The sequence below is a fragment of the Streptomyces sp. NBC_01275 genome (genome assembly GCF_026340655.1).
In the GTDB taxonomy this organism is placed as follows: domain Bacteria; phylum Actinomycetota; class Actinomycetes; order Streptomycetales; family Streptomycetaceae; genus Streptomyces.
Genome location: NZ_JAPEOZ010000001.1, coordinates 3152513 through 3267101, shown reverse-complemented (window position 1 = coordinate 3267101; position 114589 = coordinate 3152513). Strand labels below are relative to the sequence as shown.

The window sequence follows — 114589 nt, the reverse complement described above, 5'->3', positions numbered from 1 at the left end:
TGGTCAATGTCGGGGCCCGCGAGTACGACCGCTCGATCGGCCGTTTCATCTCGGTCGACCCGGTCATCGACTACAGCGACCCGCAGCAGATGAACGGGTACGTCTACGCCAACGGCAACCCGGTCACGAGCAGCGACGCGAGCGGCCTCTTCTGCGACGGCTGCAGCGCCAACAACCCGGACACGGTGTGGACAGCGGACAACGGGCCCGGCTGCACGACCGAGGGCTGCTACGACCACAGCGGCAAGCTCCTCTACCAGACCAATGGTCAGACGCCTGCCGAAGCGAAGGCCGCCGATGAGCGGGCCAAGGCGGCCAAGGCCAAGCAGCGCGCAGCCGATATCGCCAGGGAACTCGCGGACATCGCGATGGACGAGCTCGGTATCACCGACGCGCTGGACTGCTTCACCACAGGCAACCTGGGAGCCTGTGGGGCAACGGCCTTCAATGTCGCCAGCAGCTTCGCCGGAGGCCTGGCCGGCAAGCTGGCGAAGAAGTACGGGTTGCCGTGGAAGTGGAAGAAGGCGGCAGCACTCGCCAAGCGGATCTGGGGCTTGGTGAAGAAGCTCGGCAAATCAGTCAAGGACTGGTTCAAGTTCGAGAAGAGCGCGAAGAAGGCCGAGGAGGCTGCTGAAGCGGCTGCTGAAGCCGGAGCGACCTGCAACAGCTTCGTCCCCAAGACGAAGGTCCTGATGGCTGACGGAAGTCAGAAGTCCATCGAGGACATCGACATAGGCGACCGCGTGATCGCCACCGACCCGGAAACCGGCAAGACCGAAGTTCAGACAGTTACGGCGGAAATCAAGGGCACAGGTGCCAAGCACCTGGTCAAGGTCACCATCGACACGGACCGGGACAAAGGCTCGAAGACCGCATCCGTCACTGCAACCGACGGTCACCCGTTCTGGGTACCTGAACTGGGTGAGTGGATCGACGCGACAGACCTCAAGTCGGGTCAGTGGCTTCGCACCTCGGCTGGCACGCTCGTCCAGATAACTGCAGTGCAGCGCTGGACTCAGCAGTCAACGGTTCACAATCTGACTGTCAGCGACCTGCACACGTACTATGTGCTGGCGGGCGGGACTGCGGTACTCGTTCATAATTGCAATACACCTCGGGGCTTTCCGGACCGGGAGCTTCCGAGGGACTCCCGGACCGGTGAGCCAGCTCCTGATCCGGCGGCCGCCGGGTATCCACACACCCAACTTGGGGTGAAGGGCAGCAGGCGCAATCCCCCGTACGCTCAGGCCCGAGAGTTCGATGCAGACGGAAAACCCGTCAGGGATGTCGACTTTACTGATCACGGGAGGCCGCAGAATCATGATAATCCGCATCAGCATCCCTGGAATGAAAACGCGACCGGTGGCACCCGAAGTCGGGGTGGCGCGGAACCATTGGATTGGGGTGACCAATGAGCGAACTTGTGGAATTCCAGATGCATGACACTGAAGGCGAAATAGTCGGCCTCGCCAGCCTGCTTGCCCTGGTCCCGGACAACAACTGGGTATGGTCCGTGCTCGACTTTGACGGGATTGGGCAGGGGGCGGCCGGCATGGGATATGAGGAATTCCGACAGAAGGTAGGTTCCTCGCCGCAGGGGTATGTCATGTCGTGGGCTCAGGTTCGGGAATTCGCGACCGGTGTCCGCCAGTGCTTCGATCTACTGCTCGTAGCGGCAAGAGAGCGTCGCCTACTTGACCCAGAACGGTTCGCTGCGGGAGATTTCGCAGGATGCCCCCTGGTTCTAACTGCGAGCGACAGCACCTGGTGGACGGTGGAGATCGATGCCGACACCGAAGGGGCATCTGCTCTCGCGGCAGGGCTCCGAGCGCGCTATCGAGTCGAGATGGGATAGAAGGCAGCGAACATAAGTAGTCGCTGAGGCAAGCCGAAGCCCCGCCAGGTGTGTCCTGGCGGGGCCTCTGTGTGGGGTGACGGCAGCAGCGATATGGGCGTGGCCGAGAAGTTCCTCGGTCATGACAAGGTCGATGCCCTGCTCCCGGAGGCGGCCAGGTGGGTGGCGTCGCTGGTTTTCGGCTCAGCCGCTCGGAGTGTGGCTATCGCGGCGCAAGGCGGATATGAGGTCGCCGAGTTGTTTTGGCCCGGTGGTGATGATGGTTTGAGGTTCGTCGCTTTCGCGGAGGACGACCGCGCCGGTGCGGGTTGTGGCGAGGTAGACACACGAGGACGCTTCCTCGCTGTACGTGGACTTCTGCCAGTTGAGGTTGGTCACGGCTCGGCTTTCAGGTGTCTTGGGCGATCTGGTGGAGGAGGTCGCGGGAAGGGGCGGGTTCCAGAGTGGCCTCTTCCATGCGGTCCAGGATGAGTCGGTACTTGGCCAACTGTGCGACGGAGTCGATGAGTTCGCTGCCGTGGGCCGCGTCGAGCTGGGCCGTGTCGAGGGCGGGGACCGGCCCGTGCGCGTAGTCCAAGCCGTGGCCGACGGTGGGGAAAGCGGTGCCGTCGAACGGGATCACCCGGACCGTGATGTGCGGTTGCTCGCTCGCCTTGATCAGGTGGTCCAGTTGGGCGCGGGCCACTTCCCGGCCGCCGAACCGCATTCGCAGGGCTGCCTCGTGGATGATCGCCGTGTACTGCGGTGGTAGGTCCCGGTGAAGGATGGCCTGACGCTTGATGCGGTGGGAGATGCGGTACTCGATCTCGTGCGGATGCAGGGCCGGTACCACCTGGCGGAACAAGGTGCGGGCGTGTTCCGGGGTCTGGAGCAGTCCGGGGATGTTGATGACTTGGGCCACGCGCAGAGCGACCGCGTGGTGTTCCATCTCCGCGACGTCCAGGAAGCGAGGTGGGAGCGTGTCCCGGTACTCCTCCCACCAGCCGCGTTCGCGATACGCCGCCATGGCCACGAGGGCGTCGATGAGGGCCTCGTCGGTGCAGTCGTAATTGTGGGCGAGTGTGCGGATGCGCTGCTCGCTGAGGCCGAAGCGGCCCGTCTCGATGTTGCTGATGCGGGCCTGGTTGGCGCCGATCATCTCGCCGGCCGCGCGGGCGGTGAGTCCCGCATGCTCGCGTAGCTTGCGGAGCTCCGCCCCCAGGCGGATCTGGCGTGCCGTGGGTGTCTGCCGTGGCGGCATGTGCTTCCGCTCCTTTGCCTTGCGTCGGACGCAGTCACCCACACGAGTGGAACGTCGGATGCATCCGCAGATTCCGTAGAAACCATTCTACGGACGCCGCTACGGTGAGACCCGAGCCGCTCAACCGCCCCCGCCGACACCCCGGAAGCGCACCGCGCTGCACCTCGCATGCGCGGCACTGCCACCGCCCGGTCGGGCCGTCGAGTGAACCGGCGAACCAACTTCCCCCACCGCAGGAGGCGTTCATGGTCACCGTATCCCCGTCGGAGTGCGAAGGGGCCCCAACGTGGGCGTACACCCTCCAACTGCCCCACGACCCCCGGGCCGCTCGCATCGCCCGCGTCACCCTCCGTGCCGTCCTCGCCGGGCATGGCATGACCCAACTCCAGCACGCAGCCGAGCTGGTGGCCACGGAACTGGTCACCAACGCCTACCGGTACTCCACCGGCCCCGCGACCCTCCGCCTGCGCGGGCTCGACCGGAGCCGCCTACGGGTGAGCGTCTGGGACGCCGACCCCCACATCCCGCCTCCCTTCGACAACAAGCAGCGGTCCGTGCCTCCTCGTCCCGCCCCGCCGGAGGCCGACGGCGGGCGCGGGCTGTTCCTTGTCTGCCACTACGCGCAGGTGTGGGGCGGGTACCCGCTCGGGGGCGACCTCTTCGGGCCGGGCGGAAAGCTGCTGTGGTGCGAGGTGGGAGTGTCCGCCGCGGACCGGGCGGCGAGTGGGGCGTGAAGGTCGTCGAGAGTCGGGCGGCGGCTGTGACCCGGCACTATCGTGAATCAGCCGACACGCTCTGTAACCAGTGGAGGATCGTGGTGACCATCATGACCGAGCGCCCTCGGGCCATAGACGCGCCTCCGACGGGGTCATTCGAGGAGATGCTCCGCGTCATCGAGGAGTTGGACACGCCTGCCGGCTACAAGGCCGAGCTCATCCGGGGGAAGATCGTCGTGTCGCCGTGGTCGAAGCTGCGTTATCTGCGTCCGATGCGGAGGCTGCGGGCGCAGGTGGAAGCTCATGCTCCTGATGGGCATGTCACCGAGACCTCGCCCTTTCTCTTCGTCTTCCCGCCCTCCGAGCGTGGATGCGGCCCCGACCTGCACGTCGCCGACGAATCCGCCTTCGAAGCCGAAGGCCGTCACGCCGACGGTTCCGCTCTCTCCCTCGTCGCCGAGCTGACCTCCGACTCGGCGAAGGACGTGGACTGGCTCGACAAGATGGCGACGTACGGGCGGATCGTCCCCGTGTATCTGCTCCTGGACATGCGGGGCGGTGAGATCAATGTGCTCTGGGACCCGTCTCCCAAGGGGTACCGGTCCCGGACCAACGTTCCGTTCGGGCGGCCCGTGCGGATCCCCGCTCCGTTCGACTTCGAGCTGGACACGGCAGGGTTCGGCGTCGAGGAGGACGTGAATCCCGAGGACGAGCAGAGGTGAGCAGAGGTGAGCGGGGTCGGCCCGGTTTGACCCTCTCGGTGGGTGCCCCGTAACCTAGACCGTCGGCGTGTCGAATGACCTGCCACATCCCCGTAAACCTCTTCCTTCCGGTCGCTTCGGTTGCCGTGGTGGCTGGGAGAGGCTGTCCGTGTCTGTTGCCGGGTGGCTGGACTGCGGGGGTGCCGTCCCAGAGCGAGAGAGTGAGATCCGCTTGTACGCCATCGTGCGCAGCGGTGGTCGCCAGCACAAGGTTGCTGTCGGCGACATCGTTGAGGTTGACAAGATTTCCACTGCCAAGGTTGGCGACACGGTCGAGCTCTCGACCCTGCTCGTTGTCGACGGCGACGCTGTGACCAGCGACCCGTGGGTGCTGGCCGGCATCAAGGTCCAGGCCGAGGTCGTGGACCACCACAAGGGTGTGAAGATCGACATCCTTCGCTACAAGAACAAGACCGGCTACCGCCGTCGTCAGGGCCACCGCCAGCAGTACACGGCGATCAAGGTCACTGAGATCCCCGCGGCTGCGAAGTAAGGGACTGAGGAGACATGGCACACAAGAAGGGCGCATCGTCCACCCGGAACGGTCGCGACTCCAATGCCCAGCGGCTCGGCGTGAAGCGCTTCGGCGGTCAGGTCGTCAACGCGGGTGAGATCCTGGTCCGCCAGCGTGGCACCCACTTCCACCCCGGCGCGGGCGTCGGCCGTGGCGGCGACGACACGCTGTTCGCGCTGGAGGCCGGTTCGGTGCAGTTCGGCACCCACCGTGGCCGCAAGGTCGTGAACATCGTTCCGGTCGCCTGAGGCACCTGACCGGAAGCTTTCGCGAGGCGGACCTCACTTCCCGTACGGGAAGCGGGTCCGCCTTTCGCGTGTTAACCAAGAGATATCGCTGTATGTAACTGGCTGTACGTAACTGGAGGCACATCCCATGACCACCTTCGTGGACCGCGTCGAACTGCATGTCGCCGCGGGTAGCGGAGGCCACGGCTGTGCCTCCGTCCACCGTGAGAAGTTCAAGCCGCTCGGCGGCCCCGACGGGGGCAACGGCGGTCGCGGCGGGGACGTCATCCTCACCGTCGACCAGTCCGTGACCACGCTGATCGACTACCACCACTCCCCGCACCGCAAGGCCACCAACGGCAAGCCGGGCGAGGGCGGCAACCGCTCGGGCAAGGACGGACAGGACCTCGTCCTCGTCGTGCCGGACGGCACCGTCGTCCTCGACAAGGCGGGCAACGTCCTCGCCGACCTCGTCGGACACGGCACGTCCTTCGTCGCCGCCCAGGGCGGCCGTGGCGGCCTCGGCAACGCGGCGCTGGCCTCCGCCCGCCGCAAGGCGCCCGGGTTCGCGCTGCTCGGCGAGCCGGGCGACTTCCAGGACGTCGTCCTGGAGCTGAAGACCGTCGCCGACGTGGCGCTGGTCGGCTACCCGAGCGCCGGGAAGTCGTCCCTGATCTCCGTGCTGAGCGCCGCCAAGCCGAAGATCGCCGACTACCCCTTCACCACCCTCGTGCCGAACCTCGGCGTCGTCACCGCCGGCTCGACCGTGTACACGATCGCCGACGTGCCGGGGCTCATCCCGGGCGCCAGCCAGGGCCGGGGGCTCGGTCTGGAGTTCCTGCGGCACGTCGAGCGCTGCAGCGTCCTGGTGCACGTCCTGGACACCGCCACCCTCGAGTCCGACCGCGACCCGCTCTCCGACCTCGACATGATCGAGGAGGAGCTCCGGCAGTACGGCGGCCTCGACAACCGTCCCCGCGTGGTCGTCCTGAACAAGATCGACGTACCGGACGGCAAGGATCTGGCGGAGATGGTGCGGCCGGAGCTGGAGGCGCGCGGGTTCCGCGTCTTCGAGGCGTCGGCCGTGGCGCACATGGGCCTCAAGGAACTGTCGTTCGCGCTCGCCGAGTTCGTCGCCAAGGCGCGGGCCGCCAAGCCCAAGGAAGAGGCCACGCGGATCGTCATCCGGCCGAAGGCCGTGGACGAGGCCGGCTTCACCGTCACCCTGGAAGAGGACGGGCTGTACCGGGTCCGCGGCGAAAAGCCCGAACGCTGGGTGCGGCAGACCGACTTCAACAACGACGAGGCCGTCGGCTATCTCGCCGACCGGCTCAACCGCCTCGGTGTGGAGGCCGCGTTGATGAAGGCGGGCGCCCGGGGCGGCGACGGCGTCGCCATCGGTCCCGAGGACAACGCGGTCGTCTTCGACTGGGAGCCGTCGGTGACGGCCGGCGCCGAGATGCTCGGCCGCCGTGGCGAGGACCACCGCTTCGAGGCCCCGCGTCCCGCGACCACGCGCCGCCGCGACAAGCAGGCCGAACGGGACGAGGCGACCCAGGAGTTCGAGGGCTTCGAGCCCTTCTAGGCCCGACGAAGCACTACAAGGACCCGTTGCGGCACGGCCCGCAACGGGTCCTTCGGCGTCCCCCGTCGCTGTCCTCCTTCGGCGCCCCTCTTCGCTGCCCCTCCGCCTCGTCGCTGTCCTCCGGATGCGCCCCTTCGTTGGCCGCCTTCTTGTCATGTATGCGCGACTCTCTGTTCAGCGCCCTGACCGGCCGGCCATGCCACCTTTCTTGCGTCAAGACGCCAGCGACGCAAGGGAGTTCCCCCCATGGCCGCCGGAACCGACCGAGCCGCTTCCCCCGAACGCCGTCGTCTCCTCACTGCCTCCGCCGCCCTGGCCGGCGCCGCCGCCTCCGCCCAGCTCTGGCTCCCCGCGACCGCCCGGGCGGCCGGAAACGCGCTGCCCGACGGCCTGTTCAGCCTCGGTGTCGCCTCCGGTGACCCGCTGCCCGACGGGGTCGTGCTGTGGACGCGGCTGGCCCCCGACCCGCTGAACGGCGGGGGCATGCCCCAGCAGGCGGTCGAGGTGCAGTGGGAGATCTCGCCGGACGCACGGTTCGCCTCCTCCGTGCGCCGTGGCACCGCCCAGGCCCGGCCCGAGTACGGGCACAGCGTTCACGTGGATGTACGAGGGCTGCTGCCGGGACGGGTGTACTGGTACCGCTTCCGGGCCGCCGGTCAGCTCTCGCGCGTCGGCCGCACGCGTACCGCGCCCCAACCCCTCCGCTCCGGCGGCTCGTTACGCCTCGCGCTCGCCTCCTGCCAGAACTGGCAGCAGGGCTACTTCACGCCGTACGCGGACATGCTGGCGCAGGATCCGGACGTCGTCCTCTTCGTGGGGGACTACATCTACGAGTCGGGGCCCTCGGCGACGGCCGTGCGCAGGCACGAGGGGAGCGGTGAGCCGTACACGATCACGCAGTACCGCAACCGGTACGCGCAGTACCGCAGCGACCCGGACCTGCAGCGGATGCATGCCCGGGCGCCCTGGGTGGTCACCTTCGACGACCACGAGGTGGACAACGACTTCGCCGGGGAGGTCCCGCAGGACCCCGACAAGCAGAGCCACGACGCGTTCACGGCGCGGCTGACCGCGGCCTACCAGGCGTACTACGAGCACATGCCGGTGCGGGCCACCGCGATCCCGAACGGGCCGCACATCCGCATGTACCGCAGCTTCCGGTTCGGGCGGCTCGCCCGGCTCAACGTGCTGGACACCCGGCAGTACCGCAGCGACCAGGCCGTCAGCCAGGACGGCGCCCAGGACCCGGCGCTCACCATGCTCGGCGCCGAGCAGAAGCGGTGGCTGCTCGACTCGCTGCACGGCTCCGACGCCCGCTGGAACCTCGTCGCCTCGCAGATCATGATGGCGGAGACCGATCTGCTGAAGGGTCAGGGCAAGCTCTGGTACTACGACGCCTGGGACGGCTACCAGGTCGAACGCAACGCGCTGCTGGGCGAGTTGGGACGCGTGCGCAACCCCGTCGTGCTCAGCGGCGACCGGCACCTCACCATGATCAGCGATCTGAAGCGGGACTTCGCCGACCCCTCCTCCGCGGTCGTCGGCGCCGAGTTCGTCGGCACGTCCATCTCCAGCGCCGGCGACCAGGACCAGGCCGCCTTCCACGCCCAGTGGGACCCGCTGAAGGCCGACAACCCGCACTGGAAGCTGATCGACGCCCACCGCGGCTACCACCTCTTCGACATCCGCCCCGCCGCAGTCGACGTACAGGTCCGGGTCGTCAACACGGTCCTCAAGCCCAAGGCGACCGCCCGCACCCTCGCCAAGCTGCGGGTCACGGACGGCAGGCGCGGAGTCCGGCAGGTGTGAAACACGCCGGAGTCCGGACGGTGTGAAAGACATCTCGCGAAGGACATCTCGCGAAGGACATGTCGTGAATGACATGTAACGGGAGCCTGGGACTCATCTGTGTCCCAGGCCTCTCTCAGCGTCTCCTAAGGAATCCCTCTTACCGTCCCTTAACCATGGAGACGGACTGTACGAGAGACCACGCCCCGGCGAACGCGCCCGCAGCTCCCGCGCCCGCGGCGCCCGCCCCCCTTGCCGCGCTGCCCGCCGGAACCCGCCTGCTGCACATCGGCCCGCACAAGACCGGGACCACCTCGATCCAGGGCGCCCTCTTCGGAGCGAAGGACAGGATGCCGACGTACGGCGTCGAGTTCCCGGCGACCAGCAGGCACCCCATGCAGGCGGTGCTGGCGGCCTGTTCCCGGGGTGGGATGATGGGCGACACCACGCCCACCGAGCGGCACTGGACGCAGCTGCTGGAGCAGGTGCACGCCACCGGCCGCAGAACCTCGGTGATCAGCAGCGAGTTCTTCGCCGACGCCCCGGACGACGCGAGCATCCAGCGGATCGTCGAGCAGCTCGGCGGGGAGCGCGTGCACATCCTGGTCACTCTGCGCCCGCTGGCGAAGATCATGCCCTCGCAGTGGCAGCAGTACGTGCAGAACGGCCTGCGCATGGGCTACGAGGAATGGCTGGAGCACATGCTCCGCAAGGCCCCCTACGAGAAGCCCAACCCCAGTTTCTGGCGTCGGCACCGGCACGACCGGCTGGTCGAGCGGTGGGTGCGGGCGGTCGGCGCCGAGCGGGTCACCGTCGTCGTGGTCGACGACCGGGACCGGGACGGACTGATGCGCACCTTCGAGGCGCTGCTCGGACTTCCGGCCAATCTTCTGGAGCCCGTTCCGGACACCGCGAATCGCTCTCTCACCCTTGCCGAGACCGAAATGCTGCGGAATCTTAATAAGGAATTCCGCGGCAATGGCCTCCCCGATGAGCTCTATTCGAAACTCGTTCGCAACGGCGCGGTCATGCATATGAAGAACGCGTGCAGTCCGACGGCACGGGACGTGAAGATCTCCACCCCCGACTGGGCCGTCGAGGCGGCCGCCGGGATCGGCGCCGAGATGGTCGGCCGGATCGAGGCGATGGGAGTGCGCGTCATAGGCGACCCGGCCCTGCTGTCCGCCGTGCCGAAGCCGACCGGACGGCCGGGGACGGATGAGGCGGCGGGGGCGGCGGGGACGGCGGGGACGGCAGGGCCCGCGGAGGCGTTGATCGACCCCGAGGTGGCCGCTCAGGCCCTGTACGGGACGCTCGCCGCGGTGGCCGCGGCCCCCGCGCGACCGGCCGCGCGCGGGGTGCACCAGACCTCCTCCAAGGAGCTGGTGAAGGTCCTCGGGCACCGATGTCTCAAGCGGCTGCGCCGCCGCTGAACCGCCGAAGAGCCGCCGCTGAACCCGTCCGCCCCGCCCTTCTCGGACCCTTCTCCGCACCCTCGTCGCTCTCGGCAATGGCCTACTCCCTGTGGAGTTACTCACAGGATTTCCAGGGAGCATCCCGGGCAGTCCCACTCGCGTCTTACGAATCACCAGCGGTGCAAGGTGAATGGCGGGTAGCGCGCACATTTGCAGTGAAGGGCGCTCACCTTGCATCGCGGTAACCGCAAGTGGGACGATTTGATCGTTCCCTGTCGCCCCAAGGTAGGTCTTCTGTGTCCCAGCACATAGCCAAGCCCCGTACGACCGCTGTGATCCTGGCCGGTGGCACCGGCCAGCGCGTCGGTCTGTCGATCCCCAAGCAGCTGCTGAAGATCGCCGGCAAGGCAGTCATCGAGCACACCCTGACCACCTTCGAGAAGGCCGACTCCGTCGACGACGTCATCGTGCTGATGGCGCCGGGCTATGTGCCCGACATCGAGAAGATCGTCGCCAAGGCCGGCTTCAAGAAGGTCACCAGGATCATCGAGGGCGGGACCACCCGGAACGAGACGACCGAGCGCGCCATCAGCGCCCTGGGCGAGGGGCTGGCCGACGGCGAGGACCTCAACGTCCTCTTCCACGACGCCGTACGCCCCCTGCTGTCGCGGCGCGTCATCGACGACTGCGTCGCCGCGCTGGACCGCTACCAGGCCGTCGACGTCGCCATCCCGTCCGCGGACACCATCATCGTCACGCGCACGCACGGCGAGGACGGCGAGTTCATCACCGAGATCCCGGACCGCTCCCGGCTGCGCCGCGGCCAGACCCCGCAGGCGTTCAAGCTGTCCACCATCCGCCGCGCCTACGAGGTGGCGGCGGGCGATCCGAACTTCCAGGCCACGGACGACTGCTCCGTCGTGCTCAGGTACCTGCCGGACGTGCCGATCCACGTCGTGGCGGGCGACGAGTACAACATGAAGGTGACCCAGCCCGTCGACGTCTTCATCGCCGACAAGCTCTTCCAGCTGGCCTCCAGCGCCACGCCCGAGCCGTACAGCGAGGAGATCTACCGCGAGCTGCTGACCGGCAGGACGGTCGTCGTCTTCGGCGGCTCCTACGGCATCGGCAAGGACATCGCCGAGCTCGCCGAGTCCTACGGCGCCACCGTCTACGCCCTGGGCCGCTCCACCACCGGCACCCATGTGGAGAACCCCGAAGAGGTCGACGACGCGCTGTCGAAGGCGTACAGCGAGTCCGGGCGCATCGACTACGTCGTCAACACCGCGGGCGTGCTGCGCATCGGCAAGCTGGCCGAGACCGACAACGCGACCATCGAGGAAGCGCTCAAGGTCAACTACCTCGCGCCGGTGCAGATCGCCCGTTCGGCCTATAAGTACCTGGCGGAAACGAAGGGCCAGCTGCTGCTGTACACCTCCAGCAGCTACACCCGCGGCCGCGCCGAGTACAGCCTCTACTCCTCGACCAAGGCAGCCATGGTGAACCTCACCCAGGCCCTGTCCGACGAGTGGGCCGGCGACGCCATCCGGGTGAACTGCGTGAACCCCGAGCGCACGGCGACGCCCATGCGTACCAAGGCCTTCGGCCAGGAGCCCACGGGCAGCCTGCTCTCCTCCGAGGCCGTCGCCCGCACTTCGCTGGACGTGCTGCTGTCGGAGCTGACCGGACACGTCATCGACGTCCGCCAGCAGGACCCCACGGCGGACGCGAGCAAGGCAACCGGCTTCGAGGCTGCGCTGGCCTCGGTGCTCGACCGGCAGGACGGCGTGGCATAATCAAGCGCAAATAGCCATTGAATTTCAGGCCTCTGTGGCTCCCCGTTTACGGAGAATTCACAGGGGCCTGAATCCGTAAAACTCCCGAAACCTTCACAAAGGATTTTCCGGACTTTTAGGCACCTTATGACCGGCACCCCTCCCAGAGCAGGTTTCTCCGTGATATCCACCGCTATTCGCGTGGCCCGGGTGGGCAGCGTGGCCGAGCTGGCCGCGGCGGTCCTCATGATGCTGGGCTACCCCTGCCTCATGCTGGCCGCGCTCGTTCCGAGCACCCCCGCCTTCGCCGCCGCGGCCGCCGTGACGTACCTGGCGGACCTCTATCTCCACCGCAAGGGCACCTACCTCATCAACCTGCTGAACAAGGTGAGGGCCGGTCTGTCCACGCGGTTCCTGGTCCGCGAGCTGCTGCTGATCCTGCTGCTGGCCAGACTGGACCTCTCGGAGGAGCCGGTCTTCTACGCGGCCATCGCCTGCTTCACGGTCTTCTTCGGCCTGCAGGCCCCGCACGGCGCGCTGGTCACCCTGATCAGCCGGCGCCGCCAGATGCCCGTCGTGACCAGGAACGTCGACCTGGCCTCCCGGCTGAGCATCCCGGACGCCCCGCCGCGCCGGCTGCTGACCCGGGCCGCCGTGAAGATGCTCCACCTGGACCTCGCCGCCGTCGCGGGCCTGCTGGTCTACGCCCTCACCGACTCGGAGCCGGCCGGCTACGCGGGCGTCGGCCTCACCCTGGGCCTGGGCACGCTGTACGTCGTCGTGCTGGCGCCGTACCTGCGCGCGAAGCGGCTGCCGCCCAGGCCCGACCGGGTGCTGGACACCGTCAGCGCCTGGCTGCGCGAGTACCGGCCGGAGACGGTGCTGTACTTCTCGGGCTCCAAGGACTCCGCCTACCAGGTCAACATGTGGCTGGAGACCATGGAGCAGCTGGAGTCCCGGCCGCTGATCATCCTGCGGGAGCGCTCCGTCCTGGAGCGGATGGCGCCCACCACGGTCCCCGTCGTCTGCGTGCCCGGGGGGGTGCACCTGATGAACATGGACCTGTCCATGGTGCGGGTCACGTTGTACGCGGCGAACGTCGGCAAGAACATCCACATGCTGCGCGTGCCCACCATGAAGCACGTCTTCATCGGCCACGGCGACAGCGACAAGCTCGCCAGCGTCAACCCGTTCAGCAAGGCCTACGACGAGGTGTGGACCGCCGGCCGCGCGGGCCGCGACCGCTACGCCATCGCCGACGTCGGCATCCGCGACGAGGACATCGTGGAGGTCGGCCGCCCGCAGCTGGCGCCGATCGAGCGGTGGCAGGGCGGCGGAGCCGCCGAAGGACGGATCGCCACTGTCCTGTACGCGCCCACCTGGGAGGGCTGGGACGACAACCCGGGCAACACCTCGATCCTGCTGGCCGGCGAGAACATCGTGAAGAAGCTGGTCGCGGCCGATCCCCCGGTCCGCGTCCTGTACAAGCCGCACCCCTTCACCGGCACCCGCAGCGCCAAGGCGGGCGCCGCGCACCGGCGGATCACCGCCCTCATCAAGAAGGCCGCCGAGCAGCGCGCCGCCGACTCCCGCTTCCGGGCCGACCCGGCAGCCCAGGCCAAGGCCAAGGCCGACCTGACCCGTCTCAAGGCCCGCCTCGACGACCTCTCGCTCTCCTTCGACGCGAAGGCCGACGAGGCCGTGACCAGCCGCGACGGCCTCGTCGACATGCGCAAGCACGAGGAGGCCGCCCGGCTGCGCGCCGAGTGGAACGACGCCTACTGGCAGACCTTCCCCGCCTTCGAGCACCGGGTGATCACCGGCTCCGAACCGCGACTGTACGACTGCTTCAACGCCTCCGACGCGATGGTCTCGGACATCTCCAGCGTGGTCTCCGACTTCATCGCGAGCGGTAAGCCGTACGCGGTGACGGACTCCGCGGAGCTGGGCGCGGAGGAGTTCCGGCGGCAGAACACGGCCGTCCGCGCGGCCGTGATCCTCACCAACGGCGCCGACGAGCTGGACCAGCTGCTGGCGGCGGTGCGCGATCCGGCGGCCGACGCGCTGGCCGCGGACCGCAAGGAGCTCAAGGAGTACCTGCTCGGTCCCGACGAGCCGACCTCCCGCGAGCAGTTCGACACCGCGATCGCCGACCTCGCGCTCAAGGCCGAGGCCCGCAACGTCGGCCAGGAGTCCCGGGCCGCCGCGGCGGACGGGGCCGACGTCGAGACGATCGCTCCCGCCGACGGTGAAGCGGGCGGCGGCGCCGACGGTGACGCGGAATTGAAGAACGGTGTTACAGCAGGCTGACGCCCGTATTTCGAAAGGCCCGGCCCCCGGAGCGAATCTTCGGGGGCCGGGCCTTTCAGGCATCCTGTGATGTGGAACACGTGCAGAAAGCGAGGCAACCTGGCCTACCTGTCAATCGTCTATCGGGTATCCAGAACGTTTATGAGGGGGAACTGTTGCGTGATGAGAGGGAAAAGTGACTCTTACGCAGCCTGACGTCACCGTCGTCATCGGGGCGTATGAAGCGATGCCGTACCTGGTCGAGTGCCTGGCATCCGTCGAGGCGCAGACACTCGACCCGACCCGCATCGAGGTCATCGCCGTCGACGACGGCTCCCAGGACGGCTCGGGGGACTGTCTCGAGGAGTTCGCCGCCCGCGCGCCCATGGCGGTGACGGTGATCCGCCAGAAGAACTCCGGCGGCCCCAGCGGCCCACGCAACGTGGGCCTCGGCAAGGCCGCCGGGCGCTACGTCTTCTTCCTCGACGCCGACGACCGGCTGGGCGCGGAGGCCCTGGAGCGCATGGTCGCCATCGCCGACCGCAACGGCACGGACGTGGTCCTCGGCAAGGTCGAGGGCGTCAACCGCAGCGCGCCGAAGTCGATGTGGCGCAAGACCGTCGACCGTACGGACGTCTACTCCTCCAACATCAAGTTCACGCTGAGCGCGCAGAAACTGTTCCGCCGGGAGTTCCTGGAGCGCCACGGCATGCGTTTCGACGAGTCGCTGTGGACCGGCGAGGACGCGCTGTTCACCATGGAGGCCTATCTGCGGGCCGACGGCGTCTCCGTGGTCGCCGACTACACCTGCTACTACCTGGTGGGCCGCGACGACGGCAAGCATGTGACGAAGAGCGGCAGTTACACCCTGCGCTTCGACTCCGCGCGCGCCCTGATGGGCCTGCTGGAGCGCATGGTCCCGCCCGGCCCCAAGCGTGATGTGCTCATGGTCCGCCCGTTCCTCGTCACCCTGCTGCCGCAGTTCGGGCCCGTCTTCCTGCGCAACACGGAGGACGAGCGGCGCACCAAGTTCGAGCTGGCCAAGCCCCTCATGGACGCCCACTGGAACGAGGGAGTGGCGCAGCGCCTCAAGGTCCACGAGCGGCTGCGGCTGTATCTGGTGGCCGTGCAGCGCCCCGACCTCCTCAAGGACGTCGTCGAGTTCATCAAGGCGAAGAGCGAGCCCAAGCCGGTCCTGAAGAAGGGCGGCACCCAGCTCTACCTCGCCTACCCGCACTACCGCTCCCGCAAGGCCGGCGTCCCCGACCGCGTCTACCTCGCCGAACCCCGCGAGGCCAAGGCCTACCCGGGCTGGCGCCAGGACCCGGCCGAGACCTTCCTGCGCCAGGCGACCCGCAAGGTCCGACGCAGGCTCCGCCGCCTGAAGAAGCGCCTGACCCCGAGACCGGGCGGCACGGCGGCGGCCTGATCGGCGGTCTGAGAACGAGAAGGCCCGGTCCCACGAGGGACCGGGCCCTTTGTGTACGACGTCGGCGGCGGCGTTACTTCGACGGCTTCAGCGCCCGCCGCAGCGGGCCGCCCACCGCGCGCCTGGCCCGGCGGTAGATCGAGGGCGCCGGGATGACCGCGGAGGCCTTGGCGGCCGCCTTGGCGCCGGCCCGGGATTTCGCCAACTCCCGCTTCAACTGGGCGTTGTGCGTGTCCAGTTCGCTGATGCGCTGCTGGAGCCAGCCGAACCGGCTGGTCAGCGAGGCGAGGTCGGCGTCGTTCCAGGGGCGCACGCCCGCCGGGAACTTCAGCGCCCGCAGCTTCTTCTCGAAGGCCTCGCCGCCGTCGCCGTGCGTGAAGGTGTCGTCCAGCCCGTTCTTGCCGAGGAACGCGGTGAACCGCTCGAACCGCTCCCGGTGGTTGGCGGTGAGCGGGCCGAAGTCGGCCTCCTCGTACAGCTTCGCCGGGTCGACGTCCGCGGGCGTCTGATCCAGCTGCCGGTGCGGGATCTCGAAGTAGCGGCACAGCTCGAGCGTGCGCGAGTCGCCGCACAGCACGGTCACGGGCGTGCCCGCCAGCAGCGCCGCGATGTTGCCGTGGATGCGCGAGCCGAAGGAGAAGTCGTACTCCTTGAGGTCGTCGATCCAGGTGACCGGGTCGACGTACACCCGCGCCTTGCCCTCGCGGTACATCGGGTGGTCGGGGTGGGTCGGCATCTGGGTGATCCGGCCGGCCGTGGAGTCGACGTCCCGCCAGTGCAGCTGGCGCGCGTCGGTGAGGTTCTGGCCGATGAAGCTCAGGTTCGGGTAGCGCGCGTGGGTGTTCGTGATGATCGGGTGCAGGCCGCCGTAGCGCACCGCGCTGTGCGAGCCGTTGATCGCGATCCGGGACTCGGGCGTCAGTGCCGGCGTCCGCTTCTCGACCGTGAGCTTGTCGCCGTACATGAAGAGCGACGGGCAGCCGATGACCTCGACGTCCTTGAAGCCCATGTCGGTGAGGTACTTCTCGGTGAACTCGCCGCGGACGCCGATGGTGGCGCTGTGGTCCAGCACCGCCGAGACGAACCCCTTCACGGTCGGCTCCATGGCCTTCAGCCGCGCCGCGTCGTTGTCCAGGCCGGCCTGCGCGCCGACGCCGAGCACCACGACGGGGATCTTCAGCTTCGATATGAGCCGGGTCAGCCGCTCCAGGGAGCTCTCGAAGGACGGCCGGAAGGCGTTGGCGAGCGGCACGACGAAGGCGTCGTACTCCTCGTTGATGCGGGCCGCCGCGCCCACCTCGGTCCGCATGCCGTTCGAGACGACCTCGGCGTCCGGCGTGGTGAGGATCTTGTGGGCGGCATCGCTGAAGATCAGGTTGCCGGCGTTGGTGGCGATCACGTCGCGGTGGAGGGCTTCCTCGACGGGGACCACGTCGAAGGGGCTCTTCCCCGATCTGAGGAGTATGCGCTTCACACGGCGAACTGTAGGTGACGCAAACTTCAAAATAAATTTGGGTTCTCTTCAATTTTCCTGTGGAACCTATACATCCTTTTTGCCGTATGCAAAGTGTGAGCAAACGGCTACGGATATGCACTCTCTGTGCTGTCCGGGGAGCTGTCCGGGGAGCTGTCCGGGGACTGGAACTCGCGCGCGGCGTCCGCCCCCGTTCGCGTAGATTGCGGGGCAGTCGGGGAGCTGTCGGGGACCTAGTCAAGGGGACGAAGAACAAGGTGGCAGGGGCAAGGCAGGCTGTGGGCGAGGCCCGCAGGATCGTCGTCAAGGTGGGCTCCTCGTCGCTGACCACCGCCGCGGGCGGCCTGGACGCCGACCGGGTCGACGCGCTCGTCGACGTCCTCGCCAAGAGCCGCAGCGGGGGAGAGAAGGAGGTCGTCCTCGTCTCCTCCGGCGCCATCGCCGCCGGCCTCGCCCCGCTGGGCCTGCGCCGCCGCCCCAAGGACCTCGCCCGCCAGCAGGCCGCCGCGAGCGTCGGCCAGGGCCTGCTCGTGGCCCGCTACACCGCCTCCTTCGCCCGTTACGGCGTCCGCGTCGGCCAAGTGCTGCTGACCAGCGACGACATGAGCCGCCGCGCCCACCACCGCAACGCCTCCCGCACCCTCGACAAGCTGCTGGCGATGGGCGCGTTCCCGATCGTCAACGAGAACGACACCGTCGCCACCGACGAGATCCGCTTCGGCGACAACGACCGCCTCGCCGCCCTCGTCGCCCACCTCGTCCACGCCGACCTGCTGGTCCTGCTCTCCGACGTCGACGGCGTCTACGACGGCGACCCCAGCAAACCGGGCACCTCGCGGATCGCCGAGGTGCGCGGGCCGGGCGATCTGGCCCACGTCGAGATCGGCAGCGCCGGCAAGGCGGGCGTCGGCACCGGCGGCATGGTCACCAAGGTCGAGGCCGCCCGGATCGCCGCCGCCGCCGGCATCCCCGTGGTCCTCACCAGCGCCGTGCACGCCGCCGACGCCTTCACCGGCGGCGACACCGGCACCTACTTCCACCCCACCGGCAAACGCTCCGCCGACCGGCTGCTGTGGCTCCAGCACGCGTCCACCCCGCAGGGGGCGCTGACCCTGGACGACGGCGCGGTGCGCGCGGTCGTCGAGCGGCGTACCTCGCTGCTGCCGGCCGGGATCGCCGCCGTCGAGGGCGAGTTCAGCGCGGGCGACCCCGTCGAACTGCGCGACGCCCGGGGGCACGCGGTGGCCCGCGGTCTCGTCAACTTCGACGCCAAGGAGATCCCCCAGCTGATCGGGCGCTCCACCCGGGAACTGGCGCGGGAACTGGGCGCCGAGTACGAGCGGGAGGTCGTCCACCGCGACGACCTGGTGATCCTGCACCCGTAAACCCGCTCGAACGGCCCGTACCGGTGGGGGACGTTCCGTGAAACCGCCCCACGGAGCCGTGCGGCCTGCTCAACTTTGTCACAGGGACACGAATGTCCCGGGGACACGGACCGCTGTCCCGGGGGCACGAACGCGGGACACGTTCCGCACGAGCGCTGCGTAAAGGAGGCCGTCGTGAGACGAGTGCGCCCTGGGGTGGCAGCGGCTCGTGGAAGTACCGGCACGGCCCCCGCGACCTCCTCGCGTACGGCGGGCTCGGCGTCGTCGCGCACGGCCGGCCCGGCGCCCTCGCGCAGCCCCGGCGAGGAGCGCGCGCTGACCAGCGTGGCGGCCGGCGAGCGCTACCTGGCCGAGGAGGGCCTCGAGGCGGAGGGCGGGCTGCCCGTGGACCTGCCCCGGCTGTGGCACGTCACCCTGAGCGTCTCCGGCGAGGAGGCCCCGCTGAAGGAGGTCCGGCGCGCCCTCGAACAGCTCGCCCACGACCATCCCTTCCTCCTGACCAGCAGATACGCGGGCGACCACGCCGAGATCCGGTACTGGGAGGAGGCCCGCGACCTGCACGACGCGGCCGCCGTCGCCCTGCGCCTGTGGGGCGAGCACCGCCAGACGGCCGGGCTGCCGCCCTGGGAGATCGTCGGCCTGGAGGTCATCGACCGCCAGACCTACCACCAGCGCATCGCCGAGGGCTACGGCCCCGCCCCGGCGACCCCGGTCGGCGTGCATCCCTACTGACCCCGGCGTGTCCCGACGGCCGTCCTCGAGGACGGGCCCCGAGGACGGGCCCCGAGGACGGGCCCCGAGGACGGGCCCCGAGGACGGGCCCGGATGGCGGGTCTCGGGTGCGTCTCGGGCGTGTGTCTCGGGGGATGGGATGAAAGCTGGACGGGTTCGCGCGGCGCACTACCCTTCCGGTATGACCACGCTTTCGCCGTACGACTCCATGTCCCCGGTCACCCGGGTCGCCTACCGCGCCAAGGCGGCCGCCGCCGACCTCGCGCCGCTGCCGCGGTCGGTCAAGGACGACGCGCTGCTCGCGATCGCGGACGCGCTGGAGGTCCGCACGAGTGAGATCGTCGAGGCCAACGCCAAGGACATCGCCAAGGCCCGCGAGGCCGGCACCAGCGAGGCGATCGTCGACCGGCTGACCCTCACCCCGGAGCGGGTGCGGGCCATCGCCTCGGACGTCCGGGACGTCGTCGCGCTGCCCGACCCGGTCGGCGAGGTCGTCCGCGGCTCCACCCTCCCCAACGGCATCGACCTGCGACAGGTCCGCGTCCCGCTCGGCGTCGTCGGCATCATCTACGAGGCCCGTCCGAACGTCACCGTGGACGCCGCCGCCCTCTGCCTGAAGTCCGGCAACGCGGTCCTGCTGCGCGGCTCGTCCTCCGCCTACGAGTCGAACACCGCCCTCGTCCGGGTGATCCGCGACGCCGTCGGCGGCGCCGGGCTGCCCGCCGACGCCGTGCAGCTCGTCCCCGGCGAGGGCCGCGACAGCGTGCGCGAGCTGATGCGCGCCCGCGGTCTGGTCGACGTCCTCATCCCGCGCGGCGGCGCCTCCCTCATCCAGACCGTCGTCACCGAGTCCGCCGTCCCGGTCATCGAGACCGGCACCGGCAACTGCCACGTCTACGTCGACGCCCACGCCGACCTCGACATGGCGATCGACATCCTGATCAACTCCAAGGCGCACCGGGTCAGCGTCTGCAACGCCGCCGAGACCCTCCTGGTCCACCAGGACATCGCCCCCGAGTTCCTGCCCCGCGCCCTCGACGCCCTCGCCGACGCCGGGGTCACGGTGCACGCCGACGAAAGGGTCCTGGCGTACGCCAAGGACTCCAAGGCGACCGTCGTCGAGGCCACGCCCGAGGACTGGGAGACGGAGTACCTCTCCTACGACATCGCCGCCGCCGTGGTCGACTCGCTGGACCGGGCCGTCGAGCACATCCGGCTGTGGACCTCCGGTCACACCGAGGCCATCGTGACCACCTCCCAGCAGGCCGCCCGCCGCTTCACCCAGTTGGTCGACTCCACCACGGTGGCCGTGAACGCCTCCACCCGCTTCACGGACGGCGGCCAGTTCGGCTTCGGCGCGGAGATCGGCATCTCCACCCAGAAGCTGCACGCCCGGGGCCCGATGGGCCTGCCGGAGCTGACCAGCACCAAGTACATCGTCACCGGCGACGGGCACGTACGGCGCTGACGGGCACGTACGGCGTCACGGCGGCCGGTGCGGACGGCCGGTGCGGGCGGCCGGTGAGAGGCGTCTCATCCGGCGGACGAATTTCCCTACCGCCTGCCCAAATTGACCCTCCAGGTCTACTCTGGATTTGTGCCGGAGGACGTGGGGGGTTTGCCGTTCCCTGACGGCTGGGAGCCCGACGACGATCACGACCGCGGGGTGTCGGACGAAGAGTTCGCCTCCGTGGTCTTCGACGAGGCCTTCGTGCAGGCGGCCGTGGTGCACGAGCCGACCGCCGTCGAACGCCTCCTGGCCGCCGCGCAGGCGAGAGCCGAGGCCTCCGAGGCGGAGGCCCGCCGAGCCCGCGCCCGCGGCGACCGCTACGACGACGTGTACGGTCCCGACGGACCCGGCGATTTCGGCCATGATCCGGACCTCGACGACCTGGACGACGCCGACGACCTCGAGGCCTGGGAACGCCGCTACAACGCCTCCGGGACGTACGGCAAGCAGGTCCGCTGGCATCGTCCCGTCGCCTGGATGCTGGCCCTGGTCATGGGCGTCGGCATGGTCGCGCTGGCCTTCGCCGCGGTCTACCGGGGCGCGTCCTCGGGCAGCCGGGACCAGGTGCCGCCGCCCGCCACGACCGGTCTGGAGCAGGGGAGCGCACCGCCCCCGTCCGTGTCGGCCGATCACTCCAAGCCACCCGTCTCGGCGGTCCCGCGCACACCCTGAGCCCCCGGGCGCCATCCGGGGGTCCACCTTGGTGAGAACCTGTCAGAACTTGTCGTGCGGCCAGGCGTTTACCCGGGCTCCCCGCGACCTACTCTGAAGGTATGGGCGGGCCTGGAGACCCACCGGAGGGGACACCCGAGGGCGCTCCCGGTGGTGGAGAGGACGAGTACCGATCCGTCGTCTTCGACGAATCGTTCGTCCGCGCTGCCCGTATCCAGGAGTACTCCGCGCAGGAGCGCATGACCGACCACACGCCCGCCGTGCGCCGCCGCCCGCCCCTGCGCCGCGGCCTGTCCCGGCAGGCCCTGCTGCTGGTCCTGCTGATCGCCGTCGCCTTCGGCACCGCGATCTTCATGGGCGTACGCCACCCCTACCAGAGTTCGGCGATGCGCCGGCCCGTGGAACCCCTGCGGATGACCGTCATCCCGCTCTCCCCGCAGGGCGCGGTGCCCGGCGCGGTCGACGCGGAGTCCCTGTACGCGCACAGTCCCGCCGCACAGTTCCGGATCGGGGCCGAGGGCATCCCACTGCCGGCTTCCCGGCGCACCGCGCACTTCTCCGACAGCCAGGTCGTCACCGCCCTGACCACGGCCAAGGACTATCTGGTGCGCTCCTCCCTCTACCCGGAGGTGCTCACCGGGCAGCAGGTACGGCCCGTGCGCGGTCTGATCGACGGCGACCAGCTCGACCAGTTCGACGAGAGCTTCAGCCACCCGGCCGCCGACGGACGGCACGCCCCGACCGGCTGGCTGGTCCGCTTCGACCCCGCCCAGGCCGAGCTCGCCGACGTCAAGATCCGCGTCCAGGGGACGCTGACGGCCGCCGAGACCGACTCCTCGACCCTCGAGGTCACCACGGACCACACCTTCGTATACGCCCTGCGGCCGACCGGCGCCGACGCGAAGACGCCGGCCTCGCTGTTCACCGTCCGCCGCGAGCTGCACTTCCGCTTCGACCGCGAGGACCTGCGCACCCACCAGGCGCAGCTGATCGTCTCCTACGTCCAGGCCGGCCCGCTGTCCTGCGCCGAGGACTCCACCAACCATCTGCGCCCCCTGCTGGCCGGCGAGACCGCCAAGATGGGCGGCCCGGCCGGCACGGACCCCTACGCGACGGGCAGCGCGGCGGCCCTGTGCGGGGCGCTGGCGACGAGCGCGCAGCCGAAGGTCTGACGTCGAGGGGCTGAGGCCGACGGAAGCAGGGTCGGCCGGGTCCTGGTCCGCCGGGGCTGGTCGGCCGGGTCCTGGGTGACCGAGGCCTGAGTGCCTGGGTGCCTGGGTGCCTGGGCGCTTGGCCGGCCGGTGCTCAGGCGTCGTCGCGCGGAGTCGTGTCCGTCGGTCCGTCCGCCGCCCCGTCCGAGCCGTTCCTCGGCTGCTGGTCCTTGGGCGTGCTCTGACCCGCCGAGCCGCCGAAGCCGCGCCTGACCCGGCCGCCCAGGTCGCCCGCCCCGCCCGCTATGTCGCTGACCAGCTTCATCAGCGGGTCCTTGGAGCTCTTCACACTGGTCGCGTAGTGGGCGGCGGACTCGCGGAAGGAGTCCGTGACCGAGGTGTCCTTGTCCTCGGTGCGCCGCGGGTAGTGGCCGTCCATGATCCGCTGGTGGTCGCGGGACTCGGCCCACTTCTTGAGCTCGGCCGCGCGCACGGTGGTGAAGGGGTGCGTACGGGGCAGCACGTTCAGGATCTTCAGCACGGAGTCGCGCAGGTCGCCGCCCGCCTCGTACTCCTCGGCCTGCTGGAGGAACGCGTCCACGTTCATCTCGTGCAGGTGGTTGCCGCCGGCGATCTTCATCAGGCCGCGCATCGAGGCCCTCAGGTCCTGGCCGACCAGGAGGCCCGCGCGGTCGGCGGACAGCTCCGACTTGCGGAACCACTCGCGCAGCGCGGTCACGATCGCCATGATCGCGAGGTTGCCCAGCGGGATCCAGGCGACCCGGATGGCCAGGTTGGTCAGGAACAGCAGGATCGTGCGGTACACGGAGTGCCCGGACAGGGCGTGGCCCACCTCGTGGCCGATGACCGCCCGCATCTCCTCCTCGTCGAGCAGCTCGACGAGCCCGGTGGTGACCACGATGATCGGCTCGTCCAGGCCGATGCACATCGCGTTGGGCTGCGGGTCCTGGTTGACGTACATCGGCGGGACCTTCTCCAGGTCCAGGATGTAACAGGCGTCCCGCAGCATGTCGTTGAGGTGCGTGAACTGCTGGTCGGAGACCCGCACCGAGTCGGACAGGAACAGCAGCCGCAGGCTCCGCTCGGGCAGCAGCCCGCTGAGCGCCTTGAACACCGTGTCGAAACCGCTCAGCTTGCGCAGCGCCACCAGGGCGGAGCGGTCCGCCGGATGCTCGTAGGCGCGCGAGGAGATCCCCGGGAACCGCCTGCGCTGCCTGCTCGGCACGTTCTCGGAGCCGCTGTTCGCGGAGCCGTCGCTCTTGGAGCCGTTGGTCTCGCGGCCGTCGTCCGACATGTCTTCCCCCATGTGCGTCTGTGTGGCCCTCGTGTGGCACGGCCCGCCCTTTGCGGACCCTTGTGCGGCTCTTTGCGCCCCCGAAGCAGAGCCCAGCCTAGGCGGAGTTACCGTGGACGGGCACTACACCGAAGGAGTCCCGCCCCATGGAGCACAACCCCGCAGCCGCCTGGCTCACCGAGGCCGCCGGCGCCGCTCAGCAGCAAGGGGCGGGGAATCTGCTCCGCGTCGTACTCGTCGTGATGATCCTGGGCTGTGCGCTCACCGCCTGGTTTCTGTTGCGGGGCTACAAGCGGAAGGACGACTGACTCCGCGCGAAGGTTCCCACGCGGAGGTTCCCAATGGCGGAGTCGGCGTGATCGCCGCCGAGCCTCCCGCTTACGATGGGCCGACGTCTTTATCCCGCCCTCCCCCACTCTCGACCTCGCTCGAGCGGGGGACCTCCATCGGATAGGTCCTGCCGAAGATGAGCCTTCACAGCGCCGCTGCCCAGCTGGTCACCCTCGCCGCCGAGGGCGAGGAGCACGGTGGCAACCACGAGAGCCTCAGCCCCTATGTCACCGGCGGCAGCGCGTTCCTCATCCTGCTGTTCCTGCTGTGGGTCACCACCCGCTTCAACCGCGACCGCTGAGGCGCCGGTGTTCGCTTCGGGGCAGTCGGGCATAGCGGGGCGCTTCGGGCCTCCGCCGGCCGGGTCCCTCAGGACGGGCCGGTAGGGTCTGCACGCATGGGAGAGCAGGACATGCCTACCGGCCCGCGGAACCCGGGCAAGCGCCGCCTCGGCGTCATGGGCGGAACGTTCGATCCGATCCACCACGGACACCTCGTGGCGGCCAGTGAGGTCGTCGCGCAGTTCCACCTGGACGAGGTCGTGTTCGTCCCGACCGGCGAGCCCTGGCAGAAGAGCCACAACAGGGTCTCCCTGGCCGAGGACCGCTATCTGATGACGGTCATCGCGACCGCCGAGAATCCTCAGTTCTCGGTGAGCCGTATCGACATCGACCGCGGCGGTCCCACGTACACCGTGGACACCCTGCGCGACCTGCGGGCCCTCAACCCGGACACGGACCTCTTCTTCATCACCGGCGCCGACGCCCTCGGTCAGATCCTGACCTGGCGGGACAGCGAGGAGCTGTTCTCCCTCGCGCACTTCATCGGGGTCACCCGGCCGGGTCACCAGCTCACCGACCCCGGTCTCCCCGAGGGCGGCGTCTCGCTGGTCGAGGTTCCCGCGCTCGCCATCTCCTCCACAGACTGCCGTGCGAGAGTCGCCAAGGGCGACCCCGTCTGGTATCTGGTGCCGGACGGCGTCGTGCGCTATATCGACAAGCGCGAGCTGTACCGCGGCGAGTGAGGCGAGTGAGCCGAGAGGGGTCCCGGTGAACGACCGGTACGACGCGGGGTACGGCGGCGACCAGTACGAGCTCGTCGGCTACGACGAGTACGGCCAGCCGGTCTACCGGCAGGTCCCGCCCCAACAGGTGCCGCAGCAACAGGCCTACGACCCGTACGGGCAACAGGGGCAGCAGAACCCGTCCGGCCAGCAGGGCCAGGGCCAACAGGGTTACGCCTACGACCCGTACGCCACGGGCGGGCAGCAGCAGACGCCCGCCTACGACCCGTACGACACCGGTCGACAGGACCTCGGGTACGACACGGGCCGGCAGGCCGGCTACGACCCCTACGGCACCGGAGCTCACGCCACCCAGGGCGGCAGCCCCGCCTCCGCGGCCCCGTACGACCCCTACGGGCAGACCGCCGTCGGCGGGCAGCAGCCCCGCGCCGAGCAGCCCCGTGTCGCCGAGCAGACCGCCTACATCCCGCAGCAGGCCGGCCCGGTGGAGGCCGAGGAGGGGACGGACGGGCGCGACGCGGCGCACACCGCGGACGGGACCGGGGCCCAAGGGGACTACCACACCGAGCAGTTCGCGTTCGTGGAGGAGCCCGACGGTGACTCCGAGGACGTCATCGACTGGCTGAACTTCACCGAGAACCGCACCGAACGCCGCGAGGAGGCCAAGCGCCGTGCCCGCGGCCGCCTGGTCGCCCTCGTCGTGGTGCTGGCCCTGGTCGCGGTCGGCGGGGTGGGCTACCTCTGGTACGCCGGGAAGCTGCCCGGCCTGTCGTCCTCCGACTCCAAGGCCGACACCGCGACACCGACGGCCGCCCAGAAGCGGGACGTGGTCGTCGTCCATCTGCACAACACCGCCGAGGGCGGCACCTCCACGGCGCTGCTCGTGGACAACACCACGACCAAGCAGGCCACCACCGTCCTGCTGCCCAACTCCCTCGTCCTCACGGACGACGACGGCACCACGACGACCCTCGCCAAGTCCGTAGACGACGACGGCTCCGCCGGGACCCGCGACGCGCTGGACACCGTCCTCGGCACCGACATCGAGGGCACCTGGCGCCTGGACACCCCCTATCTGCAGAACCTCGTCGACCTCGTCGGCGGCATCGAGGTCGACACCGACGCCGACGTGCCCGACCCGTCCGCCAAGAAGAAGGGCCAGGCACCCCTCGTCAACAAGGGCGAGGACCAGACCCTCAGCGGCAAGATGGCCGTCGCCTACGCCACCTACCGCGCCTCCGGCGAGGCCCAGAACGTCCAGCTGGAGCGGTTCGGCCAGGTCATGCAGGGCGTGCTGCGCAAGGTCTCCTCCGACGCGCAGGGCGCCACGGTCACCGTCCAGACGCTGGCCCAGATCCTCGACCCCTCGCTGACGGACAAGGACCTCGGTACCTTCCTCGCCAAGCTCGCCGACCTCGCCAAGGGCGGCGACTACAAGACCGCCCTGCTGCCCGTCCAGACCGACGGCACGCTCAGCGCCGAGGCCGGCGCCGGCGTCGTCAAGGACGTCCTCGGCGGCACCGCGAAGAGCCCCGACAAGGACGCGGCCGTCAGCGTCTCCGTGCAGAACGCCAGCGGCGTCAAGAGCAACACCGAGGACGCGCGCGTGGTGCTGCTGAACGGCGGCTTCACCTTCCTGGAGGCCGGCACCCCGGCGAGCGCCCAGGCCACGTCCCAGGTGCTCTACGCGGACGCCGCCGACAAGGAGAACGCCACCGAGGTCGCCAAGACCCTGGGCCTGTCCACCGGCGCCGTGAAGAAGGGGACCGTCTCCACGAACGCGGACGTCTCGGTCGTCCTGGGCCAGGACTACAAGCCCTCCGCGTCCTAGCCGCAGGCCCTGGTCGCCCTTGGCCGCACGCCCTCCTCGTCCCGCACGAGGAGGGCGACCGCACGGTGATCCCTTGATCGCATGGGGGCCGTCGGCGGTCCGTGAGACCCTTGAGGGCAAACGACCGCCGACGGAAAGCCGTGTAGTGACCGCCACCGACCGCTCCATCGAGCTCATCAACACCGCCGCCCAGGCGGCAGCCGACAAGCTCGCGCACGACATCATCGCCTACGACGTCAGCGACGTGCTGTCGATCACGGACGCCTTCCTGCTGGCCTCCGCGCCCAACGACCGCCAGGTCAAGTCGATCGTCGACGAGATCGAGGAGCGCCTCAACAAGGAGCTCGGCGCCAAGCCGGTGCGCCGCGAGGGCGACCGCGAGGCCCGCTGGGTCCTGCTCGACTACGTCGACATCGTCGTCCACGTCCAGCACAGCGAGGAGCGCGTCTTCTATGCCCTGGAGCGGCTGTGGAAGGACTGCCCCGAGCTGGAGCTGCCCGCCGACGCCAAGGCGACCCGCGGCAAGGCCCAGGAGCACGCCAAGCTGAAGGCCCAGGAGGATGACACCGCCGGGTTCGGGGAGCTGCGGTGACTGCCCCGTCCTCCTCCGCGGCCGGGCCCAGGCCGGGCCGCGGTCGGCGCGTCATCCTCTGGCGGCACGGCCAGACCGCCTGGAACGTGGAGAGCCGCTTCCAGGGCACGACGGACGTCCCGCTGACCGAGACGGGCGTGGCCCAGGCGCGCCGCGCCGCCCGGCTGCTCGCCTCGCTCGAGCCCGACGCCATCGTCGCCTCGGACCTAGTGCGCGCCGCGAACACGGCCGCCGAGCTGGCCGCGCTCACCGGCCTGGACGTGACCCACGACGAGGGCCTGCGCGAGACGTACGCGGGCGTGTGGCAGGGGCTGACGCACCAGGAGATCGTCGCCCGCCACGGCGACGAGTACGCCGCCTGGAAGCGCGGTGAGCCGGTCCGCCGCGGCGGCGGCGAACTGGAGACGGAGGTCGCCGACCGCGCCGCCCCCGTCGTGCTGCGGCACGCCGAGAAGCTCCGCGACGACGGCACGCTGGTCGTCGTCAGTCACGGCGGCACGATCCGCACCACCATCGGCCGTCTCCTCGGCCTGGAGTCGCACAACTGGGAGAGCCTCGGCGGCCTCTCCAACTGCTGCTGGTCCGTCCTCGGCGAGGGCGCCCGAGGCTGGCGTCTCCTCGAGCACAACGCCGGCACCCTGCCGGAGCCGGTGCTCGGCGACGACGACTGAGCGTCGTACCGCAGGCCGGGGCCCGGATTTCACTTTCCGGCAGGTCGCAGGCTAAAGTTCTTCTTGTTCGCCCCGCCGAGCGGGAAGAACACTCGGGGCTATAGCTCAGTTGGTAGAGCGCCTGCATGGCATGCAGGAGGTCAGGAGTTCAATTCTCCTTAGCTCCACTGATCGACACTCTGTGGAGTTGTCAAAGATCGGTTGACGAAGATCTCGTCCCTCAGGGGGCGGGATTTTTTTCATTGCCCAAGGGTCGCCCCGCTCCGCAGCAGAGCCGCGCGCTCTGCCGTCTCCTCGTCGTTCGGCGTGTAGACCACGATCCGGCACTCCGGCATGCCGTTGACCGACAGCGACGTGGACGTCATCCGCAGCTCGCCCAACGTCGAGTGCCGGAAGACCTTCACGCGGCGGCCGGGCTCCGCCACGTCACCGGACTCCCACAGCCGCGCGAACAGCGGGCTCGCCGTCGACAGCCGGCCTATGAACTCCTCCCACGACGGCTCGCCGGCATGCACCCCGTACGCCGCCCGCAGGGTCGCCACCATCACCGGCAGCTCCCTGTCCCGGAACATCAGCGGGCAGTCCTCCTCCCGCACCGTGAACAGCCGCCACAGCGCGTTGGCCGGGACCCGGGAGGCGAGCTCCGCCGCCGGCGCGATGAACAGGTCGTGGTAGACGCTGTTGGCGGCGAGGATGTCGTAGCGCGAGTTGTAGACCACCGCCGGGCGGGGGACGAGCGCTTCGATGATGCCCTGGATCTCCGGGCCCACGCTCTGCACCAGCGCCTCCGGCTGGGGCGAGTACGGCACCTCGGCGAGGTGGTACAGATGCTCCCGCTCGGGCGGGTCGAGCCGTAGTGTGCGCGCCACGGCGTCCAGGACCTGTGCGGAGGCGTTGATCGGCCGACCCTGCTCGAGCCAGGTGTACCAGGTGACGCCCACGCCCGAGAGCTGGGCGACCTCCTCGCGCCGCAGCCCCGGAGTACGACGGCGCAGCCCTGGCGGCATCCCCACGTCCGCCGGTGTCACCCGGGCCCGCCTGCTGCGCAGAAAGGAGGCCAGCTCGGGCCGGCGCCGATGTGCCGTCGCCGTGGCCTCTCCGGTCGTAAGCCCCGCCCCTGGCGGATGCCCTGTCCCCGCCGTATGCCCCGTCCCGGTCGCCGTCCTCGTCTCCGCCCGTGTCCCCATCGTCACATCCCCCATGGTCGATCCCCCGTCCGTCCCCTGCCAGGTGCTGTCAGTACCAGCATCAGCGGGCTCTCGGCACCCGTACCGGATCCGCGTCACGCTCGACCGCATGACGACGACGCCCCGGACGGGCCCGGATCCCGCATCAGCTCCCTCGAATCCGTCGAATCCGTTGAATCCGCCGAATCCACTGAATGACTCGAACCGTGCGAACCCCTCGATCACCCCGATCCACCCGAATTCGGTGACTGCTGCCAGTAAAGCGCCTGCCACTGACAATCGGCCTCGGCGGCTGTTGGCGGTCGTGCTCGCCGCTCAGTTCATGGCACTGCTCGACGTCTTCATCGTGAACGTCGCGGCCCCCACGATCGGTTCCGACCTGCACGCCTCCGGCGCCGAACTCCAGCTGGTCGTCGCCGGCTACGCCATCACCTACTCCGTGCTGCTGATCACCGGCGCACGGCTCGGCGACCGGCTCGGCCACGGCCGGGTCCACCTCGCCGGCCTCGCGCTCTTCACGCTCGCCTCCCTCGCCTGCGGCCTGGCCCAGGGCGGCACCGAGCTGATCGTGTTCCGGCTGGTGCAGGGTGCAGGGTCGGCGGTGATGATCCCGCAGGTGCTCAGCCTGATCCAGCGCACGTTCACCGGCGAGGCCCGAGTGCGGGCGCTGGGGGCCTACTCGGCGGTCCTCGCCGTCGGCGCGGCGGCCGGGCAGGTGGTGGGCGGCGTCCTGGTCAGCGCCGATCTGCTGGGCACCGGCTGGCGGCCGGTGTTCCTGGTGAACGTGCCGGTGGGCCTCGTCCTGTTCGCCGTGGGCAGGCGCGTTCTGCCGCGTGGCGGCGCGGCAGAACGCGAACGGGCGCGCGGTCTGGACGGGCCCGGCCTGGTGCTGCTGGGCGCGGCCGTCTCGCTGGTCACGGTGCCGCTCGTGCTCGGCCAGGAGGAGGACTGGCCGCTGTGGTCCTGGCTGTCCCTGGCTGCCGGCGCCCTTGTGCTCGTCCTGTTCGGCGGATACGAGGCCCGGCTCGCCCGGCGCGGCGGGGCCCCGCTGATCGCGCCCCGCGTGCTGCGCCACCCTGGCATGAACCTCGCCGTTCTGCGCCTTCTGGCCGTCATGGCGGTCAACGGCGGTTTCCTGTTCCTGCTCACCCTGCACGTCCAGGGCGGCCTCGGCTACAGCGCGCTGCGCTCCGGTCTCACCTTCGCGCCGACCGCGGTCGTCTTCGGGGCCGTCGGTCTGACCTGGCGCAAGTGGCCGGCCGCCTGGCAACGGGCCCTGGCCCCGGCCGGGTTCACGCTCACCGCGCTGTCCGTGGCCGGAGTGGGGCTGGCGTTCGAGGGCGGCGGCCACGGGGGCGTCTGGGTGTACGTCGCGTACACCGGTGTGGGCGCCGGGCTCGCCCTCGCCTTCAGCCCGACGCTCACCCGGGCGCTGGCCGGGGTGCGCCCCGAGGACGCGGCGGACGCGAGCGGGCTCCTCGCCACGGTCACCCAGCTCGGGCAGCTGATCGGTGTGGCGGCCTTCGGCACGCTGTTCTTCAACCGGCTTGAGTCACTTGGGGCCCCGGAGGCGTATACCTCTTCGGAAGCGCTTCTCACATGCATGTTCGCGCTCGCTGCGACAGCCGCCGTCGGTGCCGTGTCCGGACTGGTACTGAGGCGTCGCTGACCGTATTGGCTCGGCCGTGGCAGAATCAAACGGCCGGAAGGGGGCGCGGCCCGACGGGAGGGAGTAGCGATGCCTGCGAGCATCCTCGGAGAGGGCGGTCACCTCTTCGAAGCAGTGGTGAGACGGGACAAGGCCACCCGGCTCAGCTGCCCCTCCTGCGGCTCTGCTCATGTGGCTCAGGTCCTCGGCGACAACGGTGGAATTTCCTACGTGTGCACGGCCTGCGGCCACAGCTGGAGCTGATCGATGGGTGCACACAGGCGAAAGTGCGACTGGTGCGGCAGCGGCACCCCGATCGTCCGTGACATGGAGCCGGTCAACCCGGACTACCAGTACTGGTGTGAGGAATGCGCGCGGGCGCTGATCATAAAAGGCGACCCGATCGAGACGTACCGCGAGCTGGAGGGCGAGCCGATCTACGGCCGCCTCCTCGAAGAGCACTGCACGCTCAAGCGGTTCTATTCGTTCGTGACCGCTTGACCTCGCATAACGGGTGAAATCGGACAGGCTGGAAACGATTTGGTGGTCCGCGCCAGGGACCGGTAATGTTGGCGTCGCCGCCGGGGAAGCCCGGCGGAACACCGCAAGGGGCTATAGCTCAGTTGGTAGAGCGCCTGCATGGCATGCAGGAGGTCAGGAGTTCAATTCTCCTTAGCTCCACAGCAGATCCCGCCGGATCGGATTCGATCCGGCGGGATCTTTTTTGTGTTCCCGAGGGGCCGGGGAGCCGGAGGGGCTGGGGCGGGCGATGCGGGGCCGCCTGTTTCCAGGCGGCCCCTTCGTCGTCGTACGGCTGCCGTACGGGTGTCGTGCGGCTCAGCGGCCGAGAGCGCGGCGGCCGCGGCCCTGGGAGAGGACCGGGAGGTTGCGGGCGGGGGCCTGCGCGCGCGTGTCCTCCTCGATGCGCAGGGCCAGCGCCGGACAGCGGCGCACCGCGCGCAGCGCCTTCGCCTCCGCGTACTGCGGCACCTTCGCCTGCGCCACCGTCGGGAAGCCGTCGGCGCCGAGCTGGAAGACCTCCGGGAGGATGTCCGCGCACAGGCCGTGGCCGCGGCACAGCGTCCAGTCGACGAAGATCTTCTGACGGCTGCCACCGCCCTCGTCCGCCGGTGCGCCGCTGGTGATGCCCGCCGGGGCCTCCCCGGGCTCGAAGAGCGGCAGAACGCCCTCCACGGGCCTTCCGCAGCCGTTTCCGAGGACATGGGCGGCCAGGTCGTCCGTGAACGCCTTGATGGTCGACTCCAGGAACATCGCGGAGCCGTCCGGGTGTGAGCACGCGCCGCGCCGCTTGACGTTCTTGGCGACCTGCTTGAGCGCTTCCAGGGCGGCCGGGCCGCCGCCGTTGATGATGTCCTCCATGCCGCGTGCGGCGGCGGGCAGACCGAGGTAGCAGGGACCGCACTGTCCCGCGCTCTCGTCCGCCAGCCACTGCGCCACCCGCAGCGACTCGCCCAGCGGGCAGGTCTCCATGCTGATCGGCAGGATCGCCCCGGCGCCCAGCGCCCCGCCCACCGCGTCCAGCGAATTGCGGGAGACGATCGCCTCGTTGACCGTCGCCGCGTCGATCCACTTGCCGTGGTAGCCGCCGGTCAGCACGCCCTGGGGGACCGGTGGGGCGCCGGCCAGCTGCAGGACGTAGCGCAGCGGCACGCCGGTGGGGACCTCGATCACCATGGGGCGGGCGACCGCGCCGGAGACCGTGAGCATGACGGTGCCCGGCTCGTCGTACAGGCCGGTGTTGCCGTAGCGCTCCGGGCCGATGCGGGCGGCGATGGCGAGTTGGGCGAAGGTCTCTGCGTTGGAGAGCAGGGTCGGGGCGCCGCCGACGCCGTTCTGGGAGGCGCTGACCTTGCGGCCGGGCGGGATGGCCGGGCCGCCGTCGATCGAGCGGATCAGCGACGCGGCGGCGCCGGTGACCATGCGGATCGGGTTGCGCTGCACGCTCGCGCGCAGCGCGGAGCGGCGCCCGTTGCTCAGGCCGCGTTCGGAGAGCGCGGCCTCCATGGAGCGCTGGGTCGATTCGCGGGTGACCCCCACCACGAGCGTGCGGGCTCCCAGCGCCTCGGCGACCAGCAGCGCGCCGTCCAGGATGAGGTGCGGGGCACGGTTGATGAGCACCGTGTCCTTGCGGCAGGCCGGTTCGTCCTCGCTGCCGTTGACGACGACGACCGGTCGTACGCCGCGCTTGATCGCGGCCTCGGCGACCGAGCGCAGCTTTTTGTGGAAGGGGAAGCCCGCGCCGCCGCGGCCCTTGAGGTTGATGTTCTCGGACAGCTTGGCGAGGGCTTCCCCGCCCATGGGTTCAAGCGGCCCGTGGACCTTGAGGTGCATGGGCAGATCGAGTCTCTCGACAAGGTCGAAGCCCGACGTGAGCACCGGAAGGCCGACCACGCGGACTTCTGGGACGTCGGGCAGGGCCTCGTTCACCTATAGCCTCCGGAAGGCGTGTTCCAAGGTTCGCCCGAACCCGTTGCGTCGAAGGACGCGCCGGGCGCTGGTTCATTGGCGGGACCGCTGTTGTACGTGTCACCTTGGTTGTACGTGCCGTACTGGGTGTTCGTCTCACCGGTGTCGCGCACGTCACCTCCGCCGTATCCGGGGGCGCCCGAATTGCCGTAGACCGGGATGTTGAATCCCGTGTCCTGGAGCGGGTCGTAGGCCGACGGGGGCGCCTCGCCGACTGGCGGCGGGGACGGGATCGGCCAGTTGCCCGAGGTGCTGCCGCCGCTGTCGACGCGTGGGATCGCCTCGGTGGCCTGCATGTCGAACGGCATGTTCATGCGGGCGGTCTGGTCGGCGGCGTAGGGCTGCTGCTGGCCGCGGGGCGGCGTGTTGACGGCGCGGTAGGCGGCGGCGAAGCCGTTCGCGGGCTCCGGCGTGGCGGGCGTGTCGTACAGCGGGGACGGCGGTGTCCTCCGGCTGGAGCCCATGGAGTCGGCCGGCGACGGGCGGGCCGAGCGGCCCTCGTAGCCGGGCAGTGCCGACGATCCGGTCTCTCCCACGCGCGCGCGTGACGCCTCCAGGCCGTCCATGGCGGAGCGGTCCGGCGTGCCCAAGAAGGCGGTGATCCGGTCGGCGACCTTGCGCTTGAACGGGCGCGGGGCGGCGCGCAGCGCGAGGGCGGCCATGACCCCGGCCAGGCACAGCTCGTACGAGACCATGAAGAACGGCTTTGCCGCGCGGCCTGCGAACAGGCCGTGGATCAGGGCCGCGCACAGTGCCGGGTAGGCCAGCATGTGCATGGCGCGCCAGCGGGCGGCGACCTCGGCCGGTGCGGCGAACTGGTTGCGCAGCGCGCCGGTGATGCCGACGAAGATCATGAGCAGGGCTGCCAGGGAGCCGAGGCCGATGAGTCCGGCGCTGCCCTTGATGCCCAGGCTGAAAGGAATCAGCGCGGCGATCAGGACGGTGTGGTCCAGTGCCAGCTTGACCGTGATGTGCACCACGAGGAACGCGATGGAGCCGACGGCGGTCACGCGGTGGATGCCCTGCGCGATGATCCGCTGACGTGTGTTGAGGATGAGCCGGTCCTGGGCGACGAGACCCCAGATGACCGAGCAGGTGAGGCAGACCAGTGACAGGACGCCCGCACCGAAGTTGAGGAATGCCTGGAACTGGTCGCCGCCGACCAGCACGACCACGGGTATGAGGACCAGGACGACAGCCGTCGCCACCCCATAGGCCGACCGGCCGGGCTTGGGGAGCGAGCTGTTACTAGGACGAGGGTTCATGGGGGCAACTCCGAGCAGTTCGGGAAAGCGGTCCCGCTGCCGAACTCTAAGCGGCTCCATACCGATGGGTACGAGGTTTGAGTTATTGCGTTGTTATCAAATGACAATGGGGACGGTTGTGGTGTCCCTTAGTGACTGTTACGCGAAGTAAGCATTGACCTTGGTTCAGTCCAGACGGTGCGGGCGGGCTGTCTACCAGGCATACGGAAGCGCCTCGCAGCTTGCTCAAAGCCTGCGGTACCCTAACGCCATGCGTGCTGTACGCCTTCTGCTTAGCGGGCCGCGCCGACCAGCCCCGACCGCCTGAGAACACGGTGGCCGGCATCGGCGCGGCGTCCCCTCCTGTGCGAGGGGATTTTTCGTTTCTCGAAACCCACACCCGCTGGCAGAGACGATCGATGGAGCTTTGAGGATCATGAGCGAGACGAACCCCGCGGCCGCCGCAGTCCCGGCGGAGGCCGCGCCGCACCGCTACACGGCGGCCATGGCCGCTGACATCGAAGCACGCTGGCAGGACTTCTGGGACGCCGAGGGCACGTACGCGGCGCCCAACCCCAAGGGCGACCTGGCCGGTGACCCCGAGCTGGTCGCCCGCCCCAAGAAGTTCATCATGGACATGTTCCCGTACCCCTCCGGTGCGGGCCTGCACGTCGGCCACCCCCTGGGCTACATCGCGACCGACGTCTTCGCGCGCTTCCAGCGCATGACCGGCCACAACGTCCTGCACACCCTGGGCTTCGACGCCTTCGGCCTGCCCGCCGAGCAGTACGCCGTGCAGACCGGCACGCACCCGCGTGTGTCCACCGAGGCCAACATCGAGAACATGAAGTCCCAGCTGCGTCGGCTGGGCCTGGGCCACGACAGGCGCCGGTCGTTCGCCACGATCGACCCGGACTACTACAAGTGGACCCAGTGGATCTTCCTGCAGATCTTCAACTCCTGGTACGACGACGAGGCGCAGAAGGCCCGCCCGATCTCCGGGCTGATCGCCCAGTTCGAGACCGGTGAGCGCGCCGTGCCGGGGCACACGCGCGCGTGGCACGAGCTGACCGCCGTCGAGCGCGCCGACGTCCTGAGCGAGTACCGCCTGGCCTACGCCTCCGACGCCCCGGTCAACTGGTGCCCCGGCCTGGGCACCGTGCTGGCCAACGAGGAAGTCACCGCCGACGGCCGTTCCGAGCGCGGCAACTTCCCCGTCTTCAAGGCGAAGCTGCGCCAGTGGAACATGCGCATCACCGCCTACGCCGACCGGCTGCTGGACGACCTGGAGGCGCTGGACTGGCCCGAGGCCATCAAGCTGCAGCAGCGGAACTGGATCGGCCGCTCCGAGGGCGCCCGCGTCGACTTCCCCGTGGACGGCGCGCACATCACCGTCTTCACCACCCGCCCGGACACCCTGTTCGGCGCGACCTACATGGTGCTGGCCCCCGAACACCCGCTGGTCGACGAGTTCACCCCGGCCGCCTGGCCCGAGGGCACCCACGACGTGTGGACCGGCGGCCACGCGACCCCGGCCGAGGCCGTCGCCGCCTACCGCGCGCAGGCCGCCTCGAAGTCCGACGTGGAGCGCCAGGCCGAGGCCAAGGACAAGACCGGCGTCTTCACCGGCGTGTACGCGACCAACCCGGTCGACGGCGAGCGGATCCCGGTCTTCATCGCCGACTACGTCCTGATGGGCTACGGCACCGGCGCGATCATGGCCGTTCCGGCAGGCGACCAGCGCGACTTCGAGTTCGCGCGCGCCTTCGAACTGCCCGTCCGCTGCATCGTCGAGCCGACCGACGACCGCGGCACCGACCCGTCGACGTGGGAGAACGCCTTCGGGTCGTACGACGCGAAGATCATCAACTCGTCGAACGACGAGATCAGCCTGGACGGCCTGGGCGTCGTCGACGCCAAGGCCCGCATCACCGAATGGCTGGCGCGCAAGGGCATCGGCGAGGGCACCGTCAACTTCCGCCTGCGCGACTGGCTGTTCAGCCGCCAGCGGTACTGGGGCGAGCCCTTCCCGATCGTCTACGACGAGGACGGCATCGCCCACCCGCTGCCCGAGTCGATGCTGCCGCTGGAGCTGCCCGAGGTCGAGGACTACTCGCCGCGCACCTTCGACCCGGACGACGCGCACACGTCCCCCGAGACGCCCCTGTCCCGCAACGAGGACTGGGTCCACGTCACCCTGGACCTGGGCGACGGCCGCGGTCCGCAGAAGTACCGGCGCGAGACCAACACCATGCCCAACTGGGCCGGTTCCTGCTGGTACGAACTGCGCTACCTGGACCCGCACAACAGCCACGAGCTGGTCGACCCCGAGATCGAGCAGTACTGGATGGGCCCGCGCGAGGGCCAGCCGCACGGCGGCGTCGACCTGTACGTCGGCGGCGCCGAGCACGCCGTACTGCACCTGCTGTACGCGCGCTTCTGGTCCAAGGTCCTGTTCGACCTGGGGCACGTCTCCTCCGTGGAGCCGTTCCACAAGCTGTTCAACCAGGGCATGATCCAGGCCTACGCCTACACCGACTCCCGCGGTGTGTACGTGCCGGCGGCCGACGTCGAGGAGCGGGACGGGCAGTTCTTCTACCAGGATCAGCCCGTCAAGCGCGAGTACGGCAAGATGGGCAAGTCTCTGAAGAACGCCGTCACTCCGGACGAGATCGCCGTCCAGTACGGCGCCGACACGCTGCGCCTGTACGAGATGGCGATGGGCCCGCTGGACGTCTCCCGCCCGTGGGACACCCGCGCGGTCGTCGGCCAGTACCGGCTGCTGCAGCGCCTGTGGCGCAACGTCGTGGACGAGGCGACCGGCGAGGTGAACGTCGTCGACGTCGAGGACGCCGACATCGACGTGGACACCCTGCGCGCCCTGCACAAGGCGATCGACGGCGTGCGCCAGGACCTGGAGGGCCTGCGCTTCAACACCGCCATCGCCAAGATCACCGAGCTGAACAACCACCTGACCAAGGCGGGCGTCGCGGTGCCGCGTCCCGTCGCCGAGGCCCTGGTGCTGCTGGTCGCGCCGCTGGCCCCGCACATCGCCGAGGAGCTGTGGCGCAAGCTGGGCCACACCGACTCGGTCGTCCACCAGGACCTGCCGATCGCCGACCCGGCGTACGTCGTCGACGAGAGCGTGACCTGCGTCGTGCAGATCAAGGGCAAGGTCAAGGCGCGCCTGGAGGTGTCGCCGGCCATCTCCGACGAGGAGCTGGAGAAGACCGCGCTGGCCGACGAGAACGTCGTCAAGGCGCTGGGCGGGGCGGATATCCGCAAGGTGATCGTGCGGGCGCCGAAGCTGGTGAACATCGTCACGGCGTAGTCACTCGACGTCGCTCGATGTCCGTCGATGTCCGTCGATGTCGTTCGACGTCGGTCGGCTGCTGTTTTTGGGGCGCGCCTCCGGGTAGTCCCCTACGGGCAGGTTCGGGGTTCTTCTGGAACTTCGCGCCTGCCCGTAGCGTTTACCGTTGAAGAGCGGCGCGGGGTGTGCCGCGGGTGGTCGGAGGAGGAGCTCGTGGAAGCAGTGATCGCAGTCGTCGCCCTGCTCTTCGTGCTCTTTGTCGTGCTGGGCACCTATGCCACGGTGAAGGCGGTCGGCGCCGCCAAACGAGGCGTGGACCGCACCATCACCCAGGCCCGCCGCACGGTCGAGGACCACACCCTGCGGGCCAAGTCCTTCGGCCGGCTCGGACCGGCCGGCGAGATCGCCCAACTCCGGCTGAAGCTGCGCACCTCGATGCGGGCCACCCAGGACGCGCTGCACGCGGGCGTGGCCGAGGACGCGTCCCTGAAGGAGTCCGTCGGCCTCTTCGAGCGGCTCAGCGCGCACGGACACGAACTGGACGAGGAGCTCAAGCGCCTGGAGTCCGAGCCGGACCGCGCGACGCTCGCCGAGCGGCTGCCCGCGCTGCGGGAGCGCACCGAGCGCATCACCAGCTCGGCGGACTCGCTGCGCTGGGCGGCCCGGGACCGCGCCCACCGCTTCGCCGACGACGACCTGGACACCCTCAGCACACAGATAGACGTCGAGGCCGGAGCCCTGCGGCACTGGACCGCCCCCGAGCCCGCGCAGACCCCGCCCCCGTGGCCGGAGGCGCCGGCCGCCGACAGCGCGTCGCAAGGACAGACCTGGCCGGAGACGCCCGGCTCACACACCGCGGCGGAACCGACCCGGCCCTCCATCACCCCTCCGGCGCCACGCCCCGTCTATCCCTGGCAGAAGAAGCCCCGCCCCGAGAGCACGACGTGACGCGGTAGAGACGTACCGTGCGAGAGAGACGGACCGTGCGAGCGGAGGCGGACCGTGTGCCAGACGCGGTGCATGGCGCGGTACTTGATTCGGTCAAGGGCTGTCCGCCCGTCAGGGGCCGGGCTGCCGTCCAGGCGCTACGGCAGGTAACCTCCAGCTCATGTCCCGCCATGTCGCGATCGTCACGGATTCAACGGCCTACCTGCCGCAGCGGACGATGGAGCGCCACGGCATCACCGCGGTGCCCCTGACCGTCGTCCTGGGCGACCAGGCTTTGGAAGAGGGCACCGAGATCTCGACCCGCTCTCTCGCCCAGGCCTTGCAGAAGCGACGCTCCGTCACCACCTCGCGCCCCAGCCCCCAGCTCTTCGCCGAGACCTACCGCAAGGTCGCCGAGGCCGGCGCCACCGGCATCGTCTCCCTCCATCTCTCCGCCGAGTTGTCCGGCACGTACGACGCGGCGGTCGTCGCGGCGCGGGAGGCGCCGGTGCCGGTGCGGGTGGTGGACACCGGCATGGTCGCGATGGCGCTCGGGTTCTGCGCGCTCGCGGCCGCCGAGGCGGCGGAGTCCGGCGGCACGGTGGACGAGGCGGTCACGGCTGCGGAGAAGCAGGCCGCCGGCACCTCCGCCTACTTCTACGTCGACACCCTCGACTATCTGCGCCGCGGCGGCCGGATCGGCGCCGCCCAGGCCCTGCTGGGCTCCGCGCTCGCGGTGAAGCCGCTGCTCCAGCTGGACGGCGGGCGCATCGAGCTGCTGGAGAAGGTGCGGACGGCGTCCAAGGCGATCGCCCGCCTTGAGGAGCTGGCGGCCGACCGGGCGGGCAGTGCGCCGGTCGACATCGCTGTCCATCACCTCGCCGCCCCCGACCGGGCGTCCGCCCTCGCGGACCGGCTGCGGACGCGGGTGCCCGGGCTGGGCGACCTGCATGTGAGCGAGGTGGGTGCGGTGATCGGGGCGCACACGGGGCCCGGGCTGTTGGGGGTTGTGGTGTCACCGCGGTAGCTGATGCCCACGCATCGGTCTGCTGCCTGCTGCCTGCTGCCTGCTGTCGGCTGTCGGCTTTGGTTGTTGGCTCCTCACCCGGGTGAGTGGTCGAGTTATCCACAACTGGGCCGTCATCCACGGAAATTGACCAAGATCATCGCGATGTGGCGAAGTGCCCGATCCTCGAGACATGGCACTTCGATCACGCTCACGCACTCCGAACGCGACCAGCGGCCCCGGGCGGGGCCCACACTCCGACGGCCGCGTCCGTCCTCGCCGCTCACCCGGCCGACGCCGGGTCGGCCAGCGTCATGCCTCGGCTGAGGACCTCCGGCGGCGGGCGGAGGTGTTGTTCACCGAACGGGCTGGGGGCGCGGATGCGGGTACAGCTGCGGCCGCGGACGTGGACTTGGCTTTGGCTGTGGACGTGGGCGAGGTGCCCGTCGGTGACGCTCCTGAGGTGAGGGCGCGTCCTCCAGGGACCTGGCAGGAGCGAGCCGGGATGGCTCTGCGGGAGCGGTTGCCGGTGTGGGTGCAGGCGCGCTGCGGAATGGAGCGCAGGAGCGTGCTCGCGCTCACCGCGGTGCTGGTCGCCGCCGCTGCCTTCGCCTTACAGCACTTCTGGGCAGGGCGCGCCCAGCCCGTGAGGCCTCCGGAGGTGGTGCGAGCCGCGGCTCCGTATGAGGTGGGAGAGCGGAGCCCGGCCGCCGGGGCCGCGCCTTCTGCCGCTGCCGGGACGTCCGCGACGTTGGCGGCTTCCTCCGCAACCATGGGCGCCGCAGGCACGGCCGGGGCCGAGATCGTGGTGGATGTCAGCGGCAAGGTGCGCAAGCCCGGGATCCACCGTCTGCCGGCCGGGTCACGCGTGGTCGACGCGCTGAACGCGGCCGGCGGGGTGCGGCCGGGCACGAACACCGACGGGCTCAACCGTGCGCGGTTCCTCGTCGACGGAGAGCAGGTTGTCGTCGGCGGTCCCGCACCGGCCACGGCTGCCGGGGCGGGAGGAGCGGGTACGGGGGCGGGTGCGGGAGCAGCGGGCTCCGCCGGGGCCGGCATGGGAGCCGGGCCCGCGGCTCCCGTCTCCCTCAACACGGCCACCGTGGACCAGCTCGACACCCTGCCGGGCGTCGGGCCCGTGTTGGCGCAGCACATCGTCGACTACCGCACCCGGCACGGCGGTTTCCGGTCGGTGAACGAGCTGCGCGAGGTGAACGGCATCGGCGAGCGTCGCTTCGCCGACCTGCGGAATCTCGTACGGCCATGAGGCGCGACGACATGGCCGCCGCACAGGCGCCTTCCGGCACGGGGAACGGGCGGACCGTGGAGGCCGGAGGGCCTCGGACCGGCCTCGGCTCCCGTGCTCGCCGAGCTGTGCACGAGGCTTCCGGGAATCGGCTGGGCGATGCTCACCCGCGGCAGGAAGGGCCGGTGGATCTGCGGCTCGTACCGCCCGCGCTCGCGGCCTGGGCGACGGCGGCGCTGACGTTGGACGCGTCGCCGGGGTGGGTGGGCGCCCTCGCGCTCGGCTGCCTGCTCGCGGCGGGCGTGCTGCTGAGGGCGGGCCGGCGCGGCACGGGAGTCGAGCGACACTCCAGGCTGCGGGGTGGTCGGCCTGCGGCCGGCCGAGGCGTCGGGGACCTGGGCGGTCGAGACGTCCGGGACCTGGGCGGGCAGGGCAGTCGGAGGTCGGGCGCGCAGGGTGGTGGTCGGAGCTGCGGTGCGCCGGAAGGCGGAGGTACCGGTGGGCCGGAGGACGGGAGCTCGGGTGGACCCAAAGGCAGGAGCTCGGGTGCGCCGGAGAGCAGGCGCTCAGGTGGCTCCAGCGGGCAGGCCCCCGGCGGACCCGGTGTCTGGCCGAAGCCGGCTGTGGCTGGCGTGCTGCTCTGTGTGGCCGCGGCTGCCGCCTCCGCCGGGCTGCACGGGGCCGATCTGCGGCGAGGGCCGGTGCCGGTGCTGGCGCGGGAGTACGCCACCGTGACCGCCGAGGTCGAGATCACCGCCGATCCCCGGCTCACCCGGCCCAGGGTCAGAGGGGACCACGTGACTCCGGACTCCGTCCTGATCGAAGGGGAGGTGCGCAGCGTCCAGGAAGCGGCCGGACAGACGGTGGCGACGCGGACACCGGTGCTGATGATCGTGGACGGGAACGGGAACGGGAACGGGAACGTCGGGGCGGGTGCGGAATCAGCCGACGGGCAGATGGGCGGCGTACAGGCAGCCAAGGGCGGGCCGGGCGGGTCGCCGTGGCTGGGGCTGCTGCCGTCCACCCGGGTGCGGGTGACCGGGAGGTTGGCGCCCGCGATGACGCAAGGGGACCGGATCGCGGCCGTGCTGCGGGTGCGGGACCGAGCGGCGCCGTCGGTCGTGGAGGAGCCCTCGGCGGCGCAGCGGACGGCGGGCCGGCTGCGGGCGGGGCTGCGGGAGGCCACCGACGGGCTGCCGGCGGACGCCCGGGCGCTGCTGCCGGGGCTGGTCGTGGGAGACACCGCACGGATTCCGCCCGAGCTGGACGAGGCCTTCAAGGAGACGGACCTCGCTCACACGCTCGCGGTGTCCGGGAGCAACCTCACGATCATCCTCGCCCTGCTCCTGGGGCCGCCCGGGCTGGCCCAGCACATCGAGCGCCGTGGTCTGGCCCCGCGACTCGGCATCTCCTTGCGGGCGACCGCGCTGCTCGGCGGAGCGCTCACGCTCGGGTTCGTGATCGTGTGCCGGCCCGACCCGAGTGTGCTGCGGGCCGCGGCCTGCGGAGCCGTCGTACTGCTCGCCCTCGCCACCGGCCGCCGCAGGTCGCTCATCCCCGCGCTGGCGACGGCGGTCCTGCTGCTGGTGCTGTACGACCCGTGGCTGGCCCGGAGCTATGGGTTCCTGCTGTCCGTTCTGGCCACCGGGGCCCTGCTGACGCTGGCGCCGCGCTGGAGCGCCGCGCTGCGACGGCACCGGGTTCCCCCGCGGCTCGCGGAGGCGCTGGCGGCCGCGGGGGCCGCGCAGGCCCTGTGCGCGCCGGTCGTGGCGGTGCTGTCGGCGCGGGTGAGTCTGGTTGCGGTGCCGTGCAACCTCCTCGTGGAGTTCGCGGTCGCACCGGCCACGGTGCTGGGCTTCGCGGCGCTGGCGACGGCGCCCGTGTTGATGCCGGTGGCCAAGGGGCTTGCGTGGTGCGCGAGTTGGCCGGCCGAGTGGATCGCGGGTGTGGCGCGGTCGGGGGCGGCGCTGCCCGGCGGGGGCGTGGACTGGCCGGGCGGCTGGGGCGGGGCGCTGTTGCTGGCCCTCGGCACGGCGGGGCTGGTGTTGCTCGGGAAGCGGCTGCTGAGGCATCCGTGGCTGTGCGGGCTGGGCGGGGTGCTGCTCCTGCTCGTGGTGGTGCAGCCGCCGCCGCTGACCCGGGTGATCACGGGCTGGCCGCCGCCGGGCTGGCGGCTGGCGATGTGCGATGTGGGGCAGGGCGACGCGACGGTGCTCGCGGCGGGGGACGGCGCGGGCGTGGTGGTGGACGCCGGACCTGATCCGGCGCTGGTCGACCGGTGCCTGCGCACGCTCGGCATCACCAGGGTGCCGCTCGTCGTGCTGACGCACTTCCACGCCGACCATGTCGCAGGGCTGCCGGGAGTGCTGCGGGGGCGGGCGGTGGGGGCGATCGAGACGACGGGGTTCGAGGAGCCCGTGGACCAGGTGGAGTTCGTGCGGAGGGAGGCGGAGGCTCGGAAGGTGCCCGTCGTACGGGCCGTGGCCGGGGAGCGGCGCCGGATCGGGGACGACCTGGACTGGGAGGTGCTGTGGCCGCCCCCGCGGCCGACGCTGGAACCGGACGGGCCGAACGACGCCAGCGTGACACTGCTCGTGCGGTCGGCCGGGCTGCGGATGCTGCTGCTCGGGGACCTCGAACCCCCGGCCCAGCGGGCGCTGTCGCGCTCACCGGCGGCCGCGCGGTTGAGCGGGGTGGATGTGCTCAAGGTGGCCCACCACGGCTCGGCCTACCAGGATCCGGACCTCATACGGGCGGTCGCGCCGCGGCTGGCGTTGATCTCGTGCGGCGCGGACAACCCGTACGGGCATCCCGCGCCCAGCACGGTCGCGGCGCTGCGTGCGGGCGGTGCGGTGGTGCTGCGGACGGACCGGGACGGGGCGCTGGCTGTCTCGGGTGCGGGCGGGGCGCTGCGAGTGGCGCGAGACTGAGGGCATGAATCCCGCACCGGTTGACGCCCGCAAGACCGACGCCGGCCAGGTCGACGCCGGCCAGGTCGACGCCCGCCAGGTCGACGCTCGTAAGGTTGATCCTCGCTTGGTCGATGCCTATCTGCGCCGCCTAGGGGTGCCGCATCCGGCGTGGCCCACCGTCGACGTGCTACGCGAGCTGCACCTGAGGCATCTGCAGACCGTGCCCTTCGAGAACCTGTCGGTCCATCTGGGCGAGGAGATCGTGCTGGAGGAGAACCGGCTGGTCGAGAAGGTCGTCGATGGGCGGAGGGGAGGGTTCTGTTACGAGCTGAACGGGGCGTTCGGGGCGCTGCTGAGGGTGCTCGGATTCGACGTGACGCTGTTCGCGGCGCGGGTGTACGGGGAGGAGGAGCGGCTCGGGATTCCCTACGACCATCTGGCGCTGCTGGTGCGGACGGTGGACGCGGGGGAGTGGCTGGCCGACGTCGGGTTCGGGGCGCACAGCCACTACCCGCTCCGGTGGGAGCACCGAGGCGAACAGGAGGATCCCGGCGGGACGTTCCGGATCGTCGAGGCCGGCCCGGACGCGGCCGGGGTGAAGGGCGGGGCGGACGGATCGGCGCGGTCGGCGGGGGCGGCCGACCTGGACGTCGTGCACGACGGCGGGCGGGTGTACCGGGTGGAGGTGCGACCGAGGGTGCTGGGCGACTTCGCGGCCGGGGCCTGGTGGCACAGCAGCTCGCCGGGGTCGCACTTCACCCAGTCGCTGATCTGTTCGCGGGTCACGGAGGACGGCGGAAGGATCACCCTCAGTGGACACAAGCTGAAGGCGACGGCCGCGGACGGCACGAGCGAGGAGCGCGAACTGGTGGGGGACGAGGAGGTGTTGGAGGAGTACCGGGAGCGGTTCGGGATCGAGCTGGAGCGGGTGCCGACGGTCCGTGGGCGTGACGGAAAATGACGGGGTGAGCGATGTGAGACATGTGCTGGTGCTGCCCGATCGTGATGCCGCGGAGGAGGTGGTGGAGGCGCTCCGGGAGCGGTTCGGAGTGCGGGAGGAGCCGCAGGTCGTCCGGGACGCGCTGGCCGGGGAGGACGACGCGGAGGACGCGCAGTGGCTGGTCGTGCTGCGGGACGAGGACGGGCGGCTCGACGAGGGGGAGCTGGACGCGTTCGCGGGCGAGTGGGAGGGGTGGCGGGAGGAGCCGTAGAGGGACAGGAGGACAAGGGGGCAGGGGAGGCGGGGGAGGGAAGGGGAGGGGGGCAGAGGCAGGGGTCAGGGAGGCGCTCGCGGGGTTCGGTGTCAGTGGCGCGTGACATGCTTGTCCCGATGGCCAGGAAGACTGCGAATGACGATCCTCTCGCCCCGGTGACCGTTGCCGTGGGCCAGGAGGACCTCCTGCTCGACCGTGCCGTGCAGGAGGTGGTGGCCGCCGCCCGGGCCTCCGACGCCGACACGGACGTACGCGACCTGACGTCGGACCAGTTGCAGCCCGGCACGCTCGCCGAGTTGACCAGCCCCTCGCTCTTCGCGGAGCGCAAGGTCGTGGTCGTACGCAATGCGCAGGACCTGTCCGCCGACACGGTCAAGGACGTGAAGGCGTATCTCGGGGCTCCCGCCGAGGAGATCACGCTCGTGCTGCTGCACGCGGGCGCGGCCAAGGGCAAGGCGCTTCTCGACGCCGCGCGCAAGGCGGGGGCGCGGGAGGTGGCCTGTCCGAAGATGACCAAGCCGGCGGACCGGCTGGCCTTCGTGCGGGCCGAGTTCCGGGCGACCGGGCGGTCCGCGACGCCGGAGGCCTGCCAGGCGCTCGTCGACGCTCTCGGCAGCGATCTGCGGGAGCTGGCGTCCGCCGTGTCCCAGCTGGTCGCCGACATCGAGGGGACCATCGACGAGGTCGTCGTCGCGCGGTACTACACCGGGCGGGCCGAGGCCTCGAGCTTCACCGTCGCCGACCGGGCGGTGGAGGGGCGGACCGCGGAGGCGCTGGAGGCGTTGCGGTGGTCGCTGGCCACCGGCGTCGCCCCCGTGCTGATCACGAGCGCGCTCGCGCAGGGCGTGCGGGCCATCGGCAAGCTGTCCTCCGCGCGCGGGGGCCGTCCGGCCGACCTCGCGCGGGAGCTGGGCATGCCGCCGTGGAAGATCGACCGGGTGCGGCAGCAGATGCGCGGCTGGACCCCGGACGGGGTGTCCGTCGCGCTGCGGGCCGTGGCCGAGGCGGACGCGGGAGTGAAGGGCGGCGGGGACGACCCCGAGTACGCCCTGGAGAAGGCTGTGGTGGCCATCGCGCGGGCGGCCCGCTCCAGAGGACGCTGACCTCACCCCGCGCCCAGGCCTCCCGGGCGTTCCGGGCCTTCCCCCAGGTGATCCAGTGGCCCTTCCCTCCCCGGGGAGGAGAATCGGACGTACCAGCCGTACATCGCCGAATCGGGAAAGGTGGCGATCACCATGGCTGAGCACCCGCACGCGATGCTCGTCCGCAAGGGCTACGAGGCCTTCAATCGCGGAGACATGGACACCCTGCGCGGCATGATGGCGGGGGACTGTACACACCACGTGCCCGGCTCCCACATGCTCTCGGGAGACTACAAGGGCCTGGACTCCATCATGGAGATGTACGGGCGGCTCCACTCGGAGACGGGTGGGTCGTTGCGCGTCGAGCTGCGCACCGTACTGGTCGACGGCCGCGGCCACGCCATGTCCATGCACCGCTTCGTCGCCGACCGGGGTGACAAGCACATCGACGAGACGGGAGGCATCGTCTTCCGGATCGTCGGAGACATGATGACCGACCTCGACGAGTGCGTCGAGGACATGGACATGAGCAACGCCTTCTGGTCGTGACCCCAGGCCGGCCCCGGCTCCGGCCCCGGCTCCGGCCTCCGGCTCCGGCTCCGGCCTCCGGCTCCGGCCTCCGGCTCCGGCCCCGCGCCTCTGCCTCCGGGCCTTCGCCCTGCCCGCAGGGCCGTCATGCCGAAGGCCCCGGTTCCCGCCCTGGGGAAGGGCGAGGCTCCGGGGCCTTCGGTTCACGCGTGATGCTTGTTGGATCGCGCCCGCGTGGCGAACGCAGGCCGTGCGCGATCCGTGGGTGCCGGTCGGGGGCGGATGAGAGAGGGCCCGCCCGGGTCCTTCCGGCGATCCGAATGAGATCGGACGACGAATCGGATCGAATCGGATCGAACGACGAATCAGATCGAACCGACTCGGAGTCGGATCAGACAATCAGAGTCAGATCAGAAAAGGGGTTCAGCCCTTGAGGGTCGCGACCTTGGTGGCCAGGGCCGACTTCTTGTTGGCGGCCTGGTTCTTGTGGATGACGCCCTTGGAGACGGCCTTGTCGAGCTGACGCGCGGCAGCGCGCTGGTACTCGGTGGCCTTCTCGACGTCACCCGCGGCAGCGGCCTCGCGGGCCTTGCGGATCGCGGTCTTCAGGGAGGACTTGACGGCCTTGTTGCGCAGCCGAGCCTTCTCGTTGGTCTTGATCCGCTTGATCTGGGACTTGATGTTCGCCACGAAAGAGCCTTTTCAGGTTCTGGCACGGGGCCGCACGGGTCCCGTACCGATGAATGACACAGCTGCCCAGGCTACCAGTGGCCCGGCGAGTGGCCCAAACCGGTCCCCGGTCGCCGCCCGTGGGACCATGGAGCCTACGTATCGATCCGACCCGAGCCGCTGACCCTGCGGATATCTCAAGAATCAGGACCCTGCGTGCCCGCGACCCCTAAGAATGTGCCCGAGCCGAGCCGTACCGACCCGGCTCTGATCCGCAATTTCTGCATCATCGCGCACATCGACCACGGCAAGTCCACCCTCGCCGACCGGATGCTCCAGCTGACCGGCGTGGTCGACCAGCGGCAGATGCGTGCTCAGTACCTCGACCGGATGGACATCGAGCGCGAGCGCGGCATCACGATCAAGTCCCAGGCCGTGCGTCTGCCCTGGGCCCCGACCCAGGATCCGGGCACCACGCACATCCTCAACATGATCGACACCCCCGGGCACGTCGACTTCACGTACGAGGTCTCGCGGTCGCTCGCGGCCTGTGAGGGGACCGTCCTCCTCGTCGACGCGGCTCAGGGCATCGAGGCGCAGACCCTCGCCAACCTCTACCTGGCGATGGAGAACGACCTCAAGATCATCCCCGTACTGAACAAGATCGACCTGCCGGCCGCGCAGCCGGAGAAGTTCTCCGAGGAGCTCGCCAACCTCATCGGCTGCGATCCCGCGGACGTCCTCAAGGTCTCCGCGAAGACGGGGCTGGGCGTCGAGGCGCTGCTGGACAAGGTCGTCGCCGAGGTCCCCGCTCCGGTCGGCGTCGTGGACGCTCCCGCGCGCGCCATGATCTTCGATTCCGTCTACGACTCCTACCGCGGTGTCGTGACGTACGTCCGTGTCATCGACGGTCAGCTCAACAAGCGCGAGCGGATCCGGATGATGTCCACCGGCGCGACGCACGAGCTGCTGGAGATCGGCGTCTCGTCCCCCGAGATGAAGGCGGCCGACGGCCTCGGCGTGGGCGAGGTCGGCTATCTGATCACCGGTGTGAAGGACGTCCGCCAGTCCAAGGTCGGTGACACCATCACCACCCTGCACAAGGGCGCGACCGAGGCGCTCGGCGGCTACAAGGACCCCAAGCCGATGGTCTTCTCGGGTCTGTATCCGCTGGACGGCTCCGACTATCCCGAGCTGCGCGACGCCCTGGACAAGCTCCAGCTCAACGACGCGGCGCTGGTCTACGAGCCGGAGACCTCCGCCGCCCTCGGCTTCGGTTTCCGCGTCGGCTTCCTCGGCCTGCTCCACCTCGACGTGATCCGCGAGCGGCTGGAGCGCGAGTTCGGGCTCGACCTCATCGCCACCGCGCCCAACGTGGTCTACCGCGTCGTCATGGAGGACCGCACCGAGCACACGGTCACCAACCCGAGCGAGTTCCCCGAGGGCAAGATCGACGACGTGTACGAGCCTGTCGTACGCGCCACGATCCTCGCGCCCTCCGAGTTCATCGGCTCGATCATGGAGCTGTGCCAGACCCGGCGCGGCACCCTGCTCGGCATGGACTACCTCTCCGAGGACCGGGTCGAGATCCGTTACACGCTCCCGCTCGCGGAGATCGTCTTCGACTTCTTCGACCAGCTGAAGTCCAAGACGCGCGGCTACGCCTCGCTCGACTACGAGCCCACCGGCGAGCAGGCCTCCAGCCTGGTCAAGGTCGACATCCTGCTGCACGGCGACAAGGTGGACGCCTTCTCGGCGGTCACGCACAAGGACGCGGCGTACGCGTACGGCGTGCGGCTCGTCGCCAAGCTGCGCGAGCTCATCCCGCGGCAGGCCTTCGAGGTGCCCATCCAGGCGGCCATCGGCTCCCGGGTCATCGCCCGCGAGACCATCCGCGCCATCCGCAAGGACGTCCTCGCCAAGTGCTACGGCGGTGACATCTCCCGGAAGCGGAAGCTGCTGGAGAAGCAGAAGGAAGGCAAGAAGCGGATGAAGATGGTGGGCTCTGTGGAGGTTCCGCAAGAGGCCTTCATCGCCGTCCTCAGCAGCGACGACAACGCGGGCTCCGGCAAGGGCAAGAAGTAGCCACGGTGGACCCCGGTTCTCAGGGCCCGTCACGCGAGAGCGCGGCGGGCCCTGTGCCTGTCCCCGGGAGAACGCTCGGGAGAAAGTGACCGTCCAGAGCCCCTTACGCGCAGGCCAGTCGCCCTCTACTCTGTCCCTGCTCAGTAGTTACTCGTGAGTTAAACAACAGCTCCGTCAAGCAGCAGCTGCGTCACACAACAGCCGCGTCCAACAACAGCCGCAATGAGCCAGCCGCACCGTCGCGGGCCCGGAGGATGTCGTGAGCGACACACAGACACTGATCGAGAACCGTCCGCCGTCCGTCGCGGGCCTCTTCCTGGAGCGCGTGGCGGCCACGCCCGACGCGGAGGCGTACCGCTACCCGGTGCCGGCCGCGTCCGGCGAGGGCCCCGACGGCTGGAAGTCGCTCAGCTGGGCGCAGGCCGCCGAGCGGGTCTACGCGATCGCGGCCGGGCTCATCGAGCTGGGCGTGCAGCCCGAGCAGCGCGTCGCGCTCGCCGCCTCCACCCGGGTCGAGTGGATCCTCGGCGACCTCGGTATCATGTGCGCCGGGGCCGCCACGACCACCGTCTACCCGCAGACCAACGCCGACGAGTCGGCGTTCATCCTCTCCGACTCCGAGAGCCGGATCCTGATCGCGGAGGACGCGGCCCAGCTCGCCAAGGCGGTGGAGAAGCGCGCCGAGCTGCCCGACCTCACCCATGTGGTCGTGATCGACCCGGCCGGCGTCGAGACCGCCGACTGGATCCTCACCCTCGACGAGCTGGAGAAGCGCGGCGCGGCCCGGCTGGAGAAGGACCCGGAGCTGATCAAGGAGCGGGTCGGCGCGATCGCCAAGGACCAGCTCGCCACCCTCATCTACACCTCGGGCACCACCGGCCGCCCCAAGGGCGTGCGCCTGCCGCACGACAACTGGTCGTACATGGCGAAGGCGATCGCCGCGACCGGGCTGATCAGCGCCGAGGACGTGCAGTACCTGTGGCTGCCGCTCGCGCACGTCTTCGGCAAGGTCCTCACCTCCGGCCAGATCGAGGTCGGCCACGTCACCGCCGTCGACGGCCGCGTCGACAAGATCATCGAGAATCTGCCGGTCGTGCAGCCGACGTACATGGCGGCCGTCCCGCGCATCTTCGAGAAGGTCTACAACGGGGTCGCCGCCAAGGCCCGGGCGGGCGGCGGGGCCAAGTACAAGATCTTCCAGTGGGCCTCCGAGGTCGCCCGCGCCTACGCCAAGGAGGCGCAGGACAACTTCCGGCGCACCGGCACGGCGTCCGCGTCCTTCGGCCTCTCCGCCAAGCACAAGGTCGCCGACGCGCTCGTCTACGCGAAGATCCGCGAGGCGTTCGGCGGAAGGCTGCGGGCGTGCGTCTCCGGCAGCGCGGCGCTCGCGCCGGAGATCGGGTACTTCTTCGCCGGCGCCGGCATCCACATCCTGGAGGGCTACGGACTCACCGAGTCCTCCGCGGCCTCCTTCGTGAACCCCGGCGAGGCCTACCGCACCGGCACCGTCGGCAAGCCGCTGCCCGGCACCGAGGTGCGCATCGCGGACGACGGCGAGATCCTGCTGCGCGGGCCCGGCATCATGGAGGGCTACCACGGGCTGCCCGAGAAGACCGCCGAGGTGCTGGAGGCGGACGGCTGGTTCCACACCGGCGACATCGGCGAGCTCTCGCCCGACGGCTATCTGCGGATCACCGACCGCAAGAAGGACCTCATCAAGACGTCCGGCGGCAAGTACATCGCGCCCGCGGAGGTCGAGGGACAGTTCAAGGCGGTGTGCCCGTACGTGTCCAACATCCTGGTGCACGGCGCGGACCGGAACTTCTGCACCGCCCTGATCGCCCTGGACGAGCCCGCGATCCTCGACTGGGCGAAGGAGAACGGGCTCGGCGGGAAGCTGTACGCCGAGGTCGTCGCCGCGCCCGCGACCGTCGCCCTCGTCGAGGGGTACGTCAAGCAGCTCAACGAGGGGCTCCAGCGCTGGCAGACCATCAAGAAGTTCCGGCTGCTGCCCCGGGACCTCGACGTGGAGCACGGCGAGATCACCCCGAGCCTGAAGCTGAAGCGACCGGTGGTCGAGCGGGAGTACAAGCACCTCATCGACGAGATGTACGCCGGAGCGCGTGAGGCGTGAGCGTGAGGCGTGAGTCGACTCGTGGGCGAACTGAAGAGCAGGTGAACTGACGAGCAGGTGAACTGACGACCGGGGGTGGATGATCGAATTCCGCCCCCGATTCATGCATCATTCCTTCGCCATTCGTTCGTCTTCGAGCACCGGCATAGCACGGTTCTTCCCCATGACGGTCAGCTTCCGTAACTGAGCGCTTATGGGTGCGGTCGGTCTGTCACCCTGTCGGCCATGGTGGCCATTCCGACCCAGCGGGAGACTGTCTCCCGTGCCGACGGCGCGCCCGCGTACGACCCGGGCGCGCCGGCGCTCACGAGTGCGCCTCCGGTCCCGCCCGCCCGCGTGAGCCTCGCCGGCAGCTCCCTCGCGCCCGGCGCCGGCCGCGCCCTGCTGCGCGCCGCGCTGGCCGAGTGGGCCGGTCTCGGCCTGCCCGGCACGGAGGGCCTCGCCGAACGCCTCGCCGAGGACGCGATGCTCGTCGTCAGCGAACTCGTCACCAACGCCGTCGTCCACGCCGGCACCGACGTCGAACTGCTGTGCCGGCTGGAACAGGAGCGGGAGCCGACGCAGGACCCCGAGCAGCCGGAGCGCCCCGGTGGCTGGGCCGTCGTCGTCGAGGTCTCCGACCACCACCCCTCCCGCGCCCCACGTGACGGCGCCCCCCGTGAAGAGGGCGCCGAACCGGCGTACGAGATGCCGGAGTACGGCCGGGGACTGCGGTTGGTCGCGGCACTGGCGGACGCCTGGGGAGTGACGTATCGCAGGGGCTCGAAGACGGTGTGGGCACGGCTGTCGGGCGGTAATCGGGACGCGGGCGTGAATCGGGACGCGGGCGGGGGCCAGGACGCGGCGGGCGGCCCCGCGTCGGCCTCGGCCTGGAGCGTCGCGCAGGCGCTCGCGCCCGAGCCGCAGTCGGCCGGGCCGGGGGCGGACTGGCTCGGCCGCGGCGCCCTCTCCTTCCTCGCCGAGGCCTCCGACCTGCTCGCCGGGCAGCTCGACGAGGACCTGGTCGCCGCCCTGACCGGGCAGCTGATCGTGCCCCGGATCGCCGACTGGTGCGCGGTGTGGCTGGAGGACGAGGTGAGCGGTCGCGGGGCGTGGCCGGGCGGTCCCGGGCCACGGCTGGTCGGCGTCTGGCACGGCAGCGAGCACCGCGTCGAGGAGCTGCGCCGAGCCCTGGAGAAGGACCCGCCGCGCCCGCCGGACGGGCTGCGGTCCGGTCCCGCCGACTTCCCGTGGCCCGGCGCGGCGGGCGGCGGCCCGCACGGTACGGCGGGCAGCCCGCACGGCATCGCGCCTGGCGCCGTGTCCGGCCTCGCGTCCGGTGCGGCGGCGGGCTCGCCCGGCACCGCGGCCGGCACCATGTCAGGCCTCACGCCCGGTACCGCGCCCGGTACCGCGCCCGGTACCGCGGCCGGCATCGCGACCGGTATCGCGACCGGACCGCAGGGTGCGGCTCTCGCCTACCGGCTGATCGTCGGCGGTCGGCCGCTGGGCACGCTGGTCATCGGGCGGGCCGGGCTGTCGGCCTTTCCCGACGAGGTCACCGGGCTGGTCGAGGACCTCGGCCGCCGGGTGGCGCTCGCGATCGGCGCGGCCCGTCAGTACGCCCGCCAGGCCACCATCAGCGCCGTCCTGCAGCGCGGGCTGCTTCCCGGCGCGGTCGCCGAGATCCCCGGGGTGCGCAGCGCCCTCGTCTACGAGCCGCGCGAGCAGGGCGGACCGAGCGGCGACTTCTACGACCTGTTCCCGGCGGGCGACGGCCGCTGGTGCTTCGCGGTGGGCGACGTGCAGGGCAAGGGGCCGGAGGCGGCCGTCGTCATCGGCCTGGCGCGGCCCTGGCTGCGGCTGCTGGCCCGCGAGGGGTACGGCGTCGCCGACGTCCTGGACCGCCTCAACCAGCTTCTCCTCGACGACGCGACCGAGGCGGCCGACGCCGCCGCCCGCGCCTTCGTCGGCCCCGCCGTACCCGGCGACGGCCCGCAGACCCGCTTCCTCTCCCTCCTCTACGGCGAGCTCGCGCCCTTCGAGGGGGGCGTCCGCTGCACCCTCGCCTCCGCCGGACATCCGCTGCCGCTGCTCCTCGGGCCCGACGGCTCCGTCGCCACGGCCGCGCATCCGCAGACCCTCCTCGGGGTCGTCGAGGACGCCACGTACACCTGTGACAGCCTGGAGCTGCGGCCCGGCGACAGTCTGCTGTGCGTCACCGACGGGGTGACGGAACGGCGTTCGGGCCCCCGCCAGTTCGACGACGGCGACGGCCTCGCCACCGCGCTGGCCGGCTGCGCCGGGCTCGACGCGCGGCTGATCGCCGAGCGCATCCGCAGCCTGGTGCACGACTTCGGCGGACAGCCGCCGGAGGACGATCTGGCGCTGCTGGTACTGCAAGCGGAGTAGTCGGCCGCGGTCTGCTGTTCGTAGCCCTCCTGCGCGACGCGGCGCTGTTCGTGCGGGTGCAGCGCCGGACGGCCGCGCGGGACGAGCCGAGCGGCTGCACCGAGACGAGGGGCTCGGCGGTGGCGTACGTCCTGGCGGGCGCGCGTCCGGGGCGACCGCCGGGCGCGGAGCTGCCGGCCCGAGGACGCGCGGGACGCATGGATGGGTGCGGACGTACGGGACAATGGGCCACATGCCTTCCGCACTCCCCGACGGCGAGCCGGTCCCGGACGACGGCGCACTCCCGGTGCACGCGCTCACCGGCGCCGCCGACCGCCCCCTCGGTTTCTACCTGCACGTCCCGTACTGCGCGACCCGCTGCGGCTACTGCGACTTCAACACCTACACCGCCACCGAGCTGCGCGGCACCGGCGGCGTCCTCGCCTCCCGCGACAACTACGCCGACACCCTGATCGACGAGGTCCGGCTGGCCCGCAAGGTCCTCGGCGACGACCCGCGCGAGGTCCGCACGGTCTTCGTCGGCGGCGGCACGCCGACCCTGCTGGCCGCGGCCGACCTCGTCCGGATGCTGGGCGCGATCCGCGACGAGTTCGGGCTGGCCGCGGACGCGGAGATCACCACGGAGGCGAACCCGGAGTCGGTCGGTCCCGCCTATCTGGCCGCCCTGCGCCAGGGCGGCTTCAACCGGATCTCCTTCGGCATGCAGAGCGCCAGACAGCACGTGCTGAAGATCCTCGACCGCACGCACACGCCGGGCCGTCCGGAGGCCTGTGTGGCGGAGGCCCGTGCGGCGGGGTTCGCGCACGTCAACCTCGACCTGATCTACGGCACGCCCGGCGAGTCCGACGACGACTGGCGGGCGTCGCTGGACGCGGCCCTGGGCGCCGGCCCCGACCATGTCTCGGCCTACGCCCTGATCGTCGAGGAGGGCACCCAGCTGGCCCGCCGCATCAGGCGCGGCGAGGTCCCGATGACCGACGACGACGTCCACGCCGACCGGTATCTGATCGCGGAGGAGACCCTGTCCGCGGCGGGCTACGACTGGTACGAGGTGTCCAACTGGGCCACCTCGCAGGCGGGCCGCTGTCTGCACAACGAGCTGTACTGGCGCGGCGCCGACTGGTGGGGCGCGGGACCGGGCGCGCACAGCCATGTCGGCGGGGTGCGCTGGTGGAACGTCAAGCACCCCGGCGCGTACGCGGCGGCGCTCGCCGGCGGCCGCTCACCGGGGGCCGGACGGGAACTCCTGTCCGAGGAGGACCGCCGGGTCGAGCGCATCCTGCTGGAGCTGCGCCTGCGCGAGGGCGTCCCGCTGAGCCTCCTGAAGGAGGCCGGACTGGCCGCCGCGGAACGCTCCCGTGCGGACGGCCTGCTCCAGCAGCAGCCGTACGACGAGGGCCGCGCCGTCCTCACCCTGCGCGGGCGGCTGCTGGCGGACGCGGTGGTACGGGACCTGGTGGACTGACCGCGCCCACTCACCCCCGTCGGCTTCGAGGAGCCGGTCTGCAGGAGCCGGTCTTCCGGAGTCACTCTTCCGGGGCCGTGACGAAGTCGATCAGTTCCTCGACCCGTCCCAGCAACTCCGGCTCCAGGTCCTTGTACGACCCCACGCGCGCCAGGATCGCCTGCCACACCGCCCCGGTGTTCTCCGGCCAGCCCAGCGCCCGGCACACGCCCGTCTTCCAGTCCTGGCCGTGCGGAACGCGGGGCCAGGACTGGATGCCCACGGCGGACGGCTTCACGGCCTCCCAGACGTCGATGTACGGATGGCCGACGACCAGCGCGTGCTCGCTGGTCACGGCCTCCGCGATGCGCCATTCCTTGGTGCCCGGGATCAGGTGGTCCACCAGGACGCCCAGCCGGGCGTCCGGGCCCGGGGCGAACTCGGCGACGATCGAAGGGAGGTCGTCCACGCCCTCCAGGTACTCCACGACCACGCCCTCGACGCGCAGGTCGTCGCCCCACACCTTCTCGACCAGCTCGGCGTCGTGCCGGCCCTCGACGTAGATGCGCCCGGCGCGGGCGACCCGTGCCCGCGCGCCGGGGACGGCGACCGAACCGGAGGCGGTACGGGTGGGACGTGCCGGCCCCGACGAAGGCCGTACGAGGGTCACGACCCGCCCCTCCAGGAGGAAGCCGCGCGGCTCCAGCGGGAACACGCGGTGCTTGCCGAAGCGGTCCTCCAGGGTCACCGTGCCCGCCTCGCAGCGGATCACCGCGCCGCAGAACCCGGTCCCGGGCTCCTCCACCACCAGGCCGGGCTCCGCCGCGACCTCGGGGACGGGCCGGGGCTTCTTCCACGGAGGGGTCAGGTCGGCGGGGTACTGGCGCATTCGGATGACGATAGGAGAAGCTCTGGGCCGATCAGGGCGACACGCCGAAACGGCCGCTCAAGGCGTCCCGCTGCGCCCTGAGGAACGCCGCGTCCACCACCGCCCCGTGACCGGGCACGTACCGCGCGTCCTCGCCGCCGAGGGCGAGGAGGCGGTCCAGGGCGGCCGGCCAGTGGGCGGGTACGGCGTCGGGGCCGGCCTGGGGTTCCCCGGACTCCTCGACCAGGTCGCCGCAGAAGACCGTCGGGGGCGAGCCCGGCACCAGGACGGCCAGGTCATGGGCGGTGTGCCCGGGTCCCACGTTCGCCAGCAGGACCTGGCGGCCGCCGCCCAGGTCGAGGGTCCGCTCGCCGGAGACGAGGTGGCGGGGGCGTACGAGCGCGGCCGTGGCCGCCGTGGCCGCGCTCTCCTCCAGCCCGTTGCGCACCGCGTCCGCCCGCAGCTCCTGTGCCTCGACGGTCCCGAAGGACAGGACGGCGGCGACGCCCGCCGCCCCGAACACCTCCGTGTCCGCGAACGCCGCCGCGCCGAACACATGGTCGAAATGGGGATGGGTCAGCGCGAGATGAGTCACATGTCGGCCGGTCAGCTCCCACGCCTGCCCCCGCAGCAGCTCCCCCTCCGCCAGGCTCGACCCCGCGTCGATCATCAGCACCGCGTCCGCCCCCACCACCAGTCCCGCCGTGCAGTCCCAGCCCGGCAGCCGGACCCGTCCCACCCCGGCCGCGACCCGTTCCCACCCCAGCCCTTCCCAAGTCACCGTCATACGGCGACGCTAGCCCTACGAAGCCCCGCCCTCGGCCGACCTTGCCCCAGGTGTACCCCGCAGCCGTACACTGGGCCGGGGAACGCTGGCACTCGGACGGGAAGAGTGCCAGGCGAGGCGCCCAGGGAACTGCGGGACGACTTCTGGAGGTGTGCGCGGATGCTGAGTGAACGCAGGCTCCAGGTGCTGCGCGCCATCGTCCAGGACTACGTCGGCACCGAGGAGCCCGTCGGCTCCAAGGCGCTCACCGAACGGCACAGCCTCGGCGTGTCCCCGGCGACGGTCCGCAACGACATGGCGGCCCTGGAGGACGAGGGGTACATCGCGCAGCCGCACACCAGCGCCGGGCGGATCCCCACCGACAAGGGCTACCGGCTCTTCGTCGACAAGCTGGCCGGCGTCAAGCCGATGACGGGCCCCGAGCGGCGCGCCATCCAGAACTTCCTCGACGGCGCCGTCGACCTCGACGACGTGGTGGCCCGTACGGTACGGCTGCTCGCGCAGCTCACCCGGCAGGTCGCCGTCGTGCAGTACCCGTCGCTGACCCGCTCGACCGTGCGGCACGTGGAGCTGCTCTCGCTCGCGCCCGCGCGCCTGATGCTCGTGCTGATCACGGACACCGGGCGGGTCGAGCAGCGGATGGTGGACTGCCCGGCGCCGTTCGGCGAGACCTCGGTGGCGGATCTGCGGGCCCGGCTGAACAGCAGGGTCGCGGGCCGCCGCTTCTCGGACGTGCCGCGGCTGCTGGAGGACCTGCCGGACGCCTTCGAGCTCGACGAGCGCGGCACGGTCACGACGGTGCTCTCCACCCTCCTGGAGACGCTCGTCGAAGAGAACGAGGAGCGGCTGATGATCGGCGGCACCGCCAATCTCACCCGCTTCGGACATGACTTTCCTCTCGTGATCCGACCCGTCCTGGAGGCCCTGGAGGAGCAGGTCGTCCTCCTCAAACTCCTTGGCGAGGCGGGGGATTCGGGCATGACCGTACGCATCGGTCACGAGAACGCCTACGAGGGACTCAACTCCACTTCCGTGGTGTCGGTCGGCTACGGTTCGGGCGGCGAGGCAGTCGCCAAGCTCGGCGTGGTCGGACCGACCCGCATGGATTACCCGGGAACGATGGGAGCGGTACGCGCAGTGGCACGGTACGTCGGACAGATCCTGGCGGAGTCGTAAGTGGCCACGGACTACTACGCCGTTCTCGGCGTGCGCCGCGACGCGTCGCAGGAAGAGATCAAGAAGGCCTTCCGGCGGCTCGCACGCGAGCTGCACCCGGACGTCAACCCCGATCCGAAGACCCAGGAGCGGTTCAAGGAGATCAACGCCGCCTACGAGGTGTTGTCGGACCCGCAGAAGAAGCAGGTCTACGACCTCGGCGGCGACCCGCTCTCCCAGTCCGGCGGCGCCGGCGCGGGCGGCTTCGGCGCGGGCGGCTTCGGGAACTTCTCGGACATCATGGACGCGTTCTTCGGTACGGCGTCGCAGCGCGGGCCGCGCTCGCGCACCCGGCGCGGCCAGGACGCGATGATCCGGCTGGAGGTCGACCTCGAGGAGGCCGCCTTCGGCACGACCAAGGACATCCAGGTCGACACGGCGATCGTCTGCGCCACCTGCAGCGGTGAGGGCGCGGCGCCGGGCACGACCGCCCAGACGTGTGACATGTGCCGCGGTCGCGGCGAGGTGTCGCAGGTGACCCGGTCCTTCCTGGGCCAGGTCATGACGTCCCGGCCCTGCCCGCAGTGCCAGGGCTTCGGCACCGTCGTGCCGACCCCGTGCCCGGAGTGCGCGGGCGACGGCCGGGTCCGCTCCCGTCGCACGCTGACGGTGAAGATCCCGGCCGGCGTCGACAACGGCACCCGTATCCAGCTCGCGGGCGAGGGCGAGGTCGGCCCCGGCGGCGGCCCCGCCGGCGACCTGTACGTCGAGATCCACGAGCTGCCGCACGCGATGTTCCAGCGGCGCGGGGACGACCTGCACTGCACGGTCACCCTGCCGATGACGGCGGCGTCCCTCGGCACGAAGGTGCCGCTGGAGACGCTGGACGGCCTGGAGGAGGTCGACATCCGGCCCGGCACCCAGTCCGGCCAGTCGATCCCCCTGCACGGCCGGGGCGTCACGCATCTGCGCGGCGGCGGGCGCGGCGACCTGATCGTCCACGTCGAGGTCATGACCCCGACCAAGCTCGACCCCGAACAGGAACGCCTGCTGCGCGAGCTGGCCAAGCTGCGCGGCGAGGAACGGCCTCTGGGGCAGTTCCAGCCGGGTCAGCAAGGTCTTTTCTCGCGGCTGAAGGATGCGTTCAACGGGCGGTGAGGTGGAGGTGCCCGGGGTCTGGGTGACCGTGCCTGGGGGCTGTGCCCCAGACCCCCCTTTCGGCCCTGAACGGGTCTCGTCCTCAAACTCCCCCAGAGGGGGGTACCGCCAGGCGGGCTGGAGATGCCGGCCCGGGCCTGAAAAGCCCGCTTGTGCCCGTGAAGACAGAGGCTCGTGCCCGTGAAACAGCTGGCATGTGCCAATGAGCAGGGCCGATTCGGACTTGTTCGGAGGACGTGACAACATGCCGTCATGTCCTCCGCACTGACCGATCTCTTCCCTCACCCGATCGTGCAGGCCCCCATGGCGGGCGGTGTCTCCGTTCCGCAGCTCGCCGCGGCCGTGTCCGAGGCCGGTGGGCTCGGGTTCCTCGCCGCCGGGTACAAGACGGCCGACGGCATGTACCAGGAGATCAAGCAGCTGCGGAGTCTCACCGGCCGCCCCTTCGGCGTGAACCTCTTCATGCCGCAGCCGGAGCATGCGGAGACCGGTGCGGTCGAGGTCTACGCCCATCAGCTGGCCGGCGAGGCCGCCTGGTACGAGACAGAGCTGGGCGACCCGGACAGCGGCCGTGACGACGGCTACGACGCCAAACTCGCCGTCCTGCTGGACAACCCGGTGCCGGTGGTCTCCTTCCACTTCGGCGTGCCCAGCGGCGACGCGCTGGACTCCCTGCGCCGCGCGGGAACGTTCACCCTGGTCACCGCGACCACCGCCGACGAGGCTCTCGCCGTGCAGCGGGCCGGCGCGGACGCGGTGATCGTGCAGGGCGTGGAGGCCGGCGGCCATCAGGGCACCCACAAGGACATCCCCGAGAACGACGGCTCCGGCATCGGGCTGCTCTCCCTGATCGCCCAGGTCCGCGAGTGCGTGAGCCTGCCGATCGTCGCCGCCGGCGGTCTGATGCGCGGCAGCCAGATCGCCGCGGCCCTCGCGGCCGGCGCGAGCGCGGCCCAGCTGGGCACCGCGTTCCTGGCCACCCCCGAGTCGGGCGCCCACGCCGTGCACAAGCAGGCGCTGACCAACGCGCTCTTCGTGCGCACCGAGCTGACCCGCGCCTTCTCCGGCCGCCCGGCCCGTGGCCTGGTCAACCGCTTCCTGCGCGAGCACGGCCCGTACGCGCCCGCCGCCTACCCGGAGGTCCACCACCTCACCTCGCCGCTGCGCAAGGCGGCCGCCAAGGCGGGCGACGCGCAGGGCATGGCGCTGTGGGCGGGGCAGGGCCATCGGTTGGCCCGTGAGCTTCCGGCCGGGCGGCTGGTGGAGGTGCTGGCGGACGAGATCGAGGCGGCCCGGACAGCGTTGGCCGAGGTTCCCGGGGGCCTCGGGGGCTCCGGCGGCGAGGGCGGCGACGCCTGATGACCGCGCCTGTGTTCGTCGTCGAGGAGCTGCCGGGCCCCGGCGCCCGCTCCGCGTTCGTGCTGGACGGCCCCGAAGGGCGTCACGCCGTGTCGGTGAAGCGGCTGCGGGCCGGCGAGGCGGTCGTCCTCACCGACGGCGCCGGCCGCTGGGCCGAGGGCGAGGTCGTCGCCGCCGAGGGCAAGGACCGGCTGGTCCTGAGCCTGAAGGACGTCGTGGAGGAGCCCGCCGAGTCGCCTCGCATCACCGTCGTACAGGCCCTCCCCAAGGGCGACCGGGGTGAGCTGGCCGTCGAGACGATGACCGAGACCGGCGTCGACGCGATCGTGCCGTGGGCCGCCGCCCGCTGCATCACGCAGTGGAAGGGCGAGCGGGGCCTGAAGGCGCTCGCCAAGTGGCGGGCCACCGCCCGTGAGGCCGGCAAGCAGTCCCGCCGGGTGCGCTTTCCGGAGGTCGCGGACCAGGCGACGACCAGACAGGTCGCCGCACTGCTGTCCGAGGCCGACTTCGCGGCGGTGCTGCACGAGGACCGGGAGTACGGCAGCGAGCCGCTCGCAACCGCCGAACTGCCCTCCTCCGGACGGATCGTGCTGGTCGTGGGGCCCGAAGGGGGTGTCTCCCCCGAGGAGTTGGCGCTTTTCGAGGGGGTCGGCGCGAAGGCGTACCGGCTGGGGCGTAGCGTGCTGCGCACGTCGACCGCAGGGACCGCGGCGACCGCGCTGCTGCTGGGGCGCACCGGCCGCTGGTCCTGAACGAACTCTCACGGGGGATGCGTTGGAACTCGCCCAGGTACGGCTGCTCGTCACCGACTTCCCGGCCTGCTACCACTTCTACGCCGAAGTCCTCGGCCTCAAGCCCCAGTCGGGGGCGACCGAAGGACCGTACGAGAAGTTCAGTCCCGCCACCGGCTCCGCGGGGATCGCGCTCCAGGACCGCGCCATGATGGCCCGGGTCCTCGGTGAGCTGGGCGATGCGGCGACGGGGCACCGCTCCCTGGTCGTTCTGCGGGTCGACGACCTCGACGCCTACTGCGCCGGTGTCGTCTCGCGCGGCGGCGTCCTCGTCCACGGCCCGGTCCCGATGACCGACCGGATGCGCGTCGCGCATCTCAGGGATCCGGAGGGCAATCTGGTGGAGCTTCAGGAGTGGCTGCTGCTCGGCGGCTGACGGCCGCGGCGGCGGCCGGGAGCAGCTCCCAGCCGTCCAACTCCCGTGAGGACGACAGCAGTCCGCGTCGGCGGGCCTCGTCGAGGAGGGCGCGGACGACGCCGGGCTCGTGGAGGTTGAGGTGGTGTCGGGCGTCGCCGACGCCGCCGGAGTGGGAGGGGTAGCCGCTGCCGACATAGCGGCCCCGGCCTTCGCGGAAGACGATCCGGGTGCGGACGCCGTCCCGGAGCAGGGTGAGGATCTCGCGGCAGGGCTCGCCGTCCCCGTGTGCGTGGCGGACCGTCCACAGGTAGGCGGTGGTCTCGTCCACGGTGAGCCGTCTCGGACGGCGGCGGTCGCGCATGGGGGAAGGGTAGAACCCGGGGGCCGGAGTGGCCGCATGAGGTCTACCGCATCCCCTGCCCGAGTGGCACGCTGCCCTCCATGGGGGCAGGGAGACGGAGACGGATTCAGGGCCGCCCACACGGGAAGCACGTCCCGCGCGCGGTCGCCGTGGCGGGGCTCGCGGTGCTGGCCGTGGGCGGGGTGGCCGCGTGCGATCCGGGCGGACTGAGCACCATGTCCGTGGCGTACACGACCGACCAGGCCGCGACGGCCGAGATCGGCCGCCGGGACGTGGACCTGCGCTGGCTGACCTGCACGGCCGACTACGACGGAGATGCGGACACCACAGCTCAGACCGTGGCCTCCGTCGACTGCCGCGGGGAGACCGCCGACGGACGGGACGTCACCGTCACCGGCAAGGTCACGCGCGCGGTCGACGGCGCCTGCGTGCGCGGGGATCTCACGGCGGACGTGGGCGAGAAGCAGCTGTTCCGGGTGAGCGGGCTGGGCGACTGCAAGTCCGCGACGCCCTCGCCGGTCGCCCCGGCGAGCTCCGCGCAGCCCGGCGGCGTCAGGCCCACGGTCACCGTGACCGTCACCGAGACGGTGTGGTGCAAGGACGGGCGGCCGGGCTGCGGGCCCGTCGAGGGCAAGTGACGGCGCAGCACGTCCCACAGCGGTGAAAACCAAGTGATCGAAACCCCTGACCTGGGAAGCCGTGCCTGCATAGAGTGATCGGGTGACCCAGCCCGCGACCTCTGCCGCATACCTCAGATTCCCGCACCTGCACGGCGAGTTGGCGGCCTTCGTCGCCGAGGACGACGTGTGGCTGGCGCCCCTCGACGGCGGGCGCGCCTGGCGGGTCAGCGCCGACAACATGCCGGTCTCCGTGCCGCGCATCTCCCCCGACGGCACGACCGTCGCCTGGACCTCCACCCGCGACGGCGCCCCCGAGGTGCACATCGCGCCGGTCGACGGCGGCCCCGCGACCCGGCTGACGTACTGGGGGAGCATGCAGACCCGGGTGCGCGGCTGGACCCCCGACGGGCGGGTCCTCGCCGTCAGCACCCACGACCAGGCGACCCTGCGCCGCAGTTGGGCCCGCGCCGTCCCGGTCGACGGCGGACCGGCGACCACCCTGCCGTACGGGCCGGTCGGCGCCGTCGCGTACGGGCCGCACACCGTGCTGCTGTCCGCGCCGATGGGCCGCGACGCCGCCCACTGGAAGCGCTACCGGGGCGGTACGGCGGGCAAGCTGTGGATCGACCGCGGCGGCCCCGACGGGGAAGGCGCAGGCGACTTCGTCCGGCTGCACGAGGACCTCGACGGGAACATCGAGTGGCCGGTGTGGGCGGGGGAGCGCCTCGCGTTCCTCTCCGACCACGAGGGCACGGGCGCGCTGTACTCGTCCCTCGCCGACGGCTCCGATCTGCGCCGGCACACGCCCCTCGAGGGCTTCTACGCCCGCCAGGCCGCCGGCGACGGCACCCGGGTCGTGTACATGTGCGCAGGCGAACTGTGGCTGCTGGACGACCTGGAGGGCGCCGAACCGCGCCGGCTCGACGTCCGGCTCGGCGGGCAGCGCATCGACCGCCGGCCCCGCCCGGTGACCGCCGCCGCCTGGCTCGGCGGGGCCGCGCCCGACCACACCGCGCGCGGCAGCGCCGTGGAGGTGCGGGGCGCCGTGCACTGGGTCACCCACCGCGCGGGACCCGCCCGCGCCCTCGCCGCGACGCCCGGCGTCCGGGCCCGGCTGCCGCGCACCTTCCGCGCGGAGGGCGAGGAGTGGGCGGTGTGGGTGACGGACGCCGAGGGCGAGGACGCCCTGGAGTTCGCCCCGGCCACCGGACCCGCCCCCGGCGCCACCCCGCGCAGGCTGGCCGCCGGACAGCTGGGCCGGGTCCTGGAACTGGCCATGGCCCCCGACGGCAGCCGGGCCGCGGTCGCCGCGCACGACGGACGGCTGCTGCTTCTCGAGCGGGAGACGGGCGAGGTCCGCGAGCTCGACCGCAGCCCCGACGGCGAGGTGTCCGACCTGGTCTTCTCGCCCGACTCCGGCTGGCTCGCCTGGTCGCACCCCGGCCCGCGCCCGCTCAGCCAGCTCAAGCTCGCCAACGTCACCGACCTGTCGGTCACCGAGGCGACCCCGCTGCGCTTCCGCGACTACGCGCCCGCGTTCACCCTCGACGGCAAGCACCTCGCGTTCCTGTCCACCCGCGCCTTCGACCCGGTCTACGACGAGCACGTCTTCGACCTCTCCTTCGTCGCCGGGGCCCGCCCGCACCTCATCACGCTGGCCGCGACCACCCCGTCGCCCTTCGGACCGCAGCGCCACGGCCGTCCCTTCGAGGCCCCCGACAAGGACGAGACGCCCGACAGCGAGGGCACCCCGGCCACCCGGATCGACCTCGAAGGGCTCGCCGACCGGATCGTGCCGTTCCCGGTCGAGGCCGGCCGCTACTCCGGGCTGGCCGCCGCCAAGGACGGCGTGCTGTGGCTGCGCCACCCGGTGCGCGGGGTCCTCGGCGCCTCCCGAGCCACCCCCGACGACCCCGATCCGAACACCGAGCTGGAGCGCTACGACCTCGCCCAGCAGCGCATCGAGCACCTCGCCGCCGACGCCGACGGCTTCGAGGTCAGCGGCGACGGCAAGCGGCTGCTGCTGTGGACCGACGGCAAGCTCAAGGTCGTGCCCAGCGACCGGCGCGCCTCCGGCGACGAGGACAGCGACTCCAACATCACCGTCGACCTCGGCCGGATCCGGCAGAGCGTCGACCCGGCCGCCGAGTGGCGGCAGATGTTCGACGAGACCGGCCGCATCATGCGGGACAACTTCTGGCGGCCCGACCTGGGCGGGGTCGACTGGGACGGCGTCCTCGACCGCTACCGGCCGCTGGTTGACCGGGCCGCCACCCACGACGACCTGGTCGACCTGCTGTGGGAGGTGCACGGCGAACTCGGCACCTCGCACGCCTACGTCATACCGCGCGGCGGCTATGGCCGCGGGCCCCGCCAGGGCCGGCTCGGCGCGGACGTCTCCCGGCACGAGGACGGCAGTTGGCGCATCGACCGCGTCCTGCCCTCGGAGACCTCCGACCCCGACGCCCGCTCCCCGCTCGCCGCCCCCGGCGTCGCGGTGCGCGCCGGCGACGCGATCGTCGCCGTCGGCGGCCACCCGGTGGACCCGGTGACCGGTCCCGGACCGCTGCTCGTGGGTACGGCGGGCAAGGCGGTCGAGCTGACGATCTCGCCGTCCGGCGGGGGCGAGCCGCGGCACGCGGTCGTCGTGCCGATCGCCGACGAGGAGGCGCTGCGCTACCACGCGTGGGTCGCGGACCGGCGGGCCTACGTCCACCAGGCCTCCGGGGGCCGGCTCGGCTATCTGCACGTGCCCGACATGCAGGCGCCCGGCTGGGCGCAGATCCACCGTGACCTGCGGGTCGAGGTGGCCCGCGAGGGGCTGATCGTCGACGTCCGGGAGAACCGGGGCGGGCACACCTCCCAGCTGGTCGTGGAGAAGCTGGCGCGGCGGGTCGTCGGCTGGGACGTGCCGCGCGGCATGCGGCCGTCCAGCTATCCGGAGGACGCGCCCCGCGGTCCCGTCGTCGCCGTCGCCAACGAGTTCTCCGGGTCCGACGGGGACATCGTCAACGCGGCGATCAAGGCGCTGGGGATCGGGCCGGTGGTCGGCACGCGGACGTGGGGCGGGACGGTGGGCATCGACAGCCGGTACCGGCTCGTCGACGGCACGCTGGTCACCCAGCCCAAGTACGCGACCTGGCTGGAGGGTTACGGCTGGGGGGTGGAGAACCACGGCGTCGATCCGGACGTGGAGGTGATCGCCCGGCCGCAGGACCATGCGGCCGGGCGGGATGTCCAGCTCGACGAGGCGATCTCGCTGGCGCTGGCCTCGCTGGAGGCCACGCCGGCCAGGACGCCGCCCGCGTTGCCGACCGGATGACGCCGGACGGGGTGAAGACGCCCGCCCCGGCTACCATGCCCCCGTACTCGATCACACCATCCCGAAGGAGTGACCCCATGGCAGGGGAGCCGCAGGACGACTGTCTGTTCTGCAAGATCGTCGGGGGGCAGATCCCGGCGACGATCGTGCGGGAGACGGAGACGACCCTCGCCTTCCGGGACATCAACCCCCAGGCGCCCACCCACGTCCTGGTGATCCCGAAGGCGCACTACCCGGACGCCGCCACCCTCGCCGCCGGTGCGCCGGAGCTCGCCGCCGACGTCCTGCGCGAGACGCGGGCGGTCGCCGACGAGGACAAGCTGGACAGCTACCGCGTCGTCTTCAACACGGGCGCGGGCGCCGGCCAGACCGTCTTCCACGCGCACGCGCATGTCGTCGGCGGCCGTGGTCTGCACTGGCCTCCCGGGTAACCCGCCGTGTCCGTCCGTGAACTGGTGGTCCTCGGCACCGCCAGCCAGGTCCCGACCCGGCATCGCAACCACAACGGCTACCTGCTGCGCTGGGACGGCGAGGGCATCCTCTTCGACCCCGGCGAGGGCACCCAGCGCCAGATGCTGCGCGCCGGGGTCGCCGCGCACGACCTGAACCGGATCTGCGTCACGCACTTCCACGGGGACCATTCGCTCGGTCTGGCCGGGGTCATCCAGCGCATCAACCTCGACCAGGTCCCGCACCCGGTCACCGCCCACTTCCCGCGCTCCGGCCAGCGCTTCTTCGACCGGCTGCGGTACTCGACGGCCTACCGCGAGACCGTCGGCGTCACCGAGGACCCGGTCGACGCGGACGGCCCCCTCGCGGTCGCCGCCGCGTACACCCTGGAAGCGCGCAAGCTCTCGCATCCCGTCGAGTCCTACGGCTACCGGGTCGTCGAGCCCGACGGCCGCCGCATGCTGCCCGAGCGGCTCGCCGCGCACGGCGTCAAGGGGCCGGACGTCGGCCGCATCCAGCGGGAGGGCGCGATCGGCGAGGTCACGCTCGACGACGTCAGCGAGGTGCGGCGCGGGCAGCGGTTCGCGTTCGTCATGGACACCCGGCTGTGCGACGGCGTGCACGCGCTCGCGGACGGCGCCGACCTGCTCGTCATCGAGTCGACCTTCCTCGACGAGGACGAGCGACTCGCCGTGGACCACGGGCATCTGACGGCCGGTCAGGCCGCACGGGCGGCCCGGGACGCCGGCGTACGGCATCTCGTCCTCACCCACTTCAGTCAGCGCTACTCCGAGCCGGAGGAGTTCGAACGGCAGGCGCGGGCCGCCGGGTTCGAGGGGGAGCTGACGGTCGCGCACGACCTCCAGCGGGTGCCGGTTCCGAAACGGCGGTAAAAGCCCCGTACCATGCTTTGATGCCCCTCCCCAAAGCTGAACTGCACCTGCACATCGAAGGCACCCTGGAGCCCGAGCTGGCCTTCGAGCTGGCCGCCCGCAACGGGGTCGAACTGCCCTACGCCGACACCGAAGAGCTCCGCAAGGCGTACGAGTTCGCTGACCTCCAGTCCTTCCTGAACCTGTACTACGAGCTGATGGCCGTGCTCCGGACCGAGCGTGACTTCGAGGACCTCGCCGACGCCTATCTCGCCCGCGCCGCCGCGCAGGGCGTGCGGCACGCGGAGATCTTCTTCGACCCGCAGGCCCACCTCGCCCGGGGCGTGGACATGGGCACGGTCGTCGAAGGCCTGTGGCGAGCGCTGGGGAGCAGCGAGGCCCGGCACGGCGTCTCGACGCGGCTGATCCTGTGCTTCCTGCGCGACGAGTCCGCCGAGTCGGCGCAGGAGACCCTTCAGGCGGCGCGGCCCTACCTGGACCGGATCACCGGCGTCGGGCTCGACTCGGCCGAGGTCGGGCATCCGCCGGCGAAGTTCCGCGAGGTGTACGAGACCGCCGCCGCCCTCGGGCTGCGCCGTGTGGCGCACGCCGGCGAGGAGGGGCCGCCGGAGTACATCGCCGAGGCCCTCGACGTCCTGGGCGTCGAGCGCGTCGACCACGGGCTGCGCTGCATGGAGGACCCGGCGCTGGTGGAGCGGCTGGTGCGGGAGCGGATCGCGCTGACCCTGTGCCCGCTGTCCAACGTACGGCTGCGGACCGTCGACGTCCTCGCCGAGCACCCGCTGCCCGCGATGCTCGACGCCGGGCTGCTGTGCACGGTCAACTCCGACGACCCCGCCTACTTCGGCGGGTACGCGGGCGACAACTTCGACGCGGTGCGGGAGGCGTTGGGGCTCGGTCCGGAGCGGCTGCGCGAACTCGCCCGCAACTCGTTCGTCGCCTCCTTCCTGGAGGACGACGAGGAGCGGCGGGCGCGGTATCTCGCCGAGGTGGACGCGTACGTGTTCTAGGCCGTCACGTGTTCTGGGCCGTCACGTGTTCTGGGCCGTCACGTGTTCTGGGCCGTCACGTGTTCTAGGCCGTCACGTGTTCTGGGCCGCCATGTGTTCCAGGCCGCCGTGTGTTCCGGGCTGCTGGGAACGTGGTCACTTCTGGTGGATGCGGTCCACCAGGATGTCGATGACGAGGGGCGTGCGCGGGCCGAAGCTCAGCCGCACGCCGTCCTCCAGGTCGACGACCCTGCGGTTCATGCCCGCGGGGGTCTGGGCGATGCCGGGGATCTGGAGGAGGCCGTCGAGGCCGCCGACCGACTCCAGCCTCTTGGTCATCATCAGGATGACGTCCGGCTGCGCCTGGGCGAGGGCCTCGCCGCGCACGGGGCCGCCTGGTCGCTCGGCACGGCCGAGGGCGAGGCGGTGCTGCGGCGGGTCGACACCGCCACCTCCGACGTCACCGCCACGGCGGAACTCGCCGCCGACATCCTTCGACAAGGGCGTCTACGTCGCCCTGTGCGTCGACAACGGCGACGGCGAACTGCCCACTCCGTGCGTCGGCGGCGTCGACATGACCGGAGCGTCGCACAGTTCGGCGTGGATCTCCTCCAACCCCCGGACTACGGCGAGGAGTTGGCGACCCCGTACGGCGACGGCGACACGTTCTCGGTCGAGTTGACCGTCGACGCCCAGGACGAGTACACGGACTGCTTCAAGGCGACGTGCGTCCTGGCCGCCCGCGCCGACCACACCCTCTCCGGCGACCGCTCCCAGGACGTGAAGGTCCCGGTCGGCTTCGTCGGCCAGGACCCGGTCGACACCGACGACGACTCCGACACCGACTCCGACACCGGCGGCACGGACGGCGGTTCGACCGACGGCGGCTCGACCTCGGCCTCGGGCACCACCGGTACGACGGGCACGACAGGCACGACGGGCACGACGGCCGCCGCGACCGTCTCCGGCGGCAGCCTCGCCTCCACCGGCGCCACGGTCGGCGCCGTGGCCGGCCTGGCGGCGCTGCTCACGGCGGCGGGCCGGTGCGTCCGCCGACGCGCACGGGCGGCGGGCCAGAGCTAGCGAGCCGGGCCGACCCCTAGCGGCCGGACCCCGGTGAGGCGCCCGCCCGCCGGGGTCCGGCCGTGTCGTAGGCGTCCCGGGCGGCCACGGCGGGGGCGTCGACCTCGAACGCGACGACTTCCACCGGACGTCCGCCCGCGAGCGGCGGACGTCCGCTCGTGCGCCGGGCCACGGCGGTCATCGGCACGGCGACGACGAGCAGCCCGGCGGCCAGGATCAGCCCCATCGCCGGGAAACCGGCCTGCGCCGACAGCACGCTCCCGGTCAGCGGTCCGGCCGCCGTCCCCAGCGAGGACGCCGACCCGACGAGCACCGCCCAGCGCCCGCGCGGGTCGAGCGAGGCGGCCAGCCCGAGCAGATACGACAGGACGACCGGGTAGAGCACGTTCCAGGCGATCTCACCGGCTGCGAACGACCCGAGCCCGGTGGCGGAGGCGCTGACCACGATGCACCCGGCGATCAGCACGGTCCCGCCGCCGATCGGCACGGCCCGCCCCAGCCGCGTCCCCAGCGCGCCCGCGCCCAGCACGCCGGTCAGCCCGGCCCCGAGCGCCACCGCGAAGACCACGCCGACGGCGGACTCGGTCAGGTGGGCCTGCGTCAGGCCGATGCGCCCGCTGACCCCCCAGAGGGAGTTCTGCACGAGGGACCAGCAGGGCATGGCGGCGGCCAGCACGAGCCCGGAGCGCAGATGAGGAAGCCGCTCCCGCTCCTCCCGCCGGCCGGCCACGGACGCCGTACGCGTACGACCGGGCAACCGCCCCGTCAGCGGCCATACGGCGAGGGAGGTGAGCGCTATAGCGGCCAGCGGCTGCCCGTGGCCCGCACCCAGGTGCGGCACCGTCAGATAGACGGCGCCGGCGAGCGCGGAGACCCCGAGCAGACCCAGGGCGGAGGCGCGGTGCGGGTCGGGCTGGGCGGCGATCCGGGTCGCGGCGACCGTGGTGGCCGTACCGGATCCGAAGCCGCCGAGGACCGCGCCCGCGACGACCGCCGGCACGTCACCGGCGAGGGCGGCGCCGCCGTATCCGAGCACGGCGAGCACGAGGCCGACGCGGGCCAGGGTCCGCGCGCCGATCCGCTGCACACGCGAGGCCAGCAGAAACCCGGCCGACGCCGAACTCAGCAGCAGCGCACTGCCGACGGCGCCCGCCTCGGTGGCGGACAGCGGAAGCCCCGAGTCCAGCCGGCCGACGACCGTCGGCAGCAGATAGGGGGCGAGATACCCGGCGGTGAAAAGGGCGACGACGGGCCAGGGCATGGTGGTGCGAGGGGCGAACACGGGCGTTCCAGGGCAGGCGAAAGGGGCGGCTCAAGAAGGGGTGGGGCGCCGACCGTCGACGGACAGGAACGCGCGGGCAATTTGTATCAAGCACGGGATGCGGGAAGAAGGGCGGGGGGTGTGATGTGGGCCATGTGGGGTTTGGGGTGGGGGAGACCGGGTAACAGCGGTCGCTAACGCCAGTCGGCGGCGCCGCCGGAACCCGGCGCCGCCGCCTCGATCTTCGCCCTGATCTCCCGCATCACCGCGACGATCCGCTCCTCGTGCTCCGGCGTCAGCCGGGCCACCGGCACCGAGCAGCTGACCGCGTCCTGGGCGGGGGTGTCGTAGCGCAGCGCGAAGCCGAAGCCGACGATGCCGAGGACGCCTTCCTCGCGGTCGATCGAGTAGCCGCGGGCGCGGATCTCCGCGAGGTCGGCGGCCAGCGCGCAGCGGCTCGTGTGCGTGTGGGGCGTCGCCGCCCCGTACGGCCCCTCGGGCAGCTCGGCGTCCGGCCGCTCGGCCAGCAGCGCCTTGCCGAGCGCGCCCAGATGCGCGGGCAGCCGCCGCCCGACCCGGCTGATGGTCCGCAGATACTCGTGCGACTCCCGCGTCGCCAGATACGCCACGTCCCGCCCGTCCAGCCGCGCCAGGTGGATCGTCTCGCCGAGCGCCTCGGACGCCTCGTCGAGATACGGCCGTACGACTCGTACGCGCGGGTCGGAGTCCAGATAGCTCGTGCCGGTGAGCAGGGCGTGGATGCCGATGCCGTAGAGGGAGCCGGTGACGTCGGTGCGCACCCAGCCCCGGCCGATCAGGGTCTGGAGCAGGGCGTACATCGAGCTGCGCGGCACGCCCAGCTCGTCGGCGAGTTCCTGGAGGCGTGCCGGACGGTCGCCGCGCGCGGCGAGCAGATCGAGCAGCTCGACCGTGCGGGCGGCGGACTTCACCTCGCGGACGCCACCAGTCTCTGACATGCACCGATCGTAGCCAGGGCGGCCCGCCCATTGACGGTCGACGTTCGCGTATCTAATCTCTGTCTTCATACGTAGATGATGTCTACATAGGGAGATGGTCCAAGGTGAGTGCCGGTACCGACACGGAGACCGTGGTGCGCAGGCTGCGGGACGGGATGGCGGGCGGCGTGCTGTCCTTCCCGCTCACCTCCTTCCACGACGACGGCTCCCTCGACCCCGACGGCTTCCGCGCCCATGTCGCGGACCGGATCGCCGCCGGCCCCGGCGCCCTCTTCCCCGCCTGCGGCACCGGCGAGTTCTTCTCGCTCGACGAGGACGAGTACCGGCAGGTCGTGACCATCGCCGTCGAGGAGGCCGCCGGACGCCTGCCCGTCGTCGCCGGCATCGGCTACGGCTGGGCACAGGCCGTCCGCTTCGCGGCGATCGCCGAAGAGGCCGGCGCCGACGCCCTCCTCGTCCTCCCGCACTACCTCGTCGCCGCCCCGCAGGACGGTCTCGTCGCCCAGCTGGAGCAGATCGCCGCCCGCACCCGGCTCCCCCTCATCGCCTACCAGCGCGGCCAGGTCGCCTTCACCACAGCCTCGTTGAGGCGCATCGCGGCCATCCCCACCGTCATCGGCCTCAAGGACGGCCACAGCGACCTCGACCGCCTGCAGCGCCTCACCCTCGCCGCCCCCGACGGCTTCCTCCTCTTCAACGGCGCCGCCACCGCCGAGATCCAGGCCCGCGCCTACGCCACCGTCGGCGTCCCCGCCTACTCCTCCGCCGTCCACGCCTTCGCCCCGGAGATCGCGAACGCCTTCTTCGCGGCCCTGCAAGGCGGCGAAGACGGCGACGACAAGGCGGTGGACCGGCTGCTGCGCGACTTCTACGTCCCACTCGTCGAACTGCGCGACCGGGCCCCCGGATACGCCGTGTCCCTGGTCAAGGCCGCCGCCCGGCTGCGCGGCCGCCCCGTGGGCCCCGTCCGCGCCCCGCTCACCGACCCCACGCCCGCCGACCTGGCCGACCTCAAGACCGTCCTCACCGCCGGACTCGACCTCGTAGGAGCCGCCCTGTGAACCTCACCGTCACGGACGTACGCCTGACGCCGATCCTGGTCGCCGACCCGCCCCTGCTCAACACCCAGGGGGTGCACCAGCCCTACACCCCCCGGCTGATCGTCGAGGTGGTCACCGCCGACGGGATCACGGGAGTCGGCGAGACGTACGGCGACACCAAGTACCTGGAACTCGCCCGGCCGTTCGCCGACCGGCTGATCGGCCGTCAGGTCAGCGACCTGAACGGCCTGTTCACCATCGCGGACCAGGTCGCCGTGGACTCCTCCCGGGTCTCCGGGCAGGTCGACGTCGGCGGACTGCGCGGCGTCCAGACCGCCGACAAGCTCCGTCTGTCCGTCGTCTCCGGCTTCGAGGTCGCCTGTCTCGACGCCCTCGGCAAGGCGCTCGGCCTGCCCGTGCACACGCTGCTCGGCGGCAAGGTGCGGGACGCGGTGGAGTACAGCGCGTACCTGTTCTACAAGTGGGCCGACCACCCCGAGGGCGTCCCGGCCGAGAAGGACGACTGGGGCGCCGCCGTCGATCCGGCCGGAGTCGTCGAGCAGGCACGGAAGTTCAAGGAGCGGTACGGCTTCACCTCCTTCAAGCTCAAGGGAGGCGTCTTCCCGCCGGAGGAGGAGATCGCCGCCGTACGCGCCCTCGCCGAGGCCTTCCCCGGCCACCCCCTGCGCCTGGACCCCAACGGCGCCTGGTCCGTGGAGACCTCGCTGAACGTGGCGAAGGAACTCGGCGACGTCCTGGAGTACCTGGAGGACCCGGCGCTCGGCACCCCGGCGATGGCCGAGGTGTCGGCGGGCACGTCCGTGCCCCTCGCCACCAACATGTGCGTGACGACCTTCGCCGAGATCGAGGAGGCGTTCACCAAGGACGCCGTCCAGGTCGTCCTCTCCGACCACCACTACTGGGGCGGCCTGCGCAACACGCAGCAACTCGCCGCCGTCTGCCGCACGTTCGGCGTCGGGGTGTCCATGCACTCCAACACCCACCTGGGGATCTCGCTGGCCGCGATGACGCACGTCGCCTCGACCGTCCCCGACCTCCACCACGCCTGCGACTCCCACTACCCCTGGCAGTCGGAGGACGTCCTCACCCACCGCCTGACCTTCGACGACGGCAGGCTCACCGTGTCCGACGAGCCCGGTCTGGGCGTCGCACTCGACCGGGAGAAGCTTGCGTTCCTGCACCAGCGGTGGCTCGACGACGACGGTTCGCTGAAGGACCGCGACGACGAGGCCGCGATGCGCGTCGCCGACCCCGAGTGGGTCACCCCGGCCGTACCCCGCTGGTAGTCGCCGCGCGGGCGTGGAGGGGGTCGTTTGCGGCCGCCGCCGCGTACCGCGTACGAGGAGGACTTCCCGAGGTCGTGGTGTACCCGGCGTGACGAGCGGTGCGTTGTCGGTGGCGTGGTGCAGACTTGGGTGATCCGCACCACGTCAGGGAGCGCACGTGACGCCGTCCACACGAGAGGACCCCCGCGACCGTCCCCAGGTCGACCCCCTGGCCGCCCTGCGCACACCGCAGGACCCGCCCTGGGACGTGTACCTCACGGGACCCGTCTTCCTCGACATCATCTTCACCGGGCTCGACTCCGCCCCGGTGCGCGGGACGGAGTCCTGGGCGCGCGGGATGGGGTCGAGCCCCGGCGGCGTCGCCAACATGGCCACCGCCCTCGCCCGCCTCGGCCTGCGCACCTCCCTCGCCGCCGCCTTCGGCGACGACCACTACGGCGAGTACTGCTGGGACGCCCTCCAACAGGGCGAGGGCATCGACCTCGGCCCCTCCCGCACGGTCCCCGGCTGGCACTCCTCGGTCACCGTGTCCATGGCCTACGAGGGCGAGCGCACGATGGTCTCCCACGGCCACGAACCGCCCCCCGAGGCCGCGCCGGTCCACGAGGGCGCACCCGACTGCCCGCCCCCCGCGCGCGCGGCCGTCGCCTCCCTCACTCCCGGCAAACGCGACCCGTGGATCGAGCAGGCCGCGAGCCGGGGCACCCGCATCTTCGCCGACGTCGGCTGGGACGACACCGGCGCGTGGGACCTGGCCGCCCTCCCCGACCTGAAGCACTGCGAGGCCTTCCTGCCGAACGCGGAGGAGGCCATGCGCTACACCCGCGCCACCTGCCCCCGGGCCGCCGCCCACGCCCTCACCGAGTACGTTCCGCTCGCCGTGGTCACCCTCGGCGCGGAGGGCGCGTACGCGGTGGACCGCAGAACGGGCGAGACCGCCGAGGTCCCCGCCATCGCCGTCGAGGCCCTCGACCCCACCGGCGCCGGGGACGTCTTCGTGGCCGGCTTCGTCACCGGCACCCTGGCCGGCTGGCCGCTCGCCGACCGCCTCGCCTTCGCGGGACTCACGGCCGCCCTCTCGGTCCAGGAGTTCGGCGGCTCGCTCTCCGCCCCCGGCTGGTCCGAGATCGCCGCCTGGTGGCGCCGGGTGCAGTCGGTCGAGGGCCAGGACCCCGAGGCCCTGCGCCGGTACGCGTTCCTGGAGGGCCTGCTCCCGACCGAGGCGGAAGCCACCCCGTGGCCGCTGCGCCGGGCGGTACCGACGATCGGCTTCGGCCGCTCGGCGTAGCAGGCACCGGCGGCAGGGACGGACAGCGGGGACGGACAGCGGGAACGGACACCAGGGACCGGCACCAGGGACCGGCACCAGGGACGGCGCCGTCCCCCTTGAGACCACCCTGCCGCCCCCCGGAGACCACCCTTGGGGCAGGAGAGAAAAGCCCTACGGCGTTGTCAGTCCCCTGGCGTAGGCTTGAACTCGCCAGGCCGCCCTCGTGGCAGCGAGACGCATCCGGGAGGACGTAGAGGCCTTCGGGCCGGCCTATGACTCAGACACCGACAGCTCACACGCCCGCGCAGGGCGAGGCGAGAGCACAGTTCACCGTTCCCGCCCAGCACCCCATGGTGGCGTTGCTGGGGTCCGGAGACTCCCTGCTGCGCGTGATCGAGACGGCCTTCCCGGCGGCCGACATCCATGTCCGGGGCAATGAGATCAGCGCGGTCGGCGACCCTCGAGAAGTCGCCCTCATCCAGCGCCTGTTCGACGAGATGATGCTGGTGCTCCGCACCGGGCAGCCGATGACGGAGGACGCAGTGGAACGCTCGATCGCCATGCTGCGCGCGAGTGAGAACGGGACGAGTGACGGCCAGGAGACCCCGGCCGAGGTACTGACACAGAACATCCTGTCCTCGCGCGGCCGCACCATCCGCCCCAAGACCCTCAACCAGAAGCGGTACGTCGACGCGATCGACAAGCACACGATCGTCTTCGGCATCGGCCCCGCGGGCACCGGCAAGACCTACCTGGCCATGGCCAAGGCGGTCCAGGCCCTCCAGTCCAAGCAGGTCAACCGCATCATCCTGACCCGCCCCGCGGTCGAGGCGGGCGAACGCCTCGGCTTCCTCCCGGGCACCCTCTACGAGAAGATCGACCCCTACCTGCGCCCGCTCTACGACGCCCTGCACGACATGCTCGACCCGGAGTCGATCCCGAAGCTGATGGCCGCGGGGACGATCGAGGTGGCGCCGCTGGCGTATATGAGGGGAAGGACGCTCAATGACGCCTTCATCATCCTGGACGAGGCGCAGAACACCAGCCCCGAGCAGATGAAGATGTTCCTCACCCGGCTCGGCTTCGAGTCGAAGATCGTGATCACGGGTGATGTGACGCAGGTCGACCTGCCGAACGGGACGAAGTCGGGGCTGCGGCAGGTTCAGGACATCCTCGAGGGGCTGGACGACGTGCACTTCTCCCGCCTGTCGTCCCAGGACGTCGTACGGCACAAGCTGGTCGGCCGTATCGTCGACGCGTACGAGAAGTACGACAGCGAGAACGGTACGGAGAACGGCACCCACAAGGGCGCCGGCAACAAGCGGAAGTAGACCAGCAGCACCATGTCGATCGACGTCAACAACGAGTCCGGAACCGAGGTCGACGAGCAGGCGATCCTCGACATCGCCCGCTATGCGCTCGCGCGGATGCGCATCCACCCGCTCTCCGAGCTCTCGGTGATCGTCGTGGACGCCGACGCCATGGAGCAGCTGCACATCCAGTGGATGGACCTGCCCGGCCCGACCGATGTCATGTCCTTCCCCATGGACGAGCTGCGCCCGCCGTCGAAGGACGACGACGAGCCCCCGCAGGGCCTCCTCGGCGACATCGTGCTGTGTCCCGAGGTGGCCGAGCGGCAGGGCAAGGAAGCGGAGACGCAGCACTCCATGGACGAGGAGCTCCAGCTCCTCACCGTCCATGGAGTGCTGCACCTGCTGGGGTACGACCACGAGGAGCCCGACGAGAAGGCCGAGATGTTCGGCCTTCAGCAGGCCATCGTGGACGGCTGGCGGGAGGAGAAGGGCATGACCGGCCCGTCCCCCGCGCCGACCGTCTCATGAGCGCCGGCCTCGTCGCCGGCGCGGTCGCCCTGGTCGTCGTCGCCTGGCTCGCCGCCTGCGCGGAGGCGGGCCTCGCGCGCGTCTCCAGCTTCCGCGCCGAGGAGGCCGTACGGTCCGGTCGGCGTGGCAGCGCCAAGCTCGCGCAGATCGCCGCCGACCCCACCCGCTACCTCAACGTGGCGCTGCTGGTGCGCGTCGCCTGCGAGATGGCGGCCGCCGCGCTGGTCACCTACGCCTGTCTGCAGGAGATCCACGGCACGGCCCCCGCGCTGCTCGCCGCGATCGGCGTGATGGTCCTGGTGTCGTACGTCGCCGTCGGGGTCTCCCCGCGCACCATCGGCCGTCAGCACCCGCTGAACACGGCGACGGCGGCCGCGTACGTGCTGCTGCCGTTGGCCAGGATCATGGGTCCGATCCCGTCCCTGCTGATCCTCATCGGCAACGCGCTCACGCCCGGCAAGGGCTTCCGCCGCGGCCCCTTCGCCTCGGAGGCGGAGCTGCGGGCGCTGGTCGACCTCGCCGAGAAGGAGTCGCTGATCGAGGACGACGAGCGCCGTATGGTGCACTCCGTCTTCGAGCTGGGCGACACCCTCGTTCGGGAGGTCATGGTCCCGCGGACCGACCTCGTCGTCATCGAGCGGTACAAGACGATCCGTCAGGCCCTCACCCTCGCCCTGCGGTCGGGGTTCTCGCGCATACCCGTGACCGGGGAGAACGAGGACGACATCGTGGGGATCGTGTATCTGAAGGACCTGGTCCGCAAGACGCACATCAGCCGGGACGCCGAGGGCGAGCTGGTGTCGACGGCGATGCGGCCCGCCGCCTTCGTCCCCGACACCAAGAACGCCGGCGACCTGCTGCGCGAGATGCAGCAGGAGCGCAACCACGTAGCCGTCGTCATCGACGAGTACGGCGGCACGGCCGGCATCGTCACCATCGAGGACATCCTCGAGGAGATCGTCGGCGAGATCACCGACGAGTACGACCGGGAGCTCCCGCCCGTGGAGGACCTCGGCGACGACCGCCACCGGGTGACCGCCCGCCTCGACATCACCGACCTGGGTGAGCTGTACGGCCTGGAGGAGTACGACGACGAGGACGTGGAGACCGTCGGCGGGCTGTTGGCGAAGGCTCTGGGACGGGTGCCCATCGCGGGCGCGTCGTCGCAGGTCGAGCTGCCGGACGGGCGGACGCTGCGGCTGACGGCGGAGGCCGCGGCCGGCCGCCGGAACAAGATCGTGACGGTGCTGGTGGAGCCGGTGGGCCCGGCGGACCCGCTTCAGGAGGAGAAACCGGAGTGACCCCTCAGGAGCTGCGCGCCCTGTGTCTGTCCTTCAACGCGGCCGTGGAGGACTTCCCCTTCCGGCCGGAGATCTCGGTCTTCAAGGTGCTGGGCAAGATGTTCGCGCTGAGCTGGACGGACGAGCTGCCCCTGAAGGTCAATCTCAAGTGCGACCCGGACGACGCGGTGCGGCTGCGCGGCGAGCACTCCGGGCTGATCGCCCCCGGCTATCACATGAACAAGCGGCACTGGAACACGGTGACGGTCGACGGCGAGCTCCCGGACCGGCTGGTCCGGGAGCTGGTGGAGGACTCGTACGACCTGGTGGTCGCCGGCCTACCGCGCGCCGAGCGCCTCCGTCTCGACCGACCCTGAAGCCTCGAAGGCCCCTGAAGCCTCGATCGACCCTGACGCGGTACGGCCGGTCCGCAGCCCCAGGCCGACCAGCACCGCCGCCGCCAGCACGATCGCCGAGTCCAGGGCGAGGACCGTGTGGACGCCGGCCAGCAGGTCGTCCGAGGTCGTCGCGAGCACGCCGAGCAGCGGGATGCCGACGGTGAGGCCGACCTGCTGGGTCGAGGTGACCAGGCCGGTGGCCAGCCCCTGGTCCCCGTCCGGGACACCGGAGGTGACCGTCAGGCCGTAGGAGATGATCGCGCCCAGGTGGCACATGCTCGCCAGGGACACGGCGGCGGTCGCGAGCCATACGGACCAGGTGTGGGCGTTCAGGCCCAGCAGGGCGGCGATCAGCGCGCCCTGTCCGACGAGGGAGCCGACCAGGGTGCGGCGGGCGCCGAAGCGGCCGATGACCTTCGGGGCATAGCCGCCCGCGACCGCTGACATGACGCCCTGGACGCCGAAGACCAGGCCCGTCTGGAAGGCCGACAGGTCCAGGACCTCCTGGAGGTACAGGGTCAGGGCGAAGACGACCGTCGACATCATCGAGAAGGTGACCAGTCCGCCCACGTTCCCCCAGGCCACCGTGCGGCGGCGCAGCATGGGCAGGGAGACGAGGGGCGCGGCGGCGCGGGACTCGACGACCGCGAAGGCCGTGAGCAGCAGGACGCCGGCGACCAGGGTCGCGATGACGTCGGCGTGGGCGAAGCCGTGGTCGGCGGCCGTCGACAGGGCGTAGATCAGGGACAGCAGACCGCCGGTGACGGTTACCGCGCCGGGGACGTCCAGGCGGGGGCGGTGCGGGACGGGGGCGCCTCCCGTGTCCTTGAGGCTATGGGGGAGGGATGCGGGGAGGAGTCGCGGGGCGAGGGGCAGCACGGTCAGGGCGAACACGGCGAGCAGGGCCATCGTGGAGCGCCAGCCGAGGACGTCGGTCAGGACGCCGCCGGCCACCATGCCGACCGTGAAGCCGAGGGAGAGCAGGGTGCCCGAGATGCCGAGCGCGCGGTCGCGGGCCGGGCCCTCCGGGAAGGTCGTGGTCAGCAGGGACATCCCCGTCGGGACGATCGCCGCCGCGCCGAGGCCCTGCAGGGCGCGGCCGGCGAGGAAGGACGCCGGGTCCCAGGCGAGGGTGGCGAGCAGCGAGGCCGCGCCGAACAGGGCGAGGCCGGTCAGGAACAGCCGGCGGCGGCCGTAGAGGTCGCCGACGCGGCCGAAGAGCAGCAGGAACCCGCCGGAGGGCAGCGCGAAGGCGGTGACCGCCCACTGCAGCGCCGACTGGCTCATGCCGAGGTCGGCGCCGAGGACGGGGAGCGCCACGTTCAGGACGGAGAAGTCGAGCGCGACCATGAACTGGGCGGCGCACAGGACGAAGAGGACGAGTTTGTCGCGGGTCGACAGCCGGGAGGTGTCGGGCGTTGCTCGTACGGGGGGAGGGGGCGTGGAGGTGGAGGAGGTGGTGTCGATCGCCATGGGAGGAGCTTGCGGCGGTCGGAATAAGCGTGGGGAGTCGGAACTTATGGTGGTGGTGGCGCCACCAGACACGCGAGGGGGAGCGTTTCGTGTCCGAGGATGCACTGAAGAGTCGTCGGCTGCGCGAGCTGCGGGAGTTCCTGATGAGCCGGCGGGCCCGGGTCTCCCCGGCCGAGGCGGGTCTGCCGGACGGCGGGGCGCGGCGGCGGACGCCGGGGCTTCGTCGCGAGGAGGTCGCGGTGCTGGCCGGGGTGGGCGCGTCCTGGTACCAGTGGCTGGAGCAGGGGCGGGACATCTCCGTCTCTCCGCAGGTCCTCGACTCCGTCGCCCGGGTGCTGCGGCTGAGCAACGCCGAGCGGCGCCATCTCTACGTCCTCGCCGGGCTGAACCCGCCCGCGCCCGAGCCGACGCCGGACCACGGCTGCGAGGGGTTGCGGCGGCTGATCGACGCGTGGCTGCCGTTTCCGGCCCACATCATGGACATGTACTACAACTGCGTGATGTACAACGACGCGGCGGGCTGGGTGCTCGGCATGCGGCCGGACATCACGCAGAACTGCGTCGTCGACTTCTTCACCGACCCGCTGTACCGGTCCCGGTCCACCAGTTGGGAGCGCAATGCGCGGACGGTCGTCGCCCAGTTCCGGGCCGCGTCCTCGGCCCGGCCCGACGACGAGGGGTTCCAGGCGTTGCTGGCCGAACTGACGGATACCAGCCATGAGTTCGCGGCCCTGTGGGCCGAGCGGGACATCCAGGACGCCGGGCAGATCCGCAAGGAGCTGGATCATCCGCTGGTCGGGCTGCTGTGCGTGGAGTCCACGGCGATGAGGGTGCCGGCCCGGCCCGATCTGACGGTCGTGCTGCACACGCCGTTGGACGAGGCGAACACGGCGGCGAAGCTGGAGTGGCTGGCGTCGCCGGAGGGCCGGCGGGGCGCGATGTACCCCGTCGCGGGGTGAGCGGCCGCGTTCTTCGTCTGCCGGTGTTTCGTATGCTCAGGGCATGACCGACAGCAACGCGCTTGACCCCGAGGACCGCAAGATCGTCACCCTGGCCCGCTCGGCGCGGGCTCGCAACGGCGTGCCCGAGGGGGCTGCCGTACGGGACGAGATGGGACGTACGTATGTCGCCGGGACGGTCGATCTGCCGTCGCTGAAGCTGAGCGCGTTGCAGACGGCGGTGGCGATGGCGGTGGCGTCGGGGGCGACGTCGCTGGAGGCGGCGGCCGTGGTGACGGTCGCCGAGGCCGCGGCGGAGGTGGACCGGGCCGCGGTCGCCGATCTGGGCGGGGCGGGGACCCCGGTGCTGGTGGCGTCGCCGGACGGCACGGTACGGCTGACGGTCTCGGCGGGCTGACGCCCGGATCGGAGCCAGGTCGGAGCCGGGTCGGAGCCGGGTCCGAGAAGCAGTTCCGAGGTAGGCCGGATTTCAGCCTTGCCGTTCTCTCATCCCTGACGCATCAATGGAACCGTAAGTTCCGACGGACCGTCAGATTCGGCCCGGGCCCGGTGCCCGCACCCACCTGCCCGGGCGGCCGTCCGTCGGCACCTCCCCCTCATCCACCCCCCACATGGATTCCCGTACTCGGGAAGGGAGCGGAACCCTCATGAGAGGCAAGCGAATCGGATCAGGTGCGGCATTGCTGGCCGGGGCCCTCGCGGTCACCGGACTGGCGTTCGCGCCCTCAGCCCTCGCCGTCACCCCGACGACGGCGACCGTCACCGCCAGCTGCGGTCTGTTCGGCGGCGGTGCGGCCACCCTCACGGCCACCCAGACCGGCACTTCGGCCACCATCCAACTCACCTCCAGTGCGATCGTCGCGCCGATCCCGATCAGCGCGAATGCCATCAGCTCCACGCTCACGATGGCGAATTCGACCGGCGCCGCCCGCGTCTTCACCGGCTCCGCGAATCCCGCCATGGCCACCGGCGCCCCGATCGACGTCGGTCTGCTCACCGGGACCGTGGCCTCCGGTGACAGCCTGGACTTCTACAAGGGCTCCCTGAAGATGGTCGTCTTCGGGGTCACCGTCACCTGTACGTCGTCCGCGGCACAGGCGCCCGGACCGTTCGTGTTCAGCTGATAGCTGTCGGGAACAGTGCCAACGGGCCGTCAGCTTTCGTACGGGACAGGAAGCTGACGGTCCATCAGTTCATCGCCTCGCGTCCATTGACTTCTCGTGCGATCCGCACGTCAATGCCCCCTGTCGGCGCAGAAGAGCCGCTGCGCCCGCATCTCCCTCAGGAGGGGGCAATCATGGGTTCGACACCCCGAAGATCCCGAAGGCGGCGCTGGGCGTCGTTGCTCGGGGCGACCGCGCTCGCGGTCACCGCGGGCGGAGCGCTGGCGTGTCCGGCCGGCGCCGCGACCAACGTGGACTTCCCCACGCACTGCATCCCGCCGGCGATCGCGGGCCTCCCGCCGATCGACGGCACCACCACCGCCAAGATCACGGCGGACAACACCAGTCCCAAGGTCGGCGACACCGTCACCGTGACGTACACGGTGGTCACGCCCGCCGCCAACAACCCCACCGACCTGGCCCTGCCGGCCGACATCATGACGCCGACGGGCAAGGTCACGCTCGGCGGCGCGCAGACCGGCAGCGTCACCGTCGCGGGCCCGAAGAAGAACGACCCGGTGCCCGGCAAGGGCGTCTTCCCGTCGTTCTCCATGACCGGCACCTTCACGGTCACCTCGCCCGGCGCGATCACCCTCTCGCCCGGCGACTACAACATCCACACCAGCTACATCCTCGAGCTGGACACCCCCTGCACGGTGACCAACCCGCCCGCCCCGGTGTCGGAGACGGTCACCGCCGCCGACAACCCGCCGGCCAACACCCGCGCCATCAGCCTGGGTTCGGCCTCCGGCAGTCCGGGCGCGAGCGTCGCGGTCAGCGGCACCGGCTTCACGCCGGGCGCCTCGGTCACCCTGGCCGGACGGTCCGGGGACACCCAGACCGCGGACACGGCGACCGTGACCGCGGACACACAGGGCGGCATCAGCGGCTCGCTCGCCGTCAACGACCTCACCACGACCGGCGTGGTGGCGTACGAGGGCGGCGCGTGGAGCTCGGACAAGGGCGCCGGACCGGCCGCGTACGTCGTCATCGACGACCAGCCCGTACCGCCGGGCAGTCAGAGGCTGACGACGACCGTGAAGGCCGGCAGTCTGTCGATGTCCCAGCCCGCGGACGCCGTCCAGTTGTCGGACGTCGACTTCGGGCAGGGCGGGGCGTCGACCGGCGACCTGCAGACGGTGACCGTCAAGGACTTCCGCGGCGGACCCGCGGGCTGGTCCCTGACCGGCAAGGTCACCGACTTCACCGGTGCCGGCGCGAAGATCGACGCCGGCAAGCTGAGCTGGACGCCCGCGTGCACCACCAAGGCGGGCAGCCCGAGCACCTGTCAGGCCGGCTCGGCGGGCACGGTCGGCACGTCGGGGGCGACCCTGGCGTCCACGCCCGACGGCACGGTCACCGGCGGTGAGTTCACCGCGAACGCCCGACTCTCCCTCGACGTACCGACGTTCACGCCTCCGGGCACCTACGTGGGCGTCCTGACCCTGACCCTCAGCTGATCCACGACCACTACCGCAACCACGTCAACCGGTGGCCGGGCACCCGTCGCAGCGGGTCCGCACCGCCCGTCCACCGTGGGGGGTCCGCACCCATGCGCAAGGTCCTTTCCGTCCTGCTGTGTCTCCTGTGTTCCCTGCCGTGTCTCCTGATCGCCGCCCCCGCCCGGGCCGCCGACAACGGCAGCTGGTCCGTCTACCCCGTCTCCTCGGCCGTCGCCGCACGGCCGTACTTCTACGTCTCGGCCGATCCCGGCCAGACGATCGAGGACAAGGTCGTCGTCGCCAACAAGACGGACAAGCCCCTGACCTTCCGGCTCTACGCGGCCGATGCCTACAACACCGCCCGCGACGGCGGGTTCGCCGTGAGGTCGCTCGACGAGCGGATGCGGGGCGTGGGGGCGTGGGCGAAGCCCGCGAAGGACCGGATCACCGTGCCCGGCCACAAGAAGGTCACCGTGCCGTTCACCGTGGAGGTGCCCGAGGGCGCGGAGCCCGGCGATCATCCGGGCGCGATCGTGGCGCTCGACGAGCGGGTCGAGAAGGGAGGCGGCGGGGTCGCGCTCGGCGTGCAGCGGGCCGTCGCCGCCCGCGTCTACCTCCAGGTCAGCGGACCCACCCTGCCCGCGCTCGCCGTCGAGGACGTCCACATCGCCCACCACCAGCCCCTCGTCCCCGGCCTCGGCGACAGCACGGCGACGATCTCCTACACGTTGCACAACACCGGGAACGTCACCCTCGATCCCAAGGTGGAGCTGACGGCCCGCGGCCTCTTCGGGCGTACGCTGCTCAGCCGCGACCTGACCAAGATCCCCGCCGAGCTGCTGCCCGGCCAGCGGGTGCGCCTCACCGAGCCCTGGCGGGGCGCGCCCCAACTCGACTGGACGGACGTGAAACTGACGGTGAGCGCCGAAGACACGAAGGAGTCGGCGGCCGCGTCGTTCGTAGCGGTGCCGTGGCTGGTGGTGGCGGTGCTGACGGTGGCGCTCGGCGCAGGGGCGTGGCTGCTGCTCAGGCTCCGGCGGACGCGCCCCAAAGGGGCGCGAGGCGCTGACGTTCTGCGGCTCCGCCGCCGGGCGCGATCAGCCACGACGGCCCCGCAGGCAAAGGTCGGCCAATCCGCCGGAGGCTAAAGCGCGTCGGGGCCGCGCTCGCCCGTCCGCACCCGTACGACCGTCTCGACCGGCAGGGCCCACACCTTCCCGTCGCCGATCTTCCCCGTCCGTGCGGCCTTGACGATCGCGTCGATCGCGGCGTCGCAGTCGGCGTCGTCGACGACGACCTCGATACGGACCTTGGGCACGAGGTCGACCTGGTACTCGGCGCCCCGGTACACCTCGGTGTGGCCGCGCTGCCGGCCGTAGCCGCTGGCCTCGGTCACGGTCAGGCCGTGCACGCCGATCTCCTGCAGGGCCGTCTTGACCTCGTCGAGGCGGTAGGGCTTGACGATCGCGGTGATGAGCTTCATGCCTGGGGCTTGACCTTCTGCGCGGAGTGCGGGACGGAGTGGGCGACCGGGGCGCCGTGGCCCAGGACGCCGTGATCGTATGCGGTCTCGGCGTGCACCGTAAGGTCCAGGCCGGTGTGCTCGTGGTCCTCGTCCGCCCGCAGGCCGATCGTGCGGTCGAGCAGCTTGCCGATGCCGTAGGTGACGGCGAAGGCGTACGCGCCGACGACGACCACGGCGACGAGCTGCTTGCCGAGCTGGGCGAGTCCGCCGCCGTAGAGAAGGCCTTCCGGGCCGCCGGTCATGGTGTCGACGGCGAAGACGCCGATGAGGAGGGTGCCGATGACGCCGCCGACCAGGTGGACGCCGACGACGTCCAGGGAGTCGTCGTAGTTCAGCTTGAACTTCCAGCTCACGGCGTACGAGCAGACGACGCCGGCGGCGAGGCCGACGACCAGGGCGCCGAGGAGGGAGACCGAGCCGCAGGACGGCGTGATCGCGACCAGGCCCGCGACGGCGCCGGAGGCCGCGCCCAGGGTGGTCGGGTGGCCGTCGCGCCGCTGCTCGACGAAGAGCCAGCCCAGCAGGCCGGTGCAGCCGGCGGCGAGGGTGTTGAGGAAGGCGGCGGCAGCCAGACCGTTCGCGCCCAGCGCCGAGCCCGCGTTGAAGCCGAACCAGCCGAACCAGAGCAGCCCCGCGCCCAGCATCACCATGGGCAGGTTGTGCGGCCGCATCGCGTCCTTCTTGAACCCCAGACGCGGGCCGAGGACCAGGCAGAGGGCCAGACCGGAGGCGCCGGAGGTGATCTCCACCGGCAGTCCGCCGGCGAAGTCGAGCGCCCCGAGGCCGTTCAGGATCCAGCCGCCGGGGCCCCAGACCCAGTGGGCGACGGGAACGTATACGAGCAGCGCCCAGACGGGGACGAAGACCAGCCACGCCCCGAACTTCGCCCGGTCGGCGATCGCGCCGCTGATCAGCGCGGCCGTGATGATCGCGAAGGTGAGCTGGAAGGTGGCGAAGAGAAGGGTGGGCACGGTCCCCTGGACGCTGTCCGGGCCGAGGCCCGCCATGCCGGCGTGCTCCAGCCCGCCGATCAGCCCGCCCCCGACGTCCTCGCCGAAGGCGAGGGAGTAGCCGGCCGTCAGCCACACCACCGTGACCAGGGCGATCGACACAAAGCTCATCATGAGCATGTTGAGGACGCTCTTCGTGCGGACCATGCCGCCGTAGAACAGGGCCAGGCCCGGGGTCATCAACAGGACGAGGGCGGTGGCGGCGAGCAGCCAGGCGGTGTCGCCGGTGTCCGCGGGGGCGGCGGCCAGGATCACGGGAGTCTCCAACGATGCGGGGGCTCGTCAGAGGGTCACCGGTCCTGGTTTCCGGTCGCGTACGGGTGTGTTTCCGTGACGTTTCGTTGCGTGCGGGTTTCCGGAAGCTCACGGTGAGGGGCGGTGCCGCTCGTGTGTGCGGCGGGGCTTCGTGGATCAGGGAGAATGGGGGCATGAGCGTTCGTACCGAGTCTTCCGAGCAGCCGGCCGAGGCCGTCCACCGCGCCGGCTTCGCCTGCTTCGTGGGCCGCCCCAACGCGGGCAAGTCCACCCTCACGAACGCTCTGGTGGGGAAGAAGGTGGCGATCACCTCCAACCGTCCGCAGACCACGCGGCACACGGTACGGGGCATCGTGCACCGCCCGGAGGCGCAGCTGATCCTGGTCGACACACCGGGCCTGCACAAGCCGCGCACCCTGCTGGGCGAACGTCTGAACGACGTCGTACGCGCCACCTGGGCCGAGGTCGACGTCATCGGCTTCTGCCTGCCGGCGAACGAGAAGCTGGGCCCCGGCGACCGCTTCATCGCCAAGGAGCTGGCCGGGATCAAGCGGACCCCGAAGGTCGCGGTCATCACCAAGACCGACCTCGTGGACTCCAAGACCCTCGCCGAGCAGCTCATCGCCGTCGACCAGCTCGGCAAGGAGCTGGGCTTCGAGTGGGCGGAGATCGTGCCGGTCTCGGCGGTCGCCGGCGAGCAGGTCGAGCTGCTCGCCGACCTGCTGATCCCGATGCTCCCCGAGAGCCCGCCCCTCTACCCCGAGGGCGACCTGACGGACGAGCCCGAACAGGTGATGGTCGCCGAGCTGATCCGCGAGGCCGCGCTGGAGGGCGTGCGCGACGAGCTCCCGCACTCCATCGCCGTCGTCGTCGAGGAGATGCTCCCGCGCGAGGACCGCCCGGCGGAGAAGCCGCTGCTGGACATCCACGCCAACATCTACATCGAGCGCCCCAGCCAGAAGGGCATCATCATCGGCCCCAAGGGCAAGCGCCTGAAGGACGTCGGCATCAAGTCCCGCAAACAGATCGAGGCCCTCCTGGGCACACCGGTCTTCCTGGACCTGCATGTGAAGGTCGCGAAGGACTGGCAGCGGGATCCCAAGCAGCTGCGGAAATTGGGGTTCTAGAACCTGGGGCTCTAAGGGGTCGCTTCCTGTGGGGACAGGTCCTGGAGGCCGATCACCCGCAGCAGTTGCAGGCGTTCGTACGCCTCCGTGCCCGGGCGGGCCGTGTGGACGACCAGGAGCTGGTGGTGCTCGTGGCTGAGCATGACCTCGCAGTCCAGGTCCAGGAGGCCCACCAGGGGGTGCCGGAAGCGTTTCGTCGCGCGGTGGCGCTGGGACACCTCGTGGTCGTCCCACAGGCGCGCGAACTCCTCGCTCCCCGCACGGAGTTCGGCGACCAGCGCGGCCGGTTCCGGGTCGTCGGGGCGGGCGGCGGCCACCGCGCGCAGACTGGCCACATGGGCGCGGGCGTGGTCCGGCCGGTCCTCCTCCGGGAACAGGGTGCGCGCGGTCGGGTCCAGGAAGTAGCGGCGGACCAGGTTGCGTTCGCGGCGGGGGCGGGACATCACGTCGTAGGTCAGCGCCCTGGCCATCGCGTTCTGCGCCAGGACCTCGCCGCAGTCGGTCACCACCTGCGCCGGGGTGTCGTGCAGCCGGTCCAGGATCAGCATCAGGCCGGGCGGGACATGCGCCGACGCGGTCTCCCGGCGCGGGGGCTCCTCGCCCGTCAGGTGGAACAGATGGTCGCGTTCGTCGTCGGTGAGGCGCAGGGCGCGGGCCAGCGCCGTCAGCATCTGGCGTGACGGACGCGGGCCCCGGCACTGCTCGAGGCGCGTGTAGTAGTCGACCGACATGCCCACCAGCTGCGCCACCTCCTCGCGGCGCAGGCCGGGCGTGCGGCGGCGGGCCCCCGGCGTCAGGCCCACGTCCGACGGGGTCAGACGGGCCCGGCCACGGCGCAGGAAGTCGGCTAGTTCGGCTCGGTTCACCCCTCCAGGCTGCGGCAACCCGCCCGCCGTATCCAGTGCCCATCCAGGGACTGCCGATCCCCCGATCGACAGGTCTCTCCCGGTTCCCCCGGCTCCGTCCGAGGGTGGTGGCACCAGACCAGAGGAGCGGACGACGATGTTGACATTGGTGACGGGTACGACGGGACAGGTAGGCCGGCGTTTCGTGCCGAGGCTGCTGGCGCAGGCCGGGCCGGGGGAGAGGGTGCGGGTCCTGGTGCGGGACGCGGCGCGTGCGGAGCGGTTCGCGGAGCTGGGCGCCGAGGTCGTGGTCGGGGATCTGCGGGACGCGGAGGCGCTCGGCAAGGCGGTGGCCGGGGTGGACGCGGTCGTGAACGTCGCGGCGTCCTTCCGCGGGGTGCCCGACGAGGAGGCGTGGGCGATCAACCGGGACGCGGCGGTGGACCTCGGCCGCGCCGCGCTGGCCGCCGGCGTGCAGCGGTTCGTGCAGGTCAGCACGGGGCTGGTGTACGGCGTCGGACGCGGTCGCCCGCTGACCGAGGACGACGAGATCCGGCCGGGCGGAGAGATGTGGGGCGCCTATCCCGAGTCCAAGGCGGCGGCCGAGCGGGAGCTGCTCGCGCTGGAGGGCGTCGAGGTGCGGATCGGCCGACTGCCCTTCGTGTACGGCGACGGCGACCCGCATCTCGCCCAGTCCCTGAGGTGGGCCGCGCACTGGGCGGCGGCCCAGCGGCTGCAGATGGCCCACCACGCCGACGTCGCCCAGGGGCTGCTGCGCCTGCTGTACGCGCCGGCGGTGAGCGGACCCCTCTACAACATCGCCGACGACGCCCCCGTCACGGCGGTCGAGCTGCACCAGCTCAACGGTGTCGAGGCGCCCGCCGACCTGTACGCCCGGACCGACCCCGACCCGTGGTTCGGGATCATGTCCACGCAGCGGATCCGCCGGGACCTCGGCTTCCGCCCCCATTTCCCGACCGTCTGGGCCGCCCGCGACGCAGGCGCCCTCTGACCGTCAGTCCACTCTCCTCCGTCAGTCCACCCCCTTGATCCTCCCCACCAGTACCGCCCCCGCCAGCCCGATCACCGCCGCCACCAGGTACAGCACCCGGTAGCCGCCCAGGTACGTCACGATCGGGGCGGCGAGGGCGGGCGCGGCGACCTGGGGGAGGGCGTTGGCCACGTTGATGACGCCGAGGTCCTTGCCGCGGTCCAGGGCCTTCGGCAGGACGTCCGTCATGAGGGCGAAGTCGACCGAGGTGAACACGCCGAAGCCGACGCCCAGCACCGCCGACGCGACGATCGCCCCCGTCCAGGTCTGCCAGCCCGCCAGCGCCGCCGTCGCCACCGCCATCAGCACGCCGGACCAGATCACGAACGGCTTGCGCCGCCCGGTGCGGTCCGACCAGACGCCTCCGACGACGACCGTGGCCAGCAGCGTCACCCCGTTCACCGCCGTCAGGATCAGCACGCCCTGCTCGGGGTCGCCGTAGTGCAGCCGGTCGCGCAGGTAGTACAGGAGGTACAGCAGCACCAGCGCGTTGCTCAGGTTCATCAGGAAGCGGGTCAGCCAGGCCCAGCCGAGGTCGGGGTGGCGGCGCGGGCTCAGCCAGAAGCCCGTGAGGAAGCCCCGCCACGACCAGGCCGGCCGGTCCGCCTCCGCCAGCCGCAGATCCTCGTAGCGCAGGACGTACGGCAGCACGCCCACCGCCGTGAACACCGCGCACGCCGCATATCCGGCGCCGACGCCTCCGACGGCCGTCGCCAGTCCCGTCCCGCCGACCACGCCCAGGATCTGCGCGGCCCCCAACCAGCCGCCCACCGAGCCGCGTTGGAGGCGCGGCACCCGGTCGGGGACGGCCGCCGTGACGGCGGCGAAGGCCGCGTTCAGGGTCAGCTGGACCAGACACCAGCCCAGCGCCATCGTCCAGACCCCGCCCGCGCCCGCGAGCAGCAGCAGCGACAGCGCGCCGCCCGCCGTTCCGGCCACGATCCACGGGGTGCGCCGGCCCCACCGGGACGTCGTACGGTCCGACAGCGCGCCGAAGAGCGGGTTCGCCGCCAGCGACACCACCGCGCCGACGCCCGTCACCCAGGCCAGCATCGTCTCCTTGGACATGCCGGAGCCGGGCGCGAAGTCCTCGGCCTGGGAGGCCAGCAGGATCTGCAGGGGGCCGTACCAGCCCACCCAGATCGCCCCGTTGGCGAGGGACAGCGACGCCGTCCAGCCCCGGCCGACCCGTTCGACGGGCTCGGCCAGCGCGCTCGCCGGGACCCGGCCCCGATCCTGGGCCTGGTCCCGGTCCGCCGTGGTCATCCCCGCGCCTGCGATCTCTGGGCCGCCAGCACGTCCCGCAGCCAGGCGTACGACGCCTTCGGGGTGCGTTCCTGCGTCGCGTAGTCGACGTGGACGAGGCCGAAGCGGCGCTCGTACCCCTCCGCCCACTCGAAGTTGTCCAGCAGCGACCACGCGAAGTAGCCGCGCACGTCCACGCCCGCTTCCACCGCTCGGTGCAGGGCGCGGAGATGGCCGTCCAGGTAGGCGATGCGCTGCTGGTCGTCGAGGCCCTCGTAGGAGCAGCCGTTCTCGGTGATGACGACCGGGGGGAGCCGGTCGCCGTAGCGGCCGTGGAAGGTGGTCAGGAGTTCCGTGAGGCCCTCGGGGACCACCGGCCAGCCGAAGTCCGTCACCGGGACGCCGTCGATCTGCTGGACGGAGAAGGGGAGTTCTGCGGGCATCGTGATGCCGCCGAACTCGATCTCCGCGCCCTGCGGGGCGCCGACCTTCGTCGGGGCGTAGTAGTTGACGCCGTACCAGTCGATCGGCTCCGTGATGACCTTCAGGTCGGACTCGACGTCTCCGGGCATCAACTCGCCGATTCCCGCGGGGTATTCACCGAGGAGCAGCGGATCGGCGAACAGCCGGTTCAGCAGGACGTCGTAGAAGTCGGCCGCCTCCACGTCCGCGGGTTCCCGGGAGGCGGGCCAGGTCGGGCCGTGGGAGTTGGCGATGCCGATGTCGTTCGCGCCGGCCGCGCGCAGGGCCCGGACCGCCAGGCCGTGGGCCAGCAGTTGGTGGTGGGCGACCGGGAGCGCGTCGAAGAGCAGCTGCTTGCCGGGGGCGTGGGTGCCGAGCGCGTGCCCCAACAGGGTGTGCTCCGCGGGCTCGTTGAGGGTGATCCACTTCTTCACCCGGTCGCCGAGGCGTTCGGCGACCGTCGACACGTACTCGGCGAACCGGGAGGCGGTGTCCCGCTCCAGCCAGTCGAGGCGGGCGGGGAGGTCCCAGTGGAAGAGGGTCGGGACCGGGCGGACGCCGGCCGCGCACAGCTCGTCGACGAGACGGTCGTAGAAGTCGAGACCGCCGGGGGAGTTCACCCGCGGCCAGGAGATCGAGAAGCGGTACGCGTCCACGCCCAGGCCGGACAGGAGCGCCACGTCCTCGGGGTAGCGGTGGTAGTGGTCGCAGGCCACCTCCGCCGTGGAGCCGTCCTTCACCCGTCCCGGCTCGGCGGTGAACACGTCCCACACGGACGGCTCGCGCTCGTTCACCGCCCCCTCGATCTGGTGGGCCGAGGTCGAGACGCCCCAGAGGAAGCCGGCCGGGAACTGGGGTATCGGGTGCGCCGCGTCGCGCGGATCGTTCGCCATGGGCGGGATCATCCTTACCGCTGGGTAAGGAAGTCAACGGCCGGACGTGAACTACCGGTTACGCCCCGTCCCGCACCCCGTCCTGCGCCGGTCTCGCACCCCGTCCCGCGCCCCTTCCCGCGCCCGTCTCACGCCCCTTCCTTCAGCACTCTGGAGATCAGTTTCCGCTGTTCGTCCGAGAGCCGGGGATCGGCCGCGTACACCGTCTTCCCGTCCACGGTGATCTCGTAGCTGAAGCCGTCCGGCACGCCGGTCGGCGGCGCGCCCCGGCCGGCGGCGACCGCCCGCTCGGCCAGGGCGTGCCATTCGCCGGCATCGGGCCGCCCCGAGGTGTCCACCTCGGCCTGCCGCTCGATGCCCGCGAACCCGCCCGTGCGACTCACTCGAATACGCATGGGTTCCTGTCTAGTACGGAATCAGAGAGAGTGCGTACCCCGTCAGAGAGTCCGTACCCCTACCTGCTCCCACGCCTTCTGCACGGCCTGGAACTCCTCGCCGCCGTCGCCGAAGCGCTCGCGCGCGACCTTGACGGTCAGCTTGGCGAACTTGGCGAAGGACGCGTCCGAGGGGAGCCTGCCGCCGGTGAGCGCGTCGTACCAGATCTGTCCCGCCTTCTCCCAGGCGTAGCCGCCGAGGGCGGTGGCGACCAGGTAGAAGGCGTGGTTGGGGATGCCGGAGTTGATGTGGACGCCGCCGTTGTCGCGGCCGGTGGTGACGAAGTCGTCCATGGTCGCGGGCTGCGGGTCCTTGCCGAGGACGTCGTCGTCGTAGGCGGTCCCCGGGGCCTTCATGGAGCGCAGGGCCGTGCCGGTGACGCCCGGGGCGAGGATGCCCGCGCCGATCAGCCAGTCGGCCTCGGCGGCGGTCTGGCCGAGGGTGTACTGCTTGATGAGCGAGCCGAAGACGTCGGACATCGACTCGTTGAGGGCGCCCGGCTGGCGGTAGTACGTCAGGTTGGCCGTGTACTGGGTGACGCCGTGGGTGAGCTCGTGGCCGATGACGTCGACGGAGTTGGTGAAGTCGACGAAGATCTCGCCGTCGCCGTCGCCGAACACCATCTGCTCGCCGTTCCAGAAGGCGTTGTTGTACCCCTCGTCGTAGTGGACGCTGGCGTCCAGGGGCAGGCCGTCGCCGTCGATGGAGTGGCGCTGGTAGGCCTTGAGGTAGAGGTCGAAGGTGGCTCCGAGGCCGGTGTAGGCGCGGTTGACGGTGGCGTCCTGGCCGGGGTCCTGGCCCTCGGCGCGGACCTTGGCGCCGGGCAGGTCGGTGCCGTGGGCGCAGTCGTAGAGGGTGCGCAGCGGCTGGTCCGACGGAGCCTTCGCCGGAGGGACGGCCGCGAGGCCGAACTCGGTGGTCACCCGGCGCAGGCCGCGCAGCTGGCTGTCGCGCACCAGGGTGCGCTGGGCGGGTCCGGACACAGCCGGGTCGTCGTTGCGCGCCAGCTTGTCGAGGACGTGTGGCGGTACGACCGTGCAGAAGACGGGCTCGAAGCCCCCGTGAGTCGTCATGCCCGGCACCCTTGCACTGCGTCACGTCCGTGTCACCACCGGCAACCATGATTGGTGAAATACCGTGACAAACGGCTTCTGCTGGTAGCCCTTAGTGGTATGGCGCACGTTTCGCACCTTTTCCTGTGGTTCCTCCCTCCGGTCCCGCATACTGGAACGAACCCGCGCGACGGAAGCGGCTCCGCTAGGCTGCGGAGCACTATGCATTTCGGGCTGCTTCTCCTTAGCTGCCGCGGCGAGGGCCTGTAGTCGAGGCCGACTCCCTCCCCGCGGAGCTTGGTGTTGCGCGTCGGCCGTCCTTCCGTCCGGACATTCTCCGGTCACCCTGAGGAGCCACCGCACCATGGCGAACCGCCAGCAGCCCAGCCACATGCCGATCCACAAGTACGGACAGTACGACCAGGTCGACATCCCCGACCGCACCTGGCCGCAGAACCGGATCACCGTCGCCCCCCGCTGGCTCTCCACCGACCTGCGCGACGGAAACCAGGCCCTGATCGACCCGATGTCGCCCGAGCGCAAGCGCCGGATGTTCGACCAGCTGGTCAAGATGGGCTACAAGGAGATCGAGGTCGGCTTCCCGGCCTCCGGCCAGACCGACTTCGACTTCGTGCGCTCGATCATCGAGGAAGAGGGCGCGATCCCGGAGGACGTCACGATCTCCGTGCTGACCCAGGCCCGCGAGGACCTGATCGAGCGGACCGTGGAGTCCCTGAAGGGCGCCAGGCGGGCCACCGTCCACCTGTACAACGCCACGGCCCCCGTGTTCCGCCGGGTCGTCTTCCGCGGCTCCAAGGACGACATCAAGCAGATCGCCGTCGACGGCACCCGCCTGGTGATGGAGTACGCCGAGAAGCTGCTGGGCCCGGAGACGGAGTTCGGCTACCAGTACTCGCCGGAGATCTTCACCGACACCGAGCTGGACTTCGCCCTGGAGGTCTGCGAGGCGGTGATGGACGTCTACCAGCCCGGTCCGGGTCGCGAGATCATCCTGAACCTGCCGGCCACCGTCGAGCGCTCGACGCCCTCCACCCACGCCGACCGCTTCGAGTGGATGAGCCGCAACGTCTCGCGCCGTGAGCACGTCGTCATCTCCGTCCACCCGCACAACGACCGCGGCACCGCCGTCGCCGCCGCCGAGCTGGCGCTGATGGCCGGCGCCGACCGCGTCGAGGGCTGTCTGTTCGGCCAGGGCGAGCGCACCGGCAACGTCGACCTGGTCACCCTGGGCATGAACCTGTTCTCCCAGGGCGTCGACCCGCAGATCGACTTCTCCGACATCGACGAGATCCGTCGTACGTGGGAGTACTGCAACCAGATGGAGGTCCACCCGCGCCACCCGTACGTGGGCGACCTGGTCTACACGTCCTTCTCCGGCTCCCACCAGGACGCCATCAAGAAGGGCTTCGACGCGATGGAGGCCGACGCGGCCGCCAAGGGCGTCACGGTCGACGACATCGAGTGGGCGGTCCCGTACCTGCCGATCGACCCGAAGGACGTGGGCCGCTCCTACGAGGCCGTCATCCGGGTCAACTCGCAGTCGGGCAAGGGCGGTATCGCGTACGTCCTGAAGAACGACCACAAGCTGGACCTGCCGCGCCGGATGCAGATCGAGTTCTCCAAGCTGATCCAGGCCAAGACGGACGCCGAGGGCGGCGAGGTCACGGGCGGCGCGATCTGGTCGGTCTTCCAGGACGAGTACCTGCCCAACCCCGAGAACCCCTGGGGCCGCATCCAGGTCCGCACGGGCCAGTCGACGACCGACACCGACGGCGTGGACACCCTGACCGTCGAGGCCACGGTGGACGGCGTGGACACGGTCCTGACCGGCTCCGGCAACGGCCCGATCTCCGCCTTCTTCGACGCTCTGGAGTCCGTCGGCATCGACGTACGCCTGCTGGACTACCAGGAGCACACGATGAGCGAGGGCGCCTCCGCGCAGGCCGCCTCGTACATCGAATGCGCGATCGGCGACAAGGTCCTGTGGGGCATCGGCATCGACGCGAACACGACGCGTGCGTCCCTGAAGGCGGTCGTCTCGGCCGTCAACCGCGCGACGCGTTAATCATCCTGACCGGCAGTTTCGGGGCCTTGATCGCCGTATACGGCGATCAAGGCCCCGTCGTTTATCGGCCACTGTCCCGTGGAGGTCACGGAAAGGTCTCGTCCTAGGTGCTGACTACACCTCGCCCATGTGGCTAACATCACGCAGACGCGGCGATGTTGCCGCGGGGTTACGGAGGTGCGACGTGCTGCCAGGACGGGGACGAGACGGCCAGGTCACCAGGCTTGCCCGCATCCTGGGCCACCGCACCGCGTGGACGCCCGTCGGGGACGGCGAGTTCTTCTGCCCCGCCTGCGGCGGCGACCGCAACTACCAGCGGCTCACCGGCCGGCGCCGCCTCACCCTCCTCGGGCTGCCCGTCCTGTCGCGCGGCGAGATCGGCCCGGTCGTCGAGTGCGCGGCCTGTCAACAGCAGTTCGGCACCGACGTCCTCGACCACCCCACCACCACCCGCTTCTCCGCGATGCTCCGCGACGCCGTCCACACCGTCGCCCTCGCCGTCCTCTCCGCGGGCGGCGGCTGCGCCCGTACGGCCCTGGAGGCGGCCGCCGGCGCGGTGCGCGCGGCCGGCTTCGCCGACTGCACCGAGGAACAGCTCGCCGCCCTCGTCGAGGCCCTCGCCGCCGACACCGGCCGCGCCTACGGCGCACCCTGCGGCGGCGGCCCCGGCCTCGCCATAGAGCTCCACGAGGCCCTCGACCCGCTCGCCCCGCACCTCGCCCCGACCGGCCGCGAATCGATCCTGCTCCAGGGCGCCCGCATCGCCCTGGCGGACGGCCCGTACACCCCGGCCGAACGAGAGGTCCTGGCCACGGTGGGCGCGGCCCTGACCCTCCCGGCGGACGAGGTGACACGCCTGCTGGCGGCCGCGGGAACACCGTCCTGACCGCTTCCGGCTGCCTCTAGGCCGTTTTGGACGCTTCCCGGCGCTTCCCGGCGCTTCCGGGCGCTTCCGCACGTTTCCGGCGGTTCCCCGGGGAACGATGTGACCGACACCGGCCGTCCCCGTCTGGGAGAGCGATGACCCACCTGCGCCGTACGCTCCTCGCCACCGCGTTCCTCACCCCGTTCGCCTCGTTCCCGGCGGCCGCCGCCGCGACCCCCTGCGTCTCCTCGACGCCGTACGTGTCGGGGGAAGGCGGCTACGCCTCCTACCGGATCCCGGCCGTCGTCGGCACCCGGCAGGGAACGCTGCTGGCCTTCGCCGAGGGGCGGCGGGACGGGCCCGGCGACACCGGGGACATCGACATCGTGGTGCGCCGCTCCGTCGACGGCGGCTGCACCTGGGGTCCGCTGATCGTCGTGGCCGCCGGGGACGGGGGCACCCGGGGCAACCCGGCGCCCGTGATCGACCCGCGCACCGGCGCGGTCGTGCTGGTGAGCTGCGCCAACGACGGCGACGCGACCGAGGCGCGGATCATGCGCGGGGAGGCCCCCGCCCGGCGGGTGTACGTCCAGCACAGCCGGGACGACGGGCGCTGCTTCACCTCGCCGAGGGAGATCACGGCGGACGTCGCGCTGCCGTCGTGGCGCTGGTACGCCACCGGCCCCGGCCACGCCCTCGCTCTCACCCGGGGCCCGTACGCGGGCCGGCTCGTGGTCGCGGCGAACCACTCCGCCGCCCCGCCCGTCGGCTCCCCCGACACCGGCCGCGAGTACCGGTACTACGGCGGTCACGCCCTCTGCAGCGACGACGGCGGGCGCAGCTGGCGGCTGGGCTTCGTCGACGCCGACCACGACGGCACGGCCAACGTCAACGAGAGCTCCGTCGCCCAACTCCCCGACGGACGGCTGTACTTCTCCGCCCGCGACCAGGGCGGCAGCGCCCCCGGCAACCGCCTCGACGCCCTCTCGGAGGACGGCGGCACGACCCTGTCCCGCCCCTACGCCCCGCAGCCGACGCTCGCCCGGGTCCCTGTCGTCCAGGGCAGCGTCCTCCAACTCCACGGCTCCGGAGGCCCGTTGCTCTTCTCCGGCCCGTCCGACCCGGCCGCCCGCCGTGCGATGACCGTCTGGCGCAGCACGGACGGCGGGGCGGACTTCACCCCGGCGGTGACGCCGTCGCCGAGCCCGGCCGCGTACTCCGACCTGGTCCAGGTGGACGCGGACACGGTCGGGCTGCTGTACGAGACGGGGACGGCGGGGCCGTACGAGACGATCGAGTTCCGGCGGCTGGCCGTCGGGGAACTCGGGGGCGCTTGAGGCGACTTGAGGCCGCCTGCCGCCTGCCGCCTGCCAGGACCTAGGGCAGCGTCCGGTCGTACGCCTTGTCGTCGTCGGAGTCGTAGAGCAGCTTGCCGGTGGTGTCGTAGCCCTTGATGTGCGGGGCGAGGGTGACCTGCTCGTCGAGCATGCCGACGGCGACGAACCAGCCGTGGTCGAGGACGGCCGGGTCGGCGGCGCTGTCGCCGTAGGCGACGGTGACCTTGGCGACCGCTGAGTCGACGTAGCCGATGGACGCCCAGCGGAACGGCAGGGTCCAGTGGCCCTTGTCGATGATCGACTGCTGGTACAGGTCGCCGCCGTTGGGGTCGGGCACGACCGGGCCCGTGTCCGGCCCGGCGGCGTCGCGCGCGCTGACGCTGATGCCGGAGGCCTTGCCGTCCTTGATGTCGCAGATCACCCGGAAGCCGGCCGGCTTCTCCTTCACGCCGACGACGTGGAAGCCGTCCCCGGGGGCGTTGGAGTCGCCGGTGCTCTTCGCCGCGAGGATGATCCGGTAGTCCTGGGCCTTGCCCAGGGCCACGCCGAGCGAGGGGGCGTTCTCGGCGGCCAGGCACTTCTTCAGCCCCTCGGCGGCCTGGGCGAAGGTGATGCCGTCGAGCAGCTGCCCGTCGCTCGCGGGCCGCGCGGGCCCGGTCGACGCACTCGCGGCGGGGCTCGCGGCCGGGCTGCGCGAGGCGCTGACCGACGGCTTCACCGCCGCCGTGTCGGCGCCCCGCCCCCCGTGCCCCCCGGCCACGGCGTACGCCCCCACCGGCACCGCGGCCAGCGTCAGCAGCGTCGCCCCGACCGCCGCCGCACGCCGCCGCCGCTCGGCCAGTCCACGCCGCCGGATCGCCGGGTAGGGCGCCGCCGACGGCCGCACGGCGTACGCGTCCTGCGCGAGCAGTTCCCGCATCCGCTCCTCGAAATCGGAGCCGCCGAAGCCGCCGGAGTCGTGGTGGCCGCCGGAGTCGTAGGAGCCGTCGGAGCCGAACTCCCGCTCATGCCCTGCCCCGTTCCCCGGCTCGTTCCCTGACACGTTCACCTGCTGCCTCCCTGTCCGCCGGACACCGTGCGACTGGCGGCCAGTCCCGGATACGTACGCAACTTCGCCAGCCCCTTCGAGGCCTGGCTCTTGACCGTGCCCTGCGAGCAGCCGAGCACCTCGGCCACCTCCGCCTCGGACAGGTCCTCCCAGTACCGCAGCACCACCACCGCCCGCTGTCTGGCGGGCAGTTGGGCCAGCCCGGCGAGCAGGGAGCCCCGCTCGTCCACCCGCCCCGTGGCCTCGTCCCGCCCCGCCCGGTCCGGCGGCGCCGCGGTCAGCGCCTCGCTGACCCGCCGCTTGCGGAACCGGTCGCTGTTGCAACTGACCAGCATCCGCCGGACGTACGCCTCCGGGTTGTCGCTGCGCGAGATCCGTCGCCACGACCGGTACGCCTTGGCCAGCGCGGTCTGCGTCAGGTCCTCCGCGTGATGGACGTCGCCCGTGAGCAGATACGCGGTTCGTACGAGCCGCGACCACCGTGCTCTGACGAACTCCTGGAAGCGGTCCTCTTGTTCGGCCTGCATCAAGCACCCTCCTCGCCCCCCAGACCACCACTCGCGCCGATTCGGTTGCCCGGCGGGCCCGGCCGGGATCGAATGGGGCGATGACGAACGGGGCGGGGCCGAACGAGGCCGACGAGGCGGACGGGGCTGTGGGGAGCGACGCGTGGGCCTGGCGGACGGGGCGGCCCGGGGTGCTGACGCTGCCGTCCGGGCGGCTGGTGCGCGGCCGTGGCCTGCGCCGCCCGCTGGACGCGGGGGAGCCCGTGCCGGCGTACGGGGTGTATCTGCTGGGCGCACAGCCCCCGGACGTCCCCTGGGCGGCGCGCTGGATCCGCTGGCCCGACTTCCGGCTCCCCGCCGACCGTGCGGACGCCCGCGCGGCGCTCGTCGAGGCGTGGGAGCGGGCCGCCGACGAGAGAGTCGAGATCGCTTGCGGCGGCGGGCGCGGGCGGACCGGCACGGCGCTGGCGTGTCTGGCGGTGCTGGACGGCGTACCGGCCGGGGAGGCGGTGGAGTTCGTGCGCCGGCACTACGACCGGCACGCCGTGGAGACGCCCTGGCAGCGCCGCTACGTACGGCGGTTCGGGCTCACAGGGCCAGCGTCATGAGCAGACGGTGTTCGCCGGGCCCGAAGTAGTCCGAGCGGGGGCCGCCGGGGTCCGGGACGAAGCCCAGGGACCGGTAGAGCGCGACGGCCGAGTCGTTGCCGGGCTCCACGGAGAGCCACACGGAGTGGGTGCCCTGCGCCCGCAGATGGGCCAGCATCTTCGCCAGCAGCTGCCGGCCGAGCCCCTTGCGGCGCAGGTCCGGGGTGATGCCGAGGCTGAGGATCCAGCTCTGCGCGTCGTGCGGCGGCGTCGAGAGCACATAGCCGCGGAGGTCCTTGCCGTCGTCCACGACGAAGAGGAAGTCCGGGAACGCGGTGAGGAGTTGGCGGAGCACGAAGAACGGGTAGGGGTCCGCCGGGAAGGCCTCCGCGTCGAGGCGGACGATATGGGGCAGATCAGCCTCGGTGACCGCTCTGATCCGTAAGGGCCTTTCTCCGGAAGCCTGGCTCAGCATCGATCCGACCGCCGATCCGATCGCTGAACCGGCAGACGAACCGACGGGCGAACCGGCAGGTGAACCGGCGGCCGACGGAAAACGATCTCCGGGAAGAGGAGTCATACCGTCCCCTTGTGAATTGTCGACAAATCGAATTGGAGCTTGTGCGATTTGCGTACCTGATCTCCATCATTGCCCGGTGCATCCTGTACCTTCAAGACCCCCGCATACTGCTACCCTTAACCATGACCTCGGGACCGCCAATGGCCGATCACATCTTGAATGCAGACGCACCGTGGGACGACTTCGACACCCGCGAGTACATCGGCCACAACTACCTCGTCATGCAGGCCGTGGACGAGGAGATCATCACCCTCGTACGCGATCATTTCAGTGATCATTTCGAGGGGAGAGGTGATCGCGTTCCGGCTGGAATCGACGTAGGCGCAGGTCCCAATCTCTATCCGGCCTTCACGATGCTCCCCTGGTGCGACAGCATCACCCAACTGGAGCGCTCGGCGAACAACCGGGAGTACCTTCTCCGGCAGCGCGACTGGTACGAGCCGCACTGGGACCCCTTCTGGAAGGTCCTGACCGAGCGCCGGGGATACCGGGACCTGGACAACCCCCGGGAGCGGTTCAAGCAGGTCGTCCAGGAGCCCGTCGAGGGCAGCCTGTTCGAGCTGTGCGCCGGAAAGCCCCGCTGGGACATTGGCACCATGTTCTTCGTCGCCGAGTCCATCACCACCTCCCTCAAGGAATTCCGCCAGGGCGTGCACTGCTTCATGAACGCACTGAAGCCGGGCGCGCCTTTCGCCACGGCATTCATGGAGCATTCCCAGGGATATCGCGTCGGCGACATCGAATTCCCCGCCCGCGATATCGACAAAGAAGAAGTCGAGCGGGCTCTCGACGGTCTCGTCGAGGACGACGTGCAAATTACCCGGCTGGAAACCAGCGACCTCGTGCGTGACGGATACACGGGAATGATCCTGGCGCGCGGTCGACGGAAGAAATGACGTCGGAGCGTTCTTTTCCAAGGTTTTCCGGTTTCCCAAGGTGACGGGCCTGTGCGAGGTGAATGGGCATGCAGATCAAGCCGCGACAGAATCTGCTCGAAGTGTGGCAGGCCATCGCCCGCCATTCGTTCGACAACGGAGAATGGGACTGGGGTGAGTGGGGCGGCCGCAGCAGCGTCGCCGACGCCGAGCGCCTGCTCTGTCTGCTCTACCCCGCCACCGAAATCGAGCCGTTCCGTCTCGACGACCCCGACACGACCCAACTGGACGTGGAAAGGGCCCTGCGCAATGCGGGCGACTCCAGCGAGATTCCCGCGAACCTCGTGGAGATCCTCGGCGACTTCATGGAGAAGCACCGCGGCGAGGAGAGTCCCACCTTCGCCGGCGGCTACTACTTCGCCCCGGAGGACCCCAAGCAGGAACTGACCAAGGAACAGCGGGAAGTGGGCGTGGTCGACGCCTACTCCATGTCGATCACCTTATGCCTGGCCACCCTCGGCTTCCTCAAGGTGTACCGGGGCAAGACCCAGCGGGCCAGCACCCTCGCCCGCATCGACCGGCTCAGGGAGGAGACCAGCGCCCGGCTCACCGCCGCCATGGTCAGCCTGCTGCGGTCCTTCACGGTCAACGTCGTCGACATCTCCTCCGACCAGGGACAGTCGCTCGCCCGGCTGCTGGGCCGGGGCCGGCTCTCCGACCGGCAGGTCCTGCAGCGCTTCCAGGACCGCTTCAAGTCCCTGCGCGCCCTGATCAGCGAAAGCGTCACCCTCGGCCTCGACACCGACGTGACCGACCAACTGCGCAACGAGAACCGCCTCTTCGAGTGCGGCTGGGCCTGGAGCCTGGTGAAGGGCGCACCCGAGATCGAGCTGGAGCCCCAGACCGCCCAGGCCATCGGCAAGCAGCCGCAGGGCGTCGCCCGCGCCGTGCCCTACCTGTACTTCACCGTCGTCGCCCTCGACGGCATCCCCGACCTGTCGTCCGAGCGCACCCTCGTCCTCGGCCTGCTCAACGCCGAACAGCAGAAGCTGGCCGACGCGCTCCGGCTGCGCTGGGAGATCACCCAGCAGTACTGGTCCGCCATCGCCCGCTTCGACGCCGCGACCTGGCCGCTGGAGGAGATCCCCTGGCGCACCACGCTCCAGCAGCTGGAGTCGGAGTACTTCTCGCTCTCCGTCGCCTCCATCCTCGTCCACGACCTGGTCCGCCGCCGCGCCACCGACGACGACCTCACCCGCACCGTCGCCGTCATGGAACGCCTCGCCGAACGCGGCCGCATCACCAGCGGCACCACCCGTGAGGACCCGGCGATCGGACTGCACAACCCCGGGGTCACCCTGCCGCTCCTGGGCAGCGAGGACATCGGCCCCGCCATGAAGTGGACGATGGGCGACTTCTCCGCGCAGCTGCTCAAGCGGACCATCCAACTGGGCGCGCTGTCGAGGAGCATCGGCTCGCAGGACCGTTTGCTCAGGCTCTCCGAGGACATCCTCGACCACCTCTGGCAGCGCCGCGTCAACGACGGCGAGGGCGTCGGCCTGTGGGACAACGTGCACGCCGTCTACCCCGAATCACCGGTCCGGCAGGGGCCGTTGTCCTGGAGCATCACCGAGCGCGTCACCGAGTGCATGGTCGCCGCGCACGCCCTCTACTCCCAGGACCCGATCCGCAGCAACGACATGTCGACGCTGGCCCAGGCGGCCCTCAGCGAGGCCGCCCACCTCTTCGGCAAGGAACAGATGCTGCAGCCCGCCCCCACCCCCAAGAGCCCCCAGGGAGAAGAGATCAAGGGCATCGAGGCCGACCTGCGCCGCGCCCGGGAACTGGTCGACAAACAGCCCGGCACCGCCCACTCGCTGGCCCTCGGCGTCCTCTCCCGGCTCTACGCCCTCGCCCGAGCCCGGGGCACCGGGTCCCGGGGGGTGTGACCGTGCTCGTCTTCGCCGCCTCCGACAAGGGAGGCACCGGCCGCTCGGTCACCAGCGCCAACCTCGCCTACCACCGAGCCCTGGACGGGGACGACGTCTGCTACCTGGACTTCGACTTCGGATCGCCCACCGCCGCCGCCGTGTTCGACCTGCCCGACGTCCTCTCCGAGGCCGAGGGGCGCGGTCTGCACTCGTATCTGAAGGGCAAGACCGGGGAACCGCTGCGGGTCGACGTCTGGGCGCGCACCGAGCACCCCGTGCTGCGCACCAGGCCCGGCGGCTCCGGACGGCTGGTCCTGCTGCCCGGCGACCGCACCGGCGGTGAATTCGTCACCGACGAGGAGAACCTGCACCGCTGCGTGGACCTCGTTCTGCGACTCAAGCGTGAATTCGACCTCATCATCATCGACTTGAGCGCCGGCCGCAGCTATGCCATGGACCTCGCCCTCGCCGCGACCTCGCCGCGCGGCGGGCTGGGACGCCTCAAAACACGCTGGCTCGTCTATCACCGCTGGACCCGCCAGCATGTGATGGCCGCCGCCGAACTCGTGTACGGAAAGCAGGGCATTGTGCAGGCCGGCATAGCGATGGGCCATGTGCCGGACGCGCTGACCGGCTCGATCAGGTTCGTCCGGGCCGCCGTTCCCGATCTTGAGTCGCCCCTGTGGTCCCAGGTGTCTCCCGCGCAGTACGCGTGGATGCGCCAGTGCGACAAAGAACTCGAGGAACTCGCGGCCGGCCGGGGCATCGGCAAGACCAGGGCACTGGCGTCCATTCCCCTGGAACCCGTTCTGCAATGGCAGGAACGCCTCATCACCGACGAGGACGTGCACGACCGCCGGATCGCCAACAACGAGACCTGGCAGGCCATGGGAGACCTCGCCGAGCGGCTGACCGACGACAAGTTCTGGGGGCAGTTGTGAACGGGGCCGGAAACGGGGCCGGAACCGCTTTCCGGGAGACCAGCGCGGAGCCCCGCACGGAATCCGTGCCGTTCTCCCATCTCTCCCTGGAATTAGGCCACTTGTACATGGAGGACTTCATCGAGGGCCCCTCCCGGCTGCGCCGGCACTTCGCCGCCGTACGCCCCTGGGTGGACGCCGCCCGCGCCGGTCTGGGTCCGCTGACAGGCGGGAAACGGCCCCGGATCAGCACCTGCTTTCTCATCGACGACTACTTCTCCCGGCTGTCCACCCCCGCCGAACTGATACCGCCTCTGCTCGAAGCGGCCGCCGAGGCCGGGCTGACCATCGACTACCTGGCCCGCGAGTCGGGCTGCGCCGTCGCCGACCCCGCCCACCGCGACCGCGCCGAGCTCGCCGAGTCCGTCCTGCACCGGCTGGTGGAGTCGCCGCCGCCCGGCAGCAACGGCTTTCGCCCGCCCGTCAGCCGCACCGGCTGGCTCACCAACGGCCGCCGCACCCCCGCCCAGCGCACCTCCGCCGCCCTGGACTCCACCGGCGTCGTCTGGCAGCCGCCCGGCGAGACCGGCGCCCGCGGCCACTCCGTGTTCATGGACGTCGAACTGTGGAGCGGACCCGAGGAGGAGCGCCTGTGGTCCTGCGCCTTCCTGGCCTCCGTCTGGCAGCTGGTCCGGCTCGGACTGCTGCGCGACAACGGCGCGGCGGTGCTGACCCCCGCCAAGTGGTTCGACCGGGAGTTCCCGGCCGAGTGGGACGCGCTCCCGCCCGTCCTCCAGCTCAACAAGGCGGCGGCCCCCTTCACCGCGTACCTCACCTGCAGCGTGCTCCCGGCCCGGTTCCTGCCCGTCGAGCACGCCGTACGCGTCATCCTCGACCAGGTCCATGTCGAGGCCGAGGCGGTGCAACAGGTCGCCGACCGGTCGGCGGGGGAGGGCTTCACCGTGCCCGCAGGCGTCGTGGACCGCACGTCCTACGTGTTTCCGCCGGGGCTGTGAGATGAGCGGCCTGGGCACGACCGACGGTCCCGTCCTCGCCTGCGGCGAGGTGCGCACCTGCCTGCTGCCCACCCGGGACGCGGTGGACGAGCGGGCCGCCGAGCAACTGCTGCGCCTGCGCGCCGACGAACGCGTACGGCTGTCCCGGCGTCCCAACCGGCACGCCGTCTCCCCGGACGTCCTCACCGGCGTCGACTGCCGGCTGCCCACCGCCACCGGGACCAGGATCCGTGCCGTCGGCACGGTGACCGCCCGGGCGGGGCTCGTCGAGGGCCGGGTGCTGCAGTCCACGGCGTACTTCAGCGCCCCGGCCGACGGCCCCGACCGCCGCCAGCCCTGGGGCTACTACCTGGTCCGCCCCGGCTGTCTGGTCCCGGTCGGGCGGCTCGCCGAAAAGTCCGTCACCGAAGGCTTTCTGGCGGGGCATCAGCAGGGCGATCTGGACGTCGGCTCGATCGCCGAGAGCCTGCTGGCGAGGATCTCCCGCCGCCACCAGCTCCTCGACTACGACACCCCGCTCACCACCGCCGACACCAGCCTGCGCTGGACCGCCTCGCCGGCCGGCGACGGCGAGGAGGCGTCGCTGCACTTCACCGAGGCCGGGGACGGCCTGCGGATCGTCGAGCTGCGGCTGCCGCGCGGCACCGAGCCCGCCGCCGCGGCCGAGCTCTGCGAGGATCTCGCCCTGCACGACTGGCTGTTGACGACCGTGGCCGACAAGCTGGACGGGCTGCGGCTCGGCTCCGCGGACGGCACGGCCGCCCTGAAGGTGCTGCGCCCGCTGGTCGACCATCTGCTGCACCTGTGGATGCCGCAGGCGCGCGTCGACCGCGCACTGCACTCGCCCTGGGAGGAGTTGGAGAAGTACCCCGGCTTCAGCCGGCAGTGGAACACCCTGGCCCAGCGCATCCGCGACCAGCTGGCCGTGCAGAACCTCACGAGGCGCGAAGCGTTGACGACGCCATGACGACGCCATGACGGCAACCGGACGACGCCTGACGACATCTGAAGACCTGACGACACCCTGACGGCACCACCGCACGTGTCCCGCACGATCCCGACGGGGGGAGAAAGTGAGATGAATGCACCGACGAGTTCGTATTTCTGGGGAGGCCCGGCCCGCGACGGCGAAGGCGCCCGACATGTGACCCAGAAAATCCTGGTCACGGTCGTGGTGGGCGGCGCGGTCTACCTGCTCACCAATGTGTTCGGGCCGTCCGAGGAGGACGGTCCCTGGCAGCTCGTGCTGTCCGTGCTGTGCGGCGGCATCGTGCTGATCGTGCAGTTCCTGGCGTCCTTCGTGAACCAGATGCACGCCGTGAAGAACTCGGTGGACGACCGGTTCGCCGACATCGGCAGAGCGACCAAGCTCTTCAACGAGGTGGAGAAGCTGCGCGGCGACGGGGTGCCCCGGCTCGCCGAGCACGCGACCAAGGTCGTCTCCATGGGGCCGGACATCCTGCACGCGTTCGCGCACGCGGAGATCGACCGTCTCGCCGCGCAGATGGAGGACTTCACCAACCTCAGCGCCGAGTGCCCCGGCGAGAACCACGACTGGCTCATGACGCTCACCGGGTGCACCCGCGAGAGCATCGACGCCATCAGCACCACCGTGGTCGACGACGGCTTCTGGAGCACCGAGCCGGCCGGCCGCTATCTGACGGCCCAGCGCGAGGCCATCATCGAACGGCAGATCAGGGTCAGGCGGCTGTTCATCGTGAAACGCCCCGAGGAGTTCGGGGCCCTCGGCCCGATCTGCACCGAGCAGCGGGACATGGGCATCGACGTCCGGGTGGTCGCCCTGGAGGAGCTCCCGCCGTACTTCCGCCGCGGCAAGATGATCGACTTCATCGTCTTCGACGAGGCGCTGTCCTACGAGATCCACGCCGACCAGCTCAGCGTGAACTCCTCGACGACGGTCAACGCCCGCGCGAACGAGGTCGAGCCCCTCATCCGCCGGTTCAACCTGCTCTGGGAGGCCGCCGCGCCGGCCAACTCCCCGAACGGGGTGCCCGGCGGCCTGCGCGTGGGGAGCAACGGGTCCGACCCGGCCGGCGGCGTCTGAGCCGACCGGTCCGGACCCGGCGACCGCGCTGCTGCCCGGGTTACCCGAGCGTCTGGGCCAGCAGCGCGGCCGTCTCCACGATCAGCTCGTGGTCGTAGGCCGCGTCCCGGTCGGGCTTGGTCAGCTGTACGGCCAGCACGACCGGGGCGCCGTCCGGCGTCCAGGCGATCCCGGCGTCGTTGTCCGCGCCGTACCAGCCGCCGCCGGTCTTGTCGGCGACCGTCCAGTCCGTCGGCAGACCCTTGCGGAAGCGGTTGCCGCTGGTCGCCGTACCCAGCATCCAGTCGGTCAGCCGGCGGCGGTCGGCGGGGGCCAGCGCGTCGCCGAGGACCAGCCGGGCGTAGGTGCGGCCGATCGCGTACGGGCTCGTCGTGTCCGTCACCCGCCCCGGCTCGGCCGAGTTGAGGTCGGGCTCCCAGCGGTCCAGGCGGGTCACCCGGTCGCCGACGGAACGGGCGAAGCGGGTGATCGCGGCGGGGCCGCCCAGCTCGCGCAGCAACAGGTTTCCGGCCGTGTTGTCGCTGAGCTGGACAGCCGCGGCGCACAGCTCGGCGACCGTCATGCCGTCGGCCACGTGCTTCGAGGTCTCGGGGGAGTTCTCCACCAGATCGTCGGCCGTGTAGTGGATCCGGCGGGCCAGCACCTCCCCGTCCCGGTCCAGATCGCGCAGCACACCGCCCACCGCGAGGGTCTTGAACAGCGAGCAGACCGGGAAGAGCTCGTCGGCGCGGTACCGGACCGACCGCCGGGTGCGCACGTTGTACGCGAACACGCCCAGCCGGGCCCCGTGCCCGGCCTCCAGGTCGCGCAGCCGGTCGGTGACGGGGCTGACGGCGGTGACAGCGGTGGCGGAGTCCGCGGCCGCGCGGGCCGGTCCGGCGGCCACGAGGGCCGCGGCGGCCCCGGCGGCGGCGGTGAGCAGGGTGCGCCGGGAAGCGCGTCCGGACTTCGGGGAAGGGGAGAGGGCGGAGGGGGAAGGGGCGGAGGGGGAGGAGGGGGAGGGGGGCGAGCCTAAGATCGTTCTCTCCGTTCGTCGACTACGTCTCCTCCGTCACGGACGTCGCCTCCCGCCTCACGGTTGCGTGCGATCGTCGCGAGCGGCGCACACGGCCGCCTCCGCGTAGGCGAGAATGGAGCCATGAGCCTGTTCCGCGACGACGGCATCGTGCTGCGCACCCAGAAGCTGGGCGAGGCGGATCGCATCATGCTGCAGTCTCGCGGGGGACACGGCGTCCGACTGCGGCTGCGCCGCGGGCCGCACCCCCAGCAGTCTCACGGCGGTGCGCGATGAGTCTCTTTCGCGATGACGGCGTCGTCCTGAGGACCCAGAAACTCGGCGAGGCGGATCGCATCATCACGTTGTTGACGCGGGGGCATGGGCGGGTGCGGGCCGTGGCTCGGGGGGTGCGGCGGACGAAGTCCAAGTTCGGGGCCCGTCTCGAACCCTTCTCCCACGTCGACGTGCAGTTCTTCGCGCGGGGCGGCGAGCTGATCGGCCGCGGGCTGCCGCTGTGCACCCAGAGCGAGACCATCGCCCCGTACGGCGGCGGGATCGTCACCGACTACGCGCGCTACACCGCCGGGACGGCCATGCTGGAGACCGCCGAGCGGTTCACCGACCATGAGGGCGAGCCGGCCGTGCAGCAGTATCTGCTGCTCGTCGGGGCGCTGCGCACCCTGGCCCGGGGCGAGCACGCCCCGCACCTCGTCCTCGACGCCTTTCTGCTGCGGTCGCTCGCCGTGAACGGTTACGCGCCCAGTTTCGGCGACTGCGCCAAGTGCGGGATGCCCGGGCCGAACCGGTTCTTCTCGGTGGCCGCCGGCGGCTCGGTCTGCGTCGACTGCCGGGTGGCCGGCAGCGTCGTGCCCTCGCCGCAGACCCTGGTCCTGCTGGGCGCGCTGCTCACGGGAGACTGGGAGACCGCGGACGCGACCGAGCCGCGGCACGTCCGGGAGGGCAGCGGGCTGGTCTCCGCCTACCTGCACTGGCATCTGGAGCGCGGCCTGCGCTCCCTTCGGTACGTAGAGAAATAGCGCGTGACGTAGAGAAACAGCACGTGGCAGAGCAAGACTGAGGAGACGAGAAAGACATGGTCGTACGCGGGTTCCTGGGGCGGCAGCGTCGGGAGTACAAGTCGCCCGAGCCGCACCCGTCCGGCGCGCGCCCCCCGAAGCTCCCCGGCGAGCTGGTCCCCACCCATGTCGCGATCGTCATGGACGGCAACGGGCGCTGGGCCAAGGAGCGCGGGCTGCCGCGCACCGAGGGGCACAAGGTCGGAGCCGAGCAGGTCCTCGACGTGCTGCAGGGCGCGGTCGAGATGGGTGTGAAGAACATCTCCCTGTACGCGTTCTCCACCGAGAACTGGAAGCGCTCGCCCGACGAGGTCCGCTTCCTGATGAACTTCAACCGCGACTTCATCCGCAAGACCCGCGACACCCTCGACGAGCTCGGCATCCGGGTGCGCTGGGTGGGCCGTATGCCGAAGTTGTGGAAGTCGGTCGCCAAGGAGCTCCAGATCGCCCAGGAGCAGACCAAGGACAACGACCGGCTCACGCTGTACTTCTGCATGAACTACGGCGGCCGCGCCGAGATCGCCGACGCGGCGCAGGCGCTGGCCGAGGACGTGAAGGCGGGCCGCCTCGATCCGTCGAAGGTGAACGAGAAGACCCTCGCCAAGTACCTGTACTACCCGGACATGCCGGACGTCGACATGTTCCTGCGCCCGAGCGGCGAGCAGCGCACCTCCAACTACCTGCTCTGGCAGAGCGCTTACGCCGAGCTGGTCTTCCAGGACGTCCTGTGGCCGGACTTCGACCGCCGTGACCTGTGGCGGGCCTGCGTCGAATTCGCCTCCCGCGACCGTCGGTTCGGCGGCGCGATCCCGAACGAGGAGCTGCTGGCGATGGAGGGCGGGGACACAACCGCCCCGTAGCCGCCCCGAGTTCGCGGCCGGGAATCACCCCTGGTTCACCGTCGGGACCGACGGGAGCAACGATCACACCATAGGATCGCTTCCGTCGGCCCAGTCGTACCGGGGGTTCTCAGTTGTTCACGTTCGTGATTCCTGCCCACAACGAAGAGGGGACGGTCGCCGAGATCGTCGGTCAGGCCCTCGCCGCCGCCCAGGACGGCGACCGTGTCCTGGTCGTCGACAGCGGCTCGAGCGACGGCACGGCGGAGAGAGCGCGCGAGGCCGGGGCGGAGGTGCTGCGCGGCCCGCTGGGCAAGGGCGCGGCCATGAACGCGGCGATCGCCACCGTGCGGACCGAGTGGACGTGCTTCCTCGACGCGGACCTGGTGACCTCACAGCACAACGTCGCCGTCCTGCTGCGCGAGGCCGCGGCGGGCAGTGCCGCGGACCATGTCATAGGCGACTACGAGTACGACTACCCGGGGACGATACTGGCGTCCACGTTCACCATCTACGAGCCGCTGACCTCGGCTTTCTTCCCGGAGGTCGGCTTCCATGGGGCGAACGCGCTGACGGGGTACCGGGCGGTCCGCACGCGGTTCCTGCGCACGCCCCTGCCGGCGGACTTCGGCGTGGAGTCGTACCTCAACATCTCGATCGCCCTGTCCGGCGGCCGGACGAGCATCTGTCACCTGGGTGAGATCGGCAGCCGGTACCGCTTTCACGGCGGTTCCATGGCGACCGAGATAGGCTCCCGGATCCTGGACATGGCGCAGGCGCACGATCGTCTGGATCCGGCCGACCGGCCCGACTGGGACCGCTGGCTCCAGGACGGGGTGGCCGCCATCGCGCCCACTCAGGCGGACCACGGCCGCTCGGCCATCCTGGCCCGTCTGTTCACCGCCGTCCGCCGCCCGATGCCGGCGGGAGTCCGCACCGACGTCTAGGGCCGTCGTGGGGCCGTCGTGCAGGGTCGCCGTCCACGGCCGTCCTCCCTGGCCGCGGTCCGGGGCCGCGCTTCGGCTCAGGCGGGCTTTGCGTTCGCGCAGTCCGCGCAGGTGCCGAAGATCTCGACCGTGTGGGCGACGTTGACGTAGCCGTGTTCCGCGGCGATGGCCTCGGCCCACTTCTCGACGGCGGGGCCCTCCACCTCCACCGCCTTGCCGCAGACGCGGCAGACGAGGTGGTGGTGGTGCTCGCCGGTGGAGCAGCGGCGGTAGACGGACTCGCCGTCGGAGGTGCGCAGGACGTCGACCTCGCCGGCGTCGGCGAGGTTCTGGAGCGTGCGGTACACCGTGGTGAGCCCGACCGAGTCGCCCTTGTGCTTGAGCATGTCGTGCAGTTCCTGCGCGCTGCGGAACTCGTCGACCTCGTCGAGCGCCGCCGCGACTGCGGCACGCTGCCGGGTGGCGCGGCCCTTCACGGGCGGTCCAGCGGTAGTCACCGTTGCCTCCTCACGTCTGCGGCTTGCCGGGCTTGCCGGGCCATTGTGCCAGCCCGAACTGTGCGCGGTCAGACGCCGACCTCGCCCTCCGCCTTCCTCGTGGCCGGAATCGCGCACTCTGCGGGGTCCCCGGCGGGCTGTGCGGCCGCCAGCGCGCGGGCGCGGCGACGGGCCAGCGGCGCGGCCAGCACGCTCAGCGCGACGAACGCGCCGATGGTCAGCAGCACGATCGTCGCCCCGGGCGGAACGTCCTGGTAGTACGAGGTGACGGTGCCGCCGATCGTCACGGAGACGCCGATGGCGACCGCTGTCGCGAACGTCGCGGCGAAGCTGCGGCTCAGCTGCTGGGCGGCCGCCACCGGCACGACCATCAGCGCCGACACCAGCAACAGCCCCACCACGCGCATCGCGACGGTCACCGTGACCGCCGCCGTGACCGCGGTGAGCAGGTTCAGCGCGCGCACCGGCAGCCCGGTCACCCGCGCGAACTCCTCGTCCTGGCTGACGGCGAACAGCTGGCGGCGCAGCCCGAGGGTGACCAGGACGACGAAGCCGGCGAGCAGGCAGATCGCCGTGACGTCTGACTCGGAGACCGTGGACAGGGACCCGAAGAGGTACGACGTGAGGTTCGCGTTGGAGCCCGAGGGCGCGAGGTTGATGAACATCACGCCGCCGGCCATGCCGCCGTAGAAGAGCATGGCGAGGGCGATGTCGCCGCGGGTCTTGCCGTACCAGCGGATCAGTTCCATGGCGACCGCGCCGAGGACGGAGACGGCGGTGGCCATCCAGACCGGGGAGGCGTTCAGCAGGAAGCCGAGGCCGACGCCGGTCATCGCGACATGGCCGATGCCGTCGCCCATCAGGGCCTGCCGACGCTGGACGAGGTAGATGCCGACGGCGGGGGCGGTGATGCCGACGAGGACGGCGGCCAGGAGGGCCCGCTGCATGAAGGCGTAGTTCAGGAGGTCCATCAGCTCAGCAGTCCCGTGCGGATCGGTTCGACGCCCGCGTGGGCGTGCGGGTGTACGTGGTCGTGGCCGGGCAGGGCGTGTTGTCCCAGTGCCTGCGGAGGCGGGCCGTCGTGCAGGACGCAGCCGTCGCGCAGGACGACCGCCCGGTCGATCAGGGGCTCCAGGGGGCCCAGTTCGTGCAGGACGAGCAGGACGGTCGTGCCGGCGGCGACCTGCTCGCGCAGGGTCCGCGCGAGCACCTCCTGGCTGGCCAGGTCGACGCCCGCCATCGGCTCGTCCATGATCAGCAGCTCGGGTTCGGAGGCGAGCGCGCGGGCGATCAGCACCCGCTGGTGCTGGCCGCCGGAGAGGGCGTCGACGTCGTCCTTCGCCCGGTCCGTCATGCCGACGAGGTCCAGGGCGTGCCGTACGGCCGCGTGGTCGGCCTTGCGGAAGACGCCGAAGCGGGTGCGGGAGAGGCGTCCCGAGGAGACGATCTCGGTCACCGTGGCGGGGACGCCGCCCGCGGCGGTGGTGCGCTGCGGGACGTAGCCGACCCGCGACCAGTCCCGGAAGCGGCGGCGTGGGCTGCCGAACAGCTCGATCTCCCCCGCGGCGAGGGGGACCTGGCCGATGACGCTGCGTACGGCGGTCGACTTCCCGGAGCCGTTCGCGCCGAGCAGCGCGACGACCTCGCCGCGGCGCACGGTGAGGTCGACGCCCCGCAGGACGGGGCGTCCGCCCAGGTCGGCGCGGACCCCGCGCATCGCGATGACGGGCTCGGCTTCGGCTGCTGCCCTCGCGTCCATGACGCCCTCCGTAAAGGTCACTTGGTTCCCAGGGCCGTCTGCAGCGCCTTGAGGTTCGCCTGCTGGACCGAGAAGTAGTCCTTGCCCCGGGACTTGGCCGTGATGCCCTCGATCGGGTCGAGGACGTCGGTCTTGAGGTCGGCGTCGGAGGCGATGGTCTTCGCGGTCTTGTCGCTGACGAGCGTCTCGTAGAACACCGTGGTGACGCCGTCGGCCTTGGCCATCTTCTCAAGGTCCTTCACCCGGGCCGCGCTGGGCTCCGACTCGGGGTCGAGGCCGTTGATGGCCTCCTCGGTCAGGCCGTAGCGCTCGGCGAGGTAGCCGAAGGCGGCGTGGGTGGTGATGAAGACCTTGG

General features: G+C 71.1%; 106 protein-coding genes, 2 tRNA genes and 1 pseudogene (2 of these 109 cut by a window edge). 79 read left to right on the top strand and 30 right to left on the bottom strand.

The genetic code is table 11. The features are described 5' to 3' along the window. Positions 1 to 1415, top strand: the end of a protein-coding gene (locus OG562_RS14320) for a polymorphic toxin-type HINT domain-containing protein (RefSeq protein WP_266397342.1). The gene continues 5545 nt to the left of window position 1, outside the view; 1415 of the gene's 6960 nt are visible here — the last part of the coding sequence; the start codon falls outside the window, past its left edge; the stop codon is at positions 1413 to 1415. Continuing rightward, a complete protein-coding gene (locus OG562_RS14315) occupies positions 1412 to 1855 on the top strand; it encodes a hypothetical protein (RefSeq protein ID WP_266397341.1) in 444 nt (147 codons plus the stop codon). The genes OG562_RS14320 and OG562_RS14315 overlap by 4 nt, the downstream gene beginning before the upstream one ends. 183 nt (positions 1856 to 2038) lie before the next feature. Here OG562_RS14315 and OG562_RS14310 read toward each other — a convergent pair whose 3' ends face one another. Continuing rightward, positions 2039 to 2233 carry a DUF397 domain-containing protein gene (locus OG562_RS14310; protein WP_266397339.1) on the bottom strand — a complete coding sequence of 65 codons (195 nt, stop codon included), beginning with the start codon at positions 2231 to 2233 and terminating at the stop codon, positions 2039 to 2041. Between the two features lie 10 nt (positions 2234 to 2243). After that, entirely contained in the window at positions 2244 to 3095 is an 852-nt protein-coding gene (locus tag OG562_RS14305) for a helix-turn-helix transcriptional regulator (RefSeq protein ID WP_266397336.1), read from the bottom strand. A 245-nt stretch (positions 3096 to 3340) separates the two neighbouring features. Here OG562_RS14305 and OG562_RS14300 point away from each other — a divergent pair, with 245 nt between their 5' ends. From OG562_RS14300 to OG562_RS14255, 10 genes are all read left to right on the top strand, one after another. Next, positions 3341 to 3829: an ATP-binding protein gene (locus OG562_RS14300; RefSeq protein WP_266397334.1), complete on the top strand. Its 489-nt coding sequence runs from the start codon at positions 3341 to 3343 to the stop codon at positions 3827 to 3829. A 92-nt stretch (positions 3830 to 3921) separates the two neighbouring features. After that, entirely contained in the window at positions 3922 to 4533 is a 612-nt protein-coding gene (locus OG562_RS14295) for a Uma2 family endonuclease (RefSeq protein ID WP_266397331.1), read from the top strand. Positions 4534 to 4744: 211 nt separating this feature from the next. Continuing rightward, the gene (rplU, locus tag OG562_RS14290; protein WP_007381993.1) at positions 4745 to 5065 is read left to right on the top strand and encodes a 50S ribosomal protein L21; all 321 of its coding nucleotides are present in this window, start codon (positions 4745 to 4747) and stop codon (positions 5063 to 5065) included. A 14-nt stretch (positions 5066 to 5079) separates the two neighbouring features. Next, positions 5080 to 5334 carry a 50S ribosomal protein L27 gene (gene rpmA / locus OG562_RS14285; RefSeq protein ID WP_003990207.1) on the top strand — a complete coding sequence of 85 codons (255 nt, stop codon included), beginning with the start codon at positions 5080 to 5082 and terminating at the stop codon, positions 5332 to 5334. 127 nt (positions 5335 to 5461) lie between these two features. Beyond that, entirely contained in the window at positions 5462 to 6898 is a 1437-nt protein-coding gene (gene obgE / locus OG562_RS14280; protein ID WP_266397325.1) for a GTPase ObgE, read from the top strand. Between the two features lie 246 nt (positions 6899 to 7144). Next, complete coding sequence (locus OG562_RS14275) at positions 7145 to 8707, top strand: alkaline phosphatase (protein WP_266397324.1); 1563 nt, start codon at positions 7145 to 7147, stop codon at positions 8705 to 8707. A gap of 155 nt (positions 8708 to 8862) precedes the next feature. Then, complete coding sequence (locus OG562_RS14270; RefSeq protein ID WP_266397322.1) at positions 8863 to 10119, top strand: hypothetical protein; 1257 nt, start codon at positions 8863 to 8865, stop codon at positions 10117 to 10119. 278 nt (positions 10120 to 10397) lie between these two features. Next, positions 10398 to 11897 (top strand): bifunctional cytidylyltransferase/SDR family oxidoreductase, encoded by a 1500-nt coding sequence (locus tag OG562_RS14265; protein ID WP_266397320.1) that lies wholly within the window; start codon positions 10398 to 10400, stop codon positions 11895 to 11897. Positions 11898 to 12056: 159 nt separating this feature from the next. Then, entirely contained in the window at positions 12057 to 14186 is a 2130-nt protein-coding gene (locus OG562_RS14260; RefSeq protein WP_266397317.1) for a hypothetical protein, read from the top strand. Positions 14187 to 14361: 175 nt separating this feature from the next. After that, positions 14362 to 15594: a glycosyltransferase family A protein gene (locus OG562_RS14255; protein WP_266397315.1), complete on the top strand. Its 1233-nt coding sequence runs from the start codon at positions 14362 to 14364 to the stop codon at positions 15592 to 15594. Between the two features lie 73 nt (positions 15595 to 15667). Here the strand turns inward: OG562_RS14255 and OG562_RS14250 are convergent, their stop codons facing one another. Further along, a complete protein-coding gene (locus OG562_RS14250) occupies positions 15668 to 17068 on the bottom strand; it encodes a polysaccharide pyruvyl transferase family protein (RefSeq protein WP_266397313.1) in 1401 nt (466 codons plus the stop codon). Positions 17069 to 17346: 278 nt separating this feature from the next. On the opposite strand from OG562_RS14250, the gene proB reads away from it, so the two are divergent. The 5 genes from proB (at position 17347) to OG562_RS14225 (ending at position 22539) form a co-directional block, all read left to right on the top strand. Then, positions 17347 to 18453 (top strand): glutamate 5-kinase, encoded by a 1107-nt coding sequence (gene proB / locus OG562_RS14245; RefSeq protein WP_266409261.1) that lies wholly within the window; start codon positions 17347 to 17349, stop codon positions 18451 to 18453. 195 nt (positions 18454 to 18648) lie between these two features. Next, the gene (locus tag OG562_RS14240; protein ID WP_266409260.1) at positions 18649 to 19185 is read left to right on the top strand and encodes a hypothetical protein; all 537 of its coding nucleotides are present in this window, start codon (positions 18649 to 18651) and stop codon (positions 19183 to 19185) included. Between the two features lie 181 nt (positions 19186 to 19366). Next, on the top strand, positions 19367 to 20653 hold the full coding sequence (locus OG562_RS14235; protein WP_266397312.1) for a glutamate-5-semialdehyde dehydrogenase: 1287 nt from the start codon (positions 19367 to 19369) through the stop codon (positions 20651 to 20653). A gap of 129 nt (positions 20654 to 20782) precedes the next feature. Further along, entirely contained in the window at positions 20783 to 21367 is a 585-nt protein-coding gene (locus tag OG562_RS14230) for a hypothetical protein (RefSeq protein ID WP_266397310.1), read from the top strand. A gap of 101 nt (positions 21368 to 21468) precedes the next feature. After that, positions 21469 to 22539, top strand: coding sequence for a hypothetical protein (locus tag OG562_RS14225; protein WP_266397308.1), 1071 nt, complete (start codon positions 21469 to 21471; stop codon positions 22537 to 22539). A gap of 133 nt (positions 22540 to 22672) precedes the next feature. Here the strand turns inward: OG562_RS14225 and OG562_RS14220 are convergent, their stop codons facing one another. Continuing rightward, a complete protein-coding gene (locus tag OG562_RS14220) occupies positions 22673 to 23845 on the bottom strand; it encodes a M48 family metallopeptidase (RefSeq protein WP_266397307.1) in 1173 nt (390 codons plus the stop codon). 134 nt (positions 23846 to 23979) lie between these two features. Between OG562_RS14220 and OG562_RS14215 the strand changes: the two genes are divergently transcribed. The 7 genes from OG562_RS14215 (at position 23980) to OG562_RS14185 (ending at position 28448) form a co-directional block, all read left to right on the top strand. Continuing rightward, complete coding sequence (locus OG562_RS14215; protein ID WP_266397304.1) at positions 23980 to 24141, top strand: hypothetical protein; 162 nt, start codon at positions 23980 to 23982, stop codon at positions 24139 to 24141. 158 nt (positions 24142 to 24299) lie between these two features. Further along, positions 24300 to 24464 carry a hypothetical protein gene (locus OG562_RS14210; RefSeq protein ID WP_266397301.1) on the top strand — a complete coding sequence of 55 codons (165 nt, stop codon included), beginning with the start codon at positions 24300 to 24302 and terminating at the stop codon, positions 24462 to 24464. A 96-nt stretch (positions 24465 to 24560) separates the two neighbouring features. After that, entirely contained in the window at positions 24561 to 25187 is a 627-nt protein-coding gene (gene nadD, locus OG562_RS14205; protein WP_266397299.1) for a nicotinate-nucleotide adenylyltransferase, read from the top strand. A gap of 25 nt (positions 25188 to 25212) precedes the next feature. Next, positions 25213 to 27018: an LCP family protein gene (locus tag OG562_RS14200; RefSeq protein WP_266397296.1), complete on the top strand. Its 1806-nt coding sequence runs from the start codon at positions 25213 to 25215 to the stop codon at positions 27016 to 27018. A 145-nt stretch (positions 27019 to 27163) separates the two neighbouring features. After that, positions 27164 to 27610 carry a ribosome silencing factor gene (gene rsfS, locus OG562_RS14195; RefSeq protein WP_266397293.1) on the top strand — a complete coding sequence of 149 codons (447 nt, stop codon included), beginning with the start codon at positions 27164 to 27166 and terminating at the stop codon, positions 27608 to 27610. Next, positions 27607 to 28281: a histidine phosphatase family protein gene (locus OG562_RS14190; RefSeq protein WP_266397290.1), complete on the top strand. Its 675-nt coding sequence runs from the start codon at positions 27607 to 27609 to the stop codon at positions 28279 to 28281. The genes rsfS and OG562_RS14190 overlap by 4 nt, the downstream gene beginning before the upstream one ends. Positions 28282 to 28375: 94 nt before the next feature. Continuing rightward, positions 28376 to 28448: transfer RNA gene (locus tag OG562_RS14185), tRNA-Ala, on the top strand. A gap of 72 nt (positions 28449 to 28520) precedes the next feature. Here the strand turns inward: OG562_RS14185 and OG562_RS14180 are convergent. Then, positions 28521 to 29342, bottom strand: a complete 822-nt coding sequence (locus OG562_RS14180) for a helix-turn-helix transcriptional regulator (protein WP_266409259.1) — start codon at positions 29340 to 29342, stop codon at positions 28521 to 28523. A gap of 430 nt (positions 29343 to 29772) precedes the next feature. Between OG562_RS14180 and OG562_RS14175 the strand changes: the two genes are divergently transcribed. The 3 genes from OG562_RS14175 to OG562_RS14165 all read left to right on the top strand — a co-directional run bounded on the left by OG562_RS14175 (position 29773) and on the right by OG562_RS14165 (position 31797). Continuing rightward, the gene (locus OG562_RS14175; RefSeq protein ID WP_266397287.1) at positions 29773 to 31137 is read left to right on the top strand and encodes an MFS transporter; all 1365 of its coding nucleotides are present in this window, start codon (positions 29773 to 29775) and stop codon (positions 31135 to 31137) included. Between the two features lie 246 nt (positions 31138 to 31383). Next, positions 31384 to 31617, top strand: coding sequence for a hypothetical protein (locus OG562_RS14170; RefSeq protein ID WP_003976229.1), 234 nt, complete (start codon positions 31384 to 31386; stop codon positions 31615 to 31617). A gap of 107 nt (positions 31618 to 31724) precedes the next feature. Further along, a tRNA-Ala gene (locus tag OG562_RS14165) sits at positions 31725 to 31797 on the top strand. 156 nt (positions 31798 to 31953) lie between these two features. On the opposite strand, the gene OG562_RS14160 is transcribed toward OG562_RS14165, so the two are convergent. Beyond that, the gene (locus OG562_RS14160; protein ID WP_266397283.1) at positions 31954 to 33564 is read right to left on the bottom strand and encodes an NADH-quinone oxidoreductase subunit NuoF family protein; all 1611 of its coding nucleotides are present in this window, start codon (positions 33562 to 33564) and stop codon (positions 31954 to 31956) included. Next, positions 33561 to 34868, bottom strand: a complete 1308-nt coding sequence (locus tag OG562_RS14155; protein WP_266397281.1) for a ferric reductase-like transmembrane domain-containing protein — start codon at positions 34866 to 34868, stop codon at positions 33561 to 33563. Before OG562_RS14155 ends, OG562_RS14160 begins: the two co-directional genes overlap by 4 nt. Before the next feature lie 415 nt (positions 34869 to 35283). Here OG562_RS14155 and leuS point away from each other — a divergent pair, with 415 nt between their 5' ends. From leuS to OG562_RS14110, 9 genes are all read left to right on the top strand, one after another. Then, entirely contained in the window at positions 35284 to 38178 is a 2895-nt protein-coding gene (leuS, locus tag OG562_RS14150) for a leucine--tRNA ligase (protein WP_266397279.1), read from the top strand. 195 nt (positions 38179 to 38373) lie between these two features. Then, positions 38374 to 39108: a hypothetical protein gene (locus OG562_RS14145; RefSeq protein ID WP_266397277.1), complete on the top strand. Its 735-nt coding sequence runs from the start codon at positions 38374 to 38376 to the stop codon at positions 39106 to 39108. A 160-nt stretch (positions 39109 to 39268) separates the two neighbouring features. Next, complete coding sequence (locus OG562_RS14140; RefSeq protein WP_266397276.1) at positions 39269 to 40114, top strand: DegV family protein; 846 nt, start codon at positions 39269 to 39271, stop codon at positions 40112 to 40114. A gap of 172 nt (positions 40115 to 40286) precedes the next feature. Then, entirely contained in the window at positions 40287 to 41360 is a 1074-nt protein-coding gene (locus tag OG562_RS14135; protein ID WP_266397275.1) for a ComEA family DNA-binding protein, read from the top strand. Between the two features lie 11 nt (positions 41361 to 41371). Continuing rightward, on the top strand, positions 41372 to 44269 hold the full coding sequence (locus OG562_RS14130; protein WP_266409258.1) for a ComEC/Rec2 family competence protein: 2898 nt from the start codon (positions 41372 to 41374) through the stop codon (positions 44267 to 44269). Between the two features lie 4 nt (positions 44270 to 44273). Then, complete coding sequence (locus tag OG562_RS14125) at positions 44274 to 45212, top strand: arylamine N-acetyltransferase (protein ID WP_266397274.1); 939 nt, start codon at positions 44274 to 44276, stop codon at positions 45210 to 45212. A gap of 4 nt (positions 45213 to 45216) precedes the next feature. Next, positions 45217 to 45462 carry a hypothetical protein gene (locus tag OG562_RS14120; RefSeq protein ID WP_266397272.1) on the top strand — a complete coding sequence of 82 codons (246 nt, stop codon included), beginning with the start codon at positions 45217 to 45219 and terminating at the stop codon, positions 45460 to 45462. Between the two features lie 119 nt (positions 45463 to 45581). Further along, positions 45582 to 46568, top strand: coding sequence for a DNA polymerase III subunit delta (gene holA / locus OG562_RS14115; protein ID WP_266397270.1), 987 nt, complete (start codon positions 45582 to 45584; stop codon positions 46566 to 46568). 132 nt (positions 46569 to 46700) lie between these two features. After that, complete coding sequence (locus OG562_RS14110) at positions 46701 to 47096, top strand: nuclear transport factor 2 family protein (RefSeq protein WP_266397268.1); 396 nt, start codon at positions 46701 to 46703, stop codon at positions 47094 to 47096. 402 nt (positions 47097 to 47498) lie between these two features. Here the strand turns inward: OG562_RS14110 and rpsT are convergent, their stop codons facing one another. Continuing rightward, positions 47499 to 47765 carry a 30S ribosomal protein S20 gene (gene rpsT / locus OG562_RS14105; protein ID WP_018570778.1) on the bottom strand — a complete coding sequence of 89 codons (267 nt, stop codon included), beginning with the start codon at positions 47763 to 47765 and terminating at the stop codon, positions 47499 to 47501. 195 nt (positions 47766 to 47960) lie between these two features. On the opposite strand from rpsT, the gene lepA reads away from it, so the two are divergent. From lepA to hemW, 4 genes are all read left to right on the top strand, one after another. Continuing rightward, complete coding sequence (gene lepA, locus OG562_RS14100) at positions 47961 to 49829, top strand: translation elongation factor 4 (RefSeq protein ID WP_266397267.1); 1869 nt, start codon at positions 47961 to 47963, stop codon at positions 49827 to 49829. Between the two features lie 259 nt (positions 49830 to 50088). After that, entirely contained in the window at positions 50089 to 51963 is a 1875-nt protein-coding gene (locus tag OG562_RS14095) for a long-chain fatty acid--CoA ligase (protein WP_266397266.1), read from the top strand. A 225-nt stretch (positions 51964 to 52188) separates the two neighbouring features. Continuing rightward, the gene (locus OG562_RS14090; RefSeq protein WP_266397265.1) at positions 52189 to 54354 is read left to right on the top strand and encodes a SpoIIE family protein phosphatase; all 2166 of its coding nucleotides are present in this window, start codon (positions 52189 to 52191) and stop codon (positions 54352 to 54354) included. A 232-nt stretch (positions 54355 to 54586) separates the two neighbouring features. Then, positions 54587 to 55819, top strand: coding sequence for a radical SAM family heme chaperone HemW (gene hemW, locus OG562_RS14085; protein ID WP_266397262.1), 1233 nt, complete (start codon positions 54587 to 54589; stop codon positions 55817 to 55819). A 61-nt stretch (positions 55820 to 55880) separates the two neighbouring features. Here the strand turns inward: hemW and OG562_RS14080 are convergent, their stop codons facing one another. Beyond that, positions 55881 to 56687, bottom strand: a complete 807-nt coding sequence (locus tag OG562_RS14080; protein WP_266397260.1) for a DUF3097 domain-containing protein — start codon at positions 56685 to 56687, stop codon at positions 55881 to 55883. Positions 56688 to 56718: 31 nt separating this feature from the next. Further along, complete coding sequence (locus OG562_RS14075) at positions 56719 to 57453, bottom strand: MBL fold metallo-hydrolase (RefSeq protein WP_266397258.1); 735 nt, start codon at positions 57451 to 57453, stop codon at positions 56719 to 56721. A gap of 159 nt (positions 57454 to 57612) precedes the next feature. Between OG562_RS14075 and hrcA the strand changes: the two genes are divergently transcribed. The 5 genes from hrcA (at position 57613) to OG562_RS14050 (ending at position 62292) form a co-directional block, all read left to right on the top strand. Then, positions 57613 to 58629 carry a heat-inducible transcriptional repressor HrcA gene (gene hrcA / locus OG562_RS14070; RefSeq protein ID WP_266397257.1) on the top strand — a complete coding sequence of 339 codons (1017 nt, stop codon included), beginning with the start codon at positions 57613 to 57615 and terminating at the stop codon, positions 58627 to 58629. Beyond that, positions 58630 to 59766 carry a molecular chaperone DnaJ gene (gene dnaJ, locus OG562_RS14065; protein WP_266397255.1) on the top strand — a complete coding sequence of 379 codons (1137 nt, stop codon included), beginning with the start codon at positions 58630 to 58632 and terminating at the stop codon, positions 59764 to 59766. Positions 59767 to 60018: 252 nt separating this feature from the next. Beyond that, positions 60019 to 61125 carry a nitronate monooxygenase gene (locus tag OG562_RS14060; protein ID WP_266397254.1) on the top strand — a complete coding sequence of 369 codons (1107 nt, stop codon included), beginning with the start codon at positions 60019 to 60021 and terminating at the stop codon, positions 61123 to 61125. Continuing rightward, positions 61125 to 61877 carry a 16S rRNA (uracil(1498)-N(3))-methyltransferase gene (locus OG562_RS14055; RefSeq protein ID WP_266397252.1) on the top strand — a complete coding sequence of 251 codons (753 nt, stop codon included), beginning with the start codon at positions 61125 to 61127 and terminating at the stop codon, positions 61875 to 61877. The genes OG562_RS14060 and OG562_RS14055 overlap by 1 nt, the downstream gene beginning before the upstream one ends. Positions 61878 to 61899: 22 nt before the next feature. Continuing rightward, positions 61900 to 62292: a VOC family protein gene (locus tag OG562_RS14050; RefSeq protein ID WP_266397250.1), complete on the top strand. Its 393-nt coding sequence runs from the start codon at positions 61900 to 61902 to the stop codon at positions 62290 to 62292. Here OG562_RS14050 and OG562_RS14045 read toward each other — a convergent pair. Next, entirely contained in the window at positions 62234 to 62635 is a 402-nt protein-coding gene (locus tag OG562_RS14045; protein ID WP_266397249.1) for a hypothetical protein, read from the bottom strand. The two genes, OG562_RS14050 and OG562_RS14045, sit on opposite strands and share 59 nt — an antisense overlap. A gap of 80 nt (positions 62636 to 62715) precedes the next feature. Here OG562_RS14045 and OG562_RS14040 point away from each other — a divergent pair, with 80 nt between their 5' ends. From OG562_RS14040 to OG562_RS14020, 5 genes are all read left to right on the top strand, one after another. Beyond that, on the top strand, positions 62716 to 63273 hold the full coding sequence (locus OG562_RS14040; protein ID WP_266397247.1) for a hypothetical protein: 558 nt from the start codon (positions 62716 to 62718) through the stop codon (positions 63271 to 63273). A gap of 82 nt (positions 63274 to 63355) precedes the next feature. Further along, positions 63356 to 66577, top strand: a complete 3222-nt coding sequence (locus OG562_RS14035; protein WP_266397245.1) for a S41 family peptidase — start codon at positions 63356 to 63358, stop codon at positions 66575 to 66577. A 77-nt stretch (positions 66578 to 66654) separates the two neighbouring features. Next, the gene (locus OG562_RS14030; protein ID WP_266397244.1) at positions 66655 to 67008 is read left to right on the top strand and encodes a histidine triad nucleotide-binding protein; all 354 of its coding nucleotides are present in this window, start codon (positions 66655 to 66657) and stop codon (positions 67006 to 67008) included. Positions 67009 to 67014: 6 nt separating this feature from the next. Continuing rightward, positions 67015 to 67920, top strand: coding sequence for a ribonuclease Z (locus OG562_RS14025; protein WP_266397243.1), 906 nt, complete (start codon positions 67015 to 67017; stop codon positions 67918 to 67920). Between the two features lie 20 nt (positions 67921 to 67940). Next, a complete protein-coding gene (locus OG562_RS14020; protein WP_266397241.1) occupies positions 67941 to 68930 on the top strand; it encodes an adenosine deaminase in 990 nt (329 codons plus the stop codon). 135 nt (positions 68931 to 69065) lie between these two features. On the opposite strand, the pseudogene OG562_RS14015 reads toward OG562_RS14020, so the two are convergent. After that, positions 69066 to 69287: pseudogene (locus OG562_RS14015) on the bottom strand (ABC transporter substrate-binding protein); the annotation flags it as partial. Positions 69288 to 69509: 222 nt separating this feature from the next. Here OG562_RS14015 and OG562_RS14010 point away from each other — a divergent pair. Then, entirely contained in the window at positions 69510 to 69992 is a 483-nt protein-coding gene (locus OG562_RS14010) for a hypothetical protein (protein WP_266397240.1), read from the top strand. Between the two features lie 16 nt (positions 69993 to 70008). Here OG562_RS14010 and OG562_RS14005 read toward each other — a convergent pair whose 3' ends face one another. Together OG562_RS14005 and OG562_RS14000 are read right to left on the bottom strand one after the other, a co-directional pair. Next, positions 70009 to 71274: an MFS transporter gene (locus OG562_RS14005; RefSeq protein WP_266397239.1), complete on the bottom strand. Its 1266-nt coding sequence runs from the start codon at positions 71272 to 71274 to the stop codon at positions 70009 to 70011. Positions 71275 to 71447: 173 nt separating this feature from the next. Next, a complete protein-coding gene (locus OG562_RS14000; RefSeq protein ID WP_266397238.1) occupies positions 71448 to 72230 on the bottom strand; it encodes an IclR family transcriptional regulator in 783 nt (260 codons plus the stop codon). A 155-nt stretch (positions 72231 to 72385) separates the two neighbouring features. Between OG562_RS14000 and OG562_RS13995 the strand changes: the two genes are divergently transcribed. The 7 genes from OG562_RS13995 to OG562_RS13965 all read left to right on the top strand — a co-directional run bounded on the left by OG562_RS13995 (position 72386) and on the right by OG562_RS13965 (position 79345). After that, complete coding sequence (locus tag OG562_RS13995) at positions 72386 to 73291, top strand: 5-dehydro-4-deoxyglucarate dehydratase (RefSeq protein ID WP_266409257.1); 906 nt, start codon at positions 72386 to 72388, stop codon at positions 73289 to 73291. Continuing rightward, on the top strand, positions 73288 to 74577 hold the full coding sequence (locus OG562_RS13990) for a glucarate dehydratase family protein (protein WP_266397237.1): 1290 nt from the start codon (positions 73288 to 73290) through the stop codon (positions 74575 to 74577). Before OG562_RS13995 ends, OG562_RS13990 begins: the two co-directional genes overlap by 4 nt. Positions 74578 to 74734: 157 nt before the next feature. Beyond that, positions 74735 to 75865 carry a carbohydrate kinase family protein gene (locus tag OG562_RS13985; RefSeq protein WP_266397236.1) on the top strand — a complete coding sequence of 377 codons (1131 nt, stop codon included), beginning with the start codon at positions 74735 to 74737 and terminating at the stop codon, positions 75863 to 75865. A gap of 254 nt (positions 75866 to 76119) precedes the next feature. Continuing rightward, positions 76120 to 77178, top strand: coding sequence for a PhoH family protein (locus OG562_RS13980; protein ID WP_266397235.1), 1059 nt, complete (start codon positions 76120 to 76122; stop codon positions 77176 to 77178). A gap of 12 nt (positions 77179 to 77190) precedes the next feature. Continuing rightward, positions 77191 to 77688: an rRNA maturation RNase YbeY gene (gene ybeY / locus OG562_RS13975; RefSeq protein WP_266397233.1), complete on the top strand. Its 498-nt coding sequence runs from the start codon at positions 77191 to 77193 to the stop codon at positions 77686 to 77688. After that, positions 77685 to 78989 carry a hemolysin family protein gene (locus tag OG562_RS13970; protein ID WP_266397231.1) on the top strand — a complete coding sequence of 435 codons (1305 nt, stop codon included), beginning with the start codon at positions 77685 to 77687 and terminating at the stop codon, positions 78987 to 78989. The genes ybeY and OG562_RS13970 overlap by 4 nt, the downstream gene beginning before the upstream one ends. Then, complete coding sequence (locus OG562_RS13965; RefSeq protein WP_266397229.1) at positions 78986 to 79345, top strand: MmcQ/YjbR family DNA-binding protein; 360 nt, start codon at positions 78986 to 78988, stop codon at positions 79343 to 79345. Before OG562_RS13970 ends, OG562_RS13965 begins: the two co-directional genes overlap by 4 nt. Here the strand turns inward: OG562_RS13965 and OG562_RS13960 are convergent. Then, positions 79307 to 80839 (bottom strand): MFS transporter, encoded by a 1533-nt coding sequence (locus OG562_RS13960; RefSeq protein WP_266397227.1) that lies wholly within the window; start codon positions 80837 to 80839, stop codon positions 79307 to 79309. The genes OG562_RS13965 and OG562_RS13960 overlap by 39 nt on opposite strands. 143 nt (positions 80840 to 80982) lie before the next feature. Here OG562_RS13960 and OG562_RS13955 point away from each other — a divergent pair, with 143 nt between their 5' ends. The 5 genes from OG562_RS13955 to OG562_RS13935 all read left to right on the top strand — a co-directional run bounded on the left by OG562_RS13955 (position 80983) and on the right by OG562_RS13935 (position 85551). After that, complete coding sequence (locus OG562_RS13955; RefSeq protein WP_266409256.1) at positions 80983 to 81798, top strand: helix-turn-helix transcriptional regulator; 816 nt, start codon at positions 80983 to 80985, stop codon at positions 81796 to 81798. 43 nt (positions 81799 to 81841) lie between these two features. After that, a complete protein-coding gene (locus OG562_RS13950; RefSeq protein ID WP_266397225.1) occupies positions 81842 to 82195 on the top strand; it encodes a cytidine deaminase in 354 nt (117 codons plus the stop codon). Between the two features lie 250 nt (positions 82196 to 82445). Continuing rightward, positions 82446 to 82922 (top strand): hypothetical protein, encoded by a 477-nt coding sequence (locus OG562_RS13945; protein ID WP_266397224.1) that lies wholly within the window; start codon positions 82446 to 82448, stop codon positions 82920 to 82922. Positions 82923 to 83095: 173 nt separating this feature from the next. Beyond that, the gene (locus OG562_RS13940) at positions 83096 to 84421 is read left to right on the top strand and encodes a beta-xylosidase (RefSeq protein ID WP_266397223.1); all 1326 of its coding nucleotides are present in this window, start codon (positions 83096 to 83098) and stop codon (positions 84419 to 84421) included. A gap of 92 nt (positions 84422 to 84513) precedes the next feature. Beyond that, a complete protein-coding gene (locus OG562_RS13935; RefSeq protein WP_266397221.1) occupies positions 84514 to 85551 on the top strand; it encodes a DUF916 domain-containing protein in 1038 nt (345 codons plus the stop codon). On the opposite strand, the gene OG562_RS13930 is transcribed toward OG562_RS13935, so the two are convergent. Both OG562_RS13930 and OG562_RS13925 read right to left on the bottom strand, forming a co-directional pair. Then, positions 85548 to 85886: a P-II family nitrogen regulator gene (locus OG562_RS13930; RefSeq protein ID WP_266397219.1), complete on the bottom strand. Its 339-nt coding sequence runs from the start codon at positions 85884 to 85886 to the stop codon at positions 85548 to 85550. The genes OG562_RS13935 and OG562_RS13930 overlap by 4 nt on opposite strands. Continuing rightward, positions 85883 to 87193 carry an ammonium transporter gene (locus tag OG562_RS13925; RefSeq protein WP_323187510.1) on the bottom strand — a complete coding sequence of 437 codons (1311 nt, stop codon included), beginning with the start codon at positions 87191 to 87193 and terminating at the stop codon, positions 85883 to 85885. Before OG562_RS13925 ends, OG562_RS13930 begins: the two co-directional genes overlap by 4 nt. 173 nt (positions 87194 to 87366) lie before the next feature. Here OG562_RS13925 and era point away from each other — a divergent pair, with 173 nt between their 5' ends. Further along, entirely contained in the window at positions 87367 to 88320 is a 954-nt protein-coding gene (gene era / locus OG562_RS13920; RefSeq protein WP_266397217.1) for a GTPase Era, read from the top strand. Between the two features lie 11 nt (positions 88321 to 88331). Here the strand turns inward: era and OG562_RS13915 are convergent, their stop codons facing one another. Continuing rightward, positions 88332 to 89186: a helix-turn-helix transcriptional regulator gene (locus OG562_RS13915; protein WP_266397216.1), complete on the bottom strand. Its 855-nt coding sequence runs from the start codon at positions 89184 to 89186 to the stop codon at positions 88332 to 88334. A 136-nt stretch (positions 89187 to 89322) separates the two neighbouring features. Between OG562_RS13915 and OG562_RS13910 the strand changes: the two genes are divergently transcribed. Continuing rightward, entirely contained in the window at positions 89323 to 90177 is an 855-nt protein-coding gene (locus tag OG562_RS13910; RefSeq protein ID WP_266397214.1) for an NAD(P)-dependent oxidoreductase, read from the top strand. Between the two features lie 21 nt (positions 90178 to 90198). On the opposite strand, the gene OG562_RS13905 is transcribed toward OG562_RS13910, so the two are convergent. From OG562_RS13905 to OG562_RS13890, 4 genes are all read right to left on the bottom strand, one after another. Continuing rightward, positions 90199 to 91482 carry an MFS transporter gene (locus OG562_RS13905; RefSeq protein WP_266397213.1) on the bottom strand — a complete coding sequence of 428 codons (1284 nt, stop codon included), beginning with the start codon at positions 91480 to 91482 and terminating at the stop codon, positions 90199 to 90201. Continuing rightward, entirely contained in the window at positions 91479 to 92816 is a 1338-nt protein-coding gene (locus OG562_RS13900; protein ID WP_266397210.1) for a GH1 family beta-glucosidase, read from the bottom strand. Before OG562_RS13900 ends, OG562_RS13905 begins: the two co-directional genes overlap by 4 nt. 128 nt (positions 92817 to 92944) lie before the next feature. Continuing rightward, positions 92945 to 93211: a protealysin inhibitor emfourin gene (locus tag OG562_RS13895; RefSeq protein ID WP_266397208.1), complete on the bottom strand. Its 267-nt coding sequence runs from the start codon at positions 93209 to 93211 to the stop codon at positions 92945 to 92947. A 42-nt stretch (positions 93212 to 93253) separates the two neighbouring features. Beyond that, positions 93254 to 94324, bottom strand: a complete 1071-nt coding sequence (locus tag OG562_RS13890) for a M4 family metallopeptidase (protein WP_266397205.1) — start codon at positions 94322 to 94324, stop codon at positions 93254 to 93256. 343 nt (positions 94325 to 94667) lie between these two features. On the opposite strand from OG562_RS13890, the gene leuA reads away from it, so the two are divergent. The 3 genes from leuA to OG562_RS13875 all read left to right on the top strand — a co-directional run bounded on the left by leuA (position 94668) and on the right by OG562_RS13875 (position 98591). Next, on the top strand, positions 94668 to 96389 hold the full coding sequence (gene leuA / locus OG562_RS13885; protein ID WP_266397203.1) for a 2-isopropylmalate synthase: 1722 nt from the start codon (positions 94668 to 94670) through the stop codon (positions 96387 to 96389). Positions 96390 to 96573: 184 nt separating this feature from the next. Beyond that, positions 96574 to 97275, top strand: coding sequence for a TerB family tellurite resistance protein (locus tag OG562_RS13880; RefSeq protein ID WP_266397201.1), 702 nt, complete (start codon positions 96574 to 96576; stop codon positions 97273 to 97275). Between the two features lie 134 nt (positions 97276 to 97409). Then, on the top strand, positions 97410 to 98591 hold the full coding sequence (locus tag OG562_RS13875) for an exo-alpha-sialidase (protein ID WP_266397199.1): 1182 nt from the start codon (positions 97410 to 97412) through the stop codon (positions 98589 to 98591). A gap of 40 nt (positions 98592 to 98631) precedes the next feature. On the opposite strand, the gene OG562_RS13870 is transcribed toward OG562_RS13875, so the two are convergent. Next, a complete protein-coding gene (locus tag OG562_RS13870; protein WP_266397196.1) occupies positions 98632 to 99639 on the bottom strand; it encodes a hypothetical protein in 1008 nt (335 codons plus the stop codon). Then, positions 99636 to 100166, bottom strand: a complete 531-nt coding sequence (locus tag OG562_RS13865) for a SigE family RNA polymerase sigma factor (RefSeq protein ID WP_266397194.1) — start codon at positions 100164 to 100166, stop codon at positions 99636 to 99638. The genes OG562_RS13870 and OG562_RS13865 overlap by 4 nt, the downstream gene beginning before the upstream one ends. A gap of 80 nt (positions 100167 to 100246) precedes the next feature. Here OG562_RS13865 and OG562_RS13860 point away from each other — a divergent pair, with 80 nt between their 5' ends. Continuing rightward, a complete protein-coding gene (locus OG562_RS13860; RefSeq protein ID WP_266397193.1) occupies positions 100247 to 100753 on the top strand; it encodes a protein phosphatase in 507 nt (168 codons plus the stop codon). Here OG562_RS13860 and OG562_RS13855 read toward each other — a convergent pair. After that, positions 100734 to 101207 carry a GNAT family N-acetyltransferase gene (locus tag OG562_RS13855; RefSeq protein WP_266397192.1) on the bottom strand — a complete coding sequence of 158 codons (474 nt, stop codon included), beginning with the start codon at positions 101205 to 101207 and terminating at the stop codon, positions 100734 to 100736. The genes OG562_RS13860 and OG562_RS13855 overlap by 20 nt on opposite strands. Before the next feature lie 245 nt (positions 101208 to 101452). Between OG562_RS13855 and OG562_RS13850 the strand changes: the two genes are divergently transcribed. From OG562_RS13850 to OG562_RS13825, 6 genes are all read left to right on the top strand, one after another. Then, positions 101453 to 102208 carry an SCO2525 family SAM-dependent methyltransferase gene (locus OG562_RS13850; protein ID WP_266397189.1) on the top strand — a complete coding sequence of 252 codons (756 nt, stop codon included), beginning with the start codon at positions 101453 to 101455 and terminating at the stop codon, positions 102206 to 102208. Between the two features lie 68 nt (positions 102209 to 102276). Next, complete coding sequence (locus OG562_RS13845; RefSeq protein ID WP_266397187.1) at positions 102277 to 104136, top strand: SCO2524 family protein; 1860 nt, start codon at positions 102277 to 102279, stop codon at positions 104134 to 104136. 2 nt (positions 104137 to 104138) lie between these two features. Further along, a complete protein-coding gene (locus OG562_RS13840) occupies positions 104139 to 105059 on the top strand; it encodes an SCO2523 family variant P-loop protein (protein WP_266397185.1) in 921 nt (306 codons plus the stop codon). After that, positions 105056 to 106054: an SCO2522 family protein gene (locus tag OG562_RS13835; protein WP_266397184.1), complete on the top strand. Its 999-nt coding sequence runs from the start codon at positions 105056 to 105058 to the stop codon at positions 106052 to 106054. The genes OG562_RS13840 and OG562_RS13835 overlap by 4 nt, the downstream gene beginning before the upstream one ends. A 1-nt stretch (position 106055) precedes the next feature. Continuing rightward, positions 106056 to 107021 carry an SCO2521 family protein gene (locus OG562_RS13830; RefSeq protein ID WP_266397181.1) on the top strand — a complete coding sequence of 322 codons (966 nt, stop codon included), beginning with the start codon at positions 106056 to 106058 and terminating at the stop codon, positions 107019 to 107021. A gap of 177 nt (positions 107022 to 107198) precedes the next feature. Beyond that, a complete protein-coding gene (locus tag OG562_RS13825) occupies positions 107199 to 108119 on the top strand; it encodes a hypothetical protein (RefSeq protein WP_266397178.1) in 921 nt (306 codons plus the stop codon). 40 nt (positions 108120 to 108159) lie between these two features. On the opposite strand, the gene bla is transcribed toward OG562_RS13825, so the two are convergent. Next, positions 108160 to 109041 carry a class A beta-lactamase gene (bla, locus tag OG562_RS13820; protein ID WP_266409254.1) on the bottom strand — a complete coding sequence of 294 codons (882 nt, stop codon included), beginning with the start codon at positions 109039 to 109041 and terminating at the stop codon, positions 108160 to 108162. Positions 109042 to 109257: 216 nt separating this feature from the next. Here bla and OG562_RS13815 point away from each other — a divergent pair, with 216 nt between their 5' ends. From OG562_RS13815 to OG562_RS13800, 4 genes are all read left to right on the top strand, one after another. Continuing rightward, a complete protein-coding gene (locus tag OG562_RS13815; protein ID WP_266397175.1) occupies positions 109258 to 109410 on the top strand; it encodes a recombination protein O N-terminal domain-containing protein in 153 nt (50 codons plus the stop codon). Continuing rightward, positions 109407 to 110153: a DNA repair protein RecO gene (recO, locus tag OG562_RS13810; RefSeq protein ID WP_266397172.1), complete on the top strand. Its 747-nt coding sequence runs from the start codon at positions 109407 to 109409 to the stop codon at positions 110151 to 110153. Before OG562_RS13815 ends, recO begins: the two co-directional genes overlap by 4 nt. A gap of 56 nt (positions 110154 to 110209) precedes the next feature. Beyond that, on the top strand, positions 110210 to 111052 hold the full coding sequence (locus tag OG562_RS13805) for an isoprenyl transferase (RefSeq protein WP_266397169.1): 843 nt from the start codon (positions 110210 to 110212) through the stop codon (positions 111050 to 111052). A 113-nt stretch (positions 111053 to 111165) separates the two neighbouring features. After that, positions 111166 to 111978 (top strand): glycosyltransferase, encoded by an 813-nt coding sequence (locus tag OG562_RS13800; RefSeq protein ID WP_266397167.1) that lies wholly within the window; start codon positions 111166 to 111168, stop codon positions 111976 to 111978. A 77-nt stretch (positions 111979 to 112055) separates the two neighbouring features. Here the strand turns inward: OG562_RS13800 and OG562_RS13795 are convergent, their stop codons facing one another. From OG562_RS13795 to OG562_RS13780, 4 genes are all read right to left on the bottom strand, one after another. Further along, complete coding sequence (locus OG562_RS13795) at positions 112056 to 112475, bottom strand: Fur family transcriptional regulator (RefSeq protein WP_266397164.1); 420 nt, start codon at positions 112473 to 112475, stop codon at positions 112056 to 112058. Positions 112476 to 112543: 68 nt separating this feature from the next. Beyond that, entirely contained in the window at positions 112544 to 113446 is a 903-nt protein-coding gene (locus OG562_RS13790) for a metal ABC transporter permease (RefSeq protein ID WP_266397161.1), read from the bottom strand. Continuing rightward, entirely contained in the window at positions 113446 to 114234 is a 789-nt protein-coding gene (locus OG562_RS13785; RefSeq protein WP_266397160.1) for a metal ABC transporter ATP-binding protein, read from the bottom strand. The genes OG562_RS13790 and OG562_RS13785 overlap by 1 nt, the downstream gene beginning before the upstream one ends. Before the next feature lie 17 nt (positions 114235 to 114251). Beyond that, positions 114252 to 114589, bottom strand: the final stretch of a protein-coding gene (locus tag OG562_RS13780) for a metal ABC transporter substrate-binding protein (protein ID WP_266397157.1). Its footprint extends 622 nt past the window's final position; only the last 338 of its 960 coding nucleotides appear in the window; the start codon falls outside the window, past its right edge; its stop codon occupies positions 114252 to 114254.

Bases quoted from the DNA above. Each gene is read 5' to 3' on its own strand.
- leuS (WP_266397279.1), top strand. From the start codon at position 35,284: ATGAGCGAGACGAACCCCGCGGCCGCCGCAGTCCCGGCGGAGGCCGCG.
- OG562_RS13785 (WP_266397160.1), bottom strand. From the start codon at position 114,234: ATGGACGCGAGGGCAGCAGCCGAAGCCGAGCCCGTCATCGCGATGCGC.
- OG562_RS14270 (WP_266397322.1), top strand. From the start codon at position 8,863: ATGGAGACGGACTGTACGAGAGACCACGCCCCGGCGAACGCGCCCGCA.
- OG562_RS14295 (WP_266397331.1), top strand. From the start codon at position 3,922: ATGACCGAGCGCCCTCGGGCCATAGACGCGCCTCCGACGGGGTCATTC.
- OG562_RS14225 (WP_266397308.1), top strand. From the start codon at position 21,469: ATGGGCGGGCCTGGAGACCCACCGGAGGGGACACCCGAGGGCGCTCCC.
- OG562_RS14305 (WP_266397336.1), bottom strand. From the start codon at position 3,095: ATGCCGCCACGGCAGACACCCACGGCACGCCAGATCCGCCTGGGGGCG.
- holA (WP_266397270.1), top strand. From the start codon at position 45,582: ATGGCCAGGAAGACTGCGAATGACGATCCTCTCGCCCCGGTGACCGTT.
- OG562_RS13950 (WP_266397225.1), top strand. From the start codon at position 81,842: ATGACCGACAGCAACGCGCTTGACCCCGAGGACCGCAAGATCGTCACC.
- OG562_RS13910 (WP_266397214.1), top strand. From the start codon at position 89,323: ATGTTGACATTGGTGACGGGTACGACGGGACAGGTAGGCCGGCGTTTC.
- OG562_RS14275 (WP_266397324.1), top strand. From the start codon at position 7,145: ATGGCCGCCGGAACCGACCGAGCCGCTTCCCCCGAACGCCGTCGTCTC.
- OG562_RS13845 (WP_266397187.1), top strand. From the start codon at position 102,277: ATGCAGATCAAGCCGCGACAGAATCTGCTCGAAGTGTGGCAGGCCATC.
- OG562_RS14155 (WP_266397281.1), bottom strand. From the start codon at position 34,868: ATGAACCCTCGTCCTAGTAACAGCTCGCTCCCCAAGCCCGGCCGGTCG.
- OG562_RS14090 (WP_266397265.1), top strand. From the start codon at position 52,189: ATGGTGGCCATTCCGACCCAGCGGGAGACTGTCTCCCGTGCCGACGGC.
- OG562_RS13900 (WP_266397210.1), bottom strand. From the start codon at position 92,816: ATGGCGAACGATCCGCGCGACGCGGCGCACCCGATACCCCAGTTCCCG.
- OG562_RS14215 (WP_266397304.1), top strand. From the start codon at position 23,980: ATGGAGCACAACCCCGCAGCCGCCTGGCTCACCGAGGCCGCCGGCGCC.
- OG562_RS14030 (WP_266397244.1), top strand. From the start codon at position 66,655: ATGGCAGGGGAGCCGCAGGACGACTGTCTGTTCTGCAAGATCGTCGGG.
- OG562_RS13895 (WP_266397208.1), bottom strand. From the start codon at position 93,211: ATGCGTATTCGAGTGAGTCGCACGGGCGGGTTCGCGGGCATCGAGCGG.
- OG562_RS14135 (WP_266397275.1), top strand. From the start codon at position 40,287: ATGGCACTTCGATCACGCTCACGCACTCCGAACGCGACCAGCGGCCCC.
- OG562_RS14220 (WP_266397307.1), bottom strand. From the start codon at position 23,845: ATGGGGGAAGACATGTCGGACGACGGCCGCGAGACCAACGGCTCCAAG.
- OG562_RS13960 (WP_266397227.1), bottom strand. From the start codon at position 80,839: ATGGCGATCGACACCACCTCCTCCACCTCCACGCCCCCTCCCCCCGTA.
- hrcA (WP_266397257.1), top strand. From the start codon at position 57,613: ATGCTGAGTGAACGCAGGCTCCAGGTGCTGCGCGCCATCGTCCAGGAC.
- OG562_RS13905 (WP_266397213.1), bottom strand. From the start codon at position 91,482: ATGACCACGGCGGACCGGGACCAGGCCCAGGATCGGGGCCGGGTCCCG.
- OG562_RS14080 (WP_266397260.1), bottom strand. From the start codon at position 56,687: ATGCGCCAGTACCCCGCCGACCTGACCCCTCCGTGGAAGAAGCCCCGG.
- OG562_RS13855 (WP_266397192.1), bottom strand. From the start codon at position 101,207: ATGCTGAGCCAGGCTTCCGGAGAAAGGCCCTTACGGATCAGAGCGGTC.
- OG562_RS13850 (WP_266397189.1), top strand. From the start codon at position 101,453: ATGGCCGATCACATCTTGAATGCAGACGCACCGTGGGACGACTTCGAC.
- OG562_RS13955 (WP_266409256.1), top strand. From the start codon at position 80,983: ATGAGCCGGCGGGCCCGGGTCTCCCCGGCCGAGGCGGGTCTGCCGGAC.
- OG562_RS14130 (WP_266409258.1), top strand. From the start codon at position 41,372: ATGGCCGCCGCACAGGCGCCTTCCGGCACGGGGAACGGGCGGACCGTG.
- OG562_RS14040 (WP_266397247.1), top strand. From the start codon at position 62,716: ATGGGGGCAGGGAGACGGAGACGGATTCAGGGCCGCCCACACGGGAAG.
- OG562_RS13865 (WP_266397194.1), bottom strand. From the start codon at position 100,166: ATGCAGGCCGAACAAGAGGACCGCTTCCAGGAGTTCGTCAGAGCACGG.
- rpmA (WP_003990207.1), top strand. From the start codon at position 5,080: ATGGCACACAAGAAGGGCGCATCGTCCACCCGGAACGGTCGCGACTCC.
- OG562_RS14140 (WP_266397276.1), top strand. From the start codon at position 39,269: ATGTCCCGCCATGTCGCGATCGTCACGGATTCAACGGCCTACCTGCCG.
- OG562_RS13940 (WP_266397223.1), top strand. From the start codon at position 83,096: ATGGGTTCGACACCCCGAAGATCCCGAAGGCGGCGCTGGGCGTCGTTG.
- OG562_RS13970 (WP_266397231.1), top strand. From the start codon at position 77,685: ATGAGCGCCGGCCTCGTCGCCGGCGCGGTCGCCCTGGTCGTCGTCGCC.
- nadD (WP_266397299.1), top strand. From the start codon at position 24,561: ATGGGAGAGCAGGACATGCCTACCGGCCCGCGGAACCCGGGCAAGCGC.
- OG562_RS13860 (WP_266397193.1), top strand. From the start codon at position 100,247: ATGACGAACGGGGCGGGGCCGAACGAGGCCGACGAGGCGGACGGGGCT.
- OG562_RS13805 (WP_266397169.1), top strand. From the start codon at position 110,210: ATGGTCGTACGCGGGTTCCTGGGGCGGCAGCGTCGGGAGTACAAGTCG.
- OG562_RS14055 (WP_266397252.1), top strand. From the start codon at position 61,125: ATGACCGCGCCTGTGTTCGTCGTCGAGGAGCTGCCGGGCCCCGGCGCC.
- OG562_RS14045 (WP_266397249.1), bottom strand. From the start codon at position 62,635: ATGCGCGACCGCCGCCGTCCGAGACGGCTCACCGTGGACGAGACCACC.
- era (WP_266397217.1), top strand. From the start codon at position 87,367: ATGAGCGTTCGTACCGAGTCTTCCGAGCAGCCGGCCGAGGCCGTCCAC.
- OG562_RS13790 (WP_266397161.1), bottom strand. From the start codon at position 113,446: ATGGACCTCCTGAACTACGCCTTCATGCAGCGGGCCCTCCTGGCCGCC.
- OG562_RS14020 (WP_266397241.1), top strand. From the start codon at position 67,941: ATGCCCCTCCCCAAAGCTGAACTGCACCTGCACATCGAAGGCACCCTG.
- OG562_RS14210 (WP_266397301.1), top strand. From the start codon at position 24,300: ATGAGCCTTCACAGCGCCGCTGCCCAGCTGGTCACCCTCGCCGCCGAG.
- OG562_RS14315 (WP_266397341.1), top strand. From the start codon at position 1,412: ATGAGCGAACTTGTGGAATTCCAGATGCATGACACTGAAGGCGAAATA.
- OG562_RS14300 (WP_266397334.1), top strand. From the start codon at position 3,341: ATGGTCACCGTATCCCCGTCGGAGTGCGAAGGGGCCCCAACGTGGGCG.
- OG562_RS13930 (WP_266397219.1), bottom strand. From the start codon at position 85,886: ATGAAGCTCATCACCGCGATCGTCAAGCCCTACCGCCTCGACGAGGTC.
- OG562_RS14075 (WP_266397258.1), bottom strand. From the start codon at position 57,453: ATGACGGTGACTTGGGAAGGGCTGGGGTGGGAACGGGTCGCGGCCGGG.
- OG562_RS13995 (WP_266409257.1), top strand. From the start codon at position 72,386: ATGGCGGGCGGCGTGCTGTCCTTCCCGCTCACCTCCTTCCACGACGAC.
- obgE (WP_266397325.1), top strand. From the start codon at position 5,462: ATGACCACCTTCGTGGACCGCGTCGAACTGCATGTCGCCGCGGGTAGC.
- hemW (WP_266397262.1), top strand. From the start codon at position 54,587: ATGCCTTCCGCACTCCCCGACGGCGAGCCGGTCCCGGACGACGGCGCA.
- OG562_RS14000 (WP_266397238.1), bottom strand. From the start codon at position 72,230: ATGTCAGAGACTGGTGGCGTCCGCGAGGTGAAGTCCGCCGCCCGCACG.
- OG562_RS13935 (WP_266397221.1), top strand. From the start codon at position 84,514: ATGCGCAAGGTCCTTTCCGTCCTGCTGTGTCTCCTGTGTTCCCTGCCG.
- recO (WP_266397172.1), top strand. From the start codon at position 109,407: ATGAGTCTCTTTCGCGATGACGGCGTCGTCCTGAGGACCCAGAAACTC.
- OG562_RS13815 (WP_266397175.1), top strand. From the start codon at position 109,258: ATGAGCCTGTTCCGCGACGACGGCATCGTGCTGCGCACCCAGAAGCTG.
- OG562_RS13875 (WP_266397199.1), top strand. From the start codon at position 97,410: ATGACCCACCTGCGCCGTACGCTCCTCGCCACCGCGTTCCTCACCCCG.
- OG562_RS13830 (WP_266397181.1), top strand. From the start codon at position 106,056: ATGAGCGGCCTGGGCACGACCGACGGTCCCGTCCTCGCCTGCGGCGAG.
- OG562_RS14110 (WP_266397268.1), top strand. From the start codon at position 46,701: ATGGCTGAGCACCCGCACGCGATGCTCGTCCGCAAGGGCTACGAGGCC.
- OG562_RS14170 (WP_003976229.1), top strand. From the start codon at position 31,384: ATGGGTGCACACAGGCGAAAGTGCGACTGGTGCGGCAGCGGCACCCCG.
- OG562_RS14060 (WP_266397254.1), top strand. From the start codon at position 60,019: ATGTCCTCCGCACTGACCGATCTCTTCCCTCACCCGATCGTGCAGGCC.
- OG562_RS13890 (WP_266397205.1), bottom strand. From the start codon at position 94,324: ATGACGACTCACGGGGGCTTCGAGCCCGTCTTCTGCACGGTCGTACCG.
- OG562_RS13945 (WP_266397224.1), top strand. From the start codon at position 82,446: ATGAGAGGCAAGCGAATCGGATCAGGTGCGGCATTGCTGGCCGGGGCC.
- ybeY (WP_266397233.1), top strand. From the start codon at position 77,191: ATGTCGATCGACGTCAACAACGAGTCCGGAACCGAGGTCGACGAGCAG.
- OG562_RS14235 (WP_266397312.1), top strand. From the start codon at position 19,367: ATGACCACGCTTTCGCCGTACGACTCCATGTCCCCGGTCACCCGGGTC.
- OG562_RS13980 (WP_266397235.1), top strand. From the start codon at position 76,120: ATGACTCAGACACCGACAGCTCACACGCCCGCGCAGGGCGAGGCGAGA.
- OG562_RS14125 (WP_266397274.1), top strand. From the start codon at position 44,274: ATGAATCCCGCACCGGTTGACGCCCGCAAGACCGACGCCGGCCAGGTC.
- leuA (WP_266397203.1), top strand. From the start codon at position 94,668: ATGGCGAACCGCCAGCAGCCCAGCCACATGCCGATCCACAAGTACGGA.